Source organism: Pseudomonas sp. W17 (assembly GCF_040268305.1).
GTDB lineage: Bacteria > Pseudomonadota > Gammaproteobacteria > Pseudomonadales > Pseudomonadaceae > Aquipseudomonas > Aquipseudomonas protegens.
Window position 1 is genome coordinate 4,525,503 of sequence record NZ_CP158490.1, and the last position, 107,238, is coordinate 4,632,740.

Here is a 107,238-nt window from a genome sequence, read left to right on the forward strand (position 1 = left end):
GGTCTTGCGGGCCCCTTCGCCGGCAAGCCGGCTCCTACAGATCCGTGGTGCACCCGCCGCCCCGTAGGAGCGGGCTTGCCCGCGAAAGCCATCCCCGTCGGGCGCAGGTCTTGCCGGCCCCTTCGCCGGCAAGCCGGCTCCTGCGGGCCGAAAAAACGCATTCGCCGTGAGCTGATTCGACCTCACGCCGGGTTTCCCCGGCGTCACCCCACTGTCACAAACATCTGCTGTGCTGGCGACCTCTCACTCCTGGCAAAAAGGATCGCGGCCATGTTCTCCGTGCTCAAACCCCACCGCTAGAAACTCGCCGCGCTGTTGCTGGCGGCCAATGCCGGGCTGCTGCTGCACCTGGCCTGCGGCAGCCTGAAATCGGTCAGCGAGTGGCAGTGGCTGGACATCATCGGCGAAGGCGGCTCGGCGCTCCTGGCCCTGGTCTGGCTCGGTCTGGTGCTCAAGAGCCGACCCGCCGGGCGGGTCACCAACTACCTGGCCCTGGGCCTGAGCTGCATTTTCTTTTCCTGGTGGATCGACAGCCTCGACGAGTTCATCCGCCTGCCCGACAGCATCACCTGGGACCACTGGCTGGAGTCCGGGCCGATGCCCATCGGCATGATCCTGCTGACCATCGGCATCTACCACTGGCACCGCGAACAGCTGGCCATCAGCGCGCAGATGGAAAAGAAGGAGCGACTGTTTCGCGAGCATCGCCAGTTCGACAAGCTCACGCCCCTGGCCGGCGCCGACTACCTCAAGCGCGAGCTGGCCAGCAGCCTGCAAGACAGCCGCCGCCAGCAGCAGCCGCTGTCGCTGCTGGCCCTGGACCTGGACCACTTCGCGGCGATCAACCAGGACTACGGCCATGCCGAAGGCGATGCGGTGCTGCAGGCCCTGAGCCATGTGCTGCTGCTCAACCTGCGGCGCCAGGACCTGCTGTGCCGGCTGGCCGGCGACCGCTTCGTGGTGCTGCTGCCCAACACCGGGGAAAGCCAGGCACGGTTGCTGGCCCTGGAACTGCAACAGGCGGTGCAGGGCCTGGCACACAAGACCCGGCAACACGGCGAGCGCCTGCACTTGGCGGCCAGCACTGCGGTGGTGATGGCCCTGGAGGAAACCCCGGAGGGGCTGCTCAAGCGCCTCAACCTAGCCCTGGCCCGGGCCAAGCAACCCCTGGCGAAAACCGCCTGAGGCGCCGTCATGACCGTGAAGACCAGTTGGTACGAAGCCGACACGCGCTTTATCCCCGGGCACTATCAACCGGCGGCGCTGATCGACCTGGCGCTGTCCCGGGACATCGACAGCCATCGCCTGCTGCGCGGCACCGGGCTGTTCCACGAGGACATCCTCGCCGGCCAGACCCGCCTCAGCCCGCAACAGTTCCTGACCCTGATCGGCAACAGCCGGCGCCTGCTGGATGCCGATGACAGCAGCTTCCTGTTCGGCCAGCGCCTGCTGCCCGGCCACTACGGCGCCGCCAGCCACGCCCTGCGTCACGCGCAGAACCTGCACCAGGCCCTGGACAGCCTGATCCAGCAGCAGGCCCTGCTCAGCCCCCTGGCCAGCCCGCGACTGCTGCTGGACGAACACTTCGCCTATTGCTACTGGCTGGACAGCTGCGGCGCCGGCGAGCACTGGCGCTTTGTGCTGGAGGCGAGCATGACCGCGCTGGTGGCCACCAGTCAGTGGCTCAGCGGCCAGCGCCTGCCCTGGGAATGCGGGTTCAGCCATGCCGAACCGCGCTATGTGGAACAGTACTGGGTGCACCTGGGGGAACACAGCCAGTTCCAGCGCCCCCTGGACCTGATGCGCATCCCCCGTGCCTGCCTGACCCAGCCCTGGCCCAACGCCTCGGCCACCGCCGGCCAGGTGGCACGCCTGGAGGCCGGCGAGCAGCTGCAGCAGCTGGGGTTCGACAGCAGCTTTCTCGACGTCCTGTATGACTACCTGCACGACCAGGTGCGCCAGCCGCCCAGCCTGGAGCAGACGGCCCAGGCCTTCGGCATGAGCCCGGCGACCCTCAAGCGCAAGCTGAGCAAGCACCACAGCGGCTACCAGCAACAGGTGGATCGGGTGCGCAAGCACGTGGCCCTGTACCTGTACCAGATCAAGGGCTGGAGCAACGAGGCGGTGGCCGACTACCTGAACTTCAATGACCCGGCCAATTTCCGTCGCTCGTTCAAGCGCTGGACCGGCAGCACCCCGACCTTGATCCGGCAGTTGCTGGGCAGCGGCTGAAACGTTTAATCTCAAACCGCCAGCCACCGCGCTCCGATCCCCCGCCAGGGCTGATCCGGGCCCCTCGCGCCCTGGCGCCAGACGCAAAAACCACTAAAGCGCCGGGCCATTCAGGCGTATAAACCCTGGAGCGATGTCGCCACCTGTCATCCGCGCCGGAGCCATTTCCAACACGGGGTAGAGTCATGACCACAGCCACGCTGCTCGACAACCTGTTTCCCGCCGCTGCCCAGATTCCCGAAGCCTATCGCCTGCCCGACCCGGTGCAGCAGCGCGACTACCTGGTGGACGGCGAACTGCGCACCTGGAACGGCCCCCTGGCCCAGGTCCGCAGCCCGATCTACCTGGACACCGCCGACGGCGACCAGCAAGTGATCCTCGGCAGCACCCCGCTGCTGGACGCCGACACTGCCCTCACCGCCCTGGACGCCGCGGTGCGCGCCTACGACCGTGGCCAGGGTGCCTGGCCAACCATGCGCGTGGCCGAACGCATCCAGCACGTGGAAGCCTTCCTGGCGCGCATGCGCGAGCAGCGCACGGCGGTGGTCAAGCTGCTGATGTGGGAGATCGGCAAGAACCTCAAGGACTCGGAAAAGGAATTCGACCGCACCTGCGACTACATCGTCGACACCATCGGCGCGCTGAAGGAGCTGGACCGGCGCTCCAGCCGCTTCGAACTGGAACAGGACACCCTCGGCCAGATCCGCCGCGTACCCCTGGGGGTGGCCCTGTGCATGGGCCCCTACAACTACCCGCTGAACGAGACCTTCACCACCCTGATCCCGGCGCTGATCATGGGCAACACCGTGGTGTTCAAGCCGGCCAAGCTCGGCGTGCTGCTGATCCGGCCGTTGCTCGAAGCCTTCCGCGACAGCTTCCCGGCCGGGGTGATCAACGTCATCTACGGCAGCGGCCGCGAGACCGTCAGCGCGCTGATGGCCAGCGGCAAGATCGACATCTTCGCCTTCATCGGCACCAACAAGGCCGCCAGCGACCTGAAGAAACTCCACCCCAAGCCGCACCGCCTGCGCGCGGCCCTGGGCCTGGACGCGAAGAACCCGGGGATCGTGCTGCCCGACGCCGACCTGGACAACGCGGTCAGCGAGGCCCTCACCGGCTCGCTGTCGTTCAACGGCCAGCGCTGCACGGCGCTGAAGATCCTGTTCGTCCATGAAAGCGTGGCCGAGCGCTTTATCCAGCAGTTCAACGCCAAGCTGCAGGCCCTCAAGCCGGGCATGCCCTGGGAGCCGGGGGTGGCCCTGACGCCGCTGCCGGAGAACACCAAGGTCGACTACCTGCATGCCCTGGTGGCCGACGCCCAGGCCCACGGCGCCAAGGTGGTGAACGCCCACGGCGGCGAGGCTCGGGCTTCGTTCTTCTACCCGGCGGTGCTGTACCCGGTGAACCCGCAGATGCGCGTCTACCACGAAGAGCAGTTCGGCCCGGTGGTGCCCATCGTGCCCTACCGCGACCTGGACACGGTGATCGACTATGTCCTGGATTCGGACTTCGGCCAGCAGTTGAGCCTGTTCGGCAGCGATCCGGCGCAGATCGGCCGGCTGGTGGACTGCTTTGCCAATCAGGTCGGGCGGATCAATATCAACGCCCAGTGCCAGCGCGGTCCGGACACCTTCCCCTTCAACGGCCGCAAGAACTCCGCCGAAGGCACGCTGTCGGTACATGACGCGCTGCGCACCTTCTCGATCCGCACCCTGGTGGCGACCAAGTTCCAGGAGCGCAACAAAGCGCTGATCAGTGACATCATCCGCAATCGCGAGTCGAGCTTCTTGACCACCGACTACATTTTCTAAGGCACATGCCACAGCACCCCGGCAGCCGCGCGACCCGCGGCTGCCAGTTGCCCCAAGGCCAACCGGAGGACCCGACCTGGACCTGTTCAAACCCCTGCGCAACCTCCACCTGCCGCCCTGGCTGCGGCGCCTGCTGCGCCCCGTGCTCGACCCCTACCGGCGCTACCGCCACGCCCGGCTGATCCATGCCGTGCGCGTCGCCCTGGGCCTGATCGCCACCATCCTCCTGACCACCGGGCTCAACCTGCCCCATGGCGAATGGGCCTCGGTGACCATGCTGGTGGTGATCGGCGGCCTGCAGCACCACGGCAACATCGGCAAGAAAGCCACTGAGCGGGCCATCGGCACCCTGGTGGGCGCCGGGGTCGGCCTGGTGCTGGTGGTGCAGCAGGCGTATTTCGGCCACCCCTGGGTCACCTACCTGGCGATGTCGGCAGTCTGCGGCTACTTCTCCTACCACGCCATCGGCAAGGGCGGCTACACCGCGCTGCTGGCGGCGATCACCGTGTTCATCGTTGCCGGCCACGGCGACAACCAGATCAGCGACGGCCTGTGGCGCGCCGTGGACATCCTCATCGGCATCGCCCTGGCCCTGGCGTTTTCCTTCGCCATCCCGCTGTACGCGGTGTACTCCTGGCGCTACAACCTGGCCAGCGCCCTGCGCGACTGCGCGCAGTTGTACGGGCGGATCATCAAGGGCCAGTCGGTGACCGACGACGAGCACCTCAAGCTCCTGGGCCGGGTCAACAGCGCCATGCTGCAACTGCGTTCGCTGATGCCTTCGGTGTCCAAGGAAGTACGGATTTCCATGACCGAGCTGGACGCCATCCAGCGCAACCTGCGCATGTGCATCAGCACCCTGGAGATCCTCGGCAACACCCGCCCCGATGCTAGCGACCCGCAGGCCATGGCGCAGATGCAACTGGCGCTCAAGGCAGAGCACCGGCAGATCCGCGTCCAACTGATCGGCATGGCCCGGGCCCTGCAATCGGGGGTCACCCAGCGCCTGGAGAAATCCGTGGAAGGCCACCCCGAAAACGCTCTGGAGGCCCCGGTGTATTCGGCCCTGGATGGTTACCGGCTGCTGACCCGGCAACTGGCCGCGACCCTCGGCGAGATGCACCAGCGCCTGGCCAAGAGCGCCCGGCACTGGAAGATCTAGAACAGCTCGCTGAAAGGAATGAAGGGCGCCCGATCCCCTGCCTGCAAGGTCCGGCCCTCGACGATTTCCACCAGGCCATCGGCCCAGGAAGCCCCCAGCAACACCCCGGAACTCTGGTTCGGATAAAGCACGGCGCGGCCGTTCTCCAGGCGCGCTCGCAGGTACTCGCGGCGCTTGCCGGCCTTGGGCCAAGCGAAGGCCACAGGCACCTCGACGCTCAGCGGCGCCACCTCCTGTACCCCCTGCAGCCGCAGCAGGTAGGCCCGGGCCAACAGGCCGAAGGTCACCAGTGCCGAGGCCGGGTTGCCCGGCAGGCCGATCACCGGCACCTGTCCGAAGTAACCCACGGTCAGGGGCTTGCCGGGCTTGATGGCGAGTTTCCAGAACAGCGGCCGGCCACTGTCCCTGAGCACCTGCCCGAGGCAGTCGGCATCCCCGGCGGAAACGCCGCCGGTGGTCAGGATCAGGTCCGCGCCATGCTGCAACTGCTCCAGCCTGAGGCGGGTGTGCTGCGGCCGGTCGGGCAGGATCCCGGCGTCGATCACCTCGCAGCCCAGGGCGTCCAGCCAGTGCCTGAGCAGGGTGCGGTTGCTGTTGTAGATGCAGCCGGGGCGCATGGGCGTGCCCGGCTCCAGCAATTCATCGCCGGTGGACAGCAGCGCCACGCGCGGGCGGCGCACCACCTGCAACTCGGTGCAGCCCTGGGCGGCGGCCACCGCCAGCTCGAAGGGGCCGAGGCGCTTGCCGGCCTGCAGCAACACCTCGCCGGCGCGGTTCTCCTGGCCCTGGGGGCGAATGTTCTGCCCCGTTTTCAGGGCCTGGGTAAAACGCACCCGGCCGTCTTCCAGCAGCTCGACGTTCTCTTGCATCTCGACGCAGTCGGCACCTTCGGGCACCGGGGCGCCGGTGAAGATCCGCGCACAGCTGCCCGGTTGCAGGGGCGCACCGGGCTGCCCGGCGAACACGGTCTGCGCTACCGGCAACGGTGCACCGTCCCAGTGCTGCAGGTTCAGGGCGTAGCCGTCCATGGCACTGTTGGGCCAGGGCGGCAGGTCCAGGGTCGCCACCAGGTCGGTGGCCAGCACCCGTTGCCGGGCCTGATCCACGGCCAGGGTTTCGCTCTCCGGCAGGCGCTGGGCGTCGGCCATGGCCAGCAGGCTGGCCAGTGCCTCTTCCACCGGCATCAGTGGGTTCTGGCTCATCCCCGGCTCTCGCAGGCCTGCACCGGTTTGAGGTGCGGCACGAAATTGCATGGCCGGTGGCGGGCATCCAGCTGCTCGGCGAGGATGCCTTCCCAGGCGGTGCGGCAGGCCCCGGTGGAGCCCGGCAGGCAGCACACCAGGGTACCGTTGGCCAGCCCGGCCAGGGCCCGGCTCTGCACCGTGGAGGTGCCGATATCGAGAATCGAGATGGCGCGAAACAGCTCGCCGAAACCGTCGATGTGCTTGTCCAGCAGGCAGCCCACGGCTTCCGGGGTGCTGTCGCGGCCGGTAAAGCCGGTGCCACCGGTGATCAGCACCACCTGGATGCGCTCGTCGGCGATCCAGGCCGCCACCTGGGCGCGGATCTTGTACAGGTCATCCTTGAGCAGGTTGCGCTCGGCCAGGCTGTGGCCGGCCTCCAGCAGGCGGCTGACCAGCAGTTGCCCGGAGGTGTCAGTGGCATATTCCCGGGTATCGCTGACCGTCAGCACGGCAATGTTCAAGGGTACAAACAACGCATCCGACTTCACGCTCATGTCATTCTCCGACCGGCAGGCTAAAAATCATGAACCCAGGCTAAAGGCCCGCCGACGCGGCTGTCTAATCGTTCTGGCTGACCGGATTATCGATGCGCTCTATCATCCTGCCGGGCCCTGCCAGGGGGCCGATAAAGCCCGTCAATCGGCCATTCAACACTTCCGATTGGACGTACCCGAAGGACAATGCCATCGTTTGCGCCACCTACTTGATATGCGTCCCGCCATGACCCCGACCCAGCCCGCCCCCGCCTGTTCCCTGCCCTGCTCGATCCTGCTGCTGGCCGGTGGCCGCGGCTCGCGCATGGGCGGCCAGGACAAGGGCCTGGTGGCCTGGCGCGGCCAGCCGCTGATTGCCCATGTGCAGGCGGTGGTGCGGCCCTTGAGCGATGACCTGATCATTTCCTGCAACCGCAACGCCGAGCGCTACCGGGCCTATGCCGACCGCTTGGTGGAGGATGGGCAGAAGGATTTCCCCGGCCCCCTGGCCGGAGTCCTGGCCGGCCTCGCGACGGCCCGCCACCCCTGGTTGCTGGTGCTGGCCTGCGATGCGCCGCAGATCGACGCGGCGCTGATCCAGGCCCTGCTGGATGCCCGCGGCAACGACACCAGGCCGGTGATGGTGCAGCAGGCCGGGCAATGGCAACCCATGTTCAGCCTGATCCCCACGGCGCTGCTGGGCGACCTGCGCCAGGCCTGGGACAACGGCGAGCGCAGCCTGCTGCGGGCCCTGGCCGCCCATGGGCTGAGGCCCCTGCCCTGCGCCGCGGACGATCCGCGGCTGAGCAACTTCAATACCCCTGAACTACTGTCTGAAGCAGGCCCCAAGCCCCTGGCCTGAACACCGCCGGAGGTGCCCAAGGGCGCAACCGGGCAAGGCCCCAGGCCTTTTCATGGGCGCAACACCTGCGTTATTACTGAACCCGACTTTTCCCACAACAGGTGCCACCGTGGACATCAAGCAACTCAAGTTTCTGATCGCCCTGGAGCAGACCCGGCACTTTGGCCAGGCCGCCGCGCGCTGCCATATCACCCAGCCGACCCTGTCCATGCGCCTGCGCAATCTTGAGGATGAACTGGACCTGATCCTGGTCACCCGTGGCCAGCGCTTCGAAGGCTTCACCGAAGCCGGCGAGCGGGTGCTGGCCTGGGCCAAGACCCTGCTGGCAGCCCATGACGGGCTGTTCGCCGAAGCCGCCGCCTGCCGCGGGCAACTGGTGGGCAAGCTGCGCCTGGGGCTGGTACCGCTGAGCGGCTTCAACCCCATCAGCTACGTGCAACAGCTATCGTCGAGCTTCCCGGAACTGCAGTTCAGCCTGTCGTCCATGAGCTCCGACCGGATCATCGAGGACATCGGCAACAACCAGCTGGACCTGGGGGTCTGCTACCTGGACCACGTCAACCCCAACTACCTGGACTTCTTCGAGATCGGCGAGACCCGGGTCGGCCTGCTCTACGACACCCGGCACTTTCATTTCGAAGGCACCGAGATGAGCTGGGAGGACGCCGCCGAACTGCCGCTGGGCATGCTCAGCACCGGCATGCACTATCGCAAGTCCATCGACCTGAGCTTTCGCAGCCGCGGGCTGAACCCGCAGCCGATCCTGGAAAGCGACTCCACCTACCAGCTGTTCCAGGCGATCCACGAAGGCTTCTGCTGCTCGATCATGCCCCTGGACAGTGGCCTGGATTCGCCCATCGAGAACCTGGCTTTTATCCAACTGCCGGATGCCAGCGTGCTGGCGCCACTGGGGCTGGTGATGCGCAAGACCGAGCCGCGCTCGGCGATTGCCGAAAAGTGCTTCGCCGAAGCCAAGAAGCTGTTTGCGATCAAAGAGTGAATCAATGCCCCAGGGCCGCCCATGGCCCTGGGCGAATCGAATGCAACGAGGTGTGGTCATGGTTTGCCGGATCGAACAAACGGAGCAACAACCCGAGGCCAATGCGCCGGCGCCGGCGCCGCAGCGGGTGGCCTATCGCGAGTACAGCGCCGACGGCCCGATGGCCGAGGCGCCGCTGGCCGCCGAGATCGCCCTGGCGATCACCTACAACGGCCTGAGCCAGGCGGTGATGATGGTGTCTCCGGGCAACCTGGAAGACTTCATTCGCGGCTTCAGCATCACCAACGACATCGTCAATGACCTCGGCGAAATCTACGACATCCGCCTCAGCCACTTCCCCCAGGCCTGCCAGGCCGACGTGGAAATTTCCAGCCGGGCGTTCTGGGCCCTCAAGGACCATCGCCGGCAAATGGCCGGCACCAGCGGCTGTGGCCTGTGCGGAGTGGAGGCCCTGGAACAGGCGCTGCCGCAACTGCAGATCCTCGAACCCGCAGCCCTGCCACCTGCCGAACACCTGCAGGGCCTGCGCGAGCGCATCGAACAGGCCCAGCACATGGCCCGCAGCAGCGGCGCCCTGCACGCGGCGCTGTACTTCGACGAACAGGGCGAGGTGCGCCTGTGCCAGGAAGACATCGGCCGCCACAACGCCCTGGACAAGCTGATTGGCGCGCTGCTGCAGGCCGGGATCGATGGCAGCCAGGGCTTTACCGTGGTCACCAGCCGTTGCAGCCTGGAACTGATCCACAAGGCCGTGCGCGCCCGCCTCGGCACCCTGGTCAGCCTCTCGGCGCCGACCGCACTCACCGTGCAATGGGCCAACAAGCATCGCCTGAACCTGATCCACGTCCCCCACCGCAACGCCCCACGAATCTACAGCCCGGTGTAAATGCACCACGCCGGATGACAGGCATCCGGCGTGGTTAGCCCCTTCCCTCAAGCCTCTGTCAGCGGCATAAGCTCAACGTTCCACACCCCAACGTTCGGCCGCCTGCCGGTCGCTCTCGCGGCCGTCGATCCAGCGTTCGCCGGCCGGAGTGACTTCGCGCTTCCAGAACGGGGCGCGGGTCTTGAGGTAATCCATGATGAAGGCGCAAGCCTCGAAGGCCGCTTGGCGATGGGCGCTGGCCACCCCGACAAAGACGATGGGCTCACCCACCTGCAGCAACCCCACCCGGTGCACCAGGCTCACCCGGTTCAGCGGCCAGCGCGCCTGGGCCTGCTCCACGATGCGCTGCAGCGAGCGCTCGGTCATGCCCGGGTAGTGTTCAAGAAACAGGCTGTGCACCGCCTCCCCCAGGTTGAGATCGCGCACATAACCGACAAAGGTCACCACGCCGCCGATGCTGGCGTCGCCGGCCTGCAAGCCGGCATTCAACTGGTCGAGGCTCAACGCCTGGGTCTGCACCTGGATGCTCATGCTCAGCCCCCGGTCACTTGCGGAAAGAAGGCGATTTCATCGAAGTCCTCGATGGCCGCATCGAGCTTGCACAGTTCCTGGTTCAGCGCGCACATCAGGCTGTTCTCCCCCAGCACCTGCGCCCAGGTTTCACCCCGGGCCATCAGCCGCTGGCGCAGGTCCTCGACGGTGCGCAGGCTGGCATCCAGGGACAGTTTTTCGCCACCGCAGCCCAGTTGCTCACGGTAGCGGGCAAAGTAGTTGACCAGAATCATCGGGCCTCTCCTGCGATAAAGGTGCCGGACTTGCCGCCCTGCTTCTTCAGCAGGTGCAGCCCTTCGATGACCATGGCGCGGTCCACCGCCTTGCACATGTCATAGATCGTCAGCGCCGCCACGCTGGCGGCGGTCATGGCTTCCAGCTCGACCCCGGTGGCGCCGTTGAGCCGGCAGCAACTGGTGATCTGCACCCGGTCCGGCGGCAGTGCCTGCAGTTCGATGTGGATCCCGGTGAGCAGCAACGGGTGGCACAGGGGGATCAGTTCGTGGGTCTTCTTTGCCGCCATGATTCCGGCGATGCGCGCCACGGCGAACACATCGCCCTTGGGATGCCCCTGGTCCTGGATCAGTTGCAGGGTGGCCGGGAGCATGCGTACCCAGGTCCGAGCCTGGGCCTCGCGCTCGGTAGCGGCCTTGCAGGTGACATCCACCATGCTGGCCCGGCCCTGGTCGTCCAGGTGAGTGAGTTCATTCATGTGCAACCTCGGATAACAACAGTGGATCAGCTCAGGACATAGTCCACCGGCTCCAGCGCCGGCGGCAGTTCGGTGGCCCCCAGGGCTTCGAGAATCTCGCGCTCGATGTTGCGCACGATGGCGCTCAGCGGCAGGTCGTTCTCGTCGTGGCCGAAGGGGTCTTCCAGCTCGTCGCCTATGGCGTCCAGGCCGAAGAAGGTGTAGCTGACGATGGCGGTGAAAATCGGCGTCAGCCAGCCCAGGGGCTCGGCCATGGCAAAGGGCAGGAGGATGCAGAACATGTAGCTGGTGCGGTGCAGCAGCAACGTGTAGGGAAACGGCAGCGGCGTGGCCTTGATCCGCTCGCAGGTGGATTGCGCGCCGGTGATGGCCGCCAGTTGATTGGCCAGCAGCAGGTAGCGCCATTCGCTGAGCCGCCCCGCCTGGGCCTGGTCCGAACACTGGCGCGCAATCTGGCGCAGCAGGCTGTCCGGCAGGTTGCTGGTGCTTGCCGGCGGCAATTGGCTGAGCCAGGTTTCGGCAGCGCTCAGTTCATCTTCGCGGCGCAGCCGGGCCTTGAGGGCATGGGCGAAACCGCACAGGTCACGCAGGATCGCGCTGCGCGCCCGGGTGTCTTCAAGCACCTGGGTTTCGCGGATCATCGAGCGCACCTCGGTCACCACCGTGCCCAGGGCCTTGCGCGCTTCGTACCAGCGGTCGTAGCAGGCGTTGTTGCGAAAGCTCATGAAGATCGACAGCGACAGGCCGAGCAAGGTGAACGGGGTGGCATTGACCTTGGAGAAATACGCCGGGTGCAAGGTCTCGATCAGCACGATGGCCGAGGCCAGCAGGGTCACCAGTAGGCTGCGCAGGGCGATGCGCTTGGCAATCGACCCCTTGAGGGAAATCAGCACGCTGATCAGGTTGGGTTTGGATCTGACGATCATCGGGGTAGAACCTTTGCACAATGAAAAGCCGTGATGAGCAGCGGTTCAGCCGCCGGTCATGTTCATGAAGCGCACCACCTGCACCTCGTCGTTGAGTTCGAAGTGATGGCTGTAGGGCTTGAGCTTCATCGCCTCGACTATGGCCCGCTGCAGTCGCCCGGTATCGCCGGGGTGAGCGCGCAGCACGGCCTTGAGGTCCACCGAGTGCTCGTTGCCCAGGCACAGCAGCAAGCGGCCTTCGACGGTCAGGCGCACGCGGTTGCAGGTGCCGCAGAAGTTGTGGCTGTGGGGCGAGATGAACCCCAGGCGGATGTGCGGCGCCTCGGCCAGGCGCCAGTAGCGCGACGGGCCCTGGGTCGACTCGGCGGACTCGATCAGGGTGTAGCGCTCGGCGATCCGCTCGCGAACCCGGGCACTGGAAAAGAACGCATCGCTGCGGCTGTGTTCGCTGATGGTGCCCAGGGGCATTTCCTCGATAAAGGAGATGTCCAGGCCGCGGTCGATGGCAAAGGCCACCAGCTCGTTGATCTGCCGGTCGTTGCGCCCCTTCATCACCACACAGTTGAGCTTGGTGCGCTCAAAACCGGCGGCAATCGCCGCGTCGATGCCGGCAACCACCTGGCCCAGCTCGCCGGTGCGGGTCAGCTGGCGAAACAGGGTCGGGTCCAGGCTGTCGAGGCTGATGTTCAGGCGCTTGACCCCGGCGTCGAACAGCGGCGCGGCCAGCTTGCCCAATTGCGAACCGTTGGTGGTCATGCACAGCTCCCGCAGCCCGGGCAGCCGGGCAATGTCCCGGCACAGCTGGACCACCCCGGGGCGGATCAACGGCTCGCCGCCAGTGAGGCGGATCTTGCGGGTGCCCAGGGCCACGAAACGTTCGGCCAGCTGGTACAGCTCCTCCAGGGTAAGAATGCGTTGGCGCGGCAGGAACTGCATGTCCTCGGCCATGCAATACACACAGCGGAAATCGCAGCGGTCGGTCACCGACATGCGCAGATAGTCGACCCGCCGAGCGAAGCCATCGAGCAATACCTGATCTGACATCCGAGCCTCTTTCGACGGTGGGAATCCATCGCGATTAGTTGAAGTTCTTCCACACAAGCACCTGCAGAAGGTGTTATTGGCGGCAAGATTAAAAGCCATTAAAAGCCCCGTCCAATCGCTATTAACAACTGGCTGATCAATACAATCTATCGCTCCTGAAATCGCTTCCCACAAAGACCGAAACAAACAATCAACTATTTGATATATATAGATTTTTAACGATGATAGAGGCTTTCGATCAGCCGGTCATTAATTGCGATTAGACAGCGGCCACGGGTGACGAATAGGCTTTATTCGTGGCCCATATAACGAGCCCTGAAAGTTACTCCACGCCAATAAGCAATACCGAACTCAAACAAGTTCACAACAACCGCATTTAGCCTGTGCAGTCAAACAATCACTGACATCGATTCAATGTCGGCCGGTTGCCTGCGTGCGCTGTATTGGAGAAATATCATGAGCGAAGTTGATCGATACAAACCCTACAAGGGGGCGGCCGCCGGTTGGGGGGCACTGATCGCAGTGACCAAGAACTGGCTGGGCAGCGAGAACGCCTTCAAGAACATCCGCGCCATGCTCAAGACCAACCAGAACGGCGGCTTCGACTGCCCCGGCTGCGCCTGGGGCGAGTCGCCGGAAAACGGCATGGTCAAGTTCTGCGAGAACGGCGCCAAGGCGGTCAACTGGGAAGCCACCGGGCGCCTGGTGAACCCGGCCTTCTTCAACAAATACACGGTCTCGGCCCTGGCCGCGCAGAGCGACTACTGGCTCGAGTACCAGGGCCGCTTGACCCACCCCATGCGCTATGACGCCACCCAGGACCGCTATGTGGAAACCACCTGGGACGAGGCCTTCGAGCTGATTGCCAGCCACCTCAAGGGCCTGGACTCGCCCAACCAGGCGGAGTTCTACACCTCCGGCCGGGCCAGCAACGAGGCGGCCTACCTGTACCAACTGTTCGTGCGCGCCTATGGCACCAACAACTTCCCCGACTGCTCCAACATGTGCCACGAGGCCAGTGCCGTGGGTATGTTCGAAAGCGTCGGCGTGGGCAAGGGCACGGTGGTGTTCCATGACCTGGAACAGGCCGACGCGATCTTCGTCATCGGCCAGAACCCCGGCACCAACCACCCGCGGATGCTCGAGCCACTGCGCGAGGCGGTGAAACGCGGTGCCCAGGTGATCTGCTTCAACCCCCTCAAGGAGCGTGGCCTGGAGCGTTTCCAGCATCCCCAGCACCCGCTGGAGATGCTCACCAACGGCTCCGAGCCCACCTCCTCGGCCTACTTCCGCCCGGCCCTGGGCGGCGACATGGCGGCCTTTCGCGGCATCGCCAAGTTCCTCCTGCGCTGGGAGCGCGAAGCCCTGGCCAACAATGGCGAAGCGGTGTTCGACCGGGCCTTCATCGCCGAACACACCTCGGGCCTGGACAGCTACCTGGCCGAGGTCGATGCCACGTCCTGGAACCACATCGTCGAGCAGTCCGGCCTGAGCCTGGCCGACATCGAGCTGGCCGCGCGCATGTACCGCAAGGCCAAGCGCGCGATCATGTGCTGGGCCATGGGCCTGACCCAGCACACCCACTCGGTGCCAACCATTCAGGAAGTGATCAACGTGCTGTTGCTGCGGGGCAATATCGGCCGTCCCGGCGCCGGCCTGTCGCCGGTGCGCGGCCACAGCAACGTGCAGGGCGATCGCACCATGGGCATCAACGAACTGGCGCCCACCGAGCTGCTGGATGCCCTCGAAGCGCGCTTCGGCTTCAAGCCGCCACGGGAGCACGGGCACAACACAGTGATGGCGATCTCAGCCATGGAACAGGGCCGGGCCAAGGTGTTCATCGGCCTGGGGGGCAACTTCGCCCAGGCCACCCCGGACACCCCGCGTACCCACGCCGCCCTGCGCAACTGCGAGCTCACTGTGCACATTGCCACCAAGCTCAACCGCAGCCACCTGGTGACCGGGCGCGAGGCACTGATCCTGCCGTGCCTGGGCCGCACCGATATCGACATCCAGGCCAACGGCCCGCAAGGCATCACCGTGGAAGACACCTTCAGCATGGTGCACATCTCCCATGGCCAACTGAAACCCAAGTCGCCGCACCTGCGTTCGGAACCGGCAATCATCGCCGGCATCGCCAACGCCACCCTGGGCCAGCACCCCATCGACTGGCTGTGGGCGATCGAAGACTACGGGCGCATCCGCGACCTGATCGCCGACACCATCCCCGGTTTTTCCGACTTCAACCTCAAGCTGCTCAACCCCGGCGGCTTCCACCTGGGCAACGACGCCAGCCAACGGCGCTGGAACACCGCCACCGGCAAGGCGCGGTTCATCCCCAGCGAGCTGCCGGAACACCTGGTCAGCGCCGGGGTACGCAAGCTCAAGGTCAAGCCCGACCTGATCCTGCAGACCATGCGCTCCCACGACCAGTACAACACCACCCTGTATGGCCTGGACGACCGCTATCGCGGGGTCTACGGCATGCGCGAGGTGCTGTTCGCCAACGAGGACGACATCCGCCGGCTGGGCTACGAGCCGGGGCAGAAAGTCGACATCGTGTCGCTGTGGGATGACGGCCGGGAACGCCGGGTCAGCGGTTTCACCCTGATCGCCTACGACATTCCCGCCGGCCAGTCGGCCGCCTACTACCCGGAGACCAACCCCCTGGTGCCCCTGGAAAGCTACGGCGACCGCACCTACACGCCGACCTCCAAGTTCATCGCCATCCGCCTGGAGCCGGCGGCGGCCAGCAACCTGATCCAGTCCGTCGGCGTTTGACCCGGCCGGAGCGGCCAAGGCGCCGCTCCAGCCTGCCCCGCGCAGCCTTTTGCGTACGCCGCGAACCTGGGTTCACGGCGGCCGGAAGGCGCCTGCGCGGGCCCCAGCCATTACGAGGGTTTCGTCATGTTTCATCTACAGGCACTCGACCTGGCGCGCATCCAGTTCGCGTTCACGGTCTCGTTCCACATCATCTTTCCCGCCATCACCATCGGCCTGGCCAGTTTCCTGGCGGTGCTCGAAGGCTTGTGGCTCAAGACCCACAACAGCACCTACAAGGACCTGTATCACTTCTGGTCGAAGATCTTCGCCGTCAACTTCGGCATGGGCGTGGTTTCCGGGCTGGTCATGGCCTACGAGTTCGGCACCAACTGGAGCCGCTTCTCGGACTTCGCCGGGAGTATCACCGGCCCTCTGCTGACCTATGAAGTGCTGACCGCGTTTTTCCTTGAAGCGGGCTTTCTCGGGGTCATGCTGTTCGGCTGGAACCGGGTGGGTCGCGGGCTGCACTTTTTCGCCACGGTGATGGTGGCCATCGGCACCCTGATCTCGACCTTCTGGATCCTCGCCTCCAACAGCTGGATGCAGACGCCCCAGGGCTTCTCCATCGTCGATGGGCGGATCATGCCCATGGACTGGCTGGCGATCGTCTTCAACCCGTCCTTCCCCTTCCGCCTGATGCACATGGCGATTGCCGCATTCGTCGCCACGGCGTTCTTCGTCGGATCGAGCGCCGCCTGGCACCTGCTGCGGGGCAACGACACACCGCCGGTGCGCAAGATGCTGTCGATGGCGCTGTGGATGGCGCTGATCGTGGCACCGATCCAGGCGGTGGTCGGTGACGCCCATGGCCTGAACACCCTGGAGCACCAGCCGGCGAAGATCGCCGCCATCGAAGGCCACTGGGAAAACCACGGCAGCGAACCCTCGCCCCTGGTGCTGTTCGGTATTCCCAACATGGACGGCGAGAAAACCGACTACGCCGTGGAAGTGCCCTACCTGGGCAGCCTGATCCTGACCCACAGCCTGGATAAGCAGATCCCGGCGCTCAAGAGCTTCCCCAAGGAAGACCGGCCCAACTCGGCCATTGTGTTCTTCAGCTTCCGCATCATGGCCGGCCTGGGCATGTTGATGATCCTCACCGGGTTGCTGGGCCTGCTGCTGCGACGCAACGACGGGCTGTACCGCAACCGCCTGTTCCTGCGCCTGGTGCTGTGGATGGGCCCCAGCGGCCTGATCGCCCTGCTGGCGGGCTGGATCACCACCGAAGTCGGGCGCCAGCCCTGGGTGGTGTACGGCCTGCTGCGCACCAGCGACGCCGCCTCCAACCACAGCGTGGCGCAACTGAGCATCTCCCTGGCGCTGTTCGTGGTGATCTACTTCTCGGTGTTCGCCGTGGGCATCGGCTACATGATGAAGCTGGTGCGCAAAGGCCCGCAGCCCCACCACGAGCATCCGCCCAGCACTGCGCCCGGCCAGGAGCCGACTCCGCGCCGGCCGCTGTCGGCCATCCCCGAGACCTTCGCCACCGGCGACCACCACCTCTGAAACAAGGGCAACCAACATGACGATTCAAGGCATAGACCTGTCATTGATCTGGGGCGTGATCATCGCCTTCGGGGTGATGATGTACGTGATCATGGACGGCTTCGACCTGGGGCTGGGGATCCTCTTTCCGCTGATCCCCGATGCCCGGGAGCGGGACGTGATGATGAACACCGTGGCCCCGGTGTGGGACGGTAACGAGACCTGGCTGATCCTCGGTGGCGCGGCGCTGTACGGCGCCTTTCCCCTGGCCTATTCGGTGATTCTGGAGGCCCTGTACCTGCCGCTGATCTTCATGCTGGCAGGGCTGATCTTCCGCGGCGTGGCCTTCGAGTTCCGCTTCAAGGCTAGCCCCGAGAAACGGCACATCTGGGATTGGGCGTTCATCGGCGGCTCGCTGCTGGCGACCCTGTGCCAGGGCATCGTGATCGGCACCTATATCAGCGGCATCCCGGTGGTCGATCGGCAGTTCGCCGGCGGCACTCTGGACTGGCTGGCGCCCTTCCCGCTGTTCTGCGGCCTGGGGCTGATCGTGGCCTATGCGCTGCTGGGCAGCACCTGGCTGCTGGTAAAGACCGAAGGCATGCTGGAAGCGCGCATGCGCCACTACACCCGGCCCCTGGCGTTCGCGCTGACCGCGGTGGTGGCGGTGCTCTGCGTGTGGACCGCGCTGCTGCACCCGGAGATCGCCAACCGCTGGTTCAGCCATGCCCATATCGTGATCTTCGGCGCCCTGCTGGTGCTGGGGCTGGCGGCACTGTTCGGGCTCCTGGGCACTTTGCGCCAGCACCATTCCCACTGGCCGTTCGTGTTCACCCTGGTGCTGGTGTTCCTCGGCTACATCGGCCTGGCGTTCAGCATCTGGCCGAACATAGTGCCGCCGTCCATCAGCCTGTGGGAGGCGGCTTCACCGCTGTCCAGCCAGCTGTTCATCCTGATCGGCACCCTGTTCATCCTGCCGGTCATCCTGATGTACACCTGCTGGAGCTACTACGTGTTCCGCGGCAAAGTGAGGATTGGCGATGGCTACCATTGATCGAGCAACACCCCTGCCCTGGCACAAGGCTGTGGCGCAACTGAGCCTGCTGTTCATCGGCGCACTGCTGATGCTCGCCTGCAGTAGCGCGCTGATGCTGGAGCTGGCCCATGGATAGGCTATCGACGCGGCCGCCGCGGCCGGCATCCACCTGGCAGCGGTTGCTGTGGATGGGGGGTATCTGGCTGGCCAGTGTGGTGGGCCTGGGGCTGGTGGCCGGCGCGTTGCGGCTGCTGATGCAAGCCGCCGGCATGCACAGCCACTGAGCAGGGGCGATAACGCCTGCAACCCCGGCCCGCAATAGCGGGCCGGTTTTTTTGCGCCTACAGGCCGGTGGGTGCGCGCTCGGCCAGGTCTTCCAGCAGGTCGGCGGAGGGCACGAAGAACAGCCCGCCGGTGACCGCGGTGCTGAAGTCCAGCAGGCGATCATAGTTGCCTGCAGGGCGGCCGACGAACATGTTCTCCAGCATCTGCTCCACCGGCCGTGGCGAGCGGGCGTAACCGATGAAATAGGTGCCGAATTCCCCGGCGCCCGGGCGGCCGAACGGCATGTTGTCGCGCAGGATCTTCACCTCCTCGCCGTTCTCTTCCAGGGTGGTCAGGGAGCTGTGTGAGCAGCTGGGTTTCACTGCATCGTCGAGTTCGATATCCGACAGTTTGGTGCGGCCGATGATGCGCTCCTGGGCCTCCACCGTCAGTTCGTTCCAGGCGGTCATGTTGTGCAGGTACTTCTGCACCAGCACGTAGCTGCCATTGCAGAACTGCGGGTCCTCGTCCCCCACCAGGGTGAAATCCACCGCCTCGCGGCCTTCCGGGTTCTCGGTGCCGTCGACGAAGCCGACCATGCTGCGCATGTCGAAATAGCGGAAGCCCTGGACCTCGTCCACCACCTTGATCGAATCCCCCAGGGGCTTGAGCAACTGCGTGGCCAACTCGAAGCACAGGTCCATCTGCTCGGCACGGATGTGCAGCAGCAGGTCGCCGGGAGTCGATGGCGCGCGGCGCCCCTCCACGCCCACCTCGATGAACGGGTGCAGCGACGCCGGGCGCGGGCCACCGAACAAGCGGTCCCAGGCGCTGGAGCCAAAACCGCAGACACAGGACAGATTGCCCCCCGGGACACGCTTGCCCACCGAACGGGTCAAGGCGGCGATATCGGCGCACCAGTCGCGCACGGTTTGCGCGGCAGCGGCGCCGGGCGCCAGGGTGGCGACGATGAAGATCGCGCTACGGGTGATGGGATTGCAGATGGCTTGGGGCTCGGGCTTGCGCTCGGCCAGGGAGGACGGCTGGGTCATCATGGGTTCCACAGGCTGCGGTCGGAAAAATCACCGACAGGAAAATAGCAGATTGTGGCCGTGGCAAGGGAGATTGCTCCCCCTGGAAAGTGCCGCCCTCCCATTCACCAAATCCCCGGGCCATCAAGCATCTCTGGCCTCGCACAGCGCACGACCCTGTAGCCGCTGCCGAGCCTGCGAGGCTGCGCAAAGGACCGCAGGACCTTGCTTGGCGATCTACCGCCGGCCATCAGCGTTTTCCGGATCGTCGCGGCCGCTACGCGACCGTGCGCAGCCTGCGGCAGCGGCTACACGAGTCGCGAGGCGGTGTGGCTCCGTTCAAGCGGGGCTTGAGCGCAATACTCGCACCGGCACCGATTTGTAGGACGGTGTGCCGCTGTCCACGTCCAGGTAGTCCAGGGGCACCAGGCGGTTGGCTTCGGGGTAGTAGGCGCCCACCGTGCCATTGGCGATCTTGTATTCGATGGCGGTGATCTTCTCGTAGCGCAGCCGGCGCCCGCCGATCACCGTTTCGATGTCCACCAGGTCGCCATGGGCCAGGCCCCGGGCGGCCAGGTCCGCCGGGCTGATGAACAGTACGTCGCGGCGGCCGAACACCCCGCGATAGCGGTCGTCCAGGGCGTAGATGGTGGTGTTGTACTGGTCGTGGCTGCGTAGGGTGATCAGCCGCAGCACATCGGCGCCGTCCACTTCCTTGTCCTCATGCAGCCCGGGAAAGACGAAGAATTCAGCCTTGCCCGAGGGCGTCAGCCACTGCCGCTCAGCTGCCGCCAGGGGCATGCGGAAACCACCCGGTACGCGAATGCGGGCGTTGTAGTCGTCAAAGCCGGGCACGGTCTGTTCGATCAGGTCGCGGATCTTGTCGTAGTCGGCCACCAGCTCCAGCCAGGGCACGCGGCTGCCTGGCAGGGTGGCCCGGGCCATGCCGGCGACGATCGCCGGTTCCGACAGCAAAAACTCGGAGGCCGGCGCCAGCTTGCCGGCGGAGGCGTGCACCATGGACATCGAGTCTTCGACGGTGATCGCCTGACGCAGGCCGTCCTGCAAATCCAGCTCGGTACGGCCCAGGCAGGGAAAGAGGAAGGTTTCCCGGGCCACCAGCAGGTGGCTGCGGTTGAGCTTGGTGGCGATGTGCACGCTCAGGTCCAGCTTGCCCATGGCCGGGAAGCACTGGCCCGGGTCCGGCAGGGCCACGGCAAAGTTGCCCCCCAGGCACAGCAGGGCCTTGGCGCTGCCGGCGATCATCGCCTGCATGGCTTGCACCGCATCGTGACCGTGATGCGCCGGCGGAGTGAAGCCGAAGGTCTGCTGCAGCTTGTCGAGAAAGGCCGGGGAAGGCTTCTCGGTAATGCCCACGGTGCGGTTGCCCTGCACGTTGGAGTGGCCGCGCAACGGGCAGATCCCCGCCCCCGGCTTGCCCAGGTTGCCCCGCAGCATCAGCAGGTCGCAGATCAGCCGCACATTGGCGGTACCTTCGTTGTGCTGGGTGATGCCCATGCCGTAGGTGACGATGGTGGCATTGGACTTGGCGTAGGCCGCGGCGACCATTTCCAGGTCCGCCTGGTGCAGGCCGCTGGCCTGTTCGATGTCCCCCCAGGCGGTGGCGTGCAGATCCGCCACCAGGGCCTCGAAGCCCAGGGTGTGCTCGGCGATGAACGCCTTGTCGAGGACTTGTCCGAGGCTGTCCTCCAGGGCCAGCAGGGCCTTCATGATGCCCTTGATCGCCGCCGCGTCGCCGCCGGCCTTGACCTGGAAGTACGACGAGGCGATGCGGGTGGAGCCGTAGGTGGCCATCTCCACCATGTTCTGCGGGTCGGCGAAACGCTCCAGGGCGCGCTCGCGCAAAGGGTTGAAGACCATGATCGGCACCTTGCGTCGCGAAGCTTCATGCAGCGTGCCCATCATCCGCGGGTGGTTGGTGCCGGGGTTGTGGCCAATGGAGATGATCAGCTCGCAGAGGTCGAAGTCCTCCAGCGACACCGTGCCCTTGCCGATGCCAATGGACCGCGGCAGGCCGACGCTGGTGGGCTCGTGGCACATGTTGGAGCAGTCGGGAAAGTTGTTGCAGCCGTATTCCCGGGCGAACAGCTGGTACAGGTAGGCCGCTTCGTTGGACGCGCGGCCGGAGGTGTAGAACTCCACCTGCTCGGGTTGCAGGCTGCGCAGGATCTCGCCGATGCGGGCAAAGGCGTCCTGCCATGCCACAGGCTTGAAGGTGTCGCTGGCGCGGTCGTAGACCAGGGGCTCGGTCAGGCGCCCGAGGTCTTCGAGTTCGTAGTCCGAACGCTGCAGCAATGAGGTCACCGGATGCTGGGCGAAGAACGCCGGGGTGACCCGCTTGTTGGTGGCCTCCCAGGTCACCGCCTTGGCGCCGTTTTCACAGAACTGGAAGGTCGACTTGTGCTCCTTGTCCGGCCAGGCGCAGCCCGGGCAGTCGAAGCCGTCGGGCTGGTTGGTGCGCATCAGGGTCAGCGGCGCCTTGAGGGTGTCCATCTGCTCGCGCACCGCGGTCGCAGTGGCCTTGAGCGCGCCCCAGCCACCGGCAGGACCATCGTAGTTGCGGATTCCGGGAACCTTGCGTCGAGTACTCATGAGCGCTCCAGGGCCGGCCCGGCGCTGCACGACGCGAACCGGTGGTTGCGGGTGACCGAGGCGCGCCAGGGCAGGATGCCCAGGGGCCTGGATCAAGGGGCAAGTGCGCTGGAAAAGCCTCAGCGCAGGGTAAAATCTAGCCCTGCGGGTTGGCCTGTCAAGGCCAGGCGCCGACCGGTACAGGGCCCATGCCAGGGCCCCGGTCAGGCCCGGGGGAGCCTATTGCAGGCCCCCGTCAGAACCTGTAGCGCCTACTGCAAAACGCTGCGCCGGCGCTTGAGGGTCCAGCCCTGCTGCATGCCGGCCGCGGCCAGCAGGATCGCCCCCACGCCCACCCATTGCAGCAGCCCCAGGCGGTGCCCGAAGGCCACCCAGTCGACCAGGATCGCCGCAATCGGGTAGATGAACGACAAGGCGCCAGTCAGGGCCGTCGGCAGTTTCTGGATCGCCCCGTACAGCAGCACGTACATCACCCCAGTATGGAGAATGCCCAGGGTCAGCAGGCTGACCCAGGCGCTGGCCTGCTGGGGTGGCGCGCCGAGGTTGGCCCAGGGCGCCAGCAACAGCACCCCGGTGCAGACCTGGATCAGGGCGATCAGGTGCGGCGGCGTGCCACTCAGGCGCTTGATCAGCAGCGCGGCAAAGGCGTACAGCGCCGCCGCGCCCAGAGCCAGGGCAATGCCCAACAGATAGTCGCCACCCTCCTCGCCCTGGCTGCCGTGGGCACTGACGATGGCCAGCATTCCGGCGAACGACAGGCCCAGCCAGAACAGCTTCTGCGGGGTGATCTTTTCTCCCAGGAACAACGCCCCGAGGGCCACCAGGATGAACGGCTGAACGTTGTACACCGCGGTGCCGATGGCGATCGAAGCCCGGGAGTAGGAACCGAACAGCAGCACCCAGTTGCCGACAATGGCCACGCCACTGAGCACCGCGAGGATCAAGGCGCGCTTGCTCAGAATGTTCTTACGCAAAAAGCCGAAAGCTCCACAAATCAGCAGCAAGGTCCCGGCGCCGAACAGGCACCGCCAGAACACCACATCCAGCACCGGTTGCCCGGACACCAGGACGAACCAGCCAATGGTTCCGGAAATCAGCATGGCAGCGGTCATTTCCAATGATCCGCGTCGGGTTTGTGCATCCATCATCAGGCTCCTTTGCAAGTGGGCAAATTATGCCCAGCCAGCAGAGCCCATCGCCAGATCAAAACCTGGGCTAGAATCGATTCAGACCTTTTTTATCAAGGCCAAAGAGCCCATTCACCTAACGAGATCGCCATGCTGGATGCCATCGACCAAACCCTGATCAGTGCCCTGATGCAGGACTCGCGACGCTCCCTCAAAGCCCTGGCGCAGATCAGCGGGCTGTCCGCTCCCAGCGTCTCGGAGCGCTTGCGCCGGCTGGAAGAACGCGGAGTCATCAGCGCCTATACCCTGGAGATCGACCCCAGGTTTCTCGGTTACCAATTGCAGGCCATCGTCCGCATCCGCCCCTTGCCGGGCAAATTGCAGGAGGTCGAACGGCAGATCCTGGCGATTGCCGAGTTCACCGAATGCGACAAGGTCACCGGCGACGACTGCTTCATTGCCCGTCTCCAGGTGCGCTCCATGGAACAACTGGACAGCCTGCTGGACCACCTCAATCACTACGCCGAAACCAACACCGCGATTGTCAAGAAATCGCCGATCAAACGGCGCCTGCCGCCTCTGGAATAGGCAGCGGTCCGGACAGCTTTCCAGGTCCGAAAAAATACCTTGCAGGCCCTCCAAAGTCGCGAAATGAAAGCGCACTGGCCATCTCCCATCTACTGACTACCGCACAGCTACAGGTATGAGCGCGTCGAAAAGCTGGACAGCCAAAGAAAACCTGGGCAACAAAAAGCCCGCCGATGCGGGCTTCTTGTTGGCTTAGCGCCTGGGATCAGTCATCGCGCCCCATGATGCCGAACAGTTGCAGCAGGCTGACGAACAGGTTGTAGATCGATACATACAGGCTGATGGTGGCCATGATGTAGTTACGTTCGCCGCCGTGGATGATGGCGCTGGTCTGGAACAGGATGCACACCGAGGAGAACAGCACGAAGCCGGCGCTGATCGCCAGTTGCAGGCCGCTGATCTGGAAGAACAGGCTGGCCAGCACGGCGCCCATCAGGACGAAGAAACCGGCGGTGATGAAGCCGCCGAGGAAGCTCATGTCCTTGCGGGTGATCAACACATAGGCCGACAGACCGCCGAACACCAGTGCCGTCATGGCAAAGGCTGAACTGACCACTTCGGCGCCGCCCTGCATGCCCAGGTAGCGGTTGAGAATCGGGCCGAGCAGAAAGCCCATGAAACCGGTCAAGGCGAAAGCCGACACCAGGCCCCAGGCCGAGTCACGGAGTTTGTTGGTGAGGAAGAACAGACCGTAGAAGCCGATCAGCACCACGAAGATGTTCGGATAACCGACACGCATCTGCTGTGCCACATAGGCCATCACTCCACTGAACGCGAGGGTCAGGGCCAGCAGGCCGTAAGTGTTGCGCAGGACGCGGCTAACCTCTAGCTGCTCGGCCTGCACGCCGTTGTTAACTGCGTAATCCTGTTCGCGCATGGCGACACTCCTGTTGGGGGAAACATTTAGTGGCATGGATGATAACAGAGGCTCTGTAACTCGCGACGCAGAGAGTTTGACAGTGTGTTTCATTCGGGTATTATGGCGCCCGCAATGCGATCTGGAGGTGTGGCCGAGTGGTTTAAGGCAGCGGTCTTGAAAACCGCCGACTGTAACAGGTCCTAGAGTTCGAATCTCTACGCCTCCGCCAAATCTCAACGAGAAAGCCCTGATTTATCAGGGCTTTTTTGTGTCTGGTGGATTTTACTCCTGACCTCACCACGTCGACCTAGCTCAAGCATTTTTGGACGCGTCCGAATACTTTGTTCTTTTTGAGATGCTTTCGCCTCAATCTACTGCAACCGCAATATGTCGATTGCGCATACTGCTGTAGACCGCCCCCGGCGTTCTGCCGACCCAGCTGCACCCCCTCCCCCCCTACAGTTCGTCGGCGCAAATCGCGCCCCGTCCAAGCCTCGATTACTGTATGCACATACAGCACCTGGATCGAGGTAGTACCGTGCACACCGAAGACGACACAGCAGATTGGCTGGGCATCCCCACGCATGAAGAAATGTTGAGGCAGCATGTGCTGCTTGTAACTGCTGAGTGCGAACAAATGCAGCAGGCCCTGGCTGCATGCCGGCAGAGCATCGCCAAGCTCGTCGAGATCAACCAGGAACTTAACGCGCAGATCGATGCGATCAGGGCAGAGCGTGATGCGGCCAGGCAAGATGCAAATCGCGCGCATGCTGAGTGCGTGTCGAAAGAAAACAACAAGCGCTGGAACGGGTCGGTGCCTACCTGGGGCATGACTACGAGCGACCCCGTTCCGTGATCTATGCTTTCTCCTCTGCCGGGAGAAATGCCTATGTGCGGACGACTCTCACAATATCGCGGCATTCACGACTTCGTCGCAGCCCTGAGCATGCCCGGGGCCCTGATCAATAACGTCGGTGATCAGCCCCTGGGGCGCTACAACGCGGCGCCGACAATGCAACTCGCCCTCCTTCATGTCGCCAGCGAGGCCTTGCATGCCGACGCCGTGCGCTGGGGATGGCGACCGCACTGGGCCACAGATCGTGCTGCACCGATCAATGCCCGGGTCGAGAAAGTGGCCCATGGGCCTTTCTTCCGCCAGATCTGGCCACACCGAGCCATATGCCCAATCGATAACTGGTTCGAATGGGTGGACGAAGGCGGCCCGAAAAAGCAGCCCTACCTGATTCGGCATCGCGACGGCTCGCCGATTCTCTGCGCGTCTATCGGACAGCTTCCAGCCCCAAACCAGGGCGAGCACGACGGCTTTGTGATCATCACCGCCAATGCCCAGGGCGGCATGGTCGATGTCCACGACCGCCGCCCGGTGGTCCTGGCCCCGGACCTGACCCGGGAATGGCTCGACCCGGCAACGCCCAAAGAGCGCGCCGAACAGATGGCCCTGCACCATGGCGAGCCCGCCGAGGCCTTCGAGTGGTTTAAAGTGAGTCCTTTCGTCGGAAACGTCAGAAATCAAGGCCCGGAACTAATAAAGCCCCGGGCCACTGAGACAAACAAAAATCCACCCTAAAGGCGGCCTTTGTCTTTAACCACAAGGCGTGATTCGACTACCAGTTGAAGTAGACGAGCTCGTTTACTGCCTTTCCTCCCTTGCCACCCACACCATGCCGGAACGGCACTACCTTCAGGCGAAGGCCTGCAAACACATCCCTAATCTGAGGATGGTCATTGATCGAGATAACCATCCGTCCGCTAATTGAGCGAGCCAGGTCGGCCATATCCTGGTATTGGTCGAAACTGAATACACCTGCCTCATAGCCGGCCATCTCCCAATACGGCGGGTCGAGATAAAACAGGGTGTGCTTTCGGTCATAGCGCTTGATGCAGGCCTTCCAATCCAGGTGCTCAATGGTAGTGCGGGCCAGCCGTAAGTGCGCTTCGCTGAGCTTTTCCTCGATCCGCAGAAGGTTCAGCTTTGGCGGTGCAGTAGTGGCTGTGCCAAAGGTTCTGCCTGTCGGCTTCGCCCCAAAACACAACTGTTGCAGGTAGAAGAATCGGGCTGCCCGCTGAATATCGGTCAGCGCCGGCACCGCCTGGATATTGGCCCACTCGAACATCTTTCGACTGACCAGGGACCAGCGAAACTGGCGGACAAACTCATCGAGGTGGTTGGCCACTACTCGGTAGAGGTTGACGACCTCACCGTCATAATCGTTGATCACCTCGACCCGGCTAGGATCCTTCATGAAGAACAGCGCCGCACCACCGCAAAACGGTTCGACGTAGCAATCATGGTCAGGAAACTCCGGGAGAATGTGTTTGGCCATGCGGCGCTTGCCGCCCATCCATGGAAAAATTGGTGTACTCATTTCGACTCTCGCTTGTTCAGGGGACGGTTCCTGTTGGCTCTCGAGTCGCTCGAAGGTGGTCCGTTGAAAATGCGCGCTGGCTGCTGAGATCGCCGACCAACGCTGTTATGGGATGCCGCGCTATTGGCAAGCGAAAACCGCCGCCTCCAGTTGTCTCTCGTATCCGATCCGCTGCCGGCGCTCTGCCAGCAGCGCCCGCACCTTCAGTTCCAAGCTATCGGTCTTCTTGAGGCTGCCAGTGGCCCAGGCTGGCATAGGCACCACTGGCGCCTTGCACGGCACTTGCACAGGCACCTCCACGCGAACGGTGCGCACCTCGGGCTCCCGCGCCGCACACCCCGCCAGCGCAACCACAATTCCCAGCAGCAACCACTTCATAACCCCAACTCCTGATCAATGATCAATTCCGCGGCCGGCGCCGGGTCACCGCCGGTACGTTCCTGCAGGAGACGATTCGCCACGGAGTAGTCGTGCTGGGCCAGCTCCTTGGCATCAGCCTGGGCCTGGGCGGCGCGGCGCTCGCGCTCCTGGCCTGCCAGTACCAGGTCGCCCAGCTTCCGGCCCTGCTCACCCGCCAGGGCTTCCAGGTTGTTGCGGCCAGCCTTTGCCACGGCCAGATCGCCCAGGGCAGTGTCGAGCTGCGGCCGGTAATGCCTGGAGGTCATCCAGGCTCCCAGGACGGCACCGGCGGCCAACACCAGGACGACGGCCAGCAGAATGCCAACCGCCCGCCAGGCGCCGGCGCTCACTTCAAGGCCCTGCGCAGGCCTTCCTCGAACACGGCATCCGGGTAAGGGTTGCCGCCGTTCTCATGCACGATGATCCCGAGCATCACGGCGCGCAGGGTCGCCGGGTTCTTGATGTCGATCGCATCGTTCGCCTTCACGCCTAGGCGCTTAGCGATTGCGGCGATGTAGGCCTCGGTGTCGTTCTCGTTCCCAGGCGCCCAGCGGGTGATGAACTCGCGAGGGGTGTCGATGCCTGGGCCGCCGACCCCGGGCATGCCATCCTTGCCGCGGTAGTTGAGCAGCAGCCTGCCCAGGGCACGGATGCCGTTCTCGGCAGTGTCGAAGACAGCGAACCGGCTGTTCGGCTCCTTGCCGAGTTGGCCTTGCCAGTCGTTGCGGGGGTTGTAGTCGATGTTTCCCGGGTTGCGGTTGCGGACGCCGCGGGCGTTCTGAATAGTCATGGTCAAACTCCAGGCACAAAAAAGCCCGCAACTTGGCGGGCTTGGGGAACGATCTGCAGCAACTGCTGCTCGGTGATCGGCATTGTGTTTTCTCCAGGCAATAAAAAAACCGCGTATAGCGGGTTATGGTGCATCAAGGGTATGTGTTGGTTAGCGAATCAGTAACCGGTGACGTCGATGATTGTTACGCTGGCCTGAAACTGGGAGAAGTTGTACTCGGCGAATCCCTGACCATCCCACGGGCGGTTGATGTTCGCCACGATCCCGCTCCTATGCTCCCAGGTGTTGTCGGTCGGCGTGATGATGAACGTCGACTTGACGTCCTCGATAACGATAGTGCCGTTTGGGCCTGTCCTCTGCTTCCTTGCTCCATACCCTCGCGTGTTCTGGATCAGAGCGCACTTTCGCCCAACTGGTATGCTGCCGGTGTTTGCTCCCGGAAGAGCTGAGCTGTTCAGAATCCGGATGTACTTGCGCAGCGAGTTGTAGACGGTCTCCCCAGTGTGCCTGTTCCGGATACGCATCCCGGGCTTGCCGCCCTCATCGCTGTTCGGCGTGCCGAAGATGTAGTAGTCAGCAAAGCCTTGGGGGGCGCCGGTATTGGTTACAGAAAAAATCCTGACGTACTGCCCATTCATGACGTAAAAGGTTGGATTGTTGCCTCTGATCGCAACTATCTGCGGCGTGCTCGATTGAGGCATAGGGACGTCGGTGTATTTTATGTTGCCGAACTCGCCGCTGGTCGCCGGAACGACCCGGCCTTGACTCAGCAGGCAATGATTCCGGAATCGGCTATCAATCTGGATAGCCCTGTTTTGGTTCCTTACCCTAAAACCAATCTCGCTCAAGAGACACCCCACAAGATTTTTACGGAAGTCCGTGCGCCGTACACGTTCGGAAAGCTCCAGGACAGCCTGTTGCCGCTGATCGAGGGGATCGGCCGAACAAAGTTCGTCCAAAGGTTCGGCCGCGGGTCAATCACGACATAGAAAGGCTCGCCCAGCAGGAGGTTGTCGTCCGTGATCGCCCCATCTGCTGTCCCGCTATCCAGGACCCCGAGCTGTCGCGTCAGGCGATCGGTCACTTCAATGGTGACCTCACCGGTAACCCTATCCCTGACCCTGAACCCAAAGGTCACGACAGAAGACCCAGTTCTACGACCTGGACGCCGGTCTCGGTATCGGTGAGATAGACGCCCCGATCCATGATCTGGAGCCTGTAGCCAACTCCGTTTCCGTTGATATCAAGAGTGCCGTTTTTGTTCATTTTCCAGCCCCTTTGCCCTTCGATATAGCCATCTGACTCGATGTAGTCACCTATTTTTGCGTTGGTGATAGTGCCGTCTTGAATGAATGCAGTGTCGATATAGGCGGCATTGTTTTGAACAACAAATGGGTAATAGATCTCCGCAGCGTTCGGGTCGACAATTGCAAATCGGCTTGCGGCGATCAGCACCTGGCTGGTGATGATCCCTTCGTTGTTCTCCACGCCAACACCAATGCCGGCCAGGTATGGCTTGTTGTCGACCGTGAGCTGGGTCTTGATCGAGTACATGGCCGCGAGCTCGCTTTTCATGGCCTCGATCTCAACCTGCGCGCCACCACCCGAGTCGATCTTTTCCACCAGATGCTGGCTCAACTGCGTCTCGGTGATCTGGTCGTTCAGGTACTCAAGGATCACACCGGCATCGGCAGAAGATTGGCCCATCACTGGCCCGTAGAACGCCCCGACGTTACCGATGCGGTCTACCAGCCGGGCCCAAAAGAAGAACCGCACGCCGGCGGCCAGGCCCATGATGGTTAGGTCGGTCTGCGGATAGGCGTAGTCGCCGAACTTGGTCGCCGTGGCCACCTGATTGGTCTGGCTGTACCAGATCTCCGTTCGCTGCAGGTCCGCGGTGGTGACTCCGGCCGGGATGCCCCAGGCCAACTTGATGCCGAACACGATCGACTCGGCGGTGAAGGACGACGGCACCGGCGGCGGCGTGGTCTTGCCGTTCAGCACGGTCTCGACTGAGGTCGCGAACACTGAGCCGATGTCCAGGGAGTTGATGGCCCGCACCTTAGCCACATACCGCCCCGCGTAGATCCCACTCACATCAATGGACGTGGTGCCCGTGCGGCCTGCAAAGATCCAGTCACCGTCGTTCTTGCGCCAGTAGACCTCGTAGGCAATCGCCGCCTCGGGCTTCTCCCACTCAATCGTCATGACGCTGACCGCGCTGCCCTGGTCAACGAAGTGGTCATTGCTCACCGTCACGTTCGCCGGCGGCCGCTGGACGCTCGGCGGGATCACCGTCACCGGCGGGCGCTCGATGCGCGTGCCGTTGTCGATTGCGCCGTACTTACTCGCGTTGTGGCGTACCGCGCTGATCGTGAACTTGATCTCGGAGTCGGAAAAGTCCTCAGCCACGGACATGACGCGAAACAGCTGGGTGGCCAGGGTCGGTGAGTCAATGGCCCACATCGAATGCTGGGGCGGTAGATCATCCAGCATCTGCGCCAGCACAACCTGCTGGACTTCAGCAGGAAACCCGGTGGTATCCATTGTCACCCGGCCGCTTGACCACTTGATTCCCGTACGGTCCCAGGTCAAGGGATAGCCCACCGACTTGATCTGCCGGGAAACAGCCGTGCCGGTGGGCATGATCACGGTGATGGTGTCGCCGGGGTATGCCTTCACGTCGGCATCGAGGACCAGCGTATCGAGCGTGGAGGAGCGCAGGCGCCCACCAATGCGCCGCCCTGCCCGATCATTGTCCGCGATGCGGATGATCTGCCCGGGGCGCGCCAAGGTGCCATCCAGGCCTACGGAGAATCCCACGCTTTCGGTTTCCAGGCGGTTGGTCAGCAGCGCCCACTTGCCGATGCGCTGGGCTTGAGCCTGGGACGTGCAGCCGGTGGCGGTGATCTCGGTCTGCTGGATGCCGTAGCGGGTGATGCCGGCCTGGTCGTCGACATACTCAACCTTTTGCCGGTAGAAGTCGGCCGGATCGTTCCAGCTCACCAGGGCCACGGTGTAGCGGGTCTTCTTCGCCGAGCCGAAATAGCCAAACTTGCCGTCGATCACGTTGGCGTTCGAGTAGGTGTAAACCGGGTCCTCGGGTATGTCGGCAATAGCCATGACCGAGCCGCCGGCCCAGTAGGACATTCCGCGGAAGGTGGTGGCCAGGTCCTGCAGCACGTCGAGAGCGTTCGACCTGGTCTGCAGGAACAGATTGCAGGTGAACCGCGGCTCCATGCCGCCCTTCCCGTCCGGCACCAACTGATCGCAGTACTGGCCGATGCGGTACAGCTCCCACCGGTCCACCTGGCCCTCGTTCAGCAGATGGCCCAGGCCATAACGGAAGTGCAGCAGTAGGTCATAGAAGATCCAGGCCGGGTTATCGGTCCAGGCGGACTTGAACGAGCCATCCCAGATGCCGGAGTACAGCCGGCTTTCCGGGTCGTAGTTGCTCGGCACGCGGATGATGCGCCCGCGCAGATCGAAGGACCGAGTCGGAATCGACTGAAACTGCGAGGCGTCGAACTGCAGGCCGACGACAGCGGAACCCGGATAGCGCAGCTTGGCGTCGATCACTTCAGTGATCGCATCGATGCTGGTTTTATCTGCGATCGCTCCAGAGGTGCTGTTCGGCGTCAGGCGGGTAACCCGAATCTGCCAGTTGCTGCTGGCCGGCGGCAGGTCGACCCGGTGGGAGCGCTCGTACTTGGTCGAGGTCTTGCCGCTGAACGCCGAGGTGAGCACCTGGACATAGGCCCCGCCGTCGGTGGAAACCTCGATCTTGTACTGCACGGTGTAGCCGTTGGTGTCGCCGTTGCTGGTGTTGGTCTGGGCCAGGCGCGGGGTAGACAAACGCACGCGCACGGCCGACAGCTGCAGGTTCTGCACAGCGCGAACCCAGGGCTGGCCATACTTCAGCTCAACCCCTACCGCAATTTCACTTTCGACCGCCGGAAAGCCCGGGATATGCAGCTGATCCTGGCTGCCGGTGCGGGCGTCCAGGGTGACGCCGCTGAAATTACGGGTGCCGTCGGCATTGGCCAGGGGCGTCTCGTCGAGGTAGACCGAGCGCTCGCCCGCGACCAGGCCCTGGATCTCGCCTTCGCTCACCAGGTCAAGGATCCGCGCATACGCGGTACTCTGCAGGCTGTCGGGGGCCTCAACGGACGGCCGCGGCTTCGACTCGCCGCCCTTGCTGCCGGTAATGTGCTGGTTCATGGCTTTCCTTTAGGCGTAAAAAAGCCCGCTCATGGCGGGCCTGGTGGCGGGTTCGGTTTACATCTGGTCTTCGGAGTAGATCCCGGCGCTGATCACCGCGCTGCCGACGATCATCCGGCCATAAAGCAACGGGACAGGGTTGCCCTGGACGCTGGTATTTACGGCGCCGTTGAAGCTGTAGCTGGGCCGGTTGTTGGGGGTGTCTTGGGTGCCTAGGCCTTTTGCTTGGGGGCTGAGCATCTGGATCACCCCCCCAGCCATCAAGCCTATACCTGCTGGAGCTAGGTATGGAGCCGATGCTGGGAAGAAATAGGACACTACAAGCAGGGCTGCACCAGCAATGGTCTGTAGGAGTCCAGCGCGCTTAGATCCAGACAGAACTGGAACTATCCGAATCACATCCCTGCCGGTTGGCTTACCAAGATCTTCCTCTCCAATGTTCTCTTTGCCATTGAACACGGCATATCGAATGCCTTTGCTTGAGCCTTCTGCCACGTACTGCTCAAAGCCAGGGAACTGCTTGAAGTACCCGCGGATATCACGAAAGCCGCCGCCAGTAATCATTCGGTGGCGTCTGCCGAATCGCTGGGCCAATGACCCTGATAACAGGACGGTTTGCATTTTTTCAGATGCCTGAGCCACGTTTCCTCCAGATGTACAAAAAAGGCCGCAAACTTGCGGCCTTTCGACTATCGACATTTATTAACTGAGTCTCGAATTCCACTACGACCAATCTGTGACCACGCCACCCTCTGATACAGGCTGGCAATACTGCCAGTCTTGGTCTGGCGAATATCAAGAACTTCATCCGTCTGCGATCCGAAGCCATTCACCAACCGATACCCGGTTTCGGTTTCGCTCATTGCTGCGCTGGAGCTGTGATCCTGCCACTCAGGAAAAGCACATAGCGCGAATGCCTTCGGCGACTTGCTGGATACCACTGTCAGGTCTGGCTCCCCCTTCATCAAGTCAGATGGTGACGAGCACCCCGCCAGCAGCGCCAACGCCACCCCCGCAATCAAAATCCGCATGTTTTCCGCTCCTTGTGAGATCGGCAGACGATAGCATTTTGATCAGGACCTGACCTCCCGATGCCGCCAGTAGCTGACGGTTACTTCTCGCCAGTAGCCGCCGTAGGTGTCGCGTTTGCTGTCCCGCCCATACAAATGGTGCAGGATCGACCCGGGCGCGGGGAAGTGTTCGGGCTCGGTCTTCAGGTTGCCATCGGCAAGGTAGACCCCGGCGTGGTTCGGCACCTTCGACCGGATCTGCATCAGCACGATGTCGCCGTGCCGCGGAGCGCTGACCCGTGTGAAGCCGGCCGCCGGCAGGTTCTCCAGATACAGGTTGCCGCCCTTCTCCCACCAGCCATCCTCCCGTTCGTACTGGCCCAGGTCGATGCCCATTTCACGGCAATAGAAGTCGAGGATGATGCTCAGGCAGTCGTGCACGCCGTGAGCGAACTTGCGGCCGATCAGCGGGGCCTGGTAACCGTCCGGCGTGAAGCTCACAAGCTCGCCTGGGCGCACCTGTTCGTCATCGCCCTTGCGGACCTCAAGGATGTGCCAGGGAAGCCCGGAGGCCTCGCAGGACACGCGATCTGCCTCACTGGGTGCTGCTGGGTAGTCTGGATGGCTATGCACGACCGCCAGCACCTGGCCGCGATCCTCGGCGGCGGCGAAGTCCTCGGGCGCCAGGCGGAAATGCTCACTGGGCGTCAAGGCCGTGTTGCGGCAAGGCACATAGACTTCCTTTCGCCCTTCGCGAATCACCAGGCCGCAGCACTCACGCGGGTACTCAGCCAGCGCATGCCGCTCGATGGCGGCGCGGGTGGACTTGTTCATGATCAGCTCCGAAGCAGGCCGGCGGCCGGGAATGAGCCATAAGGCAGAGGGTTGTTCTCGCCGAAGCGCAGCTTGCAGCTGCTCAAGCGCCCGCCGCATTTGTCCTTGGAGGCATCCGTGACAATGATGTCGTTCTCATCGGCCACGGGCCCGCCGTTGTAGCCGCAGTAGGGCCCGCGGTAACCGCCGCAGCTGAGCCACCAGCAGACGTTGGCCACGATCTGCCGGCGCGGCAACTGAACCCCGGCGAAGTCCAGGGCCGAGGCCAGTTCGAACTGCACCGTCTCGTTGTTTTCGGCCGTCTTGCGCTCGACGTACCAGATATCCGGCGGCAGCTCTTCGTCGGGGTCCGCCTCCGGCTGGCCATCAAGGTACTTGCCCAGCGTCCGGTGCCGGATCAACTTCGCACCCACAAGGTCCTCGAAGTACAACACCAGAGCCGTAATGAACCCGCCGACGTTGCCGACGGACAGGGTCGGCATCGGCTGCGCGCCCTGCCCCGTCATTTCGAAGCCCTCGGCCTTGATTGGCCAGGGCGAATACTCGACCCCCTGCCAGTAGATCGACGACTGCTGCGGGTAGCCGTGAAAGCGGTACAGCTCAGCGCCCAGGGTAGTAGCGTCGAGCTCGAAAAGCTCCACCCACGCGCCAGGCTCCAGGGTCTGGATATCGGCCGTAATTGGCATGGTGTTTCCTCAAGGCAAAAAAAATCCCGCTCGTTGGCGGGTAGTTACTCGGATTCAGGCGCTGAAGGTGCAGGTGATTCTTCCGCCTTTGGCATATTAAGGCGCAAGTCGATCCAGCTATTGAGCGGCACATCGAGCGGAGCACCTTTCCCGAGATGCATCTCGCCGTCGTCGTCGAGGGTCCAGCGCTGCTTGAAGAGATGCACAGTCACAGTTCCCTGGTCGTCCTGCTCACTTTCAGTGATTCCGAGTGCCCTGCCACCATCTGGCGAGCATGGATCAAGAACGCGCCATCCTTCGAGGGCCAGCCCCTGGCTTCCAGTAATGACGTAAACGCCAACGGCAGCGCGCTCAACAATGACGCCGCGAGCCTCATCATTTGCTGCGCCCCACTCCCCGGCGGCTTCAAATGTCTGTTCGAACAAGTCAAGGCGCTTGCTTTGTGAAACATTGGCGATCCGTACGATAGGTGATGCTGCGGATAGCGCCCCGCCCGAGCCTCTAGTGGTGTTTGCGGTAGTGTAAAACTCAGCAGGCGTATAGGCTGATCCGTTAATGGAGCCCATTAAATACGCTTTAGGCGTGTTCATATAAACGACGATTTTTGTAAAATTTTTCGTCGGTTTATCGTATGACCCCACGTGTACTGAGCCGTATCCGACCGTTGGGATGCCGGCGGACTCAGGATCGAAGCGGTACGTTCCACCCACTACGGAGTCTGAAATGCGGGGCAGGTATGGCGACGAGATCGCGCCGACACCGAAGTCACCGACCCTCAGCACGCGACCAAGCGTCTCATCAACACTGCTTGATGTCACATCAGTAACTGCTGCCGTCCCAAGGCCAAGTCCTGTGCGTGCGCTCGCTTGATCACTCCCGCCCGTGCCACCCTGCGAGACACTAAGCGCAGTGGTAAGCCCTGTGAGCCGAGTTATGTCGGAGTTAACTCCTTTCATAGCTCTAGCGTTCAGCTGGCCCTGCAGCTTTGCAAAGGCCTGCAGCACTGTATCGCCAGCCACGATAGCGGCATTCACCAACGCCCCAAGGCCTGCAAGAGTCGTCGAGCGAACCCTGGCCGCTGTGAAGTACTGGTTTGTCGCCCCCTCCGGGACTTGGTCCGTAGAGCCAGGCGAAGACGGGATCAGCACATACGCCGCGCCGCTCCAGCGGTACTGTCGTGTCGGATTTGTAGGGCTGTCGCCGTCGTTGATTGCGATGTAGATCTTGCCCGTCTCGCCAGTCGCCGGGAAATCGGCCCGCGCTGGAAACTCCAAAACATCATCAACGAAACTCGGGAGCTGAGCCGCCGGTACCGTTCCGTTGATCAACTGAGCCACCGAGACACCCAGCGCTGCACCAGGAACTGCTGCATCCGCCTTGGCCTTGGCTGCAGCAGCGTCGGCCACACCCTGCTCGGCCCTCGCCTGCGCTGCCGCCGTCCGGGTATCCAACTCCGCGAAGTTCTCGTTGATGATGATCCCGCCGTCGCGCAGCGTGTCGCCGGTTTCATCGTTCGGCTCCTCGCCAACGTCGATTGGTCTGATGGTCATGGGTGGAATGCCTGTTCAAATTCTGCAGCAATGGAAAACAAGCCAGCGCCATGGGCCGTAGCTTGATATGACCTGCAGCGGTACAACCCCTGTTCACCAAGAGGCGGCGTCCAGAAGAACGGCGTAGCTCCGGCATGCGCGTCAAGAAAGCTCTTGATCTGGCGAGACCTTGATTCAGTGTCAAGAAACGTCAGAGGCCATGTCTGCATGCGGTTGTTGATGCCGTCCTGGGCAACCTGCTCGTAGCCGTCGCCGAACTTTGCAGATTTCGTGCGAAATGAGACGGTGCCCGTGGGATCAACCCGCGGGCACCAGGAAAAGGTCTCGATTGCCATCACCCTCTACCTCTGATTGCGTTGTAGATACTTCCACCAGGGGCGAGCCCTTTTCGGACTGCGGTCTCAGCCTCAACCCGTGCGGCGTTCTGAATGTTTTTCCCAGCTGCGACGACCTCTTCCTGGCTCGCGCCAGCGCCACCGCCAGCGCCCGAGGCGTCGACATTGATTGTTATAGGAAAGATGTAGGATCCACCGCTGGATGCAGCGCCAGGCGCGCCTGGCGAGGCGCCAGAGGTCAGCGGGGTGACGCTACCGCCATTTGCTCCGGTCATGAGGTAGGAGCGGCCGCCCTGGTTGTAAAGCTCAGGGCCGCGCTCGTTGACCTCGTACAGAGAGTTAGGCGCAACGGGTCCACCAGTGGCGCGCTGACCGGCAACCCACGACGAGAAACCGGACCCGGTGTACCCGGCCTGGGTAGCTCCGGTAGCACCGCCGAAGTACGAACTGGCAGCAGATGCCGCCATGCCGAACAACGAACTTAGCGCCGAAGAGGCTGCTTGCCGCGCAGCGATCCTGGCCATATCGGCCAGAACCGACTTCGTGAAGTCGGCAAAGGACAGCTTGCCTGTCATCGCGAATTGAGTGATCGCGTCCTCCATGGAACTGAAGGCGTTGCTGAATAGCGATCTGGTTTGCCCGGCTATATCTTGTGCGCTGTCGAGATAATCTTCCCAGGCCCCACGCGCTCCGTTGGTCCAGTCACCCTGTGCCTCTTTCATCTCGGCATAGTTGGCCTTGACCTGGTCAGCCATCTGCTGATGGTTCTTCTTCAGAGCATCAAGCTTGCGGTTGTATTCCTCTGCGGACATGCCGCTGCCGGCGTCGGCGTACTGCGCGGCCAGAGCCTTTCGGTCTTCGGCGTAGGTGTCATCAACGCCGTTGAGTTGGTCCTGCAGCGCAGCACGGCTGCTGCCCATTCCTACCGCTTCAGCGGCGCGCTGCCCGGATCGCTTTAAATTGCCGAGCTGGGTATCCAAGGCCGCCTGGTACGAGGCAATTTCTTTCATGCGCAGCACAAGCGGATCGGTTGTGGCCACAGCGATGTTGAACTGCTTCGCCATCTCGGCGATGCCTTTGTTGTACTCGTCCTGGGTGATCTTGCCGTTCTTGAGCAGCAGATCCAGCTGAGTGCCACGCTTACGAAACTCGTCGGCAGCGAAGCTCACAGGATCGAACGACTGCTTGAGCTCTTTGTATGTCGCGGAGGCTTCCTTGAGCTGCTGTTTGAGCTTGTTCTGCGCCTCTGCCGCAGACTTAGTGGTTCCGTTTAGCTGGGCTACCTGCTTGTCGATGGCCTCGATTGCACGCCGATAGCGCTCAGCGTTTTCTGGATCCTTGGCCTGGGCAGCAACCAGGGAGGCCCGGTCCTTCTCGAGCTTGGCCAGCTTGTCATATGAATCGAGCAGCTTGTCGGTGACACCATTCGCCCCCTTCCTAGAGATCGTCAGCTTGCCTTCCTGCTCAGCAAGCGCTTTGTCCCCTTCCAGCAGCTTCTTGTTACCTTCAACCAGCTTGTCGTCCGCCCAGCCGCGCAGATCCGTGTATGCCTTGTAACTGGCTAGACGGTCATCTGAGGCCTTTTTCGCGGCCGACAGATCCTGCCCGAATAACTCACCGACGAACATCGTCGGGTTTGCAGCGAACTTGTTCCAGCCGCCCTGGGCCTTGTTGTAGCTGCCCAATGCCCGGTTGGTGGTTTCCTCGTCCTTGACCCCAGCCAGATGCCGGCTTTTCTCATCAGTCGAAAACCAGCTGAGCACATACTTCAGGTCGCTGCTCATCTTCTTGAGGTCGTCGGGCAGCTGAGACAGGCCCAGCGCCGCGGCACCAGTAAGCTTCACGACCATCGCCGCCAGGTCGGCAATACCTTGCTGGAAGCTCGGGTCGTTGACGATGTCTCGGACGCCATCAAGCGAGTGCTGCAGCGGGCTCAGGTCGATATCTGCCAGGCCCGCTACGAACTCGTTGCGCAACCCCCGCACCTGGGCCTGCAGGTCCTCAATCACCTCATTGGCCTTGACCAAGCTGGCGATCTGCGAAGGCTCCAGCGCAATGCCGAAGTCCTTGGCCTGCTGCATGTACTTGCGCAAGCCTTCGGCGCCGTTGTTGAGCAGTGGCAGCATCCGTGAAAGATCGTTGCCCAGGCTTTCGAGGATGTTGATTTTCTCGGACTGCGAGCCGACCTGCTTCAAGCCGTCAGCGATCGCCAGCAGCTGCTTGTCCGGCGTCATGTTCGCCAGGTCGTCGAGCGACAGCCCAAGCTTGTCGATGGCGTCGATCGCTTCGCCACCACCGGTCACCAGGGCATCGCCGATCTTGTCGCCGATATCCTTGAAGATATCTGCCATGTTGTCGGCACTGAGGCCTGCGCGCTCTGCAGCATACTGCCACTGCTGAAGCGTGGAGGTACTCATGCCCAGCGACTTCGCCCAGCGGTCAGACTCCGTTGTCGCGGCTGCGGTGCTTTTCAGCATGACCAGGGCGGCAGTGCCGGCGCCGGTGGCAGCGGCAGCAATAGAGCCCATGGCTATGCCGATCTTCTTGCCCACCTCCTCGGCGCGTTTCTGGATCTCCTTCAAGCGCTTTTCGGAAACCCGCGCTGCCTTGTCCATCCCTTGCTCAAAGCCGCCGATCCTGGCGATGAGGTCGAGCGTAAGGCTCCCAAGCGAACGAGTTGCCATATCAGGATTCCATCACATTAGGGTCAAGCCCACTGATCCATGGCCTCGTCCAGATCAACAGGAGCGCGGGCTTGGCTGGGCATAAAGTCGAGAAGTTCGGCCTGGCCGCCGGCAAGTCTGTTGGTCTGCTGGGCAACAATTGCCCCCATCTGCTCAACGCGAAAGCCAACGCTGAGTGAGCCATGTTTACTGCGGTAGGCGACCCAAGCCATAACCTCGGCATGACTCAGGCGCTGCTTTGCTTCCGCCACTGATCTGCCGCCGATTCCGTTCAGCACAAGCTCATGCCAGAACTCGTCGGCGGCGGTCAGTTTTTTGCGCGTTCGGCCCCGGTGCTGTTTACCTCATGAACGGCGGCGAGCATCGCCCAGCCCAAGCCAGGCGAAAGACGGTAGGCGGACTCATAAGGGATGGCTTCCTCGCCGTTCTCGCCGAGAGTGACGCAGGCCGAGATGTAGCGAGCATTGCGGCTCTGCTCGCTCTCGCCATCTGAGAACAGCTTCTCGATCATGCCGAACGATTGCGGCATCACGAAGACGCTGAACTTGTCAGTGATCGACTTGCCGGTTGCAGGGTCGTCATGCGTCCAGACAATCTGCTTCTTCACTTTCTCGGCGCCTACCAGGCCGCCCGAGGCTTCCAATTGCTGAAGGTTCATAGGCTTCCCTTACGCTGACTTCTTGATCCAGGCGGAGCCGCCCGAGCGTTGAATGGATACCGCAGTGCTGACCACGGCATTGGCGGCGAAGTCGAACGGGAAGTCGGCGACGTAGCCCTGGAACAGAAACCAGGTCCTGGAAGGCGGCAGGTTGAAATCTTCTTCCAGGCTGACAATGGCAGCAGCCGCCGCGCCAGATCCTGCGCCACCGGTGAAGCCAACGGTGGGTGCGCTGGTATAGCCGGTGCCGGGGCTGGTGATGTTGATTGCAGAGACCTTGTCGCCATCCAGAACAGCAACAGCGGTGGCGCCGGACCCACCGCCACCGGTCAAGTTCACAGTAGGGGCTGCGGTGTAACCGGTGCCGCCATTCGTGACGGTGACCTGCTCCAGGCCGCCCGCCGCCGAAACGGTGGGTTCGGCCTTGCCATCAGACCAGCCGACAGCCCATTTGAGAGTGCTGTCGCCATCCTGCTCAGAGAGCTGATGCAGGCGGATGTGGCTCGGGCTTTTCGGGTCAGCGTTGATGGTCAGCGAAGCCTGACCCGGAGTTCGTAGGCCTGGTTTGTAGGTCCGCTCCTGGGAGCTCAAGCAGGTGTCTTCGATCTGCTCCTTTGGTGCGCCACCTGGGTTGAAGGCTGTCGCACATTCAATCTCCATGATGGAGCTGGGACCAGTGCCAGAGGACGGTGGCACCAGCGCATAAACCTGGGTGCCCTGGGTAAGAATCGACATCGGGTATACTCCTTGGACAAAGAAAAGCCCGCACTGGGCGGGCTCGGATACTTCAGCGCTGGACTATCCAGTCCACATCGAAGCTGGTTCTATAGTTCTTGGTTGCTGGATCTCGGCCCTCCCCACCCCAGCGAGCGATGTAGGCCCGCAATTCAATTGCATCGCGGATGGCATCACGCACTGCGCGAACAGAAGGGCCAGTAGTGCCGTACACATCGACCTGCAGGGTGAAGCCGTCAGCATCAGGCCGGCCTGCCAGATAATTTTCCGGGTTGCCGCTGATCAGTTGCCAGACTGCGTAGGGCTTGGCAACACCCTCCGGCGCCTCGCCGAACGAATAGAGGCGCATGGAAGCTCCAGAGCCAAGTAAGGCAATCACGCCTGGATCTTGCGCGCACACCTCATAGATGGGAGCTGTCATGATGAAGCTGTCCTCCTCTGCGCTCGACTGATTGCGCGATCTATGGCCGCCTCGTACTCCGAAACAAAGGTGGCCGTAGCCTGGCTTATGCTGTCCGCCAGAGCCGGCCGCATGAATGGCGCTGCGGCCATATTTTCCGTACCGAACTCGAATAGGCGCCAGTGCGGCGTCGGAGCGTTCGGCCTGAGATCGCCACCATCGCGCAGGACGGCACCGTGAAGCACACCGATCCGAAACCCGAGGTCACCTGTTTGCTTGAATAGCCGGCCATTCCAGCGAAGCGCGATGTTGTTTGCGATTGATCGGCCGGTTTCCGGGTCGTCGATTCGCTGGGCGCCCTCCCTGGCTCTATCAGCGATAATCTGGGCTGCTCGGCGCAGCGCGGATCTACCGCCCTTGCGCTTCACGTCATAGGAGATGGCTTCGAGCTTGCCGAGCAGGCTATCGAGGCCGGTAATGCTGAACTCCACACCGTCAGCCATCCTTTACCCCCTTCGACACCAATAGCGTCAGGTACTCCAGGCCGGACTTGGGATCTTCAAGCGGCGGGCCTTCGATGCTGTAGATCTCGCCGCGGTAGATGATGCGCATGGTTGAGTCGATGCCTGGGCGGTATCGAATGACTATGCGCCCTGTGGCTTCTGACTGCTGGGCATGAGCATCAATCCGGTCCCTGGCAGACATTGGCACCACCTGCGCAGGACATTTCGACCAACGCACCACCCACTGGGGTTCGCCATATTCACCGGTGGCTGGGTCACGGGGAGTCGTTTTCTCCTCGATGTCGATGCGGTGCCGAAGCTTGCCAGCCTGCATCACACACCCAACCGGATGCGGTATGGCATCAGCAGGTGCTGGGACGCCAGCGGCAGCTCGACAGCTGTCGACCCGGTGACAACCTCCTCTCGGTTGGCGAACAAGTGGCCGAGCTTCAGCAGGCAGGCCGCCTGAATCGCAGGGTTGAGCACCATGCCGTAGGCGATGGCGTCGCACTGGTCGTAGGCGTCGGCCAGCGCCTGGCGGGCATGACCGAGAAGGCGGCAGCGCAACGTGTGGTCCTGCTCCGCCTCGGCGGCCGCTACCGCTGCAGCATTCGCGTCCTTGGCTTGCTGCATTGCCACCGGCACGCCGGCCCGAGCTTCGTCGAGCGCAATCTGGTCCAGGTAGAAGCAACGGTTGAGGAACTGCATCGCCGCCTCTTCCGCCGCATCGAGTTGCGCCTGGACCAGCGCTTGATCATCAGGTTCGGCCAGTAGATGGTGCATGGCCAAGTCGATCGCGATCACGGACATGGATCACTCCTTGGGCTTCGTGGCCGCGCCCTTGCCGCCCTTGTTAGCCGGTTCCGAGGCCTTTTTGTTTTCTGGCTCTTGAGCTTTCTTCACGTCGTACTCCTCGATCAAACCGTTGCGCAGCAGGTCGCGGGCCCGCATCTCATCAACGGTGATATCTGAGCCTCGCTTCGCATAGGCCCCCTCGTTGAGGAAGCCCTTGATGGTCTTGACCTTGATGTCTGGCATTTGCAATCACGCCCAGTTTCCCGGGCGCACTCCTTGACAGGTTATGGGGTGGCTTCGAACTCGCCGTGTACGAACGACTCCGGACGATATACCGCCATAGCCAGGCGCTCCTCGGCGCGGATGGTGACCATGTTGGTGCGGAAGTTGTCGCCGTCCTCAGTGGAAACCTCGACAGCAGCCTCTTCACGGTCGAAGACCTGGGCCGCGATGTTCATCGCGCCGACCAGGAACTCGCCTTCCGGCACAGCGTTACTGTCCACCACCGGCAGCTTCCACAGGCGCTGCACGCCGCCTTCCTGAACATTCACCCAGATATAGGAGCCGTTGGCATCCTTGGTCAGTTCGATATCGGCCCAGTCCACAGGGTTCAGAGCGATTGCCGAAGCGCGGTACTCGGCCACACGGACCTGCAGGATGGCGCGGCGCAGGGTGTCGATCTTGGTGTCGCCAGTCTTGCGCAGAGCATTGTTGAAGGCGGTTGCCTGCGGGATCAGGCCCAGGAGGTTCTGGCCAGTGCCGTCACCCGCCAAGATCTGCTCCTCTTCCTTGTACTTGAGGCCGTATATTGCGCGGCCGTTGATGTAGCTCTGCAAGAGAGGGATATCCGAAAGCACCTGCTTGGAAGCGCGGAACCAGTGGGCGATCGTACGCACTGGGGTGTCCTTCAGCTCGAAGGACAGGTCGGATTGCGCCTTTGGCGCACCTTCGCCAGCTTGCGGAGCCGCCATGTTCTGAAAGCCGCTCTCTCGCACGTACTCGACCGAGTTCGAGGAGGTGCGCCCCGGCATGATCAAGTCGCGAATGGTGAACTCGCGCTCTGGGCCGACGATGATGCCAGGGACACGGGTCGGCTGAATGCCGGCGCCGACACCGCCGGTGCCGGTGGTCGCACTGGTGATATTGGTCACCGCCTTGCGGCCGATGCGCGCGATACCGCGGCCACGGGTCTGCAGGTTCTGGAAGTCTTCCGATTCGGACAACTCTTCGCCGGCAGACTTAGCCTCGATCGGGTCATTGGCCGCGAAGCGGCGGGCCATCTTCTGCTCGATCTCTTGCAGGCGGTCCTGCAGGCCCAGCCCATCCTTGACCAGTCCATCCAGAATGGTCTTGGTCTCGGCCAGGATGGTGCCGTGTTCCTTGATCTCGGCGGCTGCCTTGGTGGCGAAAGCCTTGATCTCCTGATCGCGCTGGTCGAGCAGGTCGTTGACCGCCTTCAGCTGGACCTTGTCGTCGGCGTGCTCCTTGCGCTGGAATTGGCGATGTTCGGAGCGAGCCTGGTTGCTCATGGCGTTATGCATAGTGATTCCTCAAAGCGAAGGGAGAGAAAGTGTCGGACGCGACTTCAACGCCTCGACGATTTCGATTGCTGCCAGGTCGCCCTCGGACTCGCTCCGGAGCAGGTGCTGCAGCCCGCGGTTGGCAATCACCGCTGACTGGGTTTTCGAGAAGCCTGCCTCGCGCAGGAGCAGCTCAAATTCAGGCATCGAGGGCAGGCCGCCGTGGGCCAGCTTCGACTTGATGGTGTCGGTTCGCGCCTCGTCGTTGGCCGGCACGGTGACGATGGAGATCTCGATCAGGTCGAGCTTGGTCAGCGTCCGGATGCGGGTCTTCTCGTCGAAGCTCGACTCCCGCACGTAGTAACCAATCGACAGGCCGGTGATTGATCTGGTCTGCATACCGCGGTACGCGATGCGAGCATAGGGAGCGTCCTGCAACCAGAGCTCGCCGGCGCCAAACAGGCCGCGCTCATCTTCCTTAAGGCTGGCGATATCCCAGCTGCCGATTGGCTCGCCGGTGCGGTGCTGCCAGAGCACTGGGAAGGTTCGAGACTTCGCCTTAGCGTCCTGGATCGACTCCAGGAACGCACCTGGTGCAACCACCTCGTTGTAGCTGTCGACTACGCCGAACACCGATCCGTAGCCAGAAAAAAGGCCGTCGTCGCCGACAGCCTTCACGTCATAGTCGAAAGAGCGGTACTTGACCGCAGCCTGTCGATCCTTGTGTCTCATGGGGTATTACCTCTTGGCTGGTCGTTGAGCCAGTCGAGTAGCGCCGACTTCGCCTGGTTGGCGCCGCCGGGGTCTTCGCCCAGTTTGTCGATCGGCAGCATGTTGGATTGCACAGTGAGCTTCGCGGCGTTGCCGCCCTGCGGTGGCAGGTTCTCTTTTCTGCGGCAGTCGTCCCGGGTATAGATCCCGTTCTGGGTCATCGAGCTGTAGAAGGCCGCCCGCGCGGCGCTGTCCATGCGAAGCAGCCCTTCCGGGTTGAACTTAACGTAGAAGCGGCGGCGCTCATCAGGACGCAGCAGGCGTCGGTTGGCGCACATCTCGATGCGCTTGATCCAGGGCAGCAGAGTGAACGACAGGAAGCCGATCATTTGCTGCTCCATGCCGGTGCCCCAACTGGTGGAGTTTTGCGTGTGTCCGACCATCCACGGTGGAACGCGGAACCAGCGGCAGATCTCCTCAACGTTGAAAGCCCTCGTCTGCAGCATTTGGGCATCTTCGGGGGTCATCGCAACCTGCTGGTATTTCATTCCCGCTTCGAGAACCATGGTCTTGCCGTGGTTCGTCGCGCCAGAGAACTGCTTGATCATGTCCTCGCGGATGTCCTTGCGCTGGTCGGGCTTGAGGATCTGGTCTGTAGAGAGCACGCCGCCGAGCTTCATGCCGTTTGCAAACATCTTCGCCGCCGACTCATCAGCGGCCATAGCAGAACCCAGCACCTGGCGACCATATGCCAGGGGCGATAGACCACAGAGCGGATCGATGCCGAACGCACGGACATGCACCATCTGATCTTCCGTCAGTATGTGAGGCTTGCCGAAACTATCGGTGTAGCGGTACTCAATGGAGCCATCGGCAAGACGCCTGGGCACCATGTTCTGTGGCAGCAAGAACTCCAAGCTGGTCAGCTGCTGCGCATTGTGGTGGGGCTCGCAGAATGCGTTTCCCTGCAACAACAGGCTGGCCAACACGTTCTCCCAGAACTCCACCGGAGTCTGATCAGCGTTTGGCTGCTGGCTGATAACGAAGTTGACCGGGTGAGAGCTGGCCACCACCGGCGCGCCGTTCTTGTCCTCATACAGTGCGATCGGCAGCGTTGCGATGGTCTCGGCGATCAAGCGTACGCAAGCCCACACCGTCGAGAGCTGCAGCGCCGTCTGCTGGCTAACCACCTTCCCCGACGCCGAGTCGGCGCCGTAGAAGGTGTTCCAGAACGCGGCGTCGCCCAGGCCAACCTTTCGTCCTGCCCATCCGGCCAAGTTAGAGGCCAGCCCCGGCTCGGCAGACTTTACCAGGGCCCGACCAAGAACCTGAGATAGAGATTTAGCCACCGATCAGCCCCTTGCGAATGAATCCCGCGGCCAGCAGCAACGCAGCTGCTGCGGCCAGAAGGCTGTACCCCAGGCCTGCAAGCACGTAAACGCCAGCAACGCCCAGCAGCAAGCCGCCGGCGGCAAGCACCAGAAAAATGATCAGGCCAGTATTCATAGGTCGTCCCGTTAGCCAACCACGATCGGGCTGGCGAGAAAGTCATCAAAGTGTCCGGAGTCGTCGATGCCGAGCTTGATCGCTACTGCACAGCCAGTGATCAAACTCACCATGCCGTCGATCTTGTTCTCCGGACGCTCCTTGTTGGGGTAGATGTTGTCCTTCACATCGAGCTTCGCGACGACGTTCGATGCCATCCAGGTCAAGACTGGGCAGTCCCCGTGGGCAAGCTTGCGCTGCAGAACCAGGGCTTCGACTTCCTTCATTGGCTCGCTTAAGTTCTGCACCGTCTGGCGAAGCTCGACCATCGGCAAGCCTTCGGCGTCCATTTCCTGGGCCAACTGCGTGGCTTGCCACGGGTCATAGGCATAGGCTGTGATATCGAACCGTCCGGCGAACTCGCGCATGTCCTCCTTGATGACTTCGAAGTCGGTAACCTCACCGTCAGTGAGGGTCAGCAACCCCAGCGCATCGAATTCACGGTAACGCGCGGTGTTGCTGTCCAGTTCCTCAAGCACCCTGGCCTCTGGTAGGTAGTACCTGGCGTGGATATGCCAGAACGGATCGTCGCCATGAGGCGGGAAGATCAGCAGGTTGGCCGCTATATCGATCTTGCTTGCCAGGTCGAGACTTCCATAACAAGGTCGCCCCTCCAGCTCTGCCAGCGACTTCCTCGCGGGTGCTTCCTTCCATCGCAGCATGTTGAGCCATGCATTCTTGGCACCCACCCATTCGTTCAAGTGCTTTGTACGGAAGGTGGCCTGCTTGGTTGCCGACTGCATTGCATCGCGTTGCCGGGCCAGCAAGAAGTCCTCGCCAACTGATACGCCGAAGTTCGGATTCGCCTTGCGAAGCGCGATCTCGCTGGTCCAGTCGTCGCCATGGTCGATGGTGTAAAGCGCGGGCCAGAGATCCGGACGCTCAATGACGCCTTCGAGCATCCGCTCGGAATCACGGATTAGCTGGTGGCAGGGGCCGCCGATGCTGGAGCCCGCCGTGGTGATGACCAGCATGATGGGCTGCTCGCGGGCACCCATCCCTGTTTCCATCGTGTCGTAGAGCGTCGAGTCCTGGTGCTCGTGGTATTCGTCCACCACCGAGCAAGATGGTGAAGAGCCGTCGCCTGGCTTGCCAACGACCGGTTCGAAGCGCGAGCCGTCAGCAAGCACCACCATGTTCGAAGCATTCACGTCGACGCAGTAGTGCTCTCGCAGATCATCAGTCCGCTCGACCATCAGTTTCGCAGGCCTGAACACTTCCCAGGCTTGCTTTTCCGTGGTGGCGCCAGAGTAGACCTCGGCGCCGAACTCTCCGTCGGCAACGAACATATACAGGCCAACGCCGCCGCCGATGATGGACTTGCCATTCTTCCTGGGCACGAACACCAGAATCGTGCGGTAACGCCGGGTGCCATCCTTCTTGCGGACCCAGCCGAATGGTACGCAGACCGAGAAAAGCTGCCAGGGCTCCAGCTTGATCAGCTGCTTCTTGCCACCCCATTTACCCTTGGTGTGCGGCAGCAACTGCAGGAACTTGGCGACCTTCTCCGCCTTGGCTGGGTCGAACTTGTACGGGAAGTCCTTTCGCTTTGAGGCAGCCAGGTCGTCAAGATGACGCTGGGCCAGCAACTTGATCCACTTGCAGACTAGGATTTTCCCGGCGACAACATCCTTGGCGTACTTCTCAGCCGCTTTCATCAGCGGGAATTTTGTCTTAGCCATCAGCCCAGCTCCGCGAAAGCGTTCCCCTTCGGCTTGTCCTTCTTGCCGCCGCCAACTTTAGAACGGTCAGCCGGCGTCATGCCGAACTTGCCAAGCATGGCCTCAAGCCGAACCAGCTTGGCAGCAGGGAATTCGATTGGATCGTTGCGGAACTGGGCCAGTAGGTTGGCGGCCAGTTCCAGTGTCAATCTGTCGGAGTTGGTCAGCACGTCCAGCGGAGCGAACTTAGCAATCTCTTTCCAGGCGTGGAGCACTGCTCCATTGATGTGAGCCGGCGGCGCGGTCAGCTCACCCACCGGCTCTGCATCCTCGCGGCGGCGCTGGGGGTCTTTCTTGAACGCGCCAGTCAGCTCAAGCACGTTCGTCGGCTTGCGCGGTCGGGCCATTTTGAAAACTCGAATTTTGCGGTAGTAGAAAAAAAGCTGGGGACGCGGTGTCCGAGCGAAAGGCCCTGAACTTTTGACCCACCCCCTCCTCTCAAACGAGAACCATTCTCGATTGAGTCGATCTTGATCATTTTTTGATCAATCTCGACTCTCGTTGCGTCTTCTTCTTGTGGCAATCGTGATTGATCGCCCGAAGGTTGCTGTCATCATCAGTTCCGCCATGGGCCAGGGGCACGATGTGGTCAACCTCGTCAGCCTCTCGAATCCTTCCGAGCAACGCGCACTGATCACATCGGCAAAGGTACTGGTCACGCTTGAGGATCTGGTCGCGTAGACGGCGCCATGGGCGTCCGCCTCGACCTGACCCCTTGCGAGTGGCCCAGGCCCTGGAAAGCTCAGCGGCCAGTTCGGCGTGCCCATCACAGAAGCCATTGGCGTTTCGATGCAGAGAGCGGCAGCCTTGAGCTCTGCATGGGCGCTGCGGCCTCAGAGGCACGGGGCACCGTTCAGGTACGACGCTGCAGGCAGGTCAGGATCAAGTCCTTGGTCTTCTGCCAGCGCCTGAATCAGCAGAGCCAGTAGTTCGTTGGTCTTGGCCTGCTCTGCCAGTTGTTGCTTGAAGATCTCCAGGAGTTGCTGCTCCTTCCCCAGGATGATCACCATCTGCTCTGGGGTCAGCCGGCACAGGGCTACCTCCGAGGAATTCCTTGGCTCGCTCATATCCAACCCTCATCCACTTGTTGATCCATTCGCGCCGGGCGGCGCATCCACTGCAAGCCATCAGCTCTCAACCCGCTTGGCTGCTGCGCGATCGTAGTAGCCGCGCACCTTCTCGACGCCGAGGAAGCCAACAGCGCCGCCAGCGAACGTGGCCATGCTCTGAGGCAAGCCCATCCACTCAAGGAGCGGCACCAACGACAGAGTGACCAAGCCGCAAAGCGCGCCCTCCAGGTACATCTGGCGCCGTGTGCCGCCGCCGTACATCACCCGCAGGACAGCGATACCGACCGATAGGCCAGCGGCGTAGAGCTGCGGCTGATGCATGACCAGCCAGGCAATCATTGCGGCCCACAGACCAGGATCCTTTTCAGGCATGTTCGGCATCTCGATTCCTCCCTTTCTGGGAGCGCGAATGAAAAAGCCCCGGCAATTGCCGAGGCTCAAATGGGTGCAGAGGACCGGTGCATACCCGGCTTAGTGGTCTGGCTCGCTGGGTCACGTACCCCAGACTCTCATCGCGTAGTCGATCAGGGAGCGCACGGCTTTGATCCACGCCACTACCGACTTAGCCCAGCTGCCTGGGCGCGTCATCTGCATAAACGAAAAAGCCCAGCGCAATGGCCGGGCTTCATGTGTGGTGTCGCGCTGTAACAGCTGAACACCGTGCTATAAAAACAGAGCTATTCCATATGGACAACCCTTTTTTAAGCTGCCTCTCGAATGGACTCAAGAACGCAGTCAATCCAGGCCACGCCGGCCTTGATCAGCTCACGCGCTTTCATCTCGCTCACCTGGTAATGACGGCCAACCCGAATTGCTGGCCACTTGGCCCCGTAATAGAGCCAGATCATGTCGCCCATCTGCTGATCCCGCTTGCAGAGCCGGGCCAGGGCTGCGTCTACAGCGCCTGCCAGTTCGTCGGTGATGGTGTAGGACTTGGAAGCTACAGGCATTGCGTCTCGCATCACTGCCAGCATTGGTGAGGCGTAACTGGGGATGCCCATTCCATCCATGCGCCACCAGCCCCATTGCTCCAGCATGTGTTCTGTATCGCCCAGAGGACGGTGCAACGGCTTGCGAATCATCATGACTTAATCCCCTGTGTAGTTGGTGCCGCCGGCGCCGCGGCGGTTGTTCTCGTTGTATTGCGCTTCAACCCCTGCTGGGCTGGAGCTGTTGAACTGTGCGATTTGATGCTCGGCGGCCTGGAGCCGGATGCTCAACTGCGTCACCAGCACCTCCAGCGGCAGTACCTCACCGGTATCAGCAGTGACCCAGCCCGAGGCGTTGCACTGCACGCAGGCCAGCTCATGGAAGACGCCCTGGATCACCGCTCGACCACGGCATGCCGGGCACTTGGCCAGGTCCAGCAGGGCGGCACGGAATGCTGGGCCGTGCGCCTTCTTCATTTAGCCTCCAGCAGCTGCTTGTGCACGGCATAGATGTCGTCACCGTCGAAACAGTGGGCGGTGTGCCGCACCTGGTGCCGTTCACCCGTCGACATCTTCACGTCGAGCACCTGCCAGCCGTTCGAACTACGAATCACTACCGAACTGACATCGGCGGGATTCACGGCGAGGCCGGTGTGCCTTTCAAGCAAAATCATCATTTCGAATCCTCGCTTATGGTTGATTCCGAAATGTCGCCACAGCCCGCGCGCTCTGCGGCTCGCAGGAGAATCCCTGAATCAACGGATCTATCGCCGGTCAAGCCGTGAATCGCCGCCAAACCCTTCTGATCAAGGTACGCATGCCACTTCTCCAAGGCGTCGCGCTTGCGGGCCATGATGTCGGACTGGATGTACACCTTCACGTTGTGGCCCATTGCGTGATTGATTAGCAGCTCACCCACTAGGTGATCGACGCCCAGGTCAGCCCAACCGGTGCGGGCCAGCTTGCGCAGGTCGTGACTGGTCCACTCGCCCTGGCTGATGGCAGCGAACACCTCCCACGCCTTCACCTCGCTCATGGGCTTACCCTGCCTACCCGGAAACAGGAACTGCCCTTCATAACCCTCGTTACGCTGAATCTCGCGATACGCCATCAGCAGGAAGCGCACTTGATCAGTCAGTGGCAGGCGGTGCTCGACGCCGGTCTTGGTGTTCTCGGCTGGAATGAACCACTCGCGCTCAGCCAGGCTGACATGGCTCCAGCGGGCCTGCCGGGTTTCGCCCAGTCGAGTGCCGTGGCACAGCATCATCAGGGCCAGCACGCCCCGCTGGGGGTTGTTGGCGAGCGTGCGCAGCAGATGCGCCAGGAGCTCCTCCAGGTGCACGCTGCGCAAACGAGACGGCTTGACTGTGACTCTGGCCTTGGAGAAGTCCCCAAAGCGGATACCGGCCATGGGGTTGGAGCTAATCAGCCCAAGCTTGAAGGCCTGGCGGAATGACAGGGCCAGCAGTTGGAACACCAGCCGCACGTAGTCGATAGACAGTGACTCTTGCAGTGGCCACATCAGCTCACGGTCGAGAAGCGCCTTATCGATTTCAGCCAGGGCCGTACCGCCCAAGCGCGGAATCAGGTGCAACTTGATTGCAGAGGCTGCAGTGCTCTTGCGCTTGGCCGACAGATTGCGGTCACGGGCCATGCGCTCAGCGAACCAGGCCAGCAGCTCACCGGTCAGCACCCAGCTCGATAGGCTGGAGCTCTCCCCCGCTTCCAGGCGCAGGCGGATATCCGGTAGCGCAGCCGCCACCTTGGCAGCACTCAGCTCTGGATAGGTACCGATCAGGTGCCATTTGCCCTTGGTGACCAGATACCAGGAACCGCGCTCGCGGGACTTGTGGAATCTGAAGTACAGACCCTGGTTGCCCAGGGCGCGCAAGTCGCGAGCCCGCCCCTCGGCCTGGCGGCGGATCTCGGCATCGCTGATCTTTACAGCGGCGGTGTTTGTCATGTGATCAGGACTCCTTCGTTAAGCAATGCGGCCTGAGTGCGCATGACGCCCTCGGCGTGGTGCTGGCGGGCAGTGGCGCGGTCGATATCGCGGCTACGGCCATCACAGGCGTCATGGCAGGCGCTGCAGCACCAGGCACCCTGCATGTCGTGCGGCTTCTTGCCGATGCCGCAGGTTCCGGCCAGGCGGTAATGCGCGAGCACAGTGGTTTCAGGGTCTCCGTTGCAGACGTCTGGAATTCGCACCTGGCATTCCCGGCCTCGGGCGGCCTTGGTCAGCTTGGTTTGGCGCATGGACTTTCTTCTCCATGAAGGTCGACAACGCGATAGGCGGTAGGCCACATGCGCTTGCCGTGGGCGACGGCGAGCTCTTCATCGCGATAGAGCGCTATCGGTTGTTGAGGGCTCTCGCACAATCCGAACAGATCGGATCTGCAGTAGAGCGCGTAGCGGTATTCGGGCAGCTGTGGCTGCAGGTGCATCGGGTCTGTCATGCGGGGAGCTCCTTGCGGGAGTAGCGAGAGGCGAGCGACCGCTCTGGCGATGTCGTCGGCTTTGGGGGTGGCTGCCAACTGGCGGTCAAGTTTTCGAATCGGTTGTACTGGCCCAAGAAAGCGGTGCGTACGGTTCCGGTTTCAATATCGCGGCCCTTGCCGATGATGATTTCCGCCACGCCCTTGAACTCGCTGTTCTCGTGGTAGACCTCATCCCGGTACACAAAGAGGATCACGTCGGCGTCCTGCTCAATGGCGCCGGATTCGCGCAGGTCGGAGTTCACTGGGCGCTTGTTGGGGCGCTTCTCACACTCACGAGAGAGCTGGCTGAGCAGCACGACAGGAATGCCAAGCTCGCGAGCAAGCAACTTGCAGCCGCGGCTGATGCTGCTGACTTGTTCCGTGCGATTGCCGCCTTCGCCATCCATGAGCTGCAGGTAATCGATCATCAGAATATCGAGGCCATAACGCATCTTGTGCCGGCGAGCCATCGAGCGGATGCGGCCAACCGAGGCGGCGGACCGATCAGCGATGAACAGGTTTGCGTGCTGGATCTTCCCGGCGGCTGCGCAGAGCTCAGCGCCGTGAGATTCGCAGGCCGAGCCATCCTTGATCAGGTTGAGCGGGATCTTGCCCGTAGCGGCTATGGCCCGATCCATCAGGGCGCCCTTGCTCATCTCCAGGCTGATCACCAGACCGGATTTCTTTTGGCGAACAACCGCATCAAGCAAGAAGCCCATGGCCAGAGTTGTTTTGCCCATCGCCGGGCGACCTGCCACGATGATCAGTTGCTCTGGCTGCAAGCCGCCTGTCTTCTCATCGAGATCAGCCAGGCCGGTCGAAAGCCCGATTAGGGTTTCGCCGCGCATCAAGCGATCATGGCGCTCTTGCCAGACCTCAAGCTGTTCAGCCATGAGGTCGCCAGCCTTCACAACCTCTTCGCCATCGGTGCCAGAGTCGATAGCCATCGCCGCTGCCTGTACGGAAGCGATCTTGTCCTGAATGTCACCACTGCCCTGCACAATCTCCAGCGTGCGATCACTCAGGTCGTATAAGGCACGCTCAACTGCACGCTCGCGCACAATCCCGGCGTACGTTCCAGCGCTGGCAACGCTTGGAGTGTTGTTTACCAGGGCGGCGCAGTGACCCAGCGCTCGGTCGCCGTTGTCGAGCATTCCGATGTGGTCTGCCACGGTCAGCATGTCCACTGCCTTGCCGGCAGAGCGCAGGGCCAGGATGCCTCGGAACACCTCGGCGTTTTCGGCGAAGTAGAACGACTCGGGGCTCAGGTCGTCGGACAGGGTGTCGATCAGTTCCGGACGCTGCAGCATTGCGCCCAGCAATCCGTGCTCCGCTTCGAGGCTGTAGGGCTCACGCATCATAGTTGCCCTCCACAACCTTGACGAAGTTGCTTGGGGCGATCAGCCAATCGAACGTGGCGCGAAATGGAGTACTGCCAGGCTTGCCGGAAAGCCGGCCCATCAAGAAATCCGACTTGGCGACTGATTCGAAGTAATCGGTCCAGAAGTCAAGACTCTGGTGAACCTCGCTCTGACTCCATCGGGCGCGGAGTTGTTTCTTGCGAGCCTCCGAAATCAGGATGACCGCTGGCAAGGCAGGACTGAGCAGACGATTGAACAAATCAACGATGCCCTGAACCGGGCAAGACGGTGAGCGCGGAACGCGATCTCCATCATGTGACGGTTCAATTGATGGTTCCTTTACGGTTCTGGGGGCACCAGGTGCCGGGGTGGGGGGCATTTCCTGCCGGGGCGATGGGGCACCAGGTGCCGGGGGGCATATCGTGCCGGGGGCATATGCTGCCGGGGTCAGCGTGTACCAAGTCGAGCGCCCGAAGCGCTGGTGACTCTTGAGCAGCTGCGCATCCTCAAGCCAGCGCAGAGCATTGCGGACGGCGCGCTCAGACAAGCATGTGCGAGTCCCGATTGTGGCAACTGACGGCCAGCAAACCCCGTCATCATTCGAGTTGTCAGCAAGAGCGATCAGAACGGACTTCTGTGCCGGGCTCATGCCCTGAAGTGGCCAGCAAGCCGTCATAACGATAGTGCTCATGCGAGCACCTCGAACTGACGCGCAAGTTGTTGGTTTTTACTGAGATCTGGCGGAGTTGGTTGGGTGTTGCGTGCATCGATTGAGAAATGCATAATCGACCTCGTTTGTTGTTTCAGAAGACCGCCCTGCCAGGCGGTTTTTTTATGCCTGCTATTTGGCACTGGATGCTTGAACAGCTGGGCGAACTCACTGCCAGCTCGATGTCAGGCAGCGCATAATCCCCTCCACTAGCCGAGCTAACCCTCTGCCGGGTAAAGGTCTGGCCTAAGGTCGCAACGCGAAACGCCTGTTGCTTTTTCTATTGGTATGACCTGGTGCGCTGGCACCCCTCTCGACTTCCAATAGGAAACAGCCATAGGCGTAACGCCCAGCAGATTTGCCAGGGCCCTGCCTGTTCCAGCAGATCGGATGGCTCGCTCAAGAGGGGTGACTTTCATAAACATTCCGCCTTAGGCGAATAAACACAACTCAACAATACGTTTATTTAATAAACAAGGCAACCCGCGTAAACTTCATGTTTATGACTACAGAGAACTCAGGTGACAGGCTTCGCCTGCTCATGACGAAGCGAGGCGTCACTCCGAAAGTGATGGCCGATGCCCTTGCCATATCCCCGCAAGCCCTGAACAACTGGCTTTCTAGAGGTGTGCCAGGGAAAAACGTGCACCAGGTCTGCGTTACCCTCTCGGTTCGACCTGAGTGGCTAATTGATGGGCAGGGGGAGATGGACCTGCTTTACACAAGCCCGCAGCTATTCAGCGCAAAAAGAAGAGACCAAAGCATCCCTGGTATTCGGGAGAACGCAGCCCTGATAGGGCCTATTGATGCTTGGGATGACGACACGCCGCTGGATGAAGACGAGGTGTACGTGCCATTCCTCAAGGAAGTAGAACTGTCTGCAGGAAGCGGTCGAACCGTCGTTGAGCAGTCTCACAAGCATAAGCTGCGCTTCGGCAGACTCACCCTTCGCCGCCAGGGAGTGCAGCCCGAGGATGCAGTCTGCGTGACCGTTAGCGGCAATAGCATGGAGCCAGTTCTTCCAGACAAAAGCACTGTCGGCGTAGATCAGGGCTGCACCACGATCACGGATGGAAAGATGTACGCAATTGATCACGACGGACAGCTGCGAGTTAAGACCCTCTATCGCCTGCCGGGCGGCGGAATCCGCATGCGCAGCTTTAACCGTGACGAACATCCGGATGAGGAGTACACCGCCCAAGATATGGTCGAGCAGAACATTCATATCAAAGGAAAGGTCTTCTGGTCTTCTGTTCTCTGGTAGAGCCAGCTAATCGCCCACGAGCCCGCCAAGTGCGGGCTTTTTTGTGCCCGCGATTCAGCGGCCTCTCAGAAAAATAAACAAAAATAAACAAATATCATTGACGCGTTTATAAACATGGCGTTTACTAAGCCCAACAGGCAGCGATGAACCGGCCTCAATGGTTCAGAGGGTTGGCAACTGACCCGGGTGTGCAGCGTAAAGCACCAGAAACAGTTTTCCGGCGGACAGGGGTCGTGGTCGGAATCAACAACCAGAAGATAGCCGGAGGCCGACGCCAGTAGCGGGCCCCGACTGGAAAGCATCACTGAGCAGCCTTCTCGCGAGGGCTGCTTGGGATGACAACCGGAGAATTCACCATGACCAAATCAATCAGGCAGATGATCGCGGCCGGCGAGGTTCGCCGCGCTGATGCAATCAAGGTGCGGCTTGAAGATCTTCACGAAGAGCCCGGATTCAACCTTCGCACCGAGGGCGAGGCGCTGGAGGCCAGCATTTCAGCCTTGGCCGAGTTCATCGCAGATGGCGGCGTCATCCCACCGCTTGAGATCAGGCCCCGCGCTGATGGCGGTGTGTGGGTTGTTGATGGTCATCGGCGCCGTCGTGCGCTGCTCAAGCTTGACCAGAGCGGTCGCCTCCCACGACTTCCCAGCAAGGACGATCCGAAGGTTCTCGAATACTGGGTTGATGTTCGGATGTTCGAAGGCAGCGATGCCGATCGAGTTGCACGGATCATCTCAAGTCAGGAGAACGAGAAGCTCTCCCCTCTTGAGCTCGCCGAGGGCTACAAGCGCCTTCGGGCTTTCGGGTGGTCGCCTGAGCAGATCGCGAAGAAAGTCGGCAAGACCAGGCAGCACGTAGAGCAAGTGCTCACGGTCGGCAATGCGAACACCGATGTACAGAACCTGGTTGCCGCTGGGCACGTATCAGCTACCACGGCGGCTCAGGTCGTACGAGATCACGGCGACAGTGCCGGCCAGGTGCTCGGCGCCGAACTTGAGAAAGCCAAGGCCAGCGGCAAGAAGCGCGTCACCGCCGGAACCATGAAAGGCCGTTCAATCCCCAAGCCGCGCCTTGAGGCTGTTCATGAAGCCTCGTGCAAGTTAATTGCATCGCTCGACGCCATCGACGAAGACAGTCGCAGCCTCACAATTCCAACCGCGCTTGTCCTTGAGCTGCGCAAAGCCCTGGAAGGCGCCCAACCGAGATAGATCATGGAAACGATCACTAGCGGCCCCTGGATGGGCCGGCTTGGATGCGGGCTCGCACCGCGTGAGCTGGAGTGCGTCCTAGATGTCGCCCAGGGCATGACCTCAAAGCAGATTGCTCGCCGCTTCGGCATCAGTGAAGGCGGCGTAGAGAAACGCATCGCTGCAGCCATGTTCAAGCTCGACGTGCCTCGCAGGGCGGCATTGGTCGCCGAGGCAATGCGGCGGCAAATCATCAGCCCGCTGTGCATCGCTCTTGCCGGCCTGATCGCAATACACGCAGTGATCGGCGGCGACGATCCAATGCGCCGCGACCGCCGAGCCCCGGAGCGCCGAACGGCATCAGTTCGGATCGTGCGTAAAGCTGAATCCATCGAGTACCACGTTTAACCCCTACCTGATTCCCATCGAGGAACTACCCATGCACCCATCTATGCAATCCCGCGTTGAATGCATGAGCGCTATGCGCGTTCGAGCTGCAGTGGCCACTGCCGAGTTCTACAGCATGATCAATAAGCCCGCGCCTGAGCGCTCTGTACGGTTTCAGGTCGTGAACAAAGGTGTCGATGCGTATCACGTCATCGAGATTGCAACGGGGCGCGTGAAAGGCTTCCGCTTCAGCTACAAGGCTGCGATCAACCTGGCGCAGGTACTTGAGGCTCGGGTGGATGGCGTGAAGGTCTTGATAGAGGGCTGGGGGAAATGATCGGGCAGCCTCAACAGAGTCCGCGCGATGCAATCATCGACGACCTGAATCGCAAGCTGGATCAGTTCTTTGGCTCTGGCGGGACGGTTCAGGAAGTCGCCCAGGGTGCGACAGGGGAAAGGTTCGGCTTTGGCGCTACAGGGCATCAGGGCAGGCTTCGGGCAGAACGCGCAAGGCTTGCTCCGGCAGTTCGCGAGCAGGCAGACAAGGGGCTCAACCCGACAGAGATCGGCACGGCATTGTCGATGCGCGCGCAGCGCGTCCTGATGATCGCTACCGAGAACAACATAGAGATCAGGGGAAGGCCGTGAAGGCGGAGAAGACTGGCGCGGCGAAGCATTCAGCCGACTACCGCGACCGCAAGAAAGCCGAGGCGGATCGCCTGGGCATCGAAAAGATGCATTTCGATATGCCAGCAGGAATTCGCAAGCAGCTTGCGGCAGAGATGGCCTCACACGGATACAGCCAGATCCAGGAGCTATGGCAGGGCCTGGCGATGTCTTGGATTGCGCAAGATCCAGATGAGCGAGCGCGTCGACTGCTTAAGCCTGACGCGCCAGCTTTTCGCATATCACCAAGGCTTGCGCGCCAGCTCGAGGACGCCAGTCAGGCCGAGCTGAAGCGCGATCCAGGCGACGAGGCTCTCAGGCCCTAAGCTTCAGCCTGGCAAGAGCCTCTGCATGCGCTTCGCTAATCTCCCGGATGGCATCACTTACATGCGGGTGATCGACAACACGAAGAGCATTACCGCCAAGTAGCAATGCCGTGGCGCGGTCAACGAGATTCTTCTCGTCCAGGCCGTCGAACTTCGCGGCACCGATAACCGCAACCAGCGCTTGCTCCAGAGCAACCTCGCGATTTGTAGCCATACATGCTCCTTGATCCGGCCCCATGCCGGTCACTCGTAATACCCCATCCAACCCCAAATTGCCACCATGCCGCCACCAGCACGGAGGGCGGCACATGCCCAGGAGAACCACAATGCAACTCGACATCAATATCGAACGGATCGTAGCCGATTCAGTAGCCGCCGCGCTGAGTCCAGAAAAGCTGCAGCCGATCATCCAGAGCAACGTGGAGGACATGGTGAAGCGCGCCATCGAATCCCAGTTCAACTACCGTTCGAAGTTCAAGGAGCTGCTCGAGGAGAAGTTGGCGGGCGCAATGCCGACCGATATCAAGGATGTTGGCCGCTTCGGTGACTTGGTAGTGAAGACAGTCTCGGGCATGCTCAGCGACATGCAAAACCAGGCGGTAAAGCAGGCCATCCAAGAGCGCTTAGCTGAAATGATGAAGCCGCTCCCGCAAAGCATGACCTTGACCGAACTGCTGAACACCATCACGAAAGGCCTCGGTGAAACCGACGAAAGTCGAGGAGAAGATCGCCCCACGATCATCATCGAAACCACAGAGGGTGTCTGCGCTGGGTACTGGCACCTGTACGTCGATGCCGAAGAGCGCACATCGAAATACTCGTGCGCCATTCAGATGGACTTCGATAAAGAAGGCAAGTGCTACAGCCTCAAGATCAATGATTACGACCCTTCGAAGACCCTCTTCCTAGGCTGTAAATATGGCCTCGAAGCCCTTCTGCTGAACCTCTACACCGGCGGCGTGAAAGTCCAGTACCAGGAAGTCGACGTCTACGACTTCTACTACGGCAGCGAAGACTGACCCTCCGGCGCTACCCGTAAGCGCCCACCCCTCCCCATCGATCACTCCAGCCAGGCCACGGCCATCGGCTGCCTGTAGGAATGACAACATGACCGAACAACAGCAAGACGAAAGCAAGCTCGAACGGGTCATCCGCAAGATTAAGCGCTGCCTGGCGCTCTCCCAGAGCTCGAACGAGAACGAGGCGGCCACGGCCATGCGCCAAGCACAGTCGCTGATGCGCGAGTACCGCCTGACCGAAATGGATGTGCGCCTCAGTGATGTAGGGGAAGTCGAATCGGAGATGTCCAGGGCCAAGCGGAGGCCAACTTGGGACAGACATCTCAGCTCGATCATTGGCCAGGCCTTCGGCGTTCGACCTTTCTCTCGCCGGAACTGGTGTAGCGCTACCGGTCGCATCGTGGACCGAGCACTGTTCGTGGGTGTAAATCCAGGCCCGGAAATCGCGATGTATGCCTACGAAACGCTTCTGGCCAAGCTTACCCAGGCCCGACGCGAGTATGTGGCCAGGGTGCGGGCTGGCAAGCAGCGCAGCGCCTATTCGCCTGAAACCGCAGGTGATCACTTTGCGCTCGCGTGGGTTTCCGCCGTGCACGGCAAGATTCACGAATTGGTTCCTCGCGGCGAGGAGGATCTGGCCCTGCCTCAGCATTCCAATGGGCGGGACCTGGTAGCAGTCGAGGCTCAGAGCAAGGCCCTGGTTGATCGGTACCTGGCGAGCAAGGAGATCGGCAAAGCACGGAAAGTACGCGAAGTGGAGCTCGATCTAAACGCGCAGATCGAGGGGTTGCTGGCGGGCCAGCGTGTGGAGCTGAACGCCGGCCTTGCTTCGGGCGGCCAGGATGTTCTGCAGCTTGGAAAGACTGGATGAGGACTGACCATGAGCACATTTGCAGTCTTCGGCATGACAGCCGGTGTAGCGCTGGCTGAGGCCAGGAAGATCACCAAGACCACCAAGCCAAGCGGGAAGCCTGGCGCCCCCCCCCCTGGAACTGACACTCGCTGAGTGGAACGAGGCCGTGGAAAAGCAGGCTGCAGCCATATTCGACGGCGAGAAGGTAAAGCAGCTCAGCCAGCTGTTCGATGCGCCTCAGTACGCGCAGCAGTTCATTGACCTGGCACGGAAAGCAGGACCATGCCGAGATCTGCGGATCAGGGCAAAGGCCGTGCTGACAGATGCTGAGGGTAAGCCAGTGATAAATCCCAAGACCAAGGCACCTATGGTCGGCTGGGCTGACTGGCATCCATCAACCGCGAAAGTCGCTTAGCGCAAGGACTCCCCATGCCCACAGAAACTCAACACCTGGAGCAGCGAGTAGCTGCCCTTCAGTCAGATCTGAACGAAAGAGATCAACGCACCGACGATCTGCAGTTCCAGCTCAAGGACCGCGAGGGTTCGCGCCGGGACTGGTTCGAGGAGGCGCAGAGGCTGCAAGCGCAGCTGGCCGAGCGGGATGCGCTGCTGACGGAGGTGATCGGAGACGTTCACTTTGTCATTGCCAGCGATGTACGCCAAAGAATCGAAGCCGCCCTATGCGCCAGCGCGGTGCCAAGCGCGCCGGTTGAGCGCGACGAGCGGGCGGAGTTTGAGGCGTGGGCTCGAACTGGGATTGATCCTCTCGTAGATGGAGATTTCCGCTGGGTGGATTCCACGCAAGCATATTACTGGGCTTCAACTCGATCTATGTGGGCGTCCTGGCAAGCCCGCGCCGCCCTGGACAAATCCACCGAGGGCGCGAGCTATGAGTAACGAAATGATCAGCGTGCCGCGTGACCTCGCTGTTGATCTTCTGGATGGCCTGCGCATAACCCAGGAGCGTGCACGCAAAGAGCTGCGCGCCCTTCTCGCCAAGCCTGCCGAGCAGCGCCAGGGCAATGCCGTAGCAGCCGAGGTATGCGCCTACACGCCAGGAATGGGGCAGGTTGAGCTTAAACTGCCGGGCAATCTGCCTTCATGGATGGAGCTGGGCGAAACGGTAACCGTGCTGCATGGCAATGCTCAGCCCCTGGGCGAGCGATTCACCTACAGCTCCAAGCAAGCCACCAATTGTGCTGGATGTGGCCTGCGTAAGCACACCCCGCTCCGTGTTGACGACATGGGTGGTTATGTTTGCCTGACCTGTATCGATAACAAACTGAACGAGCTTCTGGCAGCTGAGCAGAACCAGGGCGAGCCGGTGGCGTATCTCTGCAAGGCCGAAGGTGCGAAGTGGCTGCAATACGGAAGTGAAATTGGAGATCCATGGAAGCCTGGAGAGGTTGAGGTTACTCCTCTCTACACCCGCCCAGCCGAGCAGCCCGCGCCGGTTGCATTCCCTGGATACCCACCAGTGCCGGAGGATCGCCAGTTGCCCGCGCCGGTTGCGGACAGCACAACCAGCGACAAGTACAAGACCGAGCTGTACGACGAAGTGTGGCAACTGGCCCGCGACCTGGGCTTTGGCAACGTCACTGATGCGCTGATGAAGCTGAAGAAGCAGCCCGCGCCGGTTGCGGCGGTGCACCCTTTCGCACAAAAGGTGATCCGCAAGCTGCAACGCTTCCAAGAGTGCGCCGAGGACTTCGAATCAGGGGGTGTAGATATTGGCCGTCATTGGCTCGACCTTCTAACCCAGCTAGGTCTTCTCAATCGCGTACAGCGCAGCCCTGCGCTTTGGGAGATAACACAACAGGGCGAAGACTGCCTCAACCCTCCCCAGCAGTAACCCTACGGCAACTGGCTGTTGATCCAGCGCTCAGCTGCAGCAATAGCTTCCTCCAGAGCAGCTTGGTAGCTCTCCCATGGGCCCTGAAGCTCTGCTGCAACATCTCCAAGGCCCGCAACGTCGCCCACCTGGATGACTCGCGCAGCTGCAGGAGCTTCGTCGTTCGGCCGCTCCCATTCAAACTTGATGAAAACCGTATATCCACGGTGCTCGTATGCAATCGGAGTATCCATGCTGTGCGGCACATCAGCTCCTTTACTGGAACAAAGTTGAACGGCTTTTTACACCTGTCAGCTTAGCCCGCTCAATCAAGGCAAGTTGCCACCACCCCCCCCCCCGACCCCCACATTCAAGTCAGCCGCTATAGCGGCCAAGGACGAAGTCATGCCTGAAGAAATCAAACTGATCCAACCAGCGCCGGTCGTGCGCGACGAATACGGAATGTTCCAGCACCCCCAACTGCCCGACTTCGACGAGGGCGACGGCGAGAAGTGCAAGGCCTGGGTCGCACAGCATGGCCTGCAGCTCGTCATGATCAGTCTGGAGAACGACGCACCGGAAGAGATCGCAGATCGCTACTTCCAGTCCGATGAGCCGCACTGCGGTTACTGGGAGCCGAGCAAGCCTGAAGGCGATGGCTGGTTCTGCCTGGCCATCCACGACACTGACGACGGCCCGGTCTGCTGGTGGGCGCGTCGGGAGGTGCAGCCATGATCCTCCCCGCCCTGCTCTACCTCGCATGGAACATCTACACGGGGCCAAGGCCATGAAAGCTCGCGTCGAGAAGAAGCTAAGCAAGCGCCTGGTAGGTCTTTACCCAGGGCTTTACGGGAAGGCATGGCGTGATGATGAGCCGTCAGAACTGGCATATGAACAACGTTCGAGTGTACGGCACGTCCTGAGCGTCGGCGGCGGGTTGGACTACTGGGGCGAAGGCCAGGACGCTTACACCTGCTGGGCCGACTGGGCAATGAACTGGCCGTGGCATGGTCCGTTCGAAGCATATCCCGAGGGGCACCAGCACCAGTTCTTCCCAAACACTGAAGGCTTCAAACCGACTACGCGGAACCTTCTGGCGCTGGCCGCTGAATGCGAGCACCTGAGTCGGAAGGCCAAACAGGAGTCCGCCCGGCCCGGGAGCAGTCAGCCGGCAGTAGGCAAGACATAGACCGGGCGAACACAGAGACAGTGCCACGGCGCAATGCCGGCGGCGATAAGACAAACCCTAAACACCCCACTCAACAATCGGAGCCTGCCGGCGATGGCGGGCGAGGAATCCCTATGCCCGAAATCAAATGCGAATACGGCCACACCCAGAGCATCGGGACCGATGCCTGGGTCGCCACCCTAACCCTGGACCAGATGCGCTACGCCCGTGACCAAATGGCTGAGAAGATCAAGGCTGCCGAGGCCCAGCCAAAACGCACCGTGTGGCGGGCAAGCAACGGCACCATCTGCGAGGGGAATTATCGCGAGGAGGACTTCGAGAAAGCAGTTGACCACCTGCTGCGGATCTATAAAGGCGAATTCATGAAGGCCGCACCGGACTGGATCAAAAAGCCGTTCGGCTATCTGGTATTCGAGCGCCAGTTGCCGAGCCTGGCCCCGGAGCTGGTTACCCAGTTCGAATACGACACCGAATGGTTCCCCGCCGAGCCCTAACCCACCTTCTGCCGCCACGCGCGGCGCGGAGAACCCCATGGAAACCGAGATCCTTTCGGACGAGGAGTTGGCCGACCTGACTGGCTACAAGCTCAGGGGCTGGCAACGTCGCTGGCTCGTTGATCGTGGCTGGACTTTTGTCGAGAGCCGCAGCGGTCGCCCCTTGGTTGGGCGGCAGTACGTTCGCATGAAACTGGGCACACCTCTGGAAGTCGTCCAGCTCACACCACCCCCGCCGACCACCCCAACGTGGATACCTGACGTCTCAAAGGTGAGGTGATATGCGCCCCCGCAAAACGCAAAATCGGAATCTGCCACCGCGCATGTATGTGCGGCAGCGCACGCGAAAGAATGGAAAGGTTTGGGTCAGCTATTACTACCTGGACCCCAAAGGAAAGGAGGTCACGCTTGGCAGCGATTTGAGCCTGGCGCGCCTGAAGTGGGCAGAGCTGGAAGCAAAGGACAAGCCGCAGGATCTGTGCCTTATGCGGGCCATCTTCGACCGATACGAGCGAGACATCATCCCGAAGAAGGGAGAGCGAACCCAGAAGGACAACCGCGCAGAGCTGCGCCAACTCAGACCCTACTTTGACGACGCCCCCATTGATGCGATCACCCCCTCCCAGATCGCACAGTACCGGGACGCGCGCAGCGCAAAGGTTAGGGCAAACAGGGAGATTGCCACCCTCTCTCACGTCTTCAACATTGCGCGGGAGTGGGGGCTGACCGCCCGGGAGAATCCGTGCCAAGGCATTCGCAAGAACAAGGAGACCCCGCGAGACTTCTATGCAAATGACGTAGTGTGGGAGGCGGTCTACAAGAAGGCTGTCCAGGAGCTGAAGGTCGCAATGGACCTCGCGTACCTGAGCGGCCAGCGGCCCGCAGACGTGCTTTTGATGAGGAAGGATGACATCGATGGAACGGCGCTAGGGGTCGTGCAGAACAAGACCCATAAAAAGCTCAGGATCATGCTGGAGGTGGAGGGGAAAGAGACGGGGCTCGGAGCTCTTGTGCAGAGCATTCTCCGGCGAAACGAGAGCCACAGCTCGCCGTATCTCATCCTGACCGAGGAAGGCAGGCGAGTTACCACAACCATGCTGCGCAGGCGTTGGGACGACGCTCGCGATGAGGCGGCAAAAGCTGCTGAGGCGGATGGCGATATGATTCTTGCGAGCCGAATTCGTCAGTTTCAGTTCCGCGATATCCGCCCCAAAGCAGCCTCCGAAATCACGAACGTGGAAGATGCGAGCCTGTTGCTGGGTCATACCAAAGGCGACATAACGGAGCGCGTTTACCGTCGCATCGGGGCTCTCGCAAAGCCCACAAAATAGCCGAAAAAGAGTTCCAAAACTGGAAGCTGGGGCCTTGTAGATCAAGGCCTGTAGCCGCCCTATTTCGAAGCGGTATTAGGACGCGAAACAGCTTTAAAGGCCCGAATTCTCTAGACTTGTTGGTCGGTCTTGAAAACCGCCGACTGTAACAGGTCCTAGAGTTCGAATCTCTACGCCTCCGCCAAATCTCAACGAGAAAGCCCTGATTTTTCAGGGCTTTTTTGTGTCTGCTGCTCACGGGCGCTTACCGTCACCATCTGACCGTTTCCGCATCATTTCTTTAGTTTCCGCAACTACCCCCCTACGGCACCTTGCCGACAGAATGCCAAAACCTGTGGCCCGACCTGGATGCTGTCCTGTATTTTCCTAACCTCAGGATGACCGATTCTTGCCACACACCATGGCCTGCAGTTACTGGACGGGAGTAATTGCTGCATCGCCCCGATGATGGATTGGGCGTAGCAGTCAACCGGCGCCCTGGCCAGACGGGCTAATCCTCTACAAGTTCTTCGCTTTGTAGCAATGTCTAAGCAAGCTGTAATTGCTACCTGACACGGGCACTGCCGGTTCTATGCTTGTACTAATTCTCGAAAGGAGTCGATCACCGTGACCTGCGAATACTCACTGACGAATGTGCTGGAAAGGATTTACCACAATCAACTGGCCTTGGAAGCGGCAGTGATGGAGCTAACTCTGTGGGCTGAGCGGCAAAACGCTGCCGGGGTGGGCGAGACCGCCCGTGGGGCGCTTCACACGATTGGCGAAAACGCAGGTTACATCAACAAGGCCTGGCTCGACTAAAGGGATTGGACCTCACCTGACTGGTCTGTCCCGAGCTGAGTGGACACTGACTTAAGGTGGACAATGTCCACCGCAAGGAGTGTTCATGACCCAGACCAGACGACGTTTTCCCGAATCCTTCAAACGCGAGGCGGTAGACCAGGTACTTGCCGGCACGCCGCTTCGTCATGTAGCCGAGACGCTCGGCATCGCTGAAAGCCTGCTGGGCAAATGGAAGCGCCAGTACGAGCAGCAAGGTGACGATGCCTTTCCGGGCAACGGCAAGCAGCGTGGTGAGAGCGCGGAGTTGCGTCGTCTACGCCAGCAACTGGCTCAGGTCACCATGGAGCGCGATGTTTTAAAAAAGGCGCTCGCCATCTTCTCGCAGCCCACGAAGTGAAGTTCCGCGCCATCGAGGCGTTGGCTGGTCGCTATCCCATAGCGCCAATGTGCCGGCTGCTGCGGGTATCCCGCAGCGGCTTCTATGCCTGGCAGCAGCGGCCACCTTCGGCGAGAGAGATGGCGAATCTGCGTCTGAGCAAGGAGATCCGCACCATTCACCACGAGGTGAATGGGATCTATGGCCATCGCCGAATCAAGGCCGAGTTGGCGGCCATGGGGCATGCTTGTGGTCGACACCGGGTTGCTCGACTGATGCGCGAAGCCGGTCTGCGCGTTCGCTCGCGCAAGCGCTGGCGGCTGGTTTCCAGCAGTCGTCATACTCTGCCGATTGCCCCGAACCACCTGGATCGCCAGTTCGCCTCGGATCGCGCCAATCGGCACTGGGTCTCGGACATGACCTACGTGCGGACGGCCCAAGGTTGGCTGTATCTGGCAGTCGTGCTCGATCTCTATTCACGAGCCGTCGTCGGTTGGGCGATGCACCACCGCATGCAGCAGGCCTTGGTACACGCCGCACTGGAGATGGCCATTGCACGCCGACAGCCGAAAGAAGAAGTGCTGCTGCACTCGGATCGAGGCAGCCAATACTGCGCGTACGACTACCAGGCCTTACTTCGACGACATCGAATCGTGCCCAGCCATTCACGTCCCGGGAACTGCTGGGACAACGCCGCGATGGAGAGCTTCTTCCGTTCGCTGAAGGCTGAGCGGGTGTACCTGACGCGCTATGCCAGCTACCACGAGGCGAAAACCGACCTGTTCGACTACATCCGCTTTTACAATAACCGTCGCCGCCACTCGACGCTGGGCTATCTCAGCCCGATGGAGTTTGAGCGGCGCTATGCGAGCAGTAACTCTTAACTACCTGTCCACCAGCTCCGGGACAGACCAATTCGTAATAAGTTCAGCGTCTCGCAGGGCCTGCGTGTAGCAGATTGCATTATGGTAGGCGCGAACACCAGAAGCCCAGTCGCTCGATTTATGTACTGAGTTCAACCGCAAAAGCCAGGCTGTTTGGACTCTGCGCTCGGCAAACCGGGCTGATCGCTAATCGTTAATACGCTGATGCCTGGCATGCCCCAATCCCCCAAATTAAGCGCTGCTTATACGCTTACCAGCACGACCGATACCAGTAGCCAAATGTAGGGGGCATGGTTACCACGACCACTAAAAAGGCCCACATCCCTGCCAGGTGAGGGGCCTTTTTTTGAACCGTCGAAACCAACATCCCCTAGACGAGCAGGCCAGTCCCACCTCGGCTGGCTTTCGCCTAATCAACCCTTGTTCGCAATAACCCTCTTTGCCAAGGTTGATCAACAGGGACATCTCTTCCAACGGAACTCAACTGCTCCGTTTGTGCGTGGTGGGTGTTTCACCAAACCTTGAAGTCCTTTCCAGGGTTTCTTCAAGCGCTCGAACTAGTACATTTGTGCTAGTTGACTCCCCCCCTCCTACGGGGATCATAGTCCCGACTAGTGCTGCCATTCTGAGATTTCAGTCAATCGGACATTTCGACTAGTCGCGCAGTATCATAAGGGACGTTTGGCTGGGTAGTTTAACGCTCGAAGTTGATGATAATCGATGAAATGTGTTATTTACTTTTTGATTGTAACGAAGCTAATTTGCTTCTTAATTTAGTCGCCAGACGCTACGAGCATGGCAGCGTGTGCTGGCCAGCAAATATCACTGACTCGAGATACTCAGTTGAGAAATTCTATTTTTTAGCGTGCTTGTTTGGCTTGATTAATTTAATGTAAATGGATAACAAATTCATATTCAAGGAGGCACGACACAGCATGCCAGAGTTTTTGAAATTAAATAAATACGTCATACCAATTACTTTACTACTTGCTGCCTCCACTTCAGCGATAGCTGACAAAGCGAACCCCATTGGCGATTGGTGGCGTGTCTATAGCATAGGCACGGGCAAAAACAACATAGTGTTTGTCGCTGATCTCACGTCCATGACGCCACGGAGTCAAGCGGCGGGTGGGCTTCAGTCAGTAGACGTAAACCAAGTCTTCGCTGACCCATCCAAGCCATTGGCGGATGTCTATTCAGTTGAAGTCCAGTGCTCCAAGCACAGAGCCCGCTTTCTTAAAGGAACATCAATAGAACGAACGAGCTACGCACGCCGGGATTTGAAAGTCTCCAATGAGTGGCATACGTTGGATGACAAGGCGCTTTTATATACATTTGCCTTTGTATGTAATCCCCAAGATCGAGTCTTCAACGGCATGTTGTCACTGGGTAAATTTGATCAGATGAAAATGCTCGGGATCATCACGGAGGTACAAGCACCGCCGAAGAGCCCAATGGAAGAGCTGGATGAAATGTTAAACAACAAAAACCCTGAAAAGTCCAGGCAAGGTAAACTCCATGATATATCAATGGATTAAAACGTTTTCTTTAATGCTAGCAGTGTCAGGCATAATGGTAAGCAGCGGCTGTTCCTTAATTGCTCAAAGTCGTTGGGAAGGTCGCGATGCCCAAGAGGCGCTGAATCTGTTTGGCAGGCCCGATACGATGAAAGCAACTCAAGATCCTGATGCAGGTACACTTGTCGTAATGACGTGGTACAAATCCTCTCAGTGGTCGACAACTGAGGCAGCCGGAACATCCATGACACAAGGCAGTAATGGTTTGACCCATACCGAGTATTACGAGAACGTCGGTCATAGCTCCGACTGCAAGATTGAAGCAACGGTGAACAAAGCAAAAAAAATAGTGCTTTTCAAAATTCAGAATGGAGAAGTATTTCATGGCAAGTGCCAAAATATTCCTTATGTTCCCGGTTATATCCCCCCAGGCTTTTAGCATCTTCTATAAGTACTGAAGGGATAACTGATTAGGGGATTCACGGCAGTTATTTTTTCGAAACAGTCCCTCAGACCGCCTAATATTACACCCTCGGATTTTTCCCTAATCCTAATAATGGTCTGAAGGGACGCTCCAAAGTTTTGCCCAGTTTTGAAACGAAAACACCAAGACCCGACAACTGCAACATTTTCAGTTTATTGACGTTGGGTCAACGACTCATGCCTCCCTTGCTTTGCTCCTTGGGCTGAAGAGTTGAATGAACAAATGCTGCTGATGAAGGCACTCAAGAAAAATCCAGGATCCTCCAAACTCGTTGCCTAGGTTAATTTTAGACGTAAACAATAATAAGCCCGGACTATCGCCGGGCCTCTTCATTCTGACTACTCTTTGCTCGCTTGCAGCCCCCGCACATACTCCTGACACGCAGCCAACGCGATCAGTCCCTGGTCACCGTCTCCGGCGATGGCGATAATTCGTTGAGCATGCGCTGGGTCAAGTTCGGCTCGCGCTTCTCCATGATCCACGCCCGCGCCGCCGGTGTCGGCTGGCAGCCCACCGCCACCACCCGGGGCGGCGAGTAGGACTGACAGCCGCACATCAGCAGTAGCCAGCCGGTCACGCAGGCGAGCCTGCTCGGTTTGAGCATTTCGCAGGTCCTTGTAGTGGGTTTCGTCATTCACCTGCAGCCGATCCTCCAGCGCTCGGCGCTCAACCTGCTGGCGTTCCTGCCAATCGATCACCGCCACCGCCGCCTGCTCGCGAGAGCGCTGATTCGCCTCGGCCTGGGCGGCCAGTTGCTCGCCGTAGCGGTTGGCTTGCCAGGCCCAAGCAGCCCAGGCGCCGAGGGCAAGCCCCAGTACCAGAGCGCCAATCAGTCCACGTGCACCCAGCGCGCTCACGACAGCACCTTCAGCGCACGCTTATACAGCGCCTCGCGGTCGGACAAGCCATTGGTGCCGCCGTTGATACGGCGAGTGATAGTGAGAAAGTCACCCTGGTCGGCCAGGGTATTGAGGCCTGCCCGCTGCCAATACCAACCGGCCGACATCGAGGCACACACCGGGTGCTCAAGCAACTCCGGGGTGTTGAGCAATCGCGCATCACCAAACAGAGCCTCGCTGCAAGCCGCATAGTTGGCCCGGCCGGTGACCTGAATTAGCCCCCTGCCCCGATACTTCTGGCCGTCGCCATCCGCTTCGGGAGTGTTGCCCAGGCGCTTGGCCAAGGTCCCGGTGTCGTACTTGCTCAAGTACTGGTCGCTGCCCAGCTCGCGAACCCACTGCAACTGGCCTGACTCGTGGCCGATCTGGGCGATAAACGCCGCGATACGCAGCCGGGTGACGATGGCGTACTTGCGCAATGACACAAAGGAGGTTGAGCATATTTCGATGCAATGGAAACCCATTACTGACGAGCACCGCATGAGTCATGCTCTACAAGCTTAGGCGTCGGGCCAGTTCAGCCCGCACTCAAGCACGCACTTCACTTAAGGATGAGCAGCATGAACGATGATTTGAAGCAGTCAGGCTCTACTACGACCTCGCAGACCACCACATCGCTGGAACAGGTGAAAACCGGAAGGGTCTTGGATTTCACCTGGGCACCTAACGCCAACACCACGACCACCACCGTATCAGCGGACTTTGTCGACTACCGGGTCGATACAGCCCAAGGCAGCCCTACGGGGGACAGCCACTCCATAGCACGCTTTACCTATGTCCAGGGCAAAGGCGGCGGCCAGATCAGCCAGCTGTTTCTCGAGGAGATGCGTGCCGGTGTACGAGCCAACACCCAGATCGGGCTGATGGTGGGACGCAAATGGGTCATGGACCCCAACGGCGAAGTCTCGGGCAGCATCGGCACCTATGTGGTCGAACAATTCGATGACATGCGCGCCAGTGTCAATTATGTCGGCTCCTTCGCCCGCGTCTTCGCCGACCCCAGGATGGTCAGCTACCACGCTGGGGGCCATGTGCACCCCAATGTCTCGATCACCGGCAGCAGGCCCCTGACCATGGCGGATTCAGGTAAGTCGATCCTGGTCATTAGCGACACCGACGTCACGCTCACGATAGGTGACGATGTGACTGAAGGGTTCAAGGCCACTCTGATCCAGGCTGCAGCAGGCAAGATCAACATCGCGGTATCGAGCAGCCACATGATCTACAGCAACGCAGGGGGCCGCACGCGCACGCTCAATCCCCTGGATGAGCTGGAAGTCAGCACCTTTCCATTCGGCCCGGTGCTCCTGGCCTTCCGCGTCAGGCCTACGGCCTGACGATTAATCGGGAGCTCCGATCTCCTCCATGAATCCGTCCAGGAAATCCTTCAGGCGCGCATGCCTGACTGCCGCCAACCGCGCCCCTTCGACCGTCTGAAATCCCGAGGCAAGGGAGAGTAGCTTGGTGTGGAAGTGCTCAATGGTAAAACGCTTGTCTTGATAGGGCCTGCCGATGGCGGTGGGGTTTGTGATGTCGTACAGCGCAGAGCCCATTCGCCCAGCGATGTAGAAACAACGGGCGACTCCGATCATGCCGATGGCGTCCAGGCGGTCGCTGTCCTGAAGGATCCTGGCTTCCAGGGTGAGGGGTTCGACGCCTGCGGAGAAGCTATGAGCCTGGACCGCGTGGGCAACAAGCTCAATACGCGGGGCAGGCCAGCCCATGCGCTGCAGAATAGACGCTGCTTTATTGGCCGAAAGAGTGGATGCCTGCGATCGCAATGGCGAGTTTTTCTCGACGGCCACGCAATCGTGCAAGAGGGTTGCGGCAAGCAACGCCTCCAGGTCCCCACCTTCCTTGTCCTGCAGGCGCCGAACATTCATCCAGACCCGATGAATATGAGAAAGATCGTGAGAGCCGTCCGTGCTGTCCTCAGGCAGGAAAGCGAGCAAGTCGGACGCCAGGCTCTGGTAAGGAAAAAACGGTTCTTCAAGCATTTCGTGGCTCCATGGAAGTACTGATCCTGCAGCGTCGGCGAAACGACTCGAGCAGATATCTCGGCGCTATAGAGAATCGGCGGCTAAGCAGAGAAGTACTTGAGCCAATAAGCATCCCGGCATTCATTGCTGAAGCTGATGTGAGCAGGACGGATGATTTTGTCGAGAGGTTGGCGAACCACCTCATGGCAAATCCAGCCTGCGCGCAGGCTGCGTCGCTGGGAAACCGCCCTGCTCTGCTAGCCGCTTGATGAGTGCCCTATCATCGTCGGCGGTGACGGTGTCCCCCTGATCGAGCCGGCTTTCCTGACTCGCGTTGTCAAGTAGCGCGGTGCGAGGCGATGCAACTCCCAGGCTCGCACTGACGTAGCTGGCAAGGTGGTCCGAATGAACCATGGACTGTGTCCGCAGGCGGATAAGGACGACTGACAAGCACGCTGACGACGCGCTGGGACTTTACCGATAAGGCGAGCCAATCGACAACCCTGGCCAATGCCACACGCTGTATCCGTTGCTCACCTGTAGCAGGAACCTTTTTCCGGAATGGCAATCAGTGCTGCACGCTTTCCGATCAATCATTCAGTGGGCATCGGCATGATCTTGAGAAAAACGGCTCTATACATGGCCTTGGTAATGGCAGGCGTTCTTATCGGCTACAGCATCAAGCCCAGCAATGGGCTCCAGGTAACCGCAGGGCAACTTATAAGCTGCGGCAAGACCACCATTCCAACCATCGAGATGTGAGGGCAGCGCTACAGCGCTCCCTCCCTGATTACACCCAGCCCTCATATAAACCGGCACTGGCCGCCCAGGCCGATCCCACGAACCTCCAGCACCTCCCGACACCTGCAGCAAGCTTGCTGGCCGAATAATCTCTAGTCTGAAAGAATCTTCGCGCCTGAAGATCGCACCTCAGGCTCGCCTCCAATCCAGGACCCTCCCATGCAGCTCATTCCTTTGCTTGCTAGCAGCCCCACCGTTCAAGCTCAAGTGCGCGCGCTGCGCAACCAGCAGGAGGTGCGCAAGTACATGTACACCTCCCATGAAATCAGCGAACAGGAACATGCAAACTGGCTGAGCAGCCTTCAAGGCAACCGGCGTCAGGAGGTGTTTGTCGCGGTCGACGCCGGGCAAGCCTTGGGGGTCGTGTCCCTGAATGCCATCAATGCCCTGCAGAAAACTGCCGACTGGGCGTTCTACCTGGACGCCGAGCTTCAAGGCAAAGGCCTGGGCAGTCTCATGGAGTTCTGGTTGCTCGACTATGCCTTCAATCAAGCCGCTCTGGACAAACTCAACTGCGAGGTGCTCGCAAGCAACACAGCGGTGATCAGGCTGCACCTGAAATTTGGCTTCGTACAGGAAGGCCTGCGGCGCCAGAACATTCTGAAAGACGGCGAGCGAATCGACGTAGTGCTGCTAGGCATTACTCGCCAGGAGTGGCAGGACAAGCGTCCGGCCCTTGAAAGTTTGATCGCGCGGCTCGGTCAGCGAGAGTCCTAGGCATAGGCAGCAACCGTGCCCCTCAGACAAAAGAAAACCGGCGAATGATCGCCGGTTCCTGTCACTCGCCGTTCAGCAGTGGGGAGGCCAGAACGGCCCCTGCACTGCCGTCGGATCAATGCGCTGCGTTGAGGGTCAGGCGCATCTGGCGGTTCACATCCTTGTACAGCAGGTAGCGGAAACGACCCGGGCCGCCGGAGTAGCAGGCCTGTGGGCAGAAGGCGCGCAGCCACATGAAGTCACCGGCCTCGACCTCGACCCAATCCTGGTTCAGGCGATACACCGCCTTGCCTTCCAGGACGTACAGGCCGTGCTCCATGACATGGGTCTCGGCGAACGGAATCACGCCGCCCGGCTCGAAGTTGACGATGTTGACGTGCATGTCATGGCGCATGTCGCTCATGTCGACAAAACGCGTGGTGCTCCAGCGGCCTTCGGTATCGGGCATGACCCGCGGCTCGATGTCCTGCTCGTTGGTGACGAAAGCGTCCGGGTATGGCACGCCATCGACTTTCTGGTAGTGCTTGCGGATCCAGTGGAAACGCGCCTCGGTGCCGCTGGTGTTGCGCAGCTTCCAGTCGGCAGCCGGTGGGATAAAGGCATAGCCGCCGGGCTTGAGGACATGCACCTGGCCTTGCAGGGTCAGGTTGACCTCGCCTTCGACGACGAACAGTACCGCTTCGGCGTTGGGGTCCTGCTCGGGCTTGTCGCTACCGCCATTGGCGCCGACTTCAACGATGTACTGGGAAAAGGTTTCGGCGAAACCCGACAGCGGACGAGCGATGACCCACATGCGCATGTTGTCCCAGTGCGGCAGGTGGCTGGTGACGATGTCGCGCATCACGCCCTTGGGGATCACGGCGTAGGCTTCGGTGAACATTGCGCGGTCGGTGAGCAGTTCGGTCTGTGCCGGGTGCCCGCCGTGAGGCGCGTAATAGGTGGTTTTGGACATGGAGACTCTCCTCATTGTTGTTTTGCTGCCCCGCGCGGCAACGCCGCCAGGGTGAACAAACCTGCGGGTCGACGCGCCAGGGAAGCGGCGCGGACCGCTGCTGGCCACCACGATATCCAGCGTTACGCACATGCACAAATTAAATACTGAAATCCGCCATATTCATTTATCGAATGCCGCGCGACTTCAGCCCTGAGTGTCCTGGGCCAGCACCCGCGACAAGACTCGCGCTAGCTCCTTGACCATGGGATCTGCCGCCGGGCGGTGCAGCAACGCCACCTCGAACACGTCCACCGACGGCAGCCCGGTGCTTTTGGACAGGACCTGGTGGCCAGCCGTGACCGCACGCAATGGCAGCAGGCCTATGCCCATGCCATCGGCAATGGCCGACTGCAGGCCGCTGAGGCTGGAGCTGGTGAAGCTGATATGCCAGCGCCGGCCCACCGCTTCCAGAGCATTGATCATGGCATCGCGGTACACCCCGCGCGGCGGGAAGGTAACGATAGGCAGCGGGTCAAGATCGATGCAGGGGTTTTTCGCGCTATCCACCCATCGGGTCTTCTCCGGCCAGCAGGCCAGTGCCTCGCGGCTGTTGCGCAGTTGCTTGAGCACCACCAGGTCCAGTTCGCCACGGTCATAACTGGCGTTGAGGTCGCGACTCATGCCGCTGGTGACCTCCAGCTTGACCTGGGGATAGCGCCGGTTGAACGCAGCCAGTTGCTCGGTGGTGCGGCCGGCAGCGAAGTCGTCCGGCACGCCGATACGCACCGTCAGCACCACCGTGGCCCCGGACAGCGCCTCGAACATTTCATCGTTCAGTGCCAGCAGGCGCCGGGCATACCCCAGCAGAGTCTCGCCGACATCGGTGGGCAACACATCGCGATTGCCGCGCTCAAGCAGGCGCTGCCCGACCATCTCCTCCAGGCGGCGGATCTTCTGGCTGATGGTGGATTGGGTCGAATGCAGGCGGGTGGCGGCCGTGGTGAAACTGCCGCAGTCGGCCACCGTGACAATGGCCCGCAGCAAGTCAAGGTCGAACAGGCGGCTATTGGGTTTCTCAATGTCGCTCATGCTGGTATCTGTTTTCTGAATGCGTTGCGCCTTTCTACCGGGTCTGGCCCGAGGACACAATTGCCCCCGCGGCGCTGAGCAGCCCCGTGCCAAGGCGGCATCCAGCAAGCACGGCAGGTATTTTTTCCGGGCCCGCCTGATTGGCAATGTGTATCAGCATGTAACGGCGTAGGATGAGGCTCCGGTTCGCTCTATCCCTGACCCTGCTCTGGAGATGCTGAAAATGAAGTTGAACTGCCTCAAGGTGTTGCTGATCGGCGCCACCCTACTACTGGGCGCCTGCTCCAGCGCGACCACCCACCCCTGCTATTCGGACAAGTGCCGGCTTGGCGGTGGCGTGGGCAATCTGAATCTCAACGGCAACAGCGCATTGGGCAACAGCTTCAACGAGTACGGCTCGACCCTGCTGCACGACTGAAAAACCTGCCCCCATGCCTGGGTGCTGTCGGGAGTGGCTCGCTCCAGCAGCGCCTTGTCACTCCCGACCGCCCCCGTACTCACCCCTTGTTCCGGTTCTTCGCCCCGCCCTGGCGAGCCTTGAAGCGCGGATTGGATTTGCAAATCACATAGATGCGACCGCGACGCTTGACGATCTGACAGTCGCGGTGACGATTCTTGGCTTCTTTGAGGGACGACAGGACTTTCATGGCAACGGCTTCCTTAAGATAAAAATAATGTAATAACATATCTTATTATCAGGTGAGAACAATTATCAACTGCAAGATTCATTCGCGCATGCCCGGCTATTCCTACTCAAGGTCCGCCACAAACAGTCGCTACCCTGGGTTCACCCCTCACTCACGGAAGCAGTGACATGGAAATCAACAATCGTCCTTTACCCCCACTGACCAGCGGCGGCACGCACGGCCCCATCACCCTCCCCGTTTCCGATACCCCGCCGCCGCCCATGACCGCCGAACAGAAAGAAGCCCTGGAACGGCTGCGCGACCAACTCAAGCAACCGGCCACCCCAGCGCCCTCGCTCACACCAGCAAAAACTTCATTGATCGACGAAGTGGTCTGATCCGCAACAGGCGGACACGGCCATGCCATGGCCGGTCCGCGCTATGAGCCAGTGCACGCCAGCAGGCAGGTCACCCGCAAAAAAATGTCCAGGCCACGCACTGTCACCAACTGCCGGAAGCCCCGCCGCCGCCACTGGAACCACCGCCACCGGAAAACCCGCCGCCCGAATCGGAATGGCCGCCACTGCGGCTGCCGCCTACGCCGCTCCAACGAAAGCGACGAGTATCGGCAAACAGGATGAAGCTCAGGCAATAGGCGAATGGCAGCACCCTCAGCCAGCGCTGAGCCACCTGCCAGGCGTCGACACCCAGCCCCAACAGCAGCACCAGGGTCAGCAGCACGCCCAGGCGCCAGAAGAAGCCCTTGCTGCTCTTGTGCCACTGGTTGCGCATCATCCAGTACAGCAGCCAATGGCCGCCCAGCACCAGCAGCCCCCCCGCCGGCCAGGCCAGGCCGTAGAGGAAAGTCAAACGACCCAGATACTGGCTGACCAGGGTCAGCAGGCCGATGTACAGCAGCAGCCCCAGCACCCCGTAGAACACCCGCCGCGCCTGCCACAGCCCGGCGAAGGTCGCACCGCCGATCAACATGCACAGCGGCACCAGGAACAACTGCGCCAGCCACTCATGGCCGCCCACGGCTCCCACCAGCACCGCCATCAGCGCCACTGCGCCCCCCAGCACCCGGCGCCAGTTCCAGCCGGCGGCCAGCATCACTCCCGCCACCGAGCCGAAAATGAACGCCAACAGCAAGGCATAGGCTTCCAGCGGCACCACCCGTTCCCCAGGCTCCGGCAGCCCCGCAGGCTCGGGCAACGAGCCCCCGTCCACCAGCAGGATCAGGTCGTCCAGGGCACGGTCGATACCGCCGGCAAAGTCGCCCTGACGAAAGGCCGGGGTCAGGTCCTGGGCGATGATCTGCCCGGCCAGCAGGTCGGTGACCACCGGCTCCAGGCCATAACCGACCTCGATCCGCACCTTGTGGTCGTTCTTCGCCACCAGCAGCAGGATGCCGTCGTCTACGCCCTTGCGCCCCAGCTTCCAGGCACGAAACAGCTGGTTGCCCAACGCCTCGATGCTCTGCTGGCCCAGGTTGGGCACCAGCATCACCGCGATCTGCGCGCCGCGGCGCTGCTCCAGCGCCTCCAGCTTGTGCACCATCCGCTCCTGGGTGGCGCTATCCAAGGTCGCGGTCAGGTCGATCACCCGCCGGTCCAAGGGCACCTTCACCAGCCCCGGCGGCGCCTCCTCGGCGTGCACCAGGGCCGGCAACAGCAGCCCGAGAAACAGCGCCAGCCACAGGCCACGCCCTTGTTGCAACCACACCTTGATCATCGGCCCGCTTCCCGCATCGTTCATCCTGAAGCGGCGAACTTTACCACTGCCCGTACCGCGACCGATTCACCGCACCTCACCGCCAGCAAAAAAACACCGGGCAGGTGACCAAACCTGCCCGGTGCCCGACGACCTGTCGTGTTGCTGCAGTCGACCTCAGCCCAGACTGTTGAGGCACACCACCTTGGGCTGGGTCATTTCCTCATAGGCGAAACGCACCCCTTCGCGGCCCAGGCTGCCGTACTTGAAGCCGCCAAAGGGCATGGCATCGAAACGATAATCGGAAGAGTCGTTGATCATCACCCCACCCGCCTCGATCCGCCGCGCAGCGTCCATGGCGGTGCGCAGGTCATTGGTGAAGACCCCTGCATGCAGGCTGTATTCGGGCTGATTGGCCAGAGCGATGGCCTGATCCAGATCGTCGAACGGTTGCAAGACCACCACTGGCGCAAAGACCTCGTCCTGCCACAGGCGACTGCCGTGGTCGACATTCTCCAGCACCGTGGCGGCGTAACAGGAACCCCGGCGCTGATGCCCACAGAGCAAACGCGCGCCCTGTTGCAGCGCTTCATCCACGACCTTCTGCGCGTTCTGCGCCGCCTGCAGGCTGATCATCGGCCCGATGTCCGTGCTGCTGGCCAGCGGGTCGCCACTGACCTGCTCCCGAGCCAGGCGCACAAAAGCCTCTCGAAACGCCTCATAGATCGAGGCCTGGACCAGCAGGCGCTGGGTGCCGATGCAGTTCTGCCCCGCCGCCCAGAAGGCCCCGGACACGCAGCTTTCCACCGTCGCCGCCAGGTCGCAGTCGGCCATCACGATCACCGGCGCATTGCCTCCCAGGTCCATGGCCAGCTTTTTCAACCCGGCGCTACGGGCGATCTGCTCGCCGGTGACAAAGCCGCCGGTGAACGACACCATGCGCACCTCACGGGCTTCCACCAGGGCCTTGCCCAGGTCCGCGCCACCGGTGGCCAGGGTCACCACCGAGGTCGGCAGGCCGGCATCGCGCAAGTAGTCCACCAGCTTGATCGCCGACAGCGGCGCCAGCTCAGAGGGCTTGAGAATCACCCCGTTGCCCCCGGCAATGGCCGGGCCCAGCTTGTGCGCCACCAGGTTCAGCGGATCGTTGTAAGGCGTGATCGCCAGGATCAGCCCCAAGGGCTCGCGCGAAAACCAACCCTGGCGGTTTTCCGAGCCTTCATAGGCATCGAATGGCAGCACCTCGCCGGCATTGCGCTTGGCCTCTTCGGCCGAGAGCTTAAGGGTGTTGACGCAGCGCTTGACCTCCTTCTGCGCCTGTTTCAGGGTCTTGCCCGCTTCATCGACGATCAGCCGGGCAAAATGCTCGGCGTCGCGCTCGATATTCAAGGCCGCCCGCTCCAGAATCCGTGCCCGCTGATGGCGCGGCAACGCGGCGCAGTCGTTCACGCCCTGGCGCGCCTGCTGCAACAGGTATGGCACGGCACAGGCGTCAAGGCGTGGCACGGTCCCGATCAGGCGACCATCGAAGGGGCTGCAGACGTCAATCGAATCGGCGACCGGCGCCAGACGTGACAGATTCATGGACAGGCTCCTAGCGGCTGGTGCGCGACTGGTGGATGTGGATGATGTCCGAGAGCAAGGCAAAGGCCGTCTCGATGCGCCCAGCGCCCGGCCCGGACACCGTCACCGCGCCCAGCAGTTCGGTGTTGAACGACACCGCGTTGATCGCCCCGCCAATACCCGCCAACGGATGAGCCAGGGGCAACAGCCGCGGCTCGACACTGGCCTGCAGCGAGCCATCGGCCAGGCGCCGGGCCGAACCGATCAGCTTCCAGCGCGCGCCCTCGGCCCGAGCCTGCTCAAGGTCCGCCGCCGTCAGGCCGGAGATGCCGCGGCAGCTGACGTCGCTGACGGTCAGCTGTGCACCGAGCAGTTCGTTGGCCAGGATCACCACCTTCAAGCGCACGTCAAAACCTTCGACATCCGCGCTCGGATCAGCCTCGGCGTACCCCAGGGCCTGGGCCTCGGCCACCGCCTCGGCAAAGCCCAGGCCGGCGTCCATGCGGGTCAGCACAAAGTTGGAGGTGCCATTGAGAATGCCCTCGAAACCCAGCAGCTCGCTGCCGGCCAGGGACTGCTTGGCCATGCGGATCACCGGGGTGCCGCTCATCACCGCGCCTTCGTACTCGAACGCCGCCTGATTGCGCTGGGCCAGGGCTTTGAGCTCGGCGCCGTGCAGGGCGATCGGTCCCTTGTTGGTGGTCACCACGTGCTTGCCCTGCTCCAGGGCCCAGCGGCAGAAGGTGCTGGCCGGCTCGCCGTCCACCGGATTGGTGAAGGTAGCCTCGGCGATGATGTCGGCGCCGGAGTCCTTGATCACCTGTTCGTTGAGCGCCTCCACCTGGCCGCCCGGCAGTTGCGCCAAGGCGCCCTTGGTTGCCGGCAGCTTGCTCAGCAGACCGGCATCCAGCCCCTGGGGAGCGACGATGGAGCCCAGGAACAGATCGCTGATGCCAACGATCTTCAAGCTGAAACCCAGTTGTTTTTTCCACGCCTGATTGCGCTCGGCAATCAGTTGCGCCAGGGCCCGATTGACCCCGCCGAAGCCCACCAGGGCGATGTTGTATTCAGTCATTTTTGTTGTGTTCCATCCGGGTTGAGAAGCTGATGGACACAAGGTTAGGGGCCGGGGCCGGGCAGTGAAATATGCCGTTTTGCTGTATTTGCTGAGCAATTTGCCCACGCCTGGAGCCAGGTGCGCGGGCATAGAAACATGGCGGGTTGCGCAGGGACACCTTCGGGAGTGCCTGGTCCTGTATCCCTGGTCCGCCAACCTTGTGCAATCCGTCACCCTTCTCTGCTTGGCGGCAGAGGGTGATGGCTCTGATTGATACAGGAGGAAGCCCCATAACGACTCTGAATCGATACATGCCGATTACCGGCCATGACTGCAACATTCCCTCGCTGCTGATCGATACCCAAGCCCCCATTGACGTCCTCCACGATGCAGCCGCGTATCGCATTCGCGCTGTGACTCAACTACTTGAGAACCTCTCGGTTTCTGATGAAGCGGCCGAAGGTGCAGTGGTTTTGCAGGAACTGTCGCTGGTGTGCAGCATTTTGCTGCGAGATGGGTGTGATTTGATGGATCTGGCAGGGCGACTGATGCAAGACCAACTAGCAGCATAAGCCAAAAGAGGCGGTATTAGAGCCTCCCCTTAGCCTTGGTACATAGTAGGGAAATATTCATTTATACGCTCGTTATCCAGCAACCGATCAACTGTAAAGTCCAAGCGATCCGAAACAGCGATGCCTCTTCGCAATGCTTCAGGAAAGTCCTCGACTGAGGCGAAAACTGTCGGGACCAGATATCTAAAATAATCACCCATCTTGGTAGTCCCATCGTACCCTACTGGATAGTCCTCACCCTCATAGCTGCCTTCAATAGCGTGATAGACAAAGAAGCTCTTATTAACAGGTAAATTGGCCTCACTGTAGTTACCCACTTCCGCCAAATCACTCTCAAACTCATCTAAAATAAAACCTTTACACAAGTTACTTCGATGACGACAAGCGGAATACAGGTCCACATCAAAGCTGCAATCTTTCACTATCGGGTAATCATAAAACTCTTTTGACTCCTCCCACATATATTCATTCATTCGATCGAGTAGTGACTCAACCTCGGCAATCCTGAGCAGCTCCCTGGGCAAATCTCCGAAGCAGTTATTCACCATTACTGCAACCCGTCCAAATTTATCCTTTGCAAACCAAGTGAATATTGAACCAAACTCAGGTTGCCAATCAGCGTCTAGAACCGTCATATGTATGCCACCTAGAGATATTTAAAAATCGACACATACGCCCACCAACATCTATTACGAGATAATGAACTTCTTCCACCCTAGCAACGCGCCTTCAAAATCTTCAAGAGTCACATCTAAAAAATACGTTTCATCATACAAGGAATATATTTTCGCCACCTTACCAGCAAGAACTACGCCCCAAGCATCACGACTCCATTCAATCACTTCAATCTGATCCCTGCTTATCTGACGAATCTTGTCCAGTCCTTCATCAAGCCATGGCACAGTTTCCAAATAAGGTTGACCACCATCATCCATTAACAAACAGGCGATTAGATCAACTCCATCTCCATTCAAGACACCTGTGCGACAGCCCGACCAGCGTCTACCATCACTTTCATCCCAATAAAAACCCACCCCTACACCCAACAAGCCTATAAATATTTTCCTGACAGACACACAATTAACGACCCTCCTTAAAACGCTCTGGCAAGTACTCCTGACGGACCATACCCTTCAGCAGTTCCTTAATCTCATCAAAATAGAAAGAGAGCTCATCCTTCGACTCACACACTGTATTTTCCGCAATAGCTGTATCGCTAAAATTTTTAATAACTATGTCTATGCAATCTGCAAACACCATCAACTCACCCTCTGAAACCCTAAGATCATAAAGAGTGACACTTGCTACACACTCTTTCTTTAACATTTCCACAATGCATCTCCTCAAACGCAATCAAAACAATCTAAAATATAACCTTACATTCAAATTCAGTCGCACCAAATTTCTCAAGCAACACACTCAACCTTGAAACATATCAAGTAAAATCAGGAACACAATCTTTTATATAAAGCCTATCTATTGAAATAGACAGTGACATCCAAGCAGTCCAGATCTGTGGCCTCCAAAAACTCTTCAGTCATTTCCATTGAGTCCACCCAGAAAAATTTTATTGGAGCAGTTCCAGCCGAGTAGAATTTAGAGCCATTTACACAAGTGCAACTTCCAATTCATCACCCTCCCTCTTTACTCCCTCTAAACCAAAAACTCATCACCCTCTACATAGTCATAAAGCTGGATCTTCGGAAACTCTGTATCACTGACGAACATAAGCTCATGCCCCTGATGCTGCTGCATAAAAGCCTGGATAATAAACCACGCACGACCGTCATTAAGCCAAGTTCGATGCTTGTCAGAATATACCCCCTGCACAACCAAACGAGAATGTTCTCGCCCCAATTTCTTGCCCAGATTCAAAGAGATCCGACATGATTTACAACATAAGTAATGATATTCGCCCATCCCCGCCCCCAAAAAAATTCAATAGTCACATCAGCATTTTGCCAATCACAACATAGTCTTTCAATTCCCCCCTTGGCCGTACCAATAGACAACGTCCTTCTTCGTTAAACTCCGCCTCATCTGCATCACTGGGAAATTTGGAGTGTAGAGGGTATTCCGTATCTAAAGCTCCATCATACTTCAATGCCCATGACATCCGATCTGACTTAAGCTTTTGTGAAATTGGATATTCATCCGGATCAACATCCCCATAAGACCCTGGTGATACATCCCACAACGGAAAACACTAATAGTCAGCCATCAGTCTAATTATTTTCATTATTATCCCTCACCGGATACGCCCGCCTTCGGGAGCAAAGCCCCATTGAAAACCAAGCATCACTATTTAGCCAAAAACCCTTTAAGCCCAATACAAAATTTATTCAGATCGGATACATCGACAACCGTCTCAAACCCAAAGTAAGTATTTGTCGCTGCCTTTTCGCCCTGACCACAATTAAATAATATACGTATTGAAAACTCTCCATCTGACAAATCGACCGCATCACCACTCAGGGCTGTTATGTGCATATCGTTCTCCAAATTTACATAAGTAAATTACTCAGCCAACTCCCCCGCCACCAGACCTTTAACATGAATATCAAAATAAGATATCAACCTTTCTATATCACGCCTATACAGCCTGCAGAAAAACTCCTCAGATAAAAAACCAGAAAACCCACTATCAAGCGCACAAAATACATTAAAATCAAAAACCCCATCATTTACATAAATATTAATTGGCACAAACTGCAATACCCCTACATCCAACTTAAGACCCACACTTTGCAAATTATTCATTACCACATTTCCTTACCGCCCAAGACTCACTTACACCAGTCATCCCTGAGCCCAGTCAAAATATTTAGAATATTGGAATAGCTCAAAAAAGGTACTGAAAGAGAAAAATTAAAAGACTCACACTCAATATCTATGGGCAGAAAAAAATCAAAACTCTCTCTTCCACCAGAAAAGAAACTCACATTCAAATGGCTTTTAATAGCAAGCACATCATCAAATAAAATCTTACGCACCCCACTCTCATCCACGAATGAAAAACCATCTACAAAAACATCTAAAGTATCAGCCTCAAGTTCAACTGAACATAGAACCTGCTCCCGCCCTACCACTTCATAAAAGCGACCACGCCCCGAAGCCTCTAGCTGCCTCATTCTTTTTTCAAGGGTCCGACGAACTCTCATACTTTAAACCACTTCTCAATACGATTAGAGCTTGCACTTTCCAAAAAACACTCCAAAACTCCCACCCCACCACCAAATATATTACTTCTAAAAAACCAGATCCAACAAATCAAAAATACCACTACCAACAGATTTTAAAGAAGCCGCAAACTCAACATAACTAACACCACCATCCACATTCCGCCCCTTACCCCATCTAATACTTAAATCGTTTCAACCCTAGATCCAACTACAAATAGCCCACTCCATGAACAGATATATGCCGATTACCAGTCACGACTGCAACAATCCCTCGCTGCTGATCGATACCCAAGCCCCCATTGACGTCCTTCACGATGCAGCGGCGTATCGCATTCGCGCCGTGACTCAACTGCTGGAAAACTTCGCGATTTCTGATGACGCGCCCAGAGGTGCAGTTGTTCTGCAGGAACTGTCGCTGGTGTGCAGCATTCTGCTGCGCGATGGGTGTGATTTAATAGATGTGGCGGGGCGACGGATGCAAGGTCAGCTATTAGCATAAACAAAAAGGAGCGGTATTAGAGCCACCCCTTTAGCCTTGTTACATAGTAGTAGACCAGATTATAGTCTCTCGATCGCTCAGCACATTCGGTGTTTTGTCAAACACTCCGCATCGGCAAGACATGTCCAATATTTCTTCAAATATCTCAGCGCCACCTTTACCCCGCTCTTTTCGACTATATTTTTTCACAAATTTGTAACAACAGTTCTAGCCAACATATCGCCAAGTCGTCGACGCAAACCAAATAATACAAATACACCATCCAAAATACTGAATAACGCTTTAGGCAAATTTCTCAAGGCTGATTGAAGAGAGGTACAGGATGGTCCATAAGGAAAGCCAACCACAGTCATCTTGAATAGACGCTTCCCCAGACTTTGCCCATTGGGCAGCGCATCGCAAAACAAAAAGTAGGCGAGAGCAAGCAAAGTCAAGAAATAATCAACCCCCTGAAAAACCGTCAGACCCAGTTCTGAGCTGAAGCGAACAGACAAATGCAGCATGAAGCTTTTCAAAAACAGAATAAAAAATACAACCGCCATATCAACAACGTATCCAGCCAGACGCTTTATAGGGCTTGCCAGATCATAAACACCTATTGAACCGGTTAACTCTACCTGACTCAAAATGTATCTCTCCATCGATAAAATAGGGCTATCGCCGCAAACACTTAACTAAAAACCCAACACTAAGTCTTAACCTTAACTGCACCGTGGAGCTCAGGATAAAACCCTTCTGGCCATAGAGTTTTTTCATCATATTTAGCACCAAACAAATCAGCTTCCTCTATTCGCTTGACGTCAACATTAGCGCCGCACAAGTCAGCACCTCTAAAGTCAGCACCTCCCACATCTGCATTTTTCAAATTAGACATTGAAAGATCACTTCTAGAAAAATCAGCATACGCAGCAATTGAGTCTGAAAGGTCAACACCTCTCATTACTGAGCAGCTAAATGTAGCGTTCATCAATGCCGTCTTACCCATTTTAGCTCCACTCAACGTACAGAAATCAAAAACAGCATTTCTCAAATTCGCACCAGTAAAGTCTGTACCAACGAGGTCTAGACTTTCAAATATTGCACGATGTAAATTTACCCCCCTCAAATCTGAACCAGCAAAGCTATCGAACGCAAACTCTAAACTTTCTCCGGTCTCAAATTTTAAAACGATCATTAATCACCCCAATCTACCGGATCGATTTTCAATTCACCAACCGGCCTTTTTAATTCAACTTTATTTGGAGATAACGCTCCAGGCTTTACGCTAGGCTCTCTACCCAATATCTTTGCCGCTATATATCGATGATTCCCTTCGACAATCACATCTTCATCCATATCAATTGCTGGTGCTATATCGCCCTTCAAAAGTCTATCAACATATCGCTGAATCATGGGAAGTGACACAGCCTTTTGCGTACTAATAGCAGAATCGCCTTGCAATGCTTGTTTAATAATTTCAGGCGTTACATCGGAACCTTTTGAGACTAATGGCTTTAGTAATACCCCAGTTCCTTTTACTGAGCCATCCTCACTATACATCACCCCCGGATTCAGCTTGTGCTCCGGAGTCACATAGGCACCCTCCTTCTGCACTCCATCCAGCTGAGTACCGCCGGTATGCGGCGTTGTAATAACTCCGCCACCCTCAGCGTAGCCCCCGCTGGCGGGGTTCCATCCTGATGTAATAACAATCGGATTAACCAGCTTTCGGTTTTCGTCATCAAGTAGATGAACTGGGAACGGCATGAGGGTGACCATTTCCCAGGCTGCCATCGTAACCTTGAGTTGGTTCTGCATTTGCTCCTTTGTTAAAGCGAAATCTTGGCTTACAGCTTTAATCATCGAATTAGCAGAGTTACGCATCCGCTCTTGACTTTCAGGTGTCAAAGTAGGATAGACCAGAGCCGCAGCAAGTGCTGCCATTACTCCAACATAGGCTACCCCTTGTACATAATTCTGCGCCGTTGTAGGAGAACCTCTCAGAGTGGAAATCATTGCTGTCAGTTCAACTGACTTCTCAGGGCTCTGACGGGCAATTTCCTGCATTCGAGCGACGAGAAGCTTTTCCCCATCGGAATTTAAGTCTCCCAACTGCTCCCTCAGGCGAAACTCAATAGCCTCCGCACGTCTGTTCTCATCCTTACTGAAGGCTTTTAGATAGTTTTCGGTTTCTACCAGGACTCTATTAATGTCTTCGGATGTACCCTGAAGATTGTCTGGCGACGCGATTAGAACGCCCATGCTGGCCAAGAGAAGGGTCAGCTTTACCATCGTCTCCCGGCTTTTTTCCCCATACAACTCAACACTCTTCTTCCACTGCTCATACGCCTTCTTCGGGCTCGCCACCGCCCCAAGGGAAGAACTGCTCGCATACAGATCTGTACGCGACTCTTCATCCTTGGTGATCTCATACGCCTTATTCACATCCCGGTTCAGCCCGGCCGTTGAATCGGCTCCGGTCTCGGCATCCTTGCGCACCACGATCTCGCCCGCCCCGACGGTGGCGCGCACGATCTGCTCGCGGTCCTTCTGGTAGTCCCAGCCGCTGACGCTCCAGCCTGTTTCACCCTCCTTGCCTTTACCCACCTGGCTGCTGTCTTGTGTGGTGCCACTACCGGAGCTGTAGGTGCCGCCCACGTTCAGGTAATAACCGTGCTCCTTGTCCTTGCCGGCAATATCGCTGAAGCCCAGGGTGCCGGTGTCCAGCTTGAGGTTGCCGTTGTCGGCGGCGATCAGCGCGCCGTCGATCTGGGTGTGGTTTTCGGTGCGGATATCGACCTTGTTCTTGCCAGTGATGCGGGTTTGCTCTTCAACCCAGTCGGTCTTGCCAGTGGTCTGGCCGTAACCCACCGAGCCACTGAGCCCCGGAGCAGGACCAAAGGTGGCGGTGACGCTGATGTCGAATTCCTTGCCCTTGACCTTGCCGGTATCGGCGACCGAAGCGACGTTCAGGTCCCCCCCGACACGCCCGATGACCTCATCGCCACGCAGGTTGGCACCAGAAATGTTGGTGTCCTTGCCACTGGTGAAGCCCAGCCGGTCCCCGGCATAGAGATAAGCCTCTTGCTGGCGCTCGCCTTCACGCTCCAGATTGCCTTTGCCCATGCTGACGCTGGCGTAGACGCCCACGCCTTCCGAGCCGAAGGTGAAGCCGACTTCCCCACCACCACTGTTGCGGTTGTTCTCGCTGCTGTGGTCGTTCTGCGCGGCGCGGATGTTCAGGTCGTTGCCGGCATCCAGGTCGATGTTGCGTCCGGCCTGGGCCTGGGTGCCGATCAGGTTCAGGTCGTTGTTGGCCTTGAGGTTGATGTCGCGCCCGGCATCCAGTTGGGTGGGAGTGGAGGAACCTTGGCTGCTCTCGGTGCTGGCGGTGCCGAAGCTGCCGCCGACGCCGATCTTGAAGCCGCCGCTGGTGCCGCCGTGGATGCCGCCCCACATCTCGGTGTTGCGGGTTTCCTCGCTGATGCTGCCTTTGGCCACATCCAGGGTGACGTCGCGCCCTTTGATGTTGATGTCGCGTCCAGCACCCAACTGGCTGCCCTTGACGGTCACGTCGTTGTTGGCCGTGAGGTTCAGGTCGTTACCGGCCTGCAGGGTTGAAGAGCGGTTGCCCTGCTCGATGATCTCCTGGCGGCTGCTTTGCTTGCTGTTGCCAAGCTTGACATCGGCGGTCGGCCCGGCGAGGAACTGGCTGACCGAGTCGACGGCCTTGAGGGTGCTGGAGGCTTTGCTGGTGTTGTTTTCACCGTCGCCGGCACCATTGACCGCCTCCTTGGTCTTGCCATAGTTGTGGTTAATGGTGACACCCAGGCCATTGCGCTCGCTTTCACGCTGCTGCTCGGTCACCCGCACTTCCCGGGCGGCGTCGATCTTGATATCGCGACCGGCCACCAGGTTGATGTCGTGATCGGCCCGAAGATCGGAACCCACCTGATTGATGTCGCGCTTGGCGTTGACCGACAGGTCTGCACCAGCGCTGATCTGGCTGGCGGCGGCGGTCTGGGTTTCGACGCGATTCTTTTCCTTGTTGCGCTCGGCACCGGCGAAGAGGCTGACACCGTTGTCGTCGCTGCTGACGCCCACGCCGACTTGCTTGCTCTTCTTCCAGTCCTGCTCCGCCGAGCTGTTCTGTGCCGCCAGCACATTCACATCGCGTCCGGCGTCGAGGCTGACATTGCGCCCGGCGCTGATGCCGCTGCCCACCACATTGATGTCACGCTCGGCCTTCAGGCTCGCATCGCGCTCGGCCAGCACCTGGCTGCCCACGCTGGTGCTGCTTTGCGCCTGGCGCCCGGACTCCTTGGCCGAAGCAAAGGAGACGCTGGCCCCGGAGGAGGAAAGCCCGACCTTTTTCTTGTACTGCTCGCTGCGGCTGTAGGCCGTGTCATTGGCCGAAACCAGATTGATGTCACCGCTGTCCTTGACCAACCCGGCGCGCAGTTCCACATCGTTGCCGGCCGTGGCTTCACTGGCTCGCAGGCGGATATCGTTGCCTGCTGCCACCACCACATCGTTGCCGGCACTCAGCTCGCTGCCGACCTGGGTCGCGGTGGTTTGCAACTGGCTCTTGCCGCTTTTCGACAGGCCAAGGAAACCGGACTTGGTCTTCTTGCTGTAGGAGCCGTGCTCCTCGACACCGGAGAGGATCGCCACATCACCGGTGGCACCGACCATCAGGTCTGCGCCGGCCTTAAGCTGGCTACCGATCAGCGTGACATCGCGGCCACCGTTGATGCTCATGCCGCCATCGGCTTTCTTGCTGGTGTTGAGGGTCAGGTCTTTCCCGGCCTCGACCACAGAGGCGATGTTGGTGCTGTGGTAGCTCTCCTGCTGCTTGCTGCTGCTACGCCCGAAGGAGCCTTTGCTCTTCTTCGAGTAGAAAGAGGCGCTCTCGTCCTTGGCGGACAGCAGGCTAAGGTCGCGAGTGGCATCCAACGCGACGTTTTGCTCGCCCTTCACCTGGCTGGCCACCAAGGTCAGGTCCTGACCCGCCTTGATCGACAGATCGCCGCCAGCGGTCACCGAAGACGCCTGCTGACGTACCTGATCGTTACTGCTGGTGACCTTCTTGCTCTTCGACGCGCGGTGGCTCTCATTGGCCGCAGCTTCGATGGATACGTCACGCGCCGCTGCCAATGCCAGGTTGCCCTGGGCAGCGACCTTGCTGGCCACCATCTGCAGATCCTGGCCGGCCGTGGCGGAAAGATTGCCACCGACCTGCACTTCACTGCCGTACTGGGTGGTCTGGCTCTGGCTCCAGTTGGTCTTCTTGTGGCGTCCGCTGCTGCTGTTCACTTGCTCGGTGGCCACCAGCGCCAGATCACGCCCCGCCTTGAGACGCGCATCCCCCCAGGCCTGGAGCACGCTGCCGCTGTTACGGATATCCCGTCCGGCGTCGATATTCAGGCTGTTGTCCGCCTCGACCCGAGCCGCGTTGTTGAGGTAGTCGTTGTGCTGGGCCCCGCCGCCATAACGGGTGTCCTGGCTGACTTTCGAGCGTTCGTTGATGACGTCGCCCTGGGTCGCTACCAGGCTGACGTCCTGGCCTTTGAGAATCCCGCCCCGGGCATTGCGGATGCTTTGGGTGGCCAGCAGCGATAGGCGTTCGTTAGCGTCCATCAGGCCGCTGTTGTCGATGTTCTGGGCGCTGGCTTGCAGTTGTGCACTGGCGCGAAGGGTGCCCTGGTTGGCCAGGGCGCCGCCGGAGATCAGGTTCACGTCGCGCCCCTGAATCAGTGCTCCGTTGGGCGCCAGGCGGTTGTTGGCCTGGGCCATGTACAGCACCGGTACCAGGACCTTCTCGCCGTTGACCTCCTGTTCCTGCATCCAGACGATGTCGTGGGTCAGGGCCGCGACCTGGGCTGAGGTCAGGGCTATACCGGGTGACAGATTAAGGGCGGTCTTGCTGGCGATCGCGTTGTCCATCAGGTAGCGGAACATCGCTTCGTCGCTGTCCAGCCCGGCAATAAAACGCTGGCCGGTGCGGGCAATCACCGCTTCGCGGATCAGCCGTTGCTCATAGAGCCCGTCGCCCAGGCGGCGCTGGGCCTGGTCGCTGTTGAAGCCAATTCGGTTGAGCAGGTAGTCAGAACTGATGAACTGCTTGAGGTTGGCGAACGCCGGGTTGGTTTCGATCAGGTATTTGTGTTGCGGGTTGCGGCTGACCTTGAACAAGTCGCTGTCGCCTTGCGGCAAGCTGAAACTGGGCAAGGCCAGAGGGTTGACCGCTTGTTGCTGCAGGTCCGGAGCGGCTTGCAGGTTCAACTGCGGCAGGGCCTGGGTGCTGCTATCCACAGCTGTCATACCGACCCGGCTGGCACTGGCGGCCACGGCTTCACCCGGACGAATCACGCTGTTTTCCAGCAGTTGGGTGCCGGTGATGTCCACCTTGCCGGCGCCCTGGATGACTGCCGCGGCGATTTCGCCACTGCCGGTGGTCTCGACCTTGCTGAAGCCGCTCAGGCTGCCGAGCGCAATCGCTCCCAGCGGCATCGCCGTAGGGTTGTAACTGGCAGAGTTGGGGTCGTTGTAGGCGTTGTAGCGCCCAATGTTGTTGACGAAGGTGTAGTAGGCGCCTTCGTCCTTGGTGTAGATCGAGTAAGCGTAATTGCGGATCTCGCCCCCACCGGCACCGATGTTCTTCAGGCTGTTGCTTTGCAAGCTGATATCGCCGGCGGCGGAAACGGTACTGAACTGGTTCTCGAAGCTGTCGCCCTTGAAGGTCAGCTTGGCACCGGAAATCAGGTTGCCGCGCGATGAGTCTTCGGTGATCTTCGTGCCATAGACCTCGGTCACCGAGTAGTAAGCCTCGCAGTGCTTGCCCTTGCAGTTGTCGGTGAAGCCCAGGTTGATACGCCCGGAGGTCAGGGCCGGAAGAAAGGCGAACTTTTCCTTGCGGTTGATAAGACGGTTGGCCAGCAACTGCATGCCATGAGCGCTTTCGAGGGTGCCGGAAATGTTTTCGATCAGGCTGGCAGGCTGCTGCCCAGGTGCGTTGACGTCCAGACGGCCGAGGCTATAGATGTCGCCCTTATCGTTGGTCAGGCTGCTGGTTTCCAGCTGCATATCGGCGCCGCTGAAGATCAGCCCGCCCTGGTTGACCAGGGTCGGGGTTTCAATATGCAGGGCATTCCCCGCCCCCAGAGTGCCCAGGTTGGTCAGGCTGTCGACCTTGAGTTGCAGGTCTCCGGCAGCCGTGAGCGTGCCGAGGTTCTGCAGGTGACTGCCCAAGGTGAAATCGGCCACACCGCCACTGCGCACCTCGGCCTTCTGGCCAAGATCGGCGCGGGCGGCGGCAAAGGTCATGCGACCCTGGCTCTTGAGAATGCCGTTGCCTTGGTAGGAGCCACTGAGCATCAGCTTCAGGTCGCCGTCGGTTTCCAGGCCGCCGTCGTTGATCCAGTGGTTACCACTGGCTTCGACGCCCTCCACTGAAATCAGCTTGCCAGTGCGGGTCTGGGTGAAGGTCCCGACCTTCAAGCCGATCTTTTGTGCCTGGATCTGACTGGTATTGCTCCAGTCCGCCAGGTCCAGATCCAGCCGACTGTTGGTGATGAAACTGCCGCCGGCATTGCCGGTGTGCGCCAGGGACAACGCGAAGCCTTGTTGCCCCAAGTGGCGCACCACCCCTTGCTGGTTACTCAAGCCACCGCTGCTCAGCAGCAAGCGCTGGTTGCCGATCTCCACCAGGCCCTGGTCGTTATCGAAACGACCACCGATGCTGAAGCGGCTCTCGCCCTGCTCGCCCAAGGCCCGCAAACGGCCCTTGGCATTGCTCACCGAACCGGCTTCCACCGCGAGGCTTTCCCGGGACTCGATCAGCCCTGCGTCGTTGTCCAGCTTGCCGGAAAGTGCCAGCCCGATGCTTTCGGCGCTGAGGCTGCCCTTCTGGTTCTGCAGACTGTCGATGGAGAGTTGCAGGTGCTTCTGGCTGGCAATCTCGCCCTCGTTGTTGCGGACCTCGCCGCCCTTGAGTTGCAAATCGCCTGCGGTGGACAGTACATGCCCCTGATCATTGATCAGACGGGAGCTGCTGCTGATCTCGACTGCCGCCCCGCGGGCCTGCCCCTGAGAGTTGTCGAAGGTCGTGCTCTTGACTTCAAGCTTGCCAGTCTGGGCGTTCAGTCGTCCTTGCTGGTTGCGCAGTTCATCGGCTTCCAGGCTCAGTTTGCCGGCACCCGTGAGGATCTTGCCGCCGCCGTTGTCGAGGACCTGCTTGACCCTGGCCTTGAGCTCGCCCTGGTTGGCTTGCAGGGTGCCCTGGCGGTTATCCAGGCTGCCGGCATTCAGGGTCAAGTCTGCGCTTTTGCTGAGGATCAGGCCCTGATCGCGGTTGTCCAGGCTGTCGAACGCCACCTTGAGTGACTGCTCGGCGGCCAGGGTCCCGCCACGATTATCCAGACTCTCACCCTCAACCTTCAGGGCTTGCTGGCCAATCAACTGACCGCCACGGTTATCGACACGACCGGCCTTGAGGCTCAGCTCGCCCGCTGCCACCAGTTCCGCGCCCTGGTTATCCAGGCGCTCAAGATCAGTCGTGAGACTGCCCCGGGCGTTGATACTGCCCGTGTTGGTCAGACTGCCACCCTGAAGCTGCAGATGGCTGGTGGGGTTGATGGTCTCGATACCCTCTTGCCGCTGAAGCCCCGCATTGAGCTGACCGCGACTGACCACCTGCTGGCCTTCGAGGTGCAGGTTGCCGCCCGCGGTCAGTTTTTTGTCCACTGTCAGTTTTTCAGCGGCAACCACTTTGGCGTTCCGGTCCGCATACACCGACTCGGTCAATTGCACCGCTTGCGCCTTGAGTTGCACGTCGCCCTGGGCTTGAGCACGAGCCAGGGTCAGCTTGCCGTTGGCATCGATTTGCAAGTCACCACCGCTGGTGGCCATATCCCCTGCCAGCTTCACTCCTACACCGGCTTCAGTACCTACCAACTTGATGGCCCCGGCGTACATGCCGCCCAGGGCTGATGAGTCGATGGCCAGTTGCGGCGCATCCACCGGGTTGGCAGCCCGGGCTGTGGCATTGAGGGTCTTGGCATCGACATCGTTGGCCCCGGCGATCACCGCCAGGTGCTTGGCCTGGATCTCGGCGTTGATTTTCGCGCTGCGGGGGATGATTTCGAACTGGTCGATATTGCCGGCGTTGAGGCCCGCGCCTTCAATGGCCACGCTGCCCTGGTCCACCTGATAACGCTGGATCTGGCCGTTCTCGATCACCGGCTTGCCGGTGGTCAGGGTGGCTTTCGGGGTGTTGATGAAGCCGCAGCCGTTGCAGCTCACGCCGTAGGGGTTGGCAACGATGACATGGGCCGATTGCCCGGCCACTTCGGTGTAGCCCTTGAGCTGGCTGGGGCTGCCGCCGTTGACTTCGTTGAGGATCACATTGGCCGCGCGGCCACCCAGGTTGGGGTTACCGATAATGTAGCCACCCAACTGGGTGCTCTGCAGCTTTTGCGTGGCGTTGTTGAGGATCACCCCCTGCTGGCCGACGTTGTAGTCGCTGAACTTGTTATGGGACAGCCCGCCGCCATTGGGCGTGGCAATGTTGACGATGGGCACGCCATTAGCCGCTTGCCCGAGGCTGGTGCCGCTGCCATTGACCACAATGCCGTCGGCCATCACCACCAGCGGCTGCCAGAACATCACGTTGGCCAGGATGAACGCCAGTCCGCGTTTCGGCAGGCCCAAAAAGGACTCACGGGATTGCAGGGCAGCCGAAGGCTGGCGGGCCAGAAAGGCAAACTGACGAACGTCCATGTCGAATATCTCAGGCAAAAAGCGGAATTAGAGGATCAGGTCCTGGTCGCCGGGGTTGAAGGTCGGTGCGGGCAAGGGAGCGGCAATCGCCGTGTGCACGGGGCCGGCCAGCAGCAGGCAAGACAAGGCACAGCACAACCTCATCCCGAGGGCGGAGATAGGCATATTCGGTCCTTCGAAAGGGCAGCAAGGGTCAAGACAGGGCGGCGATATTAATGTGCCACTATCCTGGCGTCAAACAAGCGCCGAGCACCCCAGCAAACGGCGTATACCCCCGGAATACGGGCCTTGCAGTGGGTGCCGATACTGGATTAACCCCAATAACCGACACATCAGACACTTCTGAATTTTCAGGAAAGGTTTCTTGGTAGCGGACTGTTGATCCGCCAGAGGCGTTTCTTCGAGCCATCGGCTACCCGCGCAGATTTCCACCGAAGCCATTTCAAGGCGTACCGCCCAACACCTGTTCATGAGGCATGAACGGGCACAGTCTGCGGCACCGAAAAAGCAAAAAAAGCCAACACTGGTTGGCTTTTTTCAAGCAGCCGGGCGCGTCCTAGCTTACCGACGACAAGACAAAGGACGTCACGGTGTTTTCCACCCCGGGCAAGGCGGCGATGTCATTCCACACCCGGTGCACCCGCTCGACGCTGGCGGCGCTGACCCGCACCAGCACGTCGAACTCGCCACTGAGCACTTCGCACTGGACGATCTCCGGCATCGCGCGCAGCGCCTGCAACACCTCGGCACCACGCATGCGGTCGTAGCGGTAGACGAAGATCAGCGCATTGATCCGGGTGTCCGCCCCGCGCCCTTCGCCCACGCGAATGGTGTAGCCCTGGATCGCTCCGTCGCGCTCCAGGCGTTCGATGCGCTGGCGCACCGCGTTGCGCGACAGGTTGACCTTGGCCGCCAGCTCGGCATGAGCCGCCCGGGCATTGCGGGTCAGCTCGGCGATGATGCGTTCGTCCAGTGGATCCAGGATCCGCTTCATGAGGCCTCCTTCGCGGTGCCCATCACAGTGCCTTCAGGCAGTGCAGTACGGCGGCAAAATCATCCGCCGCCAGTGCCTGCCACTGCGCCGTGGAAGGCGCCGCGACTGGCTGTGGTGCCAGCCCGGGAATACCCAGCGAGCCCAGCAACCGAGCCGACTTGGCCGGCGCGATCTCCCCCAGGGTGACCATGGGCGCCACCAGGCTGCGGCGGTACAGGCGCGCCGCCAGGACACCGATGGCGGCATGGGGGTCGATGATGTAGCCGGTGTCCCGATAGAGGCTGCTGATCTCCTTGCCGGTCTCTTCATCGCTCACCGAGTAGGAGTCGATGATCATCCGCGCCTGCAGCCAGAACTCGTTGCCCAGGGTCATCTCGCCACTGCCTTCAAAGCGCTGCATCAGGCCCGCCACCGCCTGCGGGTCCTGGCCATAGAGCTCCCAGACAAAGCGCTCCAGGTTGGCGAACAGTGACAGGTCCATGGCCGGCGACAGGCTCTGGCTGGCCTCGGCGCGGCAATAGCGGTTCTTCAGGAACAGCTGGTGCAGGGCGTCGTTGCGGTTGGTGGCGACAATCATCTGGGTGATGGGCAGGCCCATCTTCTGCACGATATAGCCGGCATAGACCTCGGCGAAGCTCGCTGCCGGCACGCTGAAGCCGATGGGCCGCTGGCCGCCCCCCAGTTGCAGCACGGCATGGAAATACAGCACCAGTTGGGCCATGACCCCGACCCAATTGCTGGAGTTGAAGCCGATTACCTCGCGCTCGGCCAGGGGCCATTGGCGCAGCAGGCGGGCCACCAGGGTCTGGCAGTCGTCGAAGCTGCCCTGCACGGCAAAGCGCCACAGCCCGGGGTTGTGTGCCGCCTGCAACTGCTGCCCTTGCTGCTCGGGCACGCCGTGCTGCGGATAGAACACCAGCACCTGGGTCTGCGGGCAGTCCTTGAAGGCGTCAATCGCCGCCAGGGCAGTGTCGCCGTTGCTGGCGCCCACCAGCACCCCGCGACGTTGCCGGCGCTGGAGAAAATAGTTCACCAGCTGGGCCTGCAGCCGCGCGGCAAAATCCTTGGCCGAACCGGTCGGCCCATGGAACAGCTCCAGCAGCCATTCGTTGCGATCGATCTGCCGCAGGGGCGCCACCGCACGATGGCCAAAACCGCTGTAGGCCCTGTGCAGTAACGCCTTGAAGTCGGCCTCGGGCAGGCTGTCGCCGACAAAGGGGCTGAGCACCCGGAAGGCCAGTTCGGGGTAATCCAGGGTCGACCAATTGGCGATCTCCTGGGGGCTGAAGCGTGGCAGCTCGGCCGGCACGTACAGCCCGCCATCGGCGGCTACGCCGGATAACACCACGCTTTCGAAATCCACCTGCTCGGCGGTACTGCGGGTACTCACATAACGCATGTTTGGCTCCGGCCAGTCATTTATGGCGATGGGCCTGTTCCACCAGCCAGGTGGAAAATTCCAGCGCATCGGGGTGTGGATCGGCCCCGGCGCCACGCACCAGGTAAAAGGATTCGCTGGCTTCGATGCGCTGACTGAAAGGCTCCAGTAAACGCCCGTCGGCGAGCATCTGGTCGACCATGGAGGAACGGGCCAGGGCCACGCCCAGGCCCAGTTCGGCCATGCGCAAGGTGGAAATCAGGGTGTCGAACTGCATCCCCCGGGACGAATCCACCTGCTCGGCGCCGGCCCGCTGCAGCCAGTAGCCCCAGCCCTCTTCGTAGCCCAGCACATGCAGCAGCGGGTGCCGGGCCAGGTCCGCCGGCACCTCTAGCGGCGCCTTGTCCAGCAAGGCCGGGGCGCACACCGGGAACAGCGTGTCCCAGGTCAGGCGCTGGGCCACCAGCCCCGGCCAGTGGCCGTGGCCCCAACGAATTTCCAGGTCGTCTTCGCCGTCCAGTTCCTTGACCCAGATATTGCTGATGTAGCGGATATCCACCAGCGGGTGCCTGTGCTGAAAATCCGCCAGCTTGGGCGCCAGCCAGTGGACGAAAAACGCCAGGCTGCCGCGCACCTTGATCGGCCGGCGCTTGTGCTGGCCGAAAATTTCGTTGGTGCCCACCGCCAACCGGGTGATCGCGTCCTGCACCACCGGCAGGTAGGAACGCCCCTCCTCGGTCAGGTCCAGGCCCCGGGGCAGGCGCTTGAACAGCGCCACCCCGAGGTGGCTTTCCAGTTGGCGGATCTGCTGGCTCACCGCGCCCTGAGTGAGGAACAGCTCCTCGGCGGCGTGGGTGAAGTTAAGGCAACGGGCGGACACTTCGAAGGCGCGCAGCCAGTTCAGCGGGGGCAAGCTTTTCTGCTTCATGGCCTGGCTCTCATGGACACCCTGGGCGCCGGGCGCACCCGTCAACCCTGCAGGGCATCGGAGGGCCGAGCCAGGGCTGCCAGGGACAGGCGCCGCTGGCGGCTACTGCGGGTAATGTAATACACCAGGTAGCACCAGGCGATGAAGGGCAGGCCGAAGTACAGGGCCACGCGCTGCTCGGGGTCGAAACCGATGCCGACACAGGCCAGGGCGCAGCACAACAGCGCCCCCAGCGGCACCCAGGGGTAGCCACGAACACGGAATTTCAAGTCGCGCACGTCACCGCCGTTGGCCACGAAGTGCCGGCGAAAGGCGATCTGGCTGGCGGCGATGCTCATCCACACCACCACCACCGCCAGCCCGGAAATCGACACCAGGGCCAGGTAGATGGTGTCCGGGGCGAACACGCTGCTGAGCAGCGAGGCGGCGCCACCGGCCATGCTCACGATGATCGCGTTGAGCGGCGTGCCCATGCGGGTCAGGGCCGAGAACTGCTTGGGCAGATGCCCCTGGTCGCTCAGGGTCCAGAGCATCCGCGAGGCGGCGTACAGCCCGGAGTTGGCGGCGGACAGCAACGCGCTGATGATCACGAAGTTCATGATGTCGGCCGAGTACGGAATGCCGATGTAGGTGAACACCGTGACGAACGGGCTTTCCACCAGGCCGGCCTGCTCCCGGGGCAACAGGGTGGCGAGGACGAAGATGGTGCCGACGAAGAAAATCGCCAGGCGCAGCACCGTGGTGCGGATCGCCCGTGGCACATTGCGTTGCGGGTCACGGGTTTCGCCAGCGGCGATGCCGATCAGTTCGGTGCCGGAGAAAGCGAAGGCCACCGCCAGTAGGGTCATGGCGATCGGCATGAAGCCGGTGGGGAATAGCCCCTCACGGGTGAAGTTGCTCAGGCCGATGCTGTGGGCCTGGTCGATGTGCAGAAGACCGAGAATCGCCCCGCCGCCCACCGCCAGGAATGCCAGCACGGTGATCACCTTGACCAGCGACAGCCAGAACTCGGTTTCCGCAAACAGCCGTACCGACACCACGTTGGACAGGAATACCACCATGGCGAACAGCGCGCTCCAGATCCACACCGGGATCTCGGGGAACCAGCGGGCCATGAGGATGCCGGCGGCGGTGAATTCCGAGCCGATGGCCACGGTCCAGGTCAGCCAGTACAGCCAGGCCACGGTGTAGCCGGTGCCGGGGCCGAGAAAGCGCGTGGCGTAGGTGCTGAAGGAGCCGGTCTCGGGCATCTGCACCGCCAGCTCGCCGAGGCACATCATCACCAGGTACACCATCAGCGCGCCGATGATGTAGGCGATCACCGCGCCCAGCGGGCCGGCCTGGTTCACCGTGTAGCCGGACGTGAGGAACAGCCCGGTGCCGATCACCCCGCCCAGGGCGAGCATGACAATGTGCCGGGTCTGCATTTCTTGCTTGAAGCCGCCGCGCAAGTCGGTCTGTTGTTCTTGTAGGGACATGATGGTTCTCATGAAAGTTGTCAGGGCAAGTCTCAATTTCTGCGACTGTGGAAATGGGCAGAAAACAAATCGGATGCCACCAGGTTTTTATTGTTATTCCTCTTCATGAAGCCCCCACTGGCTGCCTTGCTGTGGGGGTGTTGCGCGCTCTTTTCAGTGGGCGACCTCGGCCCGGGCATTCAGGGAAGGGATGGCGCCAGGCGCCGCATTCTGCTTGAGGGATTGGCGCAGCCAGGCGAAGGCCTGCTGCAGGTCGGCCAGCAGGTCATCGGTGTCTTCGATGCCCACCGAAATCCGCACCAGGCCTTCGGAGATGCCCAGGGCCTGGCGCTCTTCCAGGGTGTTCTCCACATGGCTGGTAGTGCGCGCCGGGCCGTAGATGGTTTCCACCGCCCCCAGGTTGCCGGCGCAGTGGGCATAGCGCAGGCGTGGCAACAGCTGCTTGACGCTGTCCATGCCGCCCACCAGGACAAAGCTGACGATGGCGCCGAAACCGCGCATCTGCGCACAGGCCACGGCGTGGTTCGGGTGGCTGGGTAACCCAGGGTAATTCACCGCTTCCACCAGCGGCTCGTTGAGCAGGAACTGCGCCAGCTGCGCGGCGCTGTGCTGTTGCTGGCGCATGCGCAGCGCCAGGGTCTTGATCCCGCGGATGATCAGGTAGGCCGAGAACGGATCGAGGCTGGCACCGTTGATTTCCCGGTAATGGCGCACCTGGCTCATCAGCGCCTCGCTGCCGCAGGCCACGCCACCCAGCACATCGCCGTGGCCACTGAGGAACTTGGTGGCGCTATGGATCACCACGTCCACGCCCAGCGCCAGGGGGTTCTGATTCAGCGGCGTAGCGAAGGTGTTGTCCGCCACCACCAGGGCGCCGACCTGTTTCGCCGCGGCGACCAGACGCTGGATATCGACGATCTTCAGGGTCGGGTTGGTCGGCGTCTCCAGGTACAGCAGGTCGCAGCCCTTGGCGATCTCGGCCTCGATCTGCTGCTGGTCGAAGGTTTCGCAGAGGGTCACGGCCACGCCCATGCGCGGCAGGAATTCCTCGAAGATCTTGTTGGTACCACCGTAGCTGTCCTTGGTGGACACCACCCGCTGGCCGTGGCGCAGGAAGCTGTAGAGCACGCCGCTGATGGCTGCCATGCCGCTGCTGAAGGCCACCGCCGATTCGGCGTTTTCCAGATCCTGCAGCTTGGCTTCCAGGGTTTCCACCGTGGGGTTGCTCATGCGGCTGTAGATGAAGCCCGGGGCCTTGCCCAGGGCCACGTCGTACCACTGGTCGATGTCGTCGTAGCCGTAGGCGGCGCTGGCGACAATCGGGGTTTGCGTGGCGTTGTAGGGGTGACGGACTTGCTCTCCGCCCCAGACCACCCGGGTAGCGGTTCCGGGGTTTTCCAGCCCTGTGCGTTCAGGTTTTTTATTCATTGCAACGGCTCACCATAAAGGGTGCGCGGCGTGTTGCCGCGCTGGATCTGGTGGCCAATATAGAGAAAAGCCCAAGCCCCGAGAAACGATGTTATCGGGGCCAAAGGGGCGGTTTTTTTAATGGCTGCACAGCCCTGCAAACGGCCTGCGCACAAGGCTTTTGCGATGCCTCTTGCATTGCGGCACCGGGGCTTGCGAAGCTGCTGCGCGCCCGCTCGCCCCCCCCGAAAGGAACCGCAATGAACCGCACCGAGCACCTGTGCCTGATGGCTCGCTACAACCAGTGGATGAACAGCAAGCTGTACAGCGCCGCCATGGGCCTGTCCGATGCGCAACTGGCTCTGGACCGGCAGGCCTTTTTCGGCTCGATCCTCGGCACCCTCAATCATTTGCTGGCCGGCGACACCATCTGGCTCAAGCGCTTTGCCCAGCACCCGGCGCGGTTTGCGGCCCTGGCGCCGCTGCAGCAGGTGGCCCTGCCACAGGACCTCAAGACCCTGCTGTTCCCAAACCTGGGCGGGCTCTGGCAGCAGCGTCAGTGGCTGGACCAGTTGATCCTCGATTTCAGCCAGTCCCTGAGCGACGCCGACCTGGACAGCAGCCTGCATTACGCCAACACCCGGGGCGTGGTCGCCGAGCGCGATTTCTATAGCCTGCTGGTGCATTTCTTCAACCACCAGACCCACCACCGCGGCCAGGCCAGCACCCTGCTGAGCCAGGCTGGGGTGGATATCGGCGATACCGACCTGCTTATGCTGATACCCAGCGATATCTGATCAGGCTTGCGCCCAACGGGCGCACAACAGGGGCAGGCCGCGCTCGTGCCAGAAGCCCATGGAAATCCCGCCGCTGGACATGCCGCCATGGGCAAAGGCCTCGACGAAGAAATGCCCTGCCGAGCTCCAGGCCCTGCCGGTCAGTTGCTCGAAGGCCTGGACGATCAGGGCTTCCAACTGCTGCGCCGTGGCCGGCCAGGGCGTGTGAGCCAGATGCGTGGCCATGGCTCGCCACAAATAGGGGTCACCCCGCAGCCCCCAGGACAGCGGTTCCTCGGCGAATAGCCGTGCGACGCTGCGCTCTCCCTCCATCGAACCCTCCCGGCACTGCGCCCTGTATTTATTCAGCGCCCAATCTAGCGTCTGCAGCGGGCTTCTGCGACCATGCGCGCGGAAAAATCCGCTTGCTAAGGAATGGCGCCATCAAAGCCCTCAATGCTCTGTTCGTTATGTCCCTGCTGTCCCTGGTGGGCTGCGGCACCCTGATCGCCCGCACCCCCAATTCCCATACCAGCTACGACTACTACAAAGGCACCCAGGCCAATATCGAACTGCTGACCATGCGCGGCGCCAGCGGCTACGACGGCTACGTCACGCTGTTCTGCTGGATGAGCATCGTCTGCCCGGTGGTGGCCATCGTCAGCCTGCCGGTGGACGCCGTGGCCGACACCGCGCTGCTGCCCTATGACGCGATGAATCACTGATTCTCGCCCGCCCCTGTCTCGACCCTGCGTGGAAGCCTGATCATCCGAAGCATCCTTTGCCTGTTGCTCAACACTCTGCTGCTGAGCGGTTGCGGCACCTACGTGGTTCGTAGCGGCCATGATTGGCGCGACGATCGCTATTACCGCGGCACGACGATGAACGCGCAGATACTCACCGGCTACGACATGGGCCAGGCACGCATGGTCACTGGCGCCTGCTGGGTCACGGTGGTGTGTCCGATCCTGATGATCGCCAGCCTGCCCCTGGACGCCGCCGTCGACACCGTGCTGCTGCCCTACGACGCGATGAAGCCCTGAGCCTCGCCCCCCTGCCACTGCCCTGAATGGAAGCCCGATCATCCGAATCATCAATTACCTGTTGCTGCTCAACACCCTACTGCTGTCCGGCTGCGGAACCTACATGACTCGCGGCAATGCCCTGGACTTTCGCGACGACCGCTACTACCGCAGCGTCAAGACCAACGCCCAAGTGCTCACCGGCTACGACATGGGCTACGCACGCATGATCACCGGCGGCTGCTGGGTGATGGTGGTGTGCCCGATCCTGATGATCGCCAGCCTGCCCCTGGACGCGGCGCTCGACACCGTGCTGCTGCCCTACGACGCGCTCCAGCCGGAGCGGCCCAAGCGCAACATGCACGTGGATATGAAGGAGATTCCCGAGCAAGACCTGCAGGCATTGCCCATCAGTGCCGAGGTGCAAGACCCCACGGCCCACACCCCACCCATCACCCCGCAGGCTGATTGAACCCCTTCAGGCGGGCGTGCACCGTGGCTTGGCGCAACCGGGCTACGCCTGATCCGGCGTGCACAGCTGGGGCACCCGCTGCGCCAGGCGGCAACGTCGCCCCAGGCGATCCACCTGGGGGCGGCCGAACAAGTACCCCTGCCCCCACTCGCCACCACAGGCCGTGGCCAGGCCCTGGTCGGTGGCAGTCTCCACCCCTTCGATGATCACGCAGGGCGCCAGGGTCTTGCACAGTTGCACCAGGTGGCTGAGGGTCTGGGCGCTGTTGAGTTCGCTGCGGGCGCGCTGGATGTAGCCCTTGTCGATCTTGACGATGTCCGGCCGGGTCTGGCGGATGAACTCCAGGGTGCCCAGGCCCGCGCCGAAATCGTCGATGGCCACCCGGCAGCCCAGTTCGCGCAGGCACAGGACAAACTCGCTGGCCGCCTCGATGCTCGGTGGCGTGGCGCTTTCGGTGATCTCGATGACCAACCGCGCGGCCACGCCGGGAAAGTCCCGCAACTGCTGGACAATGGGGTACCAGAATGGATCGATGATCGCGCTCTGGGCCGAGATATTGCACCCCAGGCGCAGGCGTTCGTCCCGTTGCAGGCTGTCGATCACACAGAGCACCACGCTGCGGTCCAGCTCGCGCATCACCTGGTGTTTTTCCAGCAGCGCCAGGGGGTAGACATCCCCGCCCTGGGCATCGACATGGCGCAGCAACCCTTCGTGGTAGAGCACCCGGCTGCTGTCGGGCAGCCACACCACCGGCTGGAATGCCAGCATCAAATGGCCCTCGGCCAATTCACGATAAAAGTCTTTGATGCTTTGCATGACAGATCCATAGGCAAGCCAACGACGCACCCTCGAACGTGGCACGACGAGCTCGCCGCCGCACTCGCCCAAGGGTCCCTGCCCAACCATGATCGACCCTGCCCGGGCCACCCGGAAGTGTTCCCGGATACCTTTCGCTTGTCCTCGGAAACCTGGGCCGGTGCTTATTCGTCTGTGGCCTTTTGTTTATTGCAATCATGCAAAAGGCCTCATCGATATCATTTAGCCACTAGTCCAGGAAGACCTATGCACAGAATGACCAGCGCCAGCTTTCGGGTGCTTGCCGATGTCATGAGAGAAGGCGGCGCGAATGTCGACGCCCTGCTCAGAACCTTCGGCAGCAGCATCCAGGACGTTGAGGAAAATCCCAAGGGCGTGAGGCTGGAACTGGTCTATCAAGTAATGCGCGAAGCCACCCGCCGCACCGGCAACCCGGACCTCGGGCTGCTGGCCTACAGCAAGGCCCACCCGGCCAACCTGGAGGCCCTGGGCTATGCGGTGATGTCTTGCGCGACCCTGGGGGCAGCGCTGCAGCGCCTGGTGGATTACCAGGCGCTGACCAGCAACGGCTTCTGCATGTGCCTGGAACGCAAGCCCGACGCGTTGCAACTGATCGGTTTCGACGTCACCGCCGAGCCTTCGCTGATCCCCCGGGCGGTGATCGACGCCGGCGCCGCCCAGACCCTGGGCCTGCTGCACTGGCTGCTGCCCCAGCACAAGCCGCGGCCGCTGGTGGCGGCCTTCACCTACCCCGAGCCTGCGGACACGCGCATGCTGCGCCGGCTGATGGGCGACAACCTGCAGTTCTGCGCGCCCCACAACAGCCTGACCTTCAGCAGCCAGGACTGCGCCATCGCCCTGCCCACCGCCGACCCGGCGCTGGATGTGCTGCACATGGAATACGCCCGCAACCGCCTCAATGTGCTGCTCAGCGGCTCGATGACTGCGCGGGTGCGCCGCGCCCTGTCCGAATCCCTGGCCCAGGGCGCGCCCAGCGACCTGCCGCATATCGCCCAGGCAGTGGGGGTCAGCACCCGCAGCCTGCAACGCAGCCTGGGTCATGAAGACGTGCACTTCTCGGCGCTGCAGGACGAGGCGCGGCTGATGCTGGCCCACAGTTTTCTGCGCAACTCCATGCGCAGCGTCAAGTACATCGGCGCCCTGTTGGGCTTTCGCGACCAGAGCAGCTTTCACAAGGCCTGCCTGCGCTGGTTCGGCATGACCCCGGGGCGCTACCGCGAGCAGTGACAGCAACGCCGAGCAAAGGCTCGGCGCAAGGCGACAGGAGCCTGGATCAGTGGCTGGCTTGCAACTGCGGCTGCACTTGCGGCATGGCCGAAGAGTGGTGGTTGAGGATTTTCCACTGCCCGCCCAGGCGCTCGTAGAGGAAGGTGTAACGGGCCTGGACCTGCTGTTTCTTGCCGTCGGCGGCAGTCAGGGTGAAGGTGTAGACGCCGCTGTCCATGGCCGCATCCGGGCCCAGGTGACGAATCTCCCGGTAGTTGATCTGGCCCACCGGCCGCGAGGCCATGAAGTGCTCGAAGTAGTCCTGGATCTGCGCGTGGGTGCTGCGTACCTGGTTGGAGACCGTGGGTTGCAGCACCGCATTGGCCGCATAGAGGCTGACCACGGCTTGCGGGTTGCCGGTCTGCAGGGCGCTGTTCCAGCGGTCGAAGAGGCCGGCGATTTCCCGGTCCTGCAGGTTCTGCGGCTGCTCGGCCACGGTGCGGTACACGTAAGGGGTGGCTTCCAGGGCCTGAGCCAGTGGCGCGCTCAGCACGAAGAACAGGGCCAGGGCGGTGCTTTTCAGTTTCATTCACGGACTCCAGTGGGTTTCAATGAGCCCCACTGTGCCCCGGGCCGTCGCTCGTGCCATCGGCCAACTGGAGCCCGCGGTCTATGCCATTCGGCAGATAGGCGCGATACCGGGCACGGGGGTCTAATACCCTGCCCCGAGCCACTGCACCGCCCCCACCCTGGAGTTTCCCGATGCCCAGCCCGCCCCTCGATCCCGCCAGCGCCCTGGCCCTGCGCAGCCAGTACCGGCAGTCGCAAAGCCGCGCCGCGCGCCTGCGGCTGCTGGTGGACACCGGCCAGGAGCTGCTGCAACTGCCCCCCGAACAGATGCGCCAGCGGGTGGTGCAGCGGGCCTGCGCCTTTGTCGCCATGGACCAGGGGCTGTTGCTGGAATGGAGCTGCGACGGCGTGGCCCATGCCAGCGCCGAACAGGGCCAAGGCGAATGCCTGCAAGCCCTGCGCGCCGTGGCCGGGCAGGCCCAGTGGCTAGAGCGCCCGCTTGCGCAAACCGGGGTGCTGCGCGTACTGCTGCACCGCGCCGATGGCCAGCCCTTCGGCGCCCTGCTGCTGGCCAACAGTGTGCCCATCCGCGCGCCGGACAGCGAAGACCTGGAATCCCTGCAACTACTGGCCACGCTGTTGGCCACGCACCTGGAAAACCAGCGCCTGCTGCAGGACCTGCAAGCCCGGGAGCGCAGCATGTCGGAGCTGGTGCAGCGCCTGTTCAGCGCCCAGGAGGATGAGCGCAAGCGCGTCGCCTACGACCTGCACGACGGCCTGGCGCAAACCCTGGCCGGGTTGCACCAGCGCCTGCAGGGTTTCGCCGGGCGCTGCCCGCCGCTGCCGGAGCCCCTGCACGATGAACTGCAGACCATCCTGCAACTGGCCCAGGGCTGCGTCGGTGAAGGCCGGCAACTGATCGGCGGCCTGCGCCCCCATGTGCTGGACGACTTCGGCCTGTTGCGGGCCATCGACCGCGAGGCCGACCGCCTGCGCGACGCCGGGCTGGCGGTGCACTGGCAGCAGCGCTACCCGGAGCGCCTGCCGGCGGCACTGGAAATCGCCCTGTTCCGCATCGCCCAGGAAGCCATCAACAACATCCTCAAGCATGCCCGGGCCCACAGCGTCAGCCTGAACCTGGCCCTGGAAGCAGGCCAGGCGGTGCTCGGCATCAGCGACGACGGCGCAGGTTTCCAGTCGGCATCCGGCCAGGGCATCGAACAGTTGGGCCAGGTGGCCATGCAGGAACGCGCCCATTTGCTGGGCGGGCGTTTCACCTGCCACAGCCAGCCCGGCAGCGGCACGCGGATTCTCGCCCGCGTCCCCGTCCCCTCCTTGGAGCACGCGTTATGACAGCGGTGATACGCCTGGTCCTGGCGGACGATCATGAAGTCACCCGCACCGGCTTCATCGCCCTGCTGGCGGGCAA

General features: G+C 60.9%; 128 protein-coding genes, 1 tRNA gene and 2 pseudogenes (1 of these 131 cut by a window edge). 52 read left to right on the plus strand and 79 right to left on the minus strand.

Annotated features, from left to right (window positions below):
- Nucleotides 1–312 precede the first annotated feature (312 nt).
- The 4 genes from ABCR88_RS20625 (at nucleotide 313) to ABCR88_RS20640 (ending at nucleotide 5,205) form a co-directional block, all read left to right on the plus strand.
- Nucleotides 313–1,185, plus strand: a complete 873-nt coding sequence (locus ABCR88_RS20625) for a GGDEF domain-containing protein (protein WP_350404908.1) — start codon at nucleotides 313–315, stop codon at nucleotides 1,183–1,185.
- 9 nt (nucleotides 1,186–1,194) lie between these two features.
- Nucleotides 1,195–2,232, plus strand: coding sequence for an AraC family transcriptional regulator (locus tag ABCR88_RS20630; protein ID WP_025126724.1), 1,038 nt, complete (start codon nucleotides 1,195–1,197; stop codon nucleotides 2,230–2,232).
- Between the two features lie 185 nt (nucleotides 2,233–2,417).
- On the plus strand, nucleotides 2,418–4,043 hold the full coding sequence (locus ABCR88_RS20635; RefSeq protein ID WP_025126723.1) for an NADP-dependent glyceraldehyde-3-phosphate dehydrogenase: 1,626 nt from the start codon (nucleotides 2,418–2,420) through the stop codon (nucleotides 4,041–4,043).
- Nucleotides 4,044–4,164: 121 nt separating this feature from the next.
- Nucleotides 4,165–5,205: an FUSC family protein gene (locus tag ABCR88_RS20640; RefSeq protein WP_350404909.1), complete on the plus strand. Its 1,041-nt coding sequence runs from the start codon at nucleotides 4,165–4,167 to the stop codon at nucleotides 5,203–5,205.
- Here the strand turns inward: ABCR88_RS20640 and glp are convergent.
- Nucleotides 5,202–6,407 carry a gephyrin-like molybdotransferase Glp gene (glp, locus tag ABCR88_RS20645; protein WP_011061995.1) on the minus strand — a complete coding sequence of 402 codons (1,206 nt, stop codon included), beginning with the start codon at nucleotides 6,405–6,407 and terminating at the stop codon, nucleotides 5,202–5,204. The genes ABCR88_RS20640 and glp overlap by 4 nt on opposite strands.
- Nucleotides 6,404–6,943, minus strand: a complete 540-nt coding sequence (moaB, locus tag ABCR88_RS20650; protein ID WP_011061996.1) for a molybdenum cofactor biosynthesis protein B — start codon at nucleotides 6,941–6,943, stop codon at nucleotides 6,404–6,406. The genes glp and moaB overlap by 4 nt, the downstream gene beginning before the upstream one ends.
- 226 nt (nucleotides 6,944–7,169) lie before the next feature.
- Here moaB and mobA point away from each other — a divergent pair, with 226 nt between their 5' ends.
- The 3 genes from mobA to fdhD all read left to right on the plus strand — a co-directional run bounded on the left by mobA (nucleotide 7,170) and on the right by fdhD (nucleotide 9,670).
- On the plus strand, nucleotides 7,170–7,784 hold the full coding sequence (mobA, locus tag ABCR88_RS20655) for a molybdenum cofactor guanylyltransferase MobA (protein ID WP_041118955.1): 615 nt from the start codon (nucleotides 7,170–7,172) through the stop codon (nucleotides 7,782–7,784).
- Nucleotides 7,785–7,893: 109 nt separating this feature from the next.
- Nucleotides 7,894–8,784, plus strand: a complete 891-nt coding sequence (locus ABCR88_RS20660; protein WP_011061998.1) for a LysR family transcriptional regulator — start codon at nucleotides 7,894–7,896, stop codon at nucleotides 8,782–8,784.
- Between the two features lie 58 nt (nucleotides 8,785–8,842).
- On the plus strand, nucleotides 8,843–9,670 hold the full coding sequence (fdhD, locus tag ABCR88_RS20665) for a formate dehydrogenase accessory sulfurtransferase FdhD (protein WP_041118956.1): 828 nt from the start codon (nucleotides 8,843–8,845) through the stop codon (nucleotides 9,668–9,670).
- A gap of 72 nt (nucleotides 9,671–9,742) precedes the next feature.
- On the opposite strand, the gene moaE is transcribed toward fdhD, so the two are convergent.
- Genes moaE through moaA form a run of 5 tightly spaced genes read right to left on the minus strand, consistent with a single transcriptional unit; the run spans nucleotide 9,743 to nucleotide 12,904 of the window.
- Complete coding sequence (moaE, locus tag ABCR88_RS20670) at nucleotides 9,743–10,201, minus strand: molybdopterin synthase catalytic subunit MoaE (RefSeq protein ID WP_041118957.1); 459 nt, start codon at nucleotides 10,199–10,201, stop codon at nucleotides 9,743–9,745.
- 2 nt (nucleotides 10,202–10,203) lie between these two features.
- Nucleotides 10,204–10,455: a molybdopterin converting factor subunit 1 gene (gene moaD, locus ABCR88_RS20675; protein ID WP_015636139.1), complete on the minus strand. Its 252-nt coding sequence runs from the start codon at nucleotides 10,453–10,455 to the stop codon at nucleotides 10,204–10,206.
- On the minus strand, nucleotides 10,452–10,934 hold the full coding sequence (gene moaC, locus ABCR88_RS20680; protein WP_041118958.1) for a cyclic pyranopterin monophosphate synthase MoaC: 483 nt from the start codon (nucleotides 10,932–10,934) through the stop codon (nucleotides 10,452–10,454). Before moaC ends, moaD begins: the two co-directional genes overlap by 4 nt.
- Before the next feature lie 26 nt (nucleotides 10,935–10,960).
- The gene (locus tag ABCR88_RS20685) at nucleotides 10,961–11,860 is read right to left on the minus strand and encodes a bestrophin family protein (RefSeq protein ID WP_011062003.1); all 900 of its coding nucleotides are present in this window, start codon (nucleotides 11,858–11,860) and stop codon (nucleotides 10,961–10,963) included.
- 45 nt (nucleotides 11,861–11,905) lie between these two features.
- Nucleotides 11,906–12,904, minus strand: coding sequence for a GTP 3',8-cyclase MoaA (gene moaA, locus ABCR88_RS20690; RefSeq protein WP_041118959.1), 999 nt, complete (start codon nucleotides 12,902–12,904; stop codon nucleotides 11,906–11,908).
- Between the two features lie 456 nt (nucleotides 12,905–13,360).
- On the opposite strand from moaA, the gene ABCR88_RS20695 reads away from it, so the two are divergent.
- From ABCR88_RS20695 to ABCR88_RS20715, 5 genes are all read left to right on the plus strand, one after another.
- Nucleotides 13,361–15,685, plus strand: a complete 2,325-nt coding sequence (locus ABCR88_RS20695) for an FdhF/YdeP family oxidoreductase (protein ID WP_041118960.1) — start codon at nucleotides 13,361–13,363, stop codon at nucleotides 15,683–15,685.
- A 126-nt stretch (nucleotides 15,686–15,811) separates the two neighbouring features.
- Nucleotides 15,812–17,233: a cytochrome ubiquinol oxidase subunit I gene (locus ABCR88_RS20700; RefSeq protein ID WP_041118961.1), complete on the plus strand. Its 1,422-nt coding sequence runs from the start codon at nucleotides 15,812–15,814 to the stop codon at nucleotides 17,231–17,233.
- Nucleotides 17,234–17,249: 16 nt separating this feature from the next.
- Entirely contained in the window at nucleotides 17,250–18,266 is a 1,017-nt protein-coding gene (gene cydB, locus ABCR88_RS20705; protein ID WP_011062007.1) for a cytochrome d ubiquinol oxidase subunit II, read from the plus strand.
- Nucleotides 18,253–18,384, plus strand: coding sequence for a hypothetical protein (locus tag ABCR88_RS20710; protein ID WP_269783766.1), 132 nt, complete (start codon nucleotides 18,253–18,255; stop codon nucleotides 18,382–18,384). The genes cydB and ABCR88_RS20710 overlap by 14 nt, the downstream gene beginning before the upstream one ends.
- Nucleotides 18,377–18,532, plus strand: a complete 156-nt coding sequence (locus ABCR88_RS20715) for a DUF2474 domain-containing protein (RefSeq protein ID WP_232643399.1) — start codon at nucleotides 18,377–18,379, stop codon at nucleotides 18,530–18,532. Before ABCR88_RS20710 ends, ABCR88_RS20715 begins: the two co-directional genes overlap by 8 nt.
- A gap of 57 nt (nucleotides 18,533–18,589) precedes the next feature.
- On the opposite strand, the gene ABCR88_RS20720 is transcribed toward ABCR88_RS20715, so the two are convergent.
- From ABCR88_RS20720 to ABCR88_RS20730, 3 genes are all read right to left on the minus strand, one after another.
- Complete coding sequence (locus ABCR88_RS20720) at nucleotides 18,590–19,564, minus strand: Dyp-type peroxidase (protein ID WP_015636148.1); 975 nt, start codon at nucleotides 19,562–19,564, stop codon at nucleotides 18,590–18,592.
- Between the two features lie 318 nt (nucleotides 19,565–19,882).
- The gene (locus ABCR88_RS20725; RefSeq protein WP_041118964.1) at nucleotides 19,883–22,156 is read right to left on the minus strand and encodes an FdhF/YdeP family oxidoreductase; all 2,274 of its coding nucleotides are present in this window, start codon (nucleotides 22,154–22,156) and stop codon (nucleotides 19,883–19,885) included.
- Nucleotides 22,157–22,407: 251 nt separating this feature from the next.
- Complete coding sequence (locus tag ABCR88_RS20730) at nucleotides 22,408–23,301, minus strand: DMT family transporter (protein ID WP_320334820.1); 894 nt, start codon at nucleotides 23,299–23,301, stop codon at nucleotides 22,408–22,410.
- Nucleotides 23,302–23,433: 132 nt separating this feature from the next.
- Between ABCR88_RS20730 and ABCR88_RS20735 the strand changes: the two genes are divergently transcribed.
- Nucleotides 23,434–23,871, plus strand: a complete 438-nt coding sequence (locus ABCR88_RS20735) for an Lrp/AsnC family transcriptional regulator (RefSeq protein ID WP_011062012.1) — start codon at nucleotides 23,434–23,436, stop codon at nucleotides 23,869–23,871.
- A gap of 205 nt (nucleotides 23,872–24,076) precedes the next feature.
- On the opposite strand, the gene ABCR88_RS20740 is transcribed toward ABCR88_RS20735, so the two are convergent.
- Nucleotides 24,077–24,748, minus strand: coding sequence for a Bax inhibitor-1/YccA family protein (locus tag ABCR88_RS20740; RefSeq protein WP_011062013.1), 672 nt, complete (start codon nucleotides 24,746–24,748; stop codon nucleotides 24,077–24,079).
- Nucleotides 24,749–24,871: 123 nt separating this feature from the next.
- On the opposite strand from ABCR88_RS20740, the gene ABCR88_RS20745 reads away from it, so the two are divergent.
- The 3 genes from ABCR88_RS20745 to ABCR88_RS20755 all read left to right on the plus strand — a co-directional run bounded on the left by ABCR88_RS20745 (nucleotide 24,872) and on the right by ABCR88_RS20755 (nucleotide 26,318).
- Nucleotides 24,872–24,959 (plus strand) — tRNA-Ser (locus ABCR88_RS20745).
- A 309-nt stretch (nucleotides 24,960–25,268) separates the two neighbouring features.
- Nucleotides 25,269–25,586 (plus strand): hypothetical protein, encoded by a 318-nt coding sequence (locus tag ABCR88_RS20750; protein ID WP_220222966.1) that lies wholly within the window; start codon nucleotides 25,269–25,271, stop codon nucleotides 25,584–25,586.
- A gap of 33 nt (nucleotides 25,587–25,619) precedes the next feature.
- The gene (locus tag ABCR88_RS20755) at nucleotides 25,620–26,318 is read left to right on the plus strand and encodes an SOS response-associated peptidase family protein (RefSeq protein WP_350403346.1); all 699 of its coding nucleotides are present in this window, start codon (nucleotides 25,620–25,622) and stop codon (nucleotides 26,316–26,318) included.
- 37 nt (nucleotides 26,319–26,355) lie between these two features.
- On the opposite strand, the gene ABCR88_RS20760 is transcribed toward ABCR88_RS20755, so the two are convergent.
- The 40 genes and pseudogenes from ABCR88_RS20760 to ABCR88_RS20955 all read right to left on the minus strand — a co-directional run bounded on the left by ABCR88_RS20760 (nucleotide 26,356) and on the right by ABCR88_RS20955 (nucleotide 55,185).
- Nucleotides 26,356–27,117, minus strand: coding sequence for a DNA adenine methylase (locus tag ABCR88_RS20760; RefSeq protein ID WP_350403349.1), 762 nt, complete (start codon nucleotides 27,115–27,117; stop codon nucleotides 26,356–26,358).
- A 120-nt stretch (nucleotides 27,118–27,237) separates the two neighbouring features.
- Nucleotides 27,238–27,495, minus strand: a complete 258-nt coding sequence (locus tag ABCR88_RS20765) for a hypothetical protein (protein WP_350403350.1) — start codon at nucleotides 27,493–27,495, stop codon at nucleotides 27,238–27,240.
- A complete protein-coding gene (locus tag ABCR88_RS20770) occupies nucleotides 27,492–27,866 on the minus strand; it encodes a hypothetical protein (RefSeq protein ID WP_350403353.1) in 375 nt (124 codons plus the stop codon). The genes ABCR88_RS20765 and ABCR88_RS20770 overlap by 4 nt, the downstream gene beginning before the upstream one ends.
- Nucleotides 27,863–28,300 carry a structural protein P5 gene (locus ABCR88_RS20775; protein ID WP_350404910.1) on the minus strand — a complete coding sequence of 146 codons (438 nt, stop codon included), beginning with the start codon at nucleotides 28,298–28,300 and terminating at the stop codon, nucleotides 27,863–27,865. The genes ABCR88_RS20770 and ABCR88_RS20775 overlap by 4 nt, the downstream gene beginning before the upstream one ends.
- Nucleotides 28,301–28,464: 164 nt before the next feature.
- A complete protein-coding gene (locus tag ABCR88_RS20780; protein ID WP_041118561.1) occupies nucleotides 28,465–29,154 on the minus strand; it encodes a hypothetical protein in 690 nt (229 codons plus the stop codon).
- Between the two features lie 286 nt (nucleotides 29,155–29,440).
- Complete coding sequence (locus ABCR88_RS20785) at nucleotides 29,441–32,527, minus strand: host specificity protein J (RefSeq protein WP_350403357.1); 3,087 nt, start codon at nucleotides 32,525–32,527, stop codon at nucleotides 29,441–29,443.
- A gap of 57 nt (nucleotides 32,528–32,584) precedes the next feature.
- On the minus strand, nucleotides 32,585–33,169 hold the full coding sequence (locus ABCR88_RS20790; RefSeq protein WP_311168392.1) for a tail assembly protein: 585 nt from the start codon (nucleotides 33,167–33,169) through the stop codon (nucleotides 32,585–32,587).
- A gap of 47 nt (nucleotides 33,170–33,216) precedes the next feature.
- Nucleotides 33,217–33,558 (minus strand): hypothetical protein, encoded by a 342-nt coding sequence (locus ABCR88_RS20795; RefSeq protein ID WP_183001622.1) that lies wholly within the window; start codon nucleotides 33,556–33,558, stop codon nucleotides 33,217–33,219.
- Between the two features lie 42 nt (nucleotides 33,559–33,600).
- Nucleotides 33,601–34,371 carry a Mov34/MPN/PAD-1 family protein gene (locus tag ABCR88_RS20800; protein ID WP_350403360.1) on the minus strand — a complete coding sequence of 257 codons (771 nt, stop codon included), beginning with the start codon at nucleotides 34,369–34,371 and terminating at the stop codon, nucleotides 33,601–33,603.
- A 2-nt stretch (nucleotides 34,372–34,373) separates the two neighbouring features.
- Entirely contained in the window at nucleotides 34,374–35,057 is a 684-nt protein-coding gene (locus tag ABCR88_RS20805; RefSeq protein WP_041118567.1) for a phage minor tail protein L, read from the minus strand.
- A gap of 44 nt (nucleotides 35,058–35,101) precedes the next feature.
- Nucleotides 35,102–36,607 carry a hypothetical protein gene (locus ABCR88_RS20810; protein WP_350403363.1) on the minus strand — a complete coding sequence of 502 codons (1,506 nt, stop codon included), beginning with the start codon at nucleotides 36,605–36,607 and terminating at the stop codon, nucleotides 35,102–35,104.
- A complete protein-coding gene (locus tag ABCR88_RS20815; protein WP_315868991.1) occupies nucleotides 36,604–36,942 on the minus strand; it encodes a phage tail protein in 339 nt (112 codons plus the stop codon). Before ABCR88_RS20815 ends, ABCR88_RS20810 begins: the two co-directional genes overlap by 4 nt.
- Nucleotides 36,942–39,626, minus strand: coding sequence for a phage tail tape measure protein (locus ABCR88_RS20820; protein ID WP_350403365.1), 2,685 nt, complete (start codon nucleotides 39,624–39,626; stop codon nucleotides 36,942–36,944). Before ABCR88_RS20820 ends, ABCR88_RS20815 begins: the two co-directional genes overlap by 1 nt.
- A gap of 23 nt (nucleotides 39,627–39,649) precedes the next feature.
- On the minus strand, nucleotides 39,650–39,904 hold the full coding sequence (locus ABCR88_RS20825; protein ID WP_350403366.1) for a hypothetical protein: 255 nt from the start codon (nucleotides 39,902–39,904) through the stop codon (nucleotides 39,650–39,652).
- 29 nt (nucleotides 39,905–39,933) lie between these two features.
- Nucleotides 39,934–40,284, minus strand: coding sequence for a phage tail assembly chaperone family protein, TAC (locus ABCR88_RS20830; RefSeq protein ID WP_315868988.1), 351 nt, complete (start codon nucleotides 40,282–40,284; stop codon nucleotides 39,934–39,936).
- 9 nt (nucleotides 40,285–40,293) lie between these two features.
- Nucleotides 40,294–40,446, minus strand: a pseudogene (locus ABCR88_RS20835) (phage tail tube protein); the annotation flags it as partial.
- Between the two features lie 243 nt (nucleotides 40,447–40,689).
- Nucleotides 40,690–41,019: pseudogene (locus tag ABCR88_RS20840) on the minus strand (phage tail tube protein); the annotation flags it as partial.
- A 52-nt stretch (nucleotides 41,020–41,071) separates the two neighbouring features.
- The gene (locus tag ABCR88_RS20845) at nucleotides 41,072–41,440 is read right to left on the minus strand and encodes a DUF3168 domain-containing protein (RefSeq protein WP_315868987.1); all 369 of its coding nucleotides are present in this window, start codon (nucleotides 41,438–41,440) and stop codon (nucleotides 41,072–41,074) included.
- Entirely contained in the window at nucleotides 41,437–41,922 is a 486-nt protein-coding gene (locus ABCR88_RS20850; protein ID WP_350403369.1) for an HK97-gp10 family putative phage morphogenesis protein, read from the minus strand. The genes ABCR88_RS20845 and ABCR88_RS20850 overlap by 4 nt, the downstream gene beginning before the upstream one ends.
- Nucleotides 41,915–42,256 carry a phage head closure protein gene (locus ABCR88_RS20855; RefSeq protein ID WP_350403371.1) on the minus strand — a complete coding sequence of 114 codons (342 nt, stop codon included), beginning with the start codon at nucleotides 42,254–42,256 and terminating at the stop codon, nucleotides 41,915–41,917. The genes ABCR88_RS20850 and ABCR88_RS20855 overlap by 8 nt, the downstream gene beginning before the upstream one ends.
- Entirely contained in the window at nucleotides 42,256–42,732 is a 477-nt protein-coding gene (locus ABCR88_RS20860; RefSeq protein ID WP_350403373.1) for a head-tail connector protein, read from the minus strand. Before ABCR88_RS20860 ends, ABCR88_RS20855 begins: the two co-directional genes overlap by 1 nt.
- 3 nt (nucleotides 42,733–42,735) lie before the next feature.
- Nucleotides 42,736–42,960, minus strand: a complete 225-nt coding sequence (locus ABCR88_RS20865; protein WP_350403376.1) for a hypothetical protein — start codon at nucleotides 42,958–42,960, stop codon at nucleotides 42,736–42,738.
- 41 nt (nucleotides 42,961–43,001) lie between these two features.
- The gene (locus tag ABCR88_RS20870) at nucleotides 43,002–44,258 is read right to left on the minus strand and encodes a phage major capsid protein (protein WP_350403378.1); all 1,257 of its coding nucleotides are present in this window, start codon (nucleotides 44,256–44,258) and stop codon (nucleotides 43,002–43,004) included.
- A gap of 9 nt (nucleotides 44,259–44,267) precedes the next feature.
- Nucleotides 44,268–44,969 (minus strand): HK97 family phage prohead protease, encoded by a 702-nt coding sequence (locus ABCR88_RS20875; protein WP_350403380.1) that lies wholly within the window; start codon nucleotides 44,967–44,969, stop codon nucleotides 44,268–44,270.
- Nucleotides 44,966–46,297 (minus strand): phage portal protein, encoded by a 1,332-nt coding sequence (locus ABCR88_RS20880; protein WP_350403382.1) that lies wholly within the window; start codon nucleotides 46,295–46,297, stop codon nucleotides 44,966–44,968. Before ABCR88_RS20880 ends, ABCR88_RS20875 begins: the two co-directional genes overlap by 4 nt.
- Nucleotides 46,290–46,454 carry a hypothetical protein gene (locus ABCR88_RS20885; RefSeq protein ID WP_350403385.1) on the minus strand — a complete coding sequence of 55 codons (165 nt, stop codon included), beginning with the start codon at nucleotides 46,452–46,454 and terminating at the stop codon, nucleotides 46,290–46,292. Before ABCR88_RS20885 ends, ABCR88_RS20880 begins: the two co-directional genes overlap by 8 nt.
- An 11-nt stretch (nucleotides 46,455–46,465) precedes the next feature.
- On the minus strand, nucleotides 46,466–48,175 hold the full coding sequence (locus ABCR88_RS20890) for a terminase TerL endonuclease subunit (protein WP_350403387.1): 1,710 nt from the start codon (nucleotides 48,173–48,175) through the stop codon (nucleotides 46,466–46,468).
- Nucleotides 48,175–48,561, minus strand: coding sequence for a hypothetical protein (locus ABCR88_RS20895; RefSeq protein WP_350403389.1), 387 nt, complete (start codon nucleotides 48,559–48,561; stop codon nucleotides 48,175–48,177). Before ABCR88_RS20895 ends, ABCR88_RS20890 begins: the two co-directional genes overlap by 1 nt.
- Nucleotides 48,562–48,688: 127 nt before the next feature.
- The gene (locus tag ABCR88_RS20900; RefSeq protein ID WP_350403391.1) at nucleotides 48,689–49,057 is read right to left on the minus strand and encodes an HNH endonuclease; all 369 of its coding nucleotides are present in this window, start codon (nucleotides 49,055–49,057) and stop codon (nucleotides 48,689–48,691) included.
- The gene (locus ABCR88_RS20905; protein WP_315869070.1) at nucleotides 49,048–49,281 is read right to left on the minus strand and encodes a hypothetical protein; all 234 of its coding nucleotides are present in this window, start codon (nucleotides 49,279–49,281) and stop codon (nucleotides 49,048–49,050) included. The genes ABCR88_RS20900 and ABCR88_RS20905 overlap by 10 nt, the downstream gene beginning before the upstream one ends.
- Before the next feature lie 60 nt (nucleotides 49,282–49,341).
- A complete protein-coding gene (locus ABCR88_RS20910) occupies nucleotides 49,342–49,665 on the minus strand; it encodes a phage holin, lambda family (RefSeq protein WP_315869071.1) in 324 nt (107 codons plus the stop codon).
- Nucleotides 49,666–49,985: 320 nt separating this feature from the next.
- On the minus strand, nucleotides 49,986–50,369 hold the full coding sequence (locus tag ABCR88_RS20915; RefSeq protein WP_212805517.1) for an antiterminator Q family protein: 384 nt from the start codon (nucleotides 50,367–50,369) through the stop codon (nucleotides 49,986–49,988).
- A 3-nt stretch (nucleotides 50,370–50,372) separates the two neighbouring features.
- On the minus strand, nucleotides 50,373–50,690 hold the full coding sequence (locus tag ABCR88_RS20920; protein ID WP_350403396.1) for a hypothetical protein: 318 nt from the start codon (nucleotides 50,688–50,690) through the stop codon (nucleotides 50,373–50,375).
- On the minus strand, nucleotides 50,687–50,890 hold the full coding sequence (locus ABCR88_RS20925; RefSeq protein WP_212805519.1) for a hypothetical protein: 204 nt from the start codon (nucleotides 50,888–50,890) through the stop codon (nucleotides 50,687–50,689). Before ABCR88_RS20925 ends, ABCR88_RS20920 begins: the two co-directional genes overlap by 4 nt.
- Complete coding sequence (locus tag ABCR88_RS20930) at nucleotides 50,887–52,176, minus strand: site-specific integrase (RefSeq protein ID WP_350403398.1); 1,290 nt, start codon at nucleotides 52,174–52,176, stop codon at nucleotides 50,887–50,889. The genes ABCR88_RS20925 and ABCR88_RS20930 overlap by 4 nt, the downstream gene beginning before the upstream one ends.
- The gene (locus tag ABCR88_RS20935; protein ID WP_350403400.1) at nucleotides 52,173–52,469 is read right to left on the minus strand and encodes a DUF1364 domain-containing protein; all 297 of its coding nucleotides are present in this window, start codon (nucleotides 52,467–52,469) and stop codon (nucleotides 52,173–52,175) included. Before ABCR88_RS20935 ends, ABCR88_RS20930 begins: the two co-directional genes overlap by 4 nt.
- On the minus strand, nucleotides 52,451–52,669 hold the full coding sequence (locus ABCR88_RS20940) for a hypothetical protein (RefSeq protein ID WP_232644205.1): 219 nt from the start codon (nucleotides 52,667–52,669) through the stop codon (nucleotides 52,451–52,453). The genes ABCR88_RS20935 and ABCR88_RS20940 overlap by 19 nt, the downstream gene beginning before the upstream one ends.
- On the minus strand, nucleotides 52,666–54,048 hold the full coding sequence (gene dnaB, locus ABCR88_RS20945; protein WP_350404911.1) for a replicative DNA helicase: 1,383 nt from the start codon (nucleotides 54,046–54,048) through the stop codon (nucleotides 52,666–52,668). Before dnaB ends, ABCR88_RS20940 begins: the two co-directional genes overlap by 4 nt.
- Nucleotides 54,041–54,742, minus strand: a complete 702-nt coding sequence (locus ABCR88_RS20950) for a helix-turn-helix domain-containing protein (protein ID WP_350403404.1) — start codon at nucleotides 54,740–54,742, stop codon at nucleotides 54,041–54,043. The genes dnaB and ABCR88_RS20950 overlap by 8 nt, the downstream gene beginning before the upstream one ends.
- 236 nt (nucleotides 54,743–54,978) lie before the next feature.
- Nucleotides 54,979–55,185, minus strand: coding sequence for a Cro/CI family transcriptional regulator (locus ABCR88_RS20955; RefSeq protein ID WP_350403406.1), 207 nt, complete (start codon nucleotides 55,183–55,185; stop codon nucleotides 54,979–54,981).
- A 71-nt stretch (nucleotides 55,186–55,256) separates the two neighbouring features.
- Between ABCR88_RS20955 and ABCR88_RS20960 the strand changes: the two genes are divergently transcribed.
- From ABCR88_RS20960 to ABCR88_RS20985, 6 genes are all read left to right on the plus strand, one after another.
- Nucleotides 55,257–56,024, plus strand: coding sequence for a helix-turn-helix transcriptional regulator (locus ABCR88_RS20960; protein ID WP_350403408.1), 768 nt, complete (start codon nucleotides 55,257–55,259; stop codon nucleotides 56,022–56,024).
- Nucleotides 56,025–56,380: 356 nt separating this feature from the next.
- Nucleotides 56,381–57,232 (plus strand): ParB N-terminal domain-containing protein, encoded by an 852-nt coding sequence (locus tag ABCR88_RS20965; RefSeq protein ID WP_350403409.1) that lies wholly within the window; start codon nucleotides 56,381–56,383, stop codon nucleotides 57,230–57,232.
- 3 nt (nucleotides 57,233–57,235) lie between these two features.
- The gene (locus ABCR88_RS20970) at nucleotides 57,236–57,619 is read left to right on the plus strand and encodes a helix-turn-helix transcriptional regulator (protein ID WP_350403412.1); all 384 of its coding nucleotides are present in this window, start codon (nucleotides 57,236–57,238) and stop codon (nucleotides 57,617–57,619) included.
- A 31-nt stretch (nucleotides 57,620–57,650) separates the two neighbouring features.
- A complete protein-coding gene (locus ABCR88_RS20975) occupies nucleotides 57,651–57,935 on the plus strand; it encodes a hypothetical protein (RefSeq protein WP_350403415.1) in 285 nt (94 codons plus the stop codon).
- Nucleotides 57,932–58,246 (plus strand): hypothetical protein, encoded by a 315-nt coding sequence (locus ABCR88_RS20980; protein WP_232644193.1) that lies wholly within the window; start codon nucleotides 57,932–57,934, stop codon nucleotides 58,244–58,246. The genes ABCR88_RS20975 and ABCR88_RS20980 overlap by 4 nt, the downstream gene beginning before the upstream one ends.
- Nucleotides 58,243–58,590, plus strand: coding sequence for a hypothetical protein (locus ABCR88_RS20985; protein ID WP_350403417.1), 348 nt, complete (start codon nucleotides 58,243–58,245; stop codon nucleotides 58,588–58,590). The genes ABCR88_RS20980 and ABCR88_RS20985 overlap by 4 nt, the downstream gene beginning before the upstream one ends.
- Here ABCR88_RS20985 and ABCR88_RS20990 read toward each other — a convergent pair.
- The gene (locus tag ABCR88_RS20990; RefSeq protein ID WP_232644191.1) at nucleotides 58,580–58,804 is read right to left on the minus strand and encodes a hypothetical protein; all 225 of its coding nucleotides are present in this window, start codon (nucleotides 58,802–58,804) and stop codon (nucleotides 58,580–58,582) included. The two genes, ABCR88_RS20985 and ABCR88_RS20990, sit on opposite strands and share 11 nt — an antisense overlap.
- A 112-nt stretch (nucleotides 58,805–58,916) precedes the next feature.
- Between ABCR88_RS20990 and ABCR88_RS20995 the strand changes: the two genes are divergently transcribed.
- From ABCR88_RS20995 to ABCR88_RS21015, 5 genes are all read left to right on the plus strand, one after another.
- A complete protein-coding gene (locus ABCR88_RS20995; RefSeq protein WP_350403419.1) occupies nucleotides 58,917–59,609 on the plus strand; it encodes a hypothetical protein in 693 nt (230 codons plus the stop codon).
- Nucleotides 59,610–59,697: 88 nt separating this feature from the next.
- Nucleotides 59,698–60,480, plus strand: coding sequence for a DUF2786 domain-containing protein (locus ABCR88_RS21000; protein WP_350403421.1), 783 nt, complete (start codon nucleotides 59,698–59,700; stop codon nucleotides 60,478–60,480).
- Nucleotides 60,481–60,628: 148 nt separating this feature from the next.
- Nucleotides 60,629–60,877, plus strand: a complete 249-nt coding sequence (locus ABCR88_RS21005; protein ID WP_232644188.1) for a hypothetical protein — start codon at nucleotides 60,629–60,631, stop codon at nucleotides 60,875–60,877.
- Between the two features lie 14 nt (nucleotides 60,878–60,891).
- The gene (locus tag ABCR88_RS21010) at nucleotides 60,892–61,359 is read left to right on the plus strand and encodes a hypothetical protein (RefSeq protein ID WP_350403424.1); all 468 of its coding nucleotides are present in this window, start codon (nucleotides 60,892–60,894) and stop codon (nucleotides 61,357–61,359) included.
- Nucleotides 61,352–62,314 (plus strand): hypothetical protein, encoded by a 963-nt coding sequence (locus ABCR88_RS21015; RefSeq protein ID WP_350403426.1) that lies wholly within the window; start codon nucleotides 61,352–61,354, stop codon nucleotides 62,312–62,314. Before ABCR88_RS21010 ends, ABCR88_RS21015 begins: the two co-directional genes overlap by 8 nt.
- A 2-nt stretch (nucleotides 62,315–62,316) precedes the next feature.
- Here the strand turns inward: ABCR88_RS21015 and ABCR88_RS21020 are convergent, their stop codons facing one another.
- Complete coding sequence (locus ABCR88_RS21020) at nucleotides 62,317–62,547, minus strand: hypothetical protein (protein WP_232512052.1); 231 nt, start codon at nucleotides 62,545–62,547, stop codon at nucleotides 62,317–62,319.
- Nucleotides 62,548–62,698: 151 nt separating this feature from the next.
- On the opposite strand from ABCR88_RS21020, the gene ABCR88_RS21025 reads away from it, so the two are divergent.
- From ABCR88_RS21025 to ABCR88_RS21075, 11 genes are all read left to right on the plus strand, one after another.
- Nucleotides 62,699–63,028, plus strand: a complete 330-nt coding sequence (locus ABCR88_RS21025) for a hypothetical protein (RefSeq protein ID WP_350403429.1) — start codon at nucleotides 62,699–62,701, stop codon at nucleotides 63,026–63,028.
- A 52-nt stretch (nucleotides 63,029–63,080) separates the two neighbouring features.
- On the plus strand, nucleotides 63,081–63,482 hold the full coding sequence (locus ABCR88_RS21030) for a hypothetical protein (RefSeq protein WP_350403431.1): 402 nt from the start codon (nucleotides 63,081–63,083) through the stop codon (nucleotides 63,480–63,482).
- Nucleotides 63,483–63,595: 113 nt separating this feature from the next.
- Nucleotides 63,596–63,976, plus strand: coding sequence for a hypothetical protein (locus ABCR88_RS21035; RefSeq protein ID WP_350403434.1), 381 nt, complete (start codon nucleotides 63,596–63,598; stop codon nucleotides 63,974–63,976).
- Between the two features lie 37 nt (nucleotides 63,977–64,013).
- Nucleotides 64,014–64,256: a DUF4224 domain-containing protein gene (locus tag ABCR88_RS21040; RefSeq protein WP_350403435.1), complete on the plus strand. Its 243-nt coding sequence runs from the start codon at nucleotides 64,014–64,016 to the stop codon at nucleotides 64,254–64,256.
- A gap of 1 nt (nucleotide 64,257) precedes the next feature.
- Entirely contained in the window at nucleotides 64,258–65,307 is a 1,050-nt protein-coding gene (locus ABCR88_RS21045) for a tyrosine-type recombinase/integrase (protein WP_350403436.1), read from the plus strand.
- 606 nt (nucleotides 65,308–65,913) lie between these two features.
- A complete protein-coding gene (locus ABCR88_RS21050) occupies nucleotides 65,914–66,108 on the plus strand; it encodes a hypothetical protein (RefSeq protein ID WP_253278705.1) in 195 nt (64 codons plus the stop codon).
- 85 nt (nucleotides 66,109–66,193) lie between these two features.
- Nucleotides 66,194–66,487, plus strand: a complete 294-nt coding sequence (locus ABCR88_RS21055; RefSeq protein WP_033974343.1) for an IS3 family transposase — start codon at nucleotides 66,194–66,196, stop codon at nucleotides 66,485–66,487.
- Complete coding sequence (locus ABCR88_RS21060) at nucleotides 66,484–67,350, plus strand: IS3 family transposase (protein ID WP_041118966.1); 867 nt, start codon at nucleotides 66,484–66,486, stop codon at nucleotides 67,348–67,350. The genes ABCR88_RS21055 and ABCR88_RS21060 overlap by 4 nt, the downstream gene beginning before the upstream one ends.
- Before the next feature lie 710 nt (nucleotides 67,351–68,060).
- Entirely contained in the window at nucleotides 68,061–68,246 is a 186-nt protein-coding gene (locus ABCR88_RS21065; RefSeq protein WP_077934458.1) for an ATP-binding protein, read from the plus strand.
- Between the two features lie 39 nt (nucleotides 68,247–68,285).
- Nucleotides 68,286–68,888: a hypothetical protein gene (locus tag ABCR88_RS21070; RefSeq protein ID WP_350022929.1), complete on the plus strand. Its 603-nt coding sequence runs from the start codon at nucleotides 68,286–68,288 to the stop codon at nucleotides 68,886–68,888.
- A complete protein-coding gene (locus ABCR88_RS21075) occupies nucleotides 68,869–69,306 on the plus strand; it encodes a hypothetical protein (protein WP_350022930.1) in 438 nt (145 codons plus the stop codon). Before ABCR88_RS21070 ends, ABCR88_RS21075 begins: the two co-directional genes overlap by 20 nt.
- Before the next feature lie 383 nt (nucleotides 69,307–69,689).
- Here ABCR88_RS21075 and ABCR88_RS21080 read toward each other — a convergent pair whose 3' ends face one another.
- A complete protein-coding gene (locus tag ABCR88_RS21080) occupies nucleotides 69,690–70,208 on the minus strand; it encodes a lysis system i-spanin subunit Rz (RefSeq protein ID WP_320334819.1) in 519 nt (172 codons plus the stop codon).
- Nucleotides 70,205–70,714, minus strand: coding sequence for a glycoside hydrolase family 19 protein (locus tag ABCR88_RS21085; RefSeq protein ID WP_350022931.1), 510 nt, complete (start codon nucleotides 70,712–70,714; stop codon nucleotides 70,205–70,207). The genes ABCR88_RS21080 and ABCR88_RS21085 overlap by 4 nt, the downstream gene beginning before the upstream one ends.
- Before the next feature lie 96 nt (nucleotides 70,715–70,810).
- Here ABCR88_RS21085 and ABCR88_RS21090 point away from each other — a divergent pair, with 96 nt between their 5' ends.
- Nucleotides 70,811–71,587, plus strand: coding sequence for a hypothetical protein (locus tag ABCR88_RS21090; protein ID WP_350022932.1), 777 nt, complete (start codon nucleotides 70,811–70,813; stop codon nucleotides 71,585–71,587).
- A gap of 3 nt (nucleotides 71,588–71,590) precedes the next feature.
- Here the strand turns inward: ABCR88_RS21090 and ABCR88_RS21095 are convergent, their stop codons facing one another.
- Nucleotides 71,591–72,247 (minus strand): HD domain-containing protein, encoded by a 657-nt coding sequence (locus ABCR88_RS21095; RefSeq protein WP_011062090.1) that lies wholly within the window; start codon nucleotides 72,245–72,247, stop codon nucleotides 71,591–71,593.
- A gap of 543 nt (nucleotides 72,248–72,790) precedes the next feature.
- Between ABCR88_RS21095 and ABCR88_RS21100 the strand changes: the two genes are divergently transcribed.
- Both ABCR88_RS21100 and pseH read left to right on the plus strand, forming a co-directional pair.
- On the plus strand, nucleotides 72,791–72,991 hold the full coding sequence (locus ABCR88_RS21100; protein ID WP_325984969.1) for a hypothetical protein: 201 nt from the start codon (nucleotides 72,791–72,793) through the stop codon (nucleotides 72,989–72,991).
- 198 nt (nucleotides 72,992–73,189) lie between these two features.
- Nucleotides 73,190–73,747: a UDP-4-amino-4,6-dideoxy-N-acetyl-beta-L-altrosamine N-acetyltransferase gene (pseH, locus tag ABCR88_RS21105; protein ID WP_350403445.1), complete on the plus strand. Its 558-nt coding sequence runs from the start codon at nucleotides 73,190–73,192 to the stop codon at nucleotides 73,745–73,747.
- Between the two features lie 115 nt (nucleotides 73,748–73,862).
- Here the strand turns inward: pseH and ABCR88_RS21110 are convergent, their stop codons facing one another.
- Both ABCR88_RS21110 and ABCR88_RS21115 read right to left on the minus strand, forming a co-directional pair.
- Nucleotides 73,863–74,699: a bifunctional allantoicase/(S)-ureidoglycine aminohydrolase gene (locus ABCR88_RS21110; protein ID WP_011062092.1), complete on the minus strand. Its 837-nt coding sequence runs from the start codon at nucleotides 74,697–74,699 to the stop codon at nucleotides 73,863–73,865.
- A 186-nt stretch (nucleotides 74,700–74,885) separates the two neighbouring features.
- A complete protein-coding gene (locus ABCR88_RS21115) occupies nucleotides 74,886–75,770 on the minus strand; it encodes a LysR family transcriptional regulator (protein WP_041118976.1) in 885 nt (294 codons plus the stop codon).
- Nucleotides 75,771–75,993: 223 nt separating this feature from the next.
- Here ABCR88_RS21115 and ABCR88_RS21120 point away from each other — a divergent pair, with 223 nt between their 5' ends.
- Nucleotides 75,994–76,188, plus strand: a complete 195-nt coding sequence (locus ABCR88_RS21120) for a hypothetical protein (RefSeq protein ID WP_041118977.1) — start codon at nucleotides 75,994–75,996, stop codon at nucleotides 76,186–76,188.
- Between the two features lie 79 nt (nucleotides 76,189–76,267).
- Here ABCR88_RS21120 and ykgO read toward each other — a convergent pair whose 3' ends face one another.
- Nucleotides 76,268–76,417, minus strand: a complete 150-nt coding sequence (gene ykgO, locus ABCR88_RS21125) for a type B 50S ribosomal protein L36 (protein WP_011062095.1) — start codon at nucleotides 76,415–76,417, stop codon at nucleotides 76,268–76,270.
- Between the two features lie 167 nt (nucleotides 76,418–76,584).
- Between ykgO and ABCR88_RS21130 the strand changes: the two genes are divergently transcribed.
- On the plus strand, nucleotides 76,585–76,794 hold the full coding sequence (locus ABCR88_RS21130) for a hypothetical protein (RefSeq protein WP_041118978.1): 210 nt from the start codon (nucleotides 76,585–76,587) through the stop codon (nucleotides 76,792–76,794).
- A gap of 103 nt (nucleotides 76,795–76,897) precedes the next feature.
- Here the strand turns inward: ABCR88_RS21130 and ABCR88_RS21135 are convergent, their stop codons facing one another.
- From ABCR88_RS21135 to ABCR88_RS21145, 3 genes are all read right to left on the minus strand, one after another.
- On the minus strand, nucleotides 76,898–78,130 hold the full coding sequence (locus tag ABCR88_RS21135) for a TPM domain-containing protein (protein ID WP_337154951.1): 1,233 nt from the start codon (nucleotides 78,128–78,130) through the stop codon (nucleotides 76,898–76,900).
- Between the two features lie 156 nt (nucleotides 78,131–78,286).
- Nucleotides 78,287–79,693, minus strand: coding sequence for an aldehyde dehydrogenase family protein (locus tag ABCR88_RS21140; RefSeq protein WP_325984971.1), 1,407 nt, complete (start codon nucleotides 79,691–79,693; stop codon nucleotides 78,287–78,289).
- A gap of 10 nt (nucleotides 79,694–79,703) precedes the next feature.
- Complete coding sequence (locus tag ABCR88_RS21145; protein ID WP_041118981.1) at nucleotides 79,704–80,747, minus strand: homoserine dehydrogenase; 1,044 nt, start codon at nucleotides 80,745–80,747, stop codon at nucleotides 79,704–79,706.
- A 242-nt stretch (nucleotides 80,748–80,989) separates the two neighbouring features.
- On the opposite strand from ABCR88_RS21145, the gene ABCR88_RS21150 reads away from it, so the two are divergent.
- Nucleotides 80,990–81,301: a hypothetical protein gene (locus ABCR88_RS21150; protein WP_350403450.1), complete on the plus strand. Its 312-nt coding sequence runs from the start codon at nucleotides 80,990–80,992 to the stop codon at nucleotides 81,299–81,301.
- Nucleotides 81,302–81,330: 29 nt separating this feature from the next.
- Here the strand turns inward: ABCR88_RS21150 and ABCR88_RS21155 are convergent, their stop codons facing one another.
- The 5 genes from ABCR88_RS21155 to ABCR88_RS21175 form a co-directional block, all read right to left on the minus strand.
- The gene (locus ABCR88_RS21155; RefSeq protein ID WP_350403452.1) at nucleotides 81,331–81,936 is read right to left on the minus strand and encodes a hypothetical protein; all 606 of its coding nucleotides are present in this window, start codon (nucleotides 81,934–81,936) and stop codon (nucleotides 81,331–81,333) included.
- A 54-nt stretch (nucleotides 81,937–81,990) separates the two neighbouring features.
- Nucleotides 81,991–82,377 (minus strand): hypothetical protein, encoded by a 387-nt coding sequence (locus ABCR88_RS21160; RefSeq protein ID WP_350403454.1) that lies wholly within the window; start codon nucleotides 82,375–82,377, stop codon nucleotides 81,991–81,993.
- A gap of 4 nt (nucleotides 82,378–82,381) precedes the next feature.
- Nucleotides 82,382–82,633, minus strand: coding sequence for a hypothetical protein (locus ABCR88_RS21165; RefSeq protein ID WP_350403456.1), 252 nt, complete (start codon nucleotides 82,631–82,633; stop codon nucleotides 82,382–82,384).
- Between the two features lie 1,185 nt (nucleotides 82,634–83,818).
- Nucleotides 83,819–84,061, minus strand: coding sequence for a hypothetical protein (locus tag ABCR88_RS21170; protein WP_350403458.1), 243 nt, complete (start codon nucleotides 84,059–84,061; stop codon nucleotides 83,819–83,821).
- 26 nt (nucleotides 84,062–84,087) lie between these two features.
- Nucleotides 84,088–84,432 (minus strand): hypothetical protein, encoded by a 345-nt coding sequence (locus ABCR88_RS21175; protein WP_350403460.1) that lies wholly within the window; start codon nucleotides 84,430–84,432, stop codon nucleotides 84,088–84,090.
- A 277-nt stretch (nucleotides 84,433–84,709) separates the two neighbouring features.
- On the opposite strand from ABCR88_RS21175, the gene ABCR88_RS21180 reads away from it, so the two are divergent.
- Nucleotides 84,710–84,982: a hypothetical protein gene (locus ABCR88_RS21180; RefSeq protein ID WP_350403462.1), complete on the plus strand. Its 273-nt coding sequence runs from the start codon at nucleotides 84,710–84,712 to the stop codon at nucleotides 84,980–84,982.
- A 185-nt stretch (nucleotides 84,983–85,167) separates the two neighbouring features.
- Here ABCR88_RS21180 and ABCR88_RS21185 read toward each other — a convergent pair whose 3' ends face one another.
- The 9 genes from ABCR88_RS21185 to ABCR88_RS21225 all read right to left on the minus strand — a co-directional run bounded on the left by ABCR88_RS21185 (nucleotide 85,168) and on the right by ABCR88_RS21225 (nucleotide 100,947).
- Nucleotides 85,168–85,608 carry an RDD family protein gene (locus ABCR88_RS21185; RefSeq protein WP_350403464.1) on the minus strand — a complete coding sequence of 147 codons (441 nt, stop codon included), beginning with the start codon at nucleotides 85,606–85,608 and terminating at the stop codon, nucleotides 85,168–85,170.
- Nucleotides 85,609–85,670: 62 nt separating this feature from the next.
- Complete coding sequence (locus ABCR88_RS21190; RefSeq protein ID WP_350403466.1) at nucleotides 85,671–86,156, minus strand: pentapeptide repeat-containing protein; 486 nt, start codon at nucleotides 86,154–86,156, stop codon at nucleotides 85,671–85,673.
- On the minus strand, nucleotides 86,156–94,741 hold the full coding sequence (locus ABCR88_RS21195) for a hemagglutinin repeat-containing protein (RefSeq protein WP_350403468.1): 8,586 nt from the start codon (nucleotides 94,739–94,741) through the stop codon (nucleotides 86,156–86,158). Before ABCR88_RS21195 ends, ABCR88_RS21190 begins: the two co-directional genes overlap by 1 nt.
- 27 nt (nucleotides 94,742–94,768) lie before the next feature.
- On the minus strand, nucleotides 94,769–94,906 hold the full coding sequence (locus ABCR88_RS21200) for a hypothetical protein (RefSeq protein ID WP_350403470.1): 138 nt from the start codon (nucleotides 94,904–94,906) through the stop codon (nucleotides 94,769–94,771).
- A 391-nt stretch (nucleotides 94,907–95,297) separates the two neighbouring features.
- Nucleotides 95,298–95,735 (minus strand): Lrp/AsnC family transcriptional regulator, encoded by a 438-nt coding sequence (locus ABCR88_RS21205; RefSeq protein WP_210483667.1) that lies wholly within the window; start codon nucleotides 95,733–95,735, stop codon nucleotides 95,298–95,300.
- Nucleotides 95,736–95,757: 22 nt separating this feature from the next.
- On the minus strand, nucleotides 95,758–97,134 hold the full coding sequence (thrC, locus tag ABCR88_RS21210; RefSeq protein WP_350403472.1) for a threonine synthase: 1,377 nt from the start codon (nucleotides 97,132–97,134) through the stop codon (nucleotides 95,758–95,760).
- 16 nt (nucleotides 97,135–97,150) lie between these two features.
- A complete protein-coding gene (locus tag ABCR88_RS21215; protein WP_011062101.1) occupies nucleotides 97,151–98,041 on the minus strand; it encodes a LysR substrate-binding domain-containing protein in 891 nt (296 codons plus the stop codon).
- Nucleotides 98,042–98,082: 41 nt separating this feature from the next.
- Nucleotides 98,083–99,519 carry an amino acid permease gene (locus ABCR88_RS21220; protein ID WP_350403475.1) on the minus strand — a complete coding sequence of 479 codons (1,437 nt, stop codon included), beginning with the start codon at nucleotides 99,517–99,519 and terminating at the stop codon, nucleotides 98,083–98,085.
- Between the two features lie 153 nt (nucleotides 99,520–99,672).
- Complete coding sequence (locus tag ABCR88_RS21225) at nucleotides 99,673–100,947, minus strand: cystathionine gamma-synthase family protein (RefSeq protein ID WP_350022936.1); 1,275 nt, start codon at nucleotides 100,945–100,947, stop codon at nucleotides 99,673–99,675.
- A gap of 239 nt (nucleotides 100,948–101,186) precedes the next feature.
- On the opposite strand from ABCR88_RS21225, the gene ABCR88_RS21230 reads away from it, so the two are divergent.
- Complete coding sequence (locus ABCR88_RS21230) at nucleotides 101,187–101,723, plus strand: DinB family protein (protein WP_232643412.1); 537 nt, start codon at nucleotides 101,187–101,189, stop codon at nucleotides 101,721–101,723.
- Here the strand turns inward: ABCR88_RS21230 and ABCR88_RS21235 are convergent, their stop codons facing one another.
- Entirely contained in the window at nucleotides 101,724–102,035 is a 312-nt protein-coding gene (locus ABCR88_RS21235; RefSeq protein WP_041118987.1) for a hypothetical protein, read from the minus strand. It lies immediately after the preceding gene.
- Nucleotides 102,036–102,127: 92 nt separating this feature from the next.
- Here ABCR88_RS21235 and ABCR88_RS21240 point away from each other — a divergent pair, with 92 nt between their 5' ends.
- The 3 genes from ABCR88_RS21240 (at nucleotide 102,128) to ABCR88_RS21250 (ending at nucleotide 103,196) form a co-directional block, all read left to right on the plus strand.
- Nucleotides 102,128–102,427 carry a YceK/YidQ family lipoprotein gene (locus ABCR88_RS21240; RefSeq protein WP_077934467.1) on the plus strand — a complete coding sequence of 100 codons (300 nt, stop codon included), beginning with the start codon at nucleotides 102,128–102,130 and terminating at the stop codon, nucleotides 102,425–102,427.
- 63 nt (nucleotides 102,428–102,490) lie between these two features.
- Complete coding sequence (locus tag ABCR88_RS21245; RefSeq protein ID WP_227454126.1) at nucleotides 102,491–102,745, plus strand: YceK/YidQ family lipoprotein; 255 nt, start codon at nucleotides 102,491–102,493, stop codon at nucleotides 102,743–102,745.
- 103 nt (nucleotides 102,746–102,848) lie between these two features.
- Nucleotides 102,849–103,196: a YceK/YidQ family lipoprotein gene (locus ABCR88_RS21250; RefSeq protein WP_080512212.1), complete on the plus strand. Its 348-nt coding sequence runs from the start codon at nucleotides 102,849–102,851 to the stop codon at nucleotides 103,194–103,196.
- A 42-nt stretch (nucleotides 103,197–103,238) separates the two neighbouring features.
- Here ABCR88_RS21250 and ABCR88_RS21255 read toward each other — a convergent pair whose 3' ends face one another.
- Complete coding sequence (locus ABCR88_RS21255) at nucleotides 103,239–104,012, minus strand: EAL domain-containing protein (RefSeq protein ID WP_053159384.1); 774 nt, start codon at nucleotides 104,010–104,012, stop codon at nucleotides 103,239–103,241.
- A 246-nt stretch (nucleotides 104,013–104,258) separates the two neighbouring features.
- Here ABCR88_RS21255 and ABCR88_RS21260 point away from each other — a divergent pair, with 246 nt between their 5' ends.
- Nucleotides 104,259–105,260, plus strand: a complete 1,002-nt coding sequence (locus ABCR88_RS21260; protein ID WP_011062109.1) for an AraC family transcriptional regulator — start codon at nucleotides 104,259–104,261, stop codon at nucleotides 105,258–105,260.
- Between the two features lie 46 nt (nucleotides 105,261–105,306).
- Here ABCR88_RS21260 and ABCR88_RS21265 read toward each other — a convergent pair whose 3' ends face one another.
- Entirely contained in the window at nucleotides 105,307–105,828 is a 522-nt protein-coding gene (locus ABCR88_RS21265) for an SgcJ/EcaC family oxidoreductase (RefSeq protein WP_053152622.1), read from the minus strand.
- A 173-nt stretch (nucleotides 105,829–106,001) separates the two neighbouring features.
- Between ABCR88_RS21265 and ABCR88_RS21270 the strand changes: the two genes are divergently transcribed.
- Complete coding sequence (locus tag ABCR88_RS21270; protein ID WP_350403479.1) at nucleotides 106,002–107,162, plus strand: sensor histidine kinase; 1,161 nt, start codon at nucleotides 106,002–106,004, stop codon at nucleotides 107,160–107,162.
- Nucleotides 107,159–107,238: the 5' end (the start) of a response regulator transcription factor gene (locus tag ABCR88_RS21275; protein ID WP_350403481.1), read on the plus strand. It continues 589 nt past the right edge of the window; the window shows 80 of its 669 coding nt (coding positions 1–80); it begins with the start codon at nucleotides 107,159–107,161; its stop codon lies off the right edge, out of view. The genes ABCR88_RS21270 and ABCR88_RS21275 overlap by 4 nt, the downstream gene beginning before the upstream one ends.

Excerpts from the sequence above, each read along its gene's own strand:
- ABCR88_RS20630 (WP_025126724.1), top strand. The coding sequence starts at position 1,195 with ATGACCGTGAAGACCAGTTGGTACGAAGCCGACACGCGCTTTATCCCC.
- ABCR88_RS20635 (WP_025126723.1), top strand. The coding sequence starts at position 2,418 with ATGACCACAGCCACGCTGCTCGACAACCTGTTTCCCGCCGCTGCCCAG.
- glp (WP_011061995.1), bottom strand. The coding sequence starts at position 6,407 with ATGAGCCAGAACCCACTGATGCCGGTGGAAGAGGCACTGGCCAGCCTG.
- moaB (WP_011061996.1), bottom strand. The coding sequence starts at position 6,943 with ATGAGCGTGAAGTCGGATGCGTTGTTTGTACCCTTGAACATTGCCGTG.
- mobA (WP_041118955.1), top strand. The coding sequence starts at position 7,170 with ATGACCCCGACCCAGCCCGCCCCCGCCTGTTCCCTGCCCTGCTCGATC.
- fdhD (WP_041118956.1), top strand. The coding sequence starts at position 8,843 with ATGGTTTGCCGGATCGAACAAACGGAGCAACAACCCGAGGCCAATGCG.
- moaE (WP_041118957.1), bottom strand. The coding sequence starts at position 10,201 with ATGAGCATCCAGGTGCAGACCCAGGCGTTGAGCCTCGACCAGTTGAAT.
- moaD (WP_015636139.1), bottom strand. The coding sequence starts at position 10,455 with ATGATTCTGGTCAACTACTTTGCCCGCTACCGTGAGCAACTGGGCTGC.
- moaC (WP_041118958.1), bottom strand. The coding sequence starts at position 10,934 with ATGAATGAACTCACTCACCTGGACGACCAGGGCCGGGCCAGCATGGTG.
- ABCR88_RS20685 (WP_011062003.1), bottom strand. The coding sequence starts at position 11,860 with ATGATCGTCAGATCCAAACCCAACCTGATCAGCGTGCTGATTTCCCTC.
- moaA (WP_041118959.1), bottom strand. The coding sequence starts at position 12,904 with ATGTCAGATCAGGTATTGCTCGATGGCTTCGCTCGGCGGGTCGACTAT.
- ABCR88_RS20695 (WP_041118960.1), top strand. The coding sequence starts at position 13,361 with ATGAGCGAAGTTGATCGATACAAACCCTACAAGGGGGCGGCCGCCGGT.
- ABCR88_RS20700 (WP_041118961.1), top strand. The coding sequence starts at position 15,812 with ATGTTTCATCTACAGGCACTCGACCTGGCGCGCATCCAGTTCGCGTTC.
- cydB (WP_011062007.1), top strand. The coding sequence starts at position 17,250 with ATGACGATTCAAGGCATAGACCTGTCATTGATCTGGGGCGTGATCATC.
- ABCR88_RS20710 (WP_269783766.1), top strand. The coding sequence starts at position 18,253 with ATGGCTACCATTGATCGAGCAACACCCCTGCCCTGGCACAAGGCTGTG.
- ABCR88_RS20715 (WP_232643399.1), top strand. The coding sequence starts at position 18,377 with ATGGATAGGCTATCGACGCGGCCGCCGCGGCCGGCATCCACCTGGCAG.
- ABCR88_RS20720 (WP_015636148.1), bottom strand. The coding sequence starts at position 19,564 with ATGACCCAGCCGTCCTCCCTGGCCGAGCGCAAGCCCGAGCCCCAAGCC.
- ABCR88_RS20725 (WP_041118964.1), bottom strand. The coding sequence starts at position 22,156 with ATGAGTACTCGACGCAAGGTTCCCGGAATCCGCAACTACGATGGTCCT.
- ABCR88_RS20730 (WP_320334820.1), bottom strand. The coding sequence starts at position 23,301 with ATGGATGCACAAACCCGACGCGGATCATTGGAAATGACCGCTGCCATG.
- ABCR88_RS20735 (WP_011062012.1), top strand. The coding sequence starts at position 23,434 with ATGCTGGATGCCATCGACCAAACCCTGATCAGTGCCCTGATGCAGGAC.
- ABCR88_RS20740 (WP_011062013.1), bottom strand. The coding sequence starts at position 24,748 with ATGCGCGAACAGGATTACGCAGTTAACAACGGCGTGCAGGCCGAGCAG.
- ABCR88_RS20755 (WP_350403346.1), top strand. The coding sequence starts at position 25,620 with ATGTGCGGACGACTCTCACAATATCGCGGCATTCACGACTTCGTCGCA.
- ABCR88_RS20760 (WP_350403349.1), bottom strand. The coding sequence starts at position 27,117 with ATGAGTACACCAATTTTTCCATGGATGGGCGGCAAGCGCCGCATGGCC.
- ABCR88_RS20765 (WP_350403350.1), bottom strand. The coding sequence starts at position 27,495 with ATGAAGTGGTTGCTGCTGGGAATTGTGGTTGCGCTGGCGGGGTGTGCG.
- ABCR88_RS20785 (WP_350403357.1), bottom strand. The coding sequence starts at position 32,527 with ATGAACCAGCACATTACCGGCAGCAAGGGCGGCGAGTCGAAGCCGCGG.
- ABCR88_RS20795 (WP_183001622.1), bottom strand. The coding sequence starts at position 33,558 with ATGCGGATTTTGATTGCGGGGGTGGCGTTGGCGCTGCTGGCGGGGTGC.
- ABCR88_RS20800 (WP_350403360.1), bottom strand. The coding sequence starts at position 34,371 with ATGAACAAGTCCACCCGCGCCGCCATCGAGCGGCATGCGCTGGCTGAG.
- ABCR88_RS20805 (WP_041118567.1), bottom strand. The coding sequence starts at position 35,057 with ATGCCAATTACGGCCGATATCCAGACCCTGGAGCCTGGCGCGTGGGTG.
- ABCR88_RS20810 (WP_350403363.1), bottom strand. The coding sequence starts at position 36,607 with ATGACCATCAGACCAATCGACGTTGGCGAGGAGCCGAACGATGAAACC.
- ABCR88_RS20815 (WP_315868991.1), bottom strand. The coding sequence starts at position 36,942 with ATGGCAATCGAGACCTTTTCCTGGTGCCCGCGGGTTGATCCCACGGGC.
- ABCR88_RS20820 (WP_350403365.1), bottom strand. The coding sequence starts at position 39,626 with ATGGCAACTCGTTCGCTTGGGAGCCTTACGCTCGACCTCATCGCCAGG.
- ABCR88_RS20830 (WP_315868988.1), bottom strand. The coding sequence starts at position 40,284 with ATGAACCTTCAGCAATTGGAAGCCTCGGGCGGCCTGGTAGGCGCCGAG.
- ABCR88_RS20845 (WP_315868987.1), bottom strand. The coding sequence starts at position 41,440 with ATGACAGCTCCCATCTATGAGGTGTGCGCGCAAGATCCAGGCGTGATT.
- ABCR88_RS20850 (WP_350403369.1), bottom strand. The coding sequence starts at position 41,922 with ATGGCTGACGGTGTGGAGTTCAGCATTACCGGCCTCGATAGCCTGCTC.
- ABCR88_RS20855 (WP_350403371.1), bottom strand. The coding sequence starts at position 42,256 with ATGCAGGCTGGCAAGCTTCGGCACCGCATCGACATCGAGGAGAAAACG.
- ABCR88_RS20860 (WP_350403373.1), bottom strand. The coding sequence starts at position 42,732 with ATGTCCGTGATCGCGATCGACTTGGCCATGCACCATCTACTGGCCGAA.
- ABCR88_RS20865 (WP_350403376.1), bottom strand. The coding sequence starts at position 42,960 with ATGCCAGACATCAAGGTCAAGACCATCAAGGGCTTCCTCAACGAGGGG.
- ABCR88_RS20870 (WP_350403378.1), bottom strand. The coding sequence starts at position 44,258 with ATGCATAACGCCATGAGCAACCAGGCTCGCTCCGAACATCGCCAATTC.
- ABCR88_RS20875 (WP_350403380.1), bottom strand. The coding sequence starts at position 44,969 with ATGAGACACAAGGATCGACAGGCTGCGGTCAAGTACCGCTCTTTCGAC.
- ABCR88_RS20885 (WP_350403385.1), bottom strand. The coding sequence starts at position 46,454 with ATGAATACTGGCCTGATCATTTTTCTGGTGCTTGCCGCCGGCGGCTTG.
- ABCR88_RS20890 (WP_350403387.1), bottom strand. The coding sequence starts at position 48,175 with ATGGCTAAGACAAAATTCCCGCTGATGAAAGCGGCTGAGAAGTACGCC.
- ABCR88_RS20895 (WP_350403389.1), bottom strand. The coding sequence starts at position 48,561 with ATGGCCCGACCGCGCAAGCCGACGAACGTGCTTGAGCTGACTGGCGCG.
- ABCR88_RS20905 (WP_315869070.1), bottom strand. The coding sequence starts at position 49,281 with ATGAGCGAGCCAAGGAATTCCTCGGAGGTAGCCCTGTGCCGGCTGACC.
- ABCR88_RS20910 (WP_315869071.1), bottom strand. The coding sequence starts at position 49,665 with ATGCCGAACATGCCTGAAAAGGATCCTGGTCTGTGGGCCGCAATGATT.
- ABCR88_RS20915 (WP_212805517.1), bottom strand. The coding sequence starts at position 50,369 with ATGATGATTCGCAAGCCGTTGCACCGTCCTCTGGGCGATACAGAACAC.
- ABCR88_RS20920 (WP_350403396.1), bottom strand. The coding sequence starts at position 50,690 with ATGAAGAAGGCGCACGGCCCAGCATTCCGTGCCGCCCTGCTGGACCTG.
- ABCR88_RS20925 (WP_212805519.1), bottom strand. The coding sequence starts at position 50,890 with ATGATGATTTTGCTTGAAAGGCACACCGGCCTCGCCGTGAATCCCGCC.
- ABCR88_RS20930 (WP_350403398.1), bottom strand. The coding sequence starts at position 52,176 with ATGACAAACACCGCCGCTGTAAAGATCAGCGATGCCGAGATCCGCCGC.
- ABCR88_RS20935 (WP_350403400.1), bottom strand. The coding sequence starts at position 52,469 with ATGCGCCAAACCAAGCTGACCAAGGCCGCCCGAGGCCGGGAATGCCAG.
- ABCR88_RS20940 (WP_232644205.1), bottom strand. The coding sequence starts at position 52,669 with ATGACAGACCCGATGCACCTGCAGCCACAGCTGCCCGAATACCGCTAC.
- dnaB (WP_350404911.1), bottom strand. The coding sequence starts at position 54,048 with ATGCGTGAGCCCTACAGCCTCGAAGCGGAGCACGGATTGCTGGGCGCA.
- ABCR88_RS20950 (WP_350403404.1), bottom strand. The coding sequence starts at position 54,742 with ATGAGCACTATCGTTATGACGGCTTGCTGGCCACTTCAGGGCATGAGC.
- ABCR88_RS20955 (WP_350403406.1), bottom strand. The coding sequence starts at position 55,185 with ATGTTTATGAAAGTCACCCCTCTTGAGCGAGCCATCCGATCTGCTGGA.
- ABCR88_RS20960 (WP_350403408.1), top strand. The coding sequence starts at position 55,257 with ATGTTTATGACTACAGAGAACTCAGGTGACAGGCTTCGCCTGCTCATG.
- ABCR88_RS20965 (WP_350403409.1), top strand. The coding sequence starts at position 56,381 with ATGACCAAATCAATCAGGCAGATGATCGCGGCCGGCGAGGTTCGCCGC.
- ABCR88_RS20970 (WP_350403412.1), top strand. The coding sequence starts at position 57,236 with ATGGAAACGATCACTAGCGGCCCCTGGATGGGCCGGCTTGGATGCGGG.
- ABCR88_RS20975 (WP_350403415.1), top strand. The coding sequence starts at position 57,651 with ATGCACCCATCTATGCAATCCCGCGTTGAATGCATGAGCGCTATGCGC.
- ABCR88_RS20980 (WP_232644193.1), top strand. The coding sequence starts at position 57,932 with ATGATCGGGCAGCCTCAACAGAGTCCGCGCGATGCAATCATCGACGAC.
- ABCR88_RS20990 (WP_232644191.1), bottom strand. The coding sequence starts at position 58,804 with ATGGCTACAAATCGCGAGGTTGCTCTGGAGCAAGCGCTGGTTGCGGTT.
- ABCR88_RS20995 (WP_350403419.1), top strand. The coding sequence starts at position 58,917 with ATGCAACTCGACATCAATATCGAACGGATCGTAGCCGATTCAGTAGCC.
- ABCR88_RS21000 (WP_350403421.1), top strand. The coding sequence starts at position 59,698 with ATGACCGAACAACAGCAAGACGAAAGCAAGCTCGAACGGGTCATCCGC.
- ABCR88_RS21010 (WP_350403424.1), top strand. The coding sequence starts at position 60,892 with ATGCCCACAGAAACTCAACACCTGGAGCAGCGAGTAGCTGCCCTTCAG.
- ABCR88_RS21015 (WP_350403426.1), top strand. The coding sequence starts at position 61,352 with ATGAGTAACGAAATGATCAGCGTGCCGCGTGACCTCGCTGTTGATCTT.
- ABCR88_RS21020 (WP_232512052.1), bottom strand. The coding sequence starts at position 62,547 with ATGGATACTCCGATTGCATACGAGCACCGTGGATATACGGTTTTCATC.
- ABCR88_RS21025 (WP_350403429.1), top strand. The coding sequence starts at position 62,699 with ATGCCTGAAGAAATCAAACTGATCCAACCAGCGCCGGTCGTGCGCGAC.
- ABCR88_RS21030 (WP_350403431.1), top strand. The coding sequence starts at position 63,081 with ATGAAAGCTCGCGTCGAGAAGAAGCTAAGCAAGCGCCTGGTAGGTCTT.
- ABCR88_RS21035 (WP_350403434.1), top strand. The coding sequence starts at position 63,596 with ATGCCCGAAATCAAATGCGAATACGGCCACACCCAGAGCATCGGGACC.
- ABCR88_RS21040 (WP_350403435.1), top strand. The coding sequence starts at position 64,014 with ATGGAAACCGAGATCCTTTCGGACGAGGAGTTGGCCGACCTGACTGGC.
- ABCR88_RS21045 (WP_350403436.1), top strand. The coding sequence starts at position 64,258 with ATGCGCCCCCGCAAAACGCAAAATCGGAATCTGCCACCGCGCATGTAT.
- ABCR88_RS21055 (WP_033974343.1), top strand. The coding sequence starts at position 66,194 with ATGACCCAGACCAGACGACGTTTTCCCGAATCCTTCAAACGCGAGGCG.
- ABCR88_RS21065 (WP_077934458.1), top strand. The coding sequence starts at position 68,061 with ATGATAATCGATGAAATGTGTTATTTACTTTTTGATTGTAACGAAGCT.
- ABCR88_RS21070 (WP_350022929.1), top strand. The coding sequence starts at position 68,286 with ATGCCAGAGTTTTTGAAATTAAATAAATACGTCATACCAATTACTTTA.
- ABCR88_RS21075 (WP_350022930.1), top strand. The coding sequence starts at position 68,869 with ATGATATATCAATGGATTAAAACGTTTTCTTTAATGCTAGCAGTGTCA.
- ABCR88_RS21085 (WP_350022931.1), bottom strand. The coding sequence starts at position 70,714 with ATGGGTTTCCATTGCATCGAAATATGCTCAACCTCCTTTGTGTCATTG.
- ABCR88_RS21090 (WP_350022932.1), top strand. The coding sequence starts at position 70,811 with ATGAACGATGATTTGAAGCAGTCAGGCTCTACTACGACCTCGCAGACC.
- ABCR88_RS21095 (WP_011062090.1), bottom strand. The coding sequence starts at position 72,247 with ATGCTTGAAGAACCGTTTTTTCCTTACCAGAGCCTGGCGTCCGACTTG.
- ABCR88_RS21100 (WP_325984969.1), top strand. The coding sequence starts at position 72,791 with ATGGCAATCAGTGCTGCACGCTTTCCGATCAATCATTCAGTGGGCATC.
- pseH (WP_350403445.1), top strand. The coding sequence starts at position 73,190 with ATGCAGCTCATTCCTTTGCTTGCTAGCAGCCCCACCGTTCAAGCTCAA.
- ABCR88_RS21110 (WP_011062092.1), bottom strand. The coding sequence starts at position 74,699 with ATGTCCAAAACCACCTATTACGCGCCTCACGGCGGGCACCCGGCACAG.
- ABCR88_RS21115 (WP_041118976.1), bottom strand. The coding sequence starts at position 75,770 with ATGAGCGACATTGAGAAACCCAATAGCCGCCTGTTCGACCTTGACTTG.
- ABCR88_RS21120 (WP_041118977.1), top strand. The coding sequence starts at position 75,994 with ATGAAGTTGAACTGCCTCAAGGTGTTGCTGATCGGCGCCACCCTACTA.
- ykgO (WP_011062095.1), bottom strand. The coding sequence starts at position 76,417 with ATGAAAGTCCTGTCGTCCCTCAAAGAAGCCAAGAATCGTCACCGCGAC.
- ABCR88_RS21130 (WP_041118978.1), top strand. The coding sequence starts at position 76,585 with ATGGAAATCAACAATCGTCCTTTACCCCCACTGACCAGCGGCGGCACG.
- ABCR88_RS21135 (WP_337154951.1), bottom strand. The coding sequence starts at position 78,130 with ATGATCAAGGTGTGGTTGCAACAAGGGCGTGGCCTGTGGCTGGCGCTG.
- ABCR88_RS21140 (WP_325984971.1), bottom strand. The coding sequence starts at position 79,693 with ATGAATCTGTCACGTCTGGCGCCGGTCGCCGATTCGATTGACGTCTGC.
- ABCR88_RS21145 (WP_041118981.1), bottom strand. The coding sequence starts at position 80,747 with ATGACTGAATACAACATCGCCCTGGTGGGCTTCGGCGGGGTCAATCGG.
- ABCR88_RS21150 (WP_350403450.1), top strand. The coding sequence starts at position 80,990 with ATGGCTCTGATTGATACAGGAGGAAGCCCCATAACGACTCTGAATCGA.
- ABCR88_RS21155 (WP_350403452.1), bottom strand. The coding sequence starts at position 81,936 with ATGACGGTTCTAGACGCTGATTGGCAACCTGAGTTTGGTTCAATATTC.
- ABCR88_RS21170 (WP_350403458.1), bottom strand. The coding sequence starts at position 84,061 with ATGAATAATTTGCAAAGTGTGGGTCTTAAGTTGGATGTAGGGGTATTG.
- ABCR88_RS21175 (WP_350403460.1), bottom strand. The coding sequence starts at position 84,432 with ATGAGGCAGCTAGAGGCTTCGGGGCGTGGTCGCTTTTATGAAGTGGTA.
- ABCR88_RS21180 (WP_350403462.1), top strand. The coding sequence starts at position 84,710 with ATGAACAGATATATGCCGATTACCAGTCACGACTGCAACAATCCCTCG.
- ABCR88_RS21190 (WP_350403466.1), bottom strand. The coding sequence starts at position 86,156 with ATGATCGTTTTAAAATTTGAGACCGGAGAAAGTTTAGAGTTTGCGTTC.
- ABCR88_RS21195 (WP_350403468.1), bottom strand. The coding sequence starts at position 94,741 with ATGGACGTTCGTCAGTTTGCCTTTCTGGCCCGCCAGCCTTCGGCTGCC.
- ABCR88_RS21200 (WP_350403470.1), bottom strand. The coding sequence starts at position 94,906 with ATGCCTATCTCCGCCCTCGGGATGAGGTTGTGCTGTGCCTTGTCTTGC.
- ABCR88_RS21205 (WP_210483667.1), bottom strand. The coding sequence starts at position 95,735 with ATGAAGCGGATCCTGGATCCACTGGACGAACGCATCATCGCCGAGCTG.
- thrC (WP_350403472.1), bottom strand. The coding sequence starts at position 97,134 with ATGCGTTATGTGAGTACCCGCAGTACCGCCGAGCAGGTGGATTTCGAA.
- ABCR88_RS21215 (WP_011062101.1), bottom strand. The coding sequence starts at position 98,041 with ATGAAGCAGAAAAGCTTGCCCCCGCTGAACTGGCTGCGCGCCTTCGAA.
- ABCR88_RS21220 (WP_350403475.1), bottom strand. The coding sequence starts at position 99,519 with ATGTCCCTACAAGAACAACAGACCGACTTGCGCGGCGGCTTCAAGCAA.
- ABCR88_RS21225 (WP_350022936.1), bottom strand. The coding sequence starts at position 100,947 with ATGAATAAAAAACCTGAACGCACAGGGCTGGAAAACCCCGGAACCGCT.
- ABCR88_RS21230 (WP_232643412.1), top strand. The coding sequence starts at position 101,187 with ATGAACCGCACCGAGCACCTGTGCCTGATGGCTCGCTACAACCAGTGG.
- ABCR88_RS21235 (WP_041118987.1), bottom strand. The coding sequence starts at position 102,035 with ATGGAGGGAGAGCGCAGCGTCGCACGGCTATTCGCCGAGGAACCGCTG.
- ABCR88_RS21250 (WP_080512212.1), top strand. The coding sequence starts at position 102,849 with ATGACTCGCGGCAATGCCCTGGACTTTCGCGACGACCGCTACTACCGC.
- ABCR88_RS21255 (WP_053159384.1), bottom strand. The coding sequence starts at position 104,012 with ATGCAAAGCATCAAAGACTTTTATCGTGAATTGGCCGAGGGCCATTTG.
- ABCR88_RS21260 (WP_011062109.1), top strand. The coding sequence starts at position 104,259 with ATGCACAGAATGACCAGCGCCAGCTTTCGGGTGCTTGCCGATGTCATG.
- ABCR88_RS21265 (WP_053152622.1), bottom strand. The coding sequence starts at position 105,828 with ATGAAACTGAAAAGCACCGCCCTGGCCCTGTTCTTCGTGCTGAGCGCG.
- ABCR88_RS21270 (WP_350403479.1), top strand. The coding sequence starts at position 106,002 with ATGCCCAGCCCGCCCCTCGATCCCGCCAGCGCCCTGGCCCTGCGCAGC.